Origin of the sequence: Nocardioides sp. YR527 (genome assembly GCF_900101045.1) — a bacterium.
Lineage (GTDB): Bacteria > Actinomycetota > Actinomycetes > Propionibacteriales > Nocardioidaceae > Nocardioides.
Window position 1 is genome coordinate 56,756 of sequence record NZ_FNFN01000002.1, and the last position, 114,162, is coordinate 170,917.

At 69.4% G+C, this 114,162-nt stretch carries 103 protein-coding genes and 3 tRNA genes (1 of these 106 running past the window's edge); 39 read left to right on the forward strand and 67 right to left on the reverse strand.

Annotated features, from left to right (window positions below):
* The 3 genes in view from BLT25_RS04750 to BLT25_RS04760 are tightly spaced (at most 31 nt apart) and all read left to right on the forward strand, a layout consistent with a single transcriptional unit that may run on beyond the window.
* Nucleotides 1-546 carry the 3' portion of a response regulator transcription factor gene (locus BLT25_RS04750; protein ID WP_091044266.1) on the forward strand. Its footprint begins 216 nt before the window's first position, so the window shows 546 of its 762 coding nt (coding positions 217-762); its start codon lies beyond the left edge, outside the window; the stop codon is at nt 544-546.
* Between the two features lie 31 nt (nt 547-577).
* Nucleotides 578-844 carry a DUF2277 domain-containing protein gene (locus tag BLT25_RS04755; RefSeq protein ID WP_091044268.1) on the forward strand — a complete coding sequence of 89 codons (267 nt, stop codon included), beginning with the start codon at nt 578-580 and terminating at the stop codon, nt 842-844.
* A complete protein-coding gene (locus tag BLT25_RS04760) occupies nt 844-1,752 on the forward strand; it encodes a Sir2 family NAD-dependent protein deacetylase (RefSeq protein ID WP_091042649.1) in 909 nt (302 codons plus the stop codon). The genes BLT25_RS04755 and BLT25_RS04760 overlap by 1 nt, the downstream gene beginning before the upstream one ends.
* Here the strand turns inward: BLT25_RS04760 and BLT25_RS04765 are convergent.
* The 7 genes from BLT25_RS04765 to BLT25_RS04795 all read right to left on the reverse strand — a co-directional run bounded on the left by BLT25_RS04765 (nt 1,738) and on the right by BLT25_RS04795 (nt 10,000).
* Complete coding sequence (locus tag BLT25_RS04765; RefSeq protein ID WP_091042652.1) at nt 1,738-2,004, reverse strand: hypothetical protein; 267 nt, start codon at nt 2,002-2,004, stop codon at nt 1,738-1,740. The two genes, BLT25_RS04760 and BLT25_RS04765, sit on opposite strands and share 15 nt — an antisense overlap.
* 228 nt (nt 2,005-2,232) lie before the next feature.
* On the reverse strand, nt 2,233-2,919 hold the full coding sequence (locus tag BLT25_RS04770) for an iron-dependent transcriptional repressor DtxR (RefSeq protein WP_091042654.1): 687 nt from the start codon (nt 2,917-2,919) through the stop codon (nt 2,233-2,235).
* 101 nt (nt 2,920-3,020) lie between these two features.
* Nucleotides 3,021-3,521 carry a MarR family winged helix-turn-helix transcriptional regulator gene (locus tag BLT25_RS04775; RefSeq protein ID WP_091042656.1) on the reverse strand — a complete coding sequence of 167 codons (501 nt, stop codon included), beginning with the start codon at nt 3,519-3,521 and terminating at the stop codon, nt 3,021-3,023.
* Nucleotides 3,518-5,143, reverse strand: a complete 1,626-nt coding sequence (locus BLT25_RS04780; RefSeq protein ID WP_091042658.1) for an MDR family MFS transporter — start codon at nt 5,141-5,143, stop codon at nt 3,518-3,520. Before BLT25_RS04780 ends, BLT25_RS04775 begins: the two co-directional genes overlap by 4 nt.
* Nucleotides 5,144-5,496: 353 nt before the next feature.
* Nucleotides 5,497-7,491: an ABC transporter ATP-binding protein gene (locus BLT25_RS04785; RefSeq protein WP_091042661.1), complete on the reverse strand. Its 1,995-nt coding sequence runs from the start codon at nt 7,489-7,491 to the stop codon at nt 5,497-5,499.
* A gap of 115 nt (nt 7,492-7,606) precedes the next feature.
* Nucleotides 7,607-9,355: an ABC transporter ATP-binding protein gene (locus BLT25_RS04790; RefSeq protein ID WP_091042662.1), complete on the reverse strand. Its 1,749-nt coding sequence runs from the start codon at nt 9,353-9,355 to the stop codon at nt 7,607-7,609.
* Complete coding sequence (locus BLT25_RS04795) at nt 9,356-10,000, reverse strand: TetR/AcrR family transcriptional regulator (protein WP_176883632.1); 645 nt, start codon at nt 9,998-10,000, stop codon at nt 9,356-9,358.
* Nucleotides 10,001-10,180: 180 nt separating this feature from the next.
* Here BLT25_RS04795 and BLT25_RS04800 point away from each other — a divergent pair, with 180 nt between their 5' ends.
* The 8 genes from BLT25_RS04800 (at nt 10,181) to BLT25_RS04835 (ending at nt 19,726) form a co-directional block, all read left to right on the forward strand.
* Nucleotides 10,181-11,893: a S8 family peptidase gene (locus BLT25_RS04800; protein WP_091042668.1), complete on the forward strand. Its 1,713-nt coding sequence runs from the start codon at nt 10,181-10,183 to the stop codon at nt 11,891-11,893.
* Nucleotides 11,894-11,964: 71 nt separating this feature from the next.
* Nucleotides 11,965-12,588, forward strand: coding sequence for a nicotinamide riboside transporter PnuC (gene pnuC / locus BLT25_RS04805; protein WP_091042670.1), 624 nt, complete (start codon nt 11,965-11,967; stop codon nt 12,586-12,588).
* On the forward strand, nt 12,581-13,630 hold the full coding sequence (locus BLT25_RS04810; RefSeq protein WP_091042673.1) for an AAA family ATPase: 1,050 nt from the start codon (nt 12,581-12,583) through the stop codon (nt 13,628-13,630). Before pnuC ends, BLT25_RS04810 begins: the two co-directional genes overlap by 8 nt.
* A complete protein-coding gene (locus BLT25_RS04815) occupies nt 13,627-15,192 on the forward strand; it encodes a MoxR family ATPase (RefSeq protein WP_091042676.1) in 1,566 nt (521 codons plus the stop codon). Before BLT25_RS04810 ends, BLT25_RS04815 begins: the two co-directional genes overlap by 4 nt.
* Nucleotides 15,189-15,863 (forward strand): hypothetical protein, encoded by a 675-nt coding sequence (locus tag BLT25_RS04820; protein ID WP_091042678.1) that lies wholly within the window; start codon nt 15,189-15,191, stop codon nt 15,861-15,863. The genes BLT25_RS04815 and BLT25_RS04820 overlap by 4 nt, the downstream gene beginning before the upstream one ends.
* Entirely contained in the window at nt 15,860-17,740 is a 1,881-nt protein-coding gene (locus BLT25_RS04825) for a vWA domain-containing protein (protein ID WP_091042680.1), read from the forward strand. Before BLT25_RS04820 ends, BLT25_RS04825 begins: the two co-directional genes overlap by 4 nt.
* Nucleotides 17,733-18,359, forward strand: a complete 627-nt coding sequence (locus tag BLT25_RS04830) for a hypothetical protein (RefSeq protein WP_091042683.1) — start codon at nt 17,733-17,735, stop codon at nt 18,357-18,359. Before BLT25_RS04825 ends, BLT25_RS04830 begins: the two co-directional genes overlap by 8 nt.
* Nucleotides 18,360-18,361: 2 nt before the next feature.
* The gene (locus BLT25_RS04835; RefSeq protein WP_218131245.1) at nt 18,362-19,726 is read left to right on the forward strand and encodes a phenylacetate--CoA ligase family protein; all 1,365 of its coding nucleotides are present in this window, start codon (nt 18,362-18,364) and stop codon (nt 19,724-19,726) included.
* 58 nt (nt 19,727-19,784) lie between these two features.
* Here BLT25_RS04835 and BLT25_RS04840 read toward each other — a convergent pair whose 3' ends face one another.
* Together BLT25_RS04840 and pdxH are read right to left on the reverse strand one after the other, a co-directional pair.
* On the reverse strand, nt 19,785-21,779 hold the full coding sequence (locus BLT25_RS04840) for a beta-galactosidase (protein WP_091042688.1): 1,995 nt from the start codon (nt 21,777-21,779) through the stop codon (nt 19,785-19,787).
* 5 nt (nt 21,780-21,784) lie between these two features.
* Nucleotides 21,785-22,432, reverse strand: a complete 648-nt coding sequence (pdxH, locus tag BLT25_RS04845; RefSeq protein WP_091042689.1) for a pyridoxamine 5'-phosphate oxidase — start codon at nt 22,430-22,432, stop codon at nt 21,785-21,787.
* Between the two features lie 69 nt (nt 22,433-22,501).
* On the opposite strand from pdxH, the gene BLT25_RS04850 reads away from it, so the two are divergent.
* A complete protein-coding gene (locus BLT25_RS04850; protein WP_091042692.1) occupies nt 22,502-23,605 on the forward strand; it encodes a citrate synthase 2 in 1,104 nt (367 codons plus the stop codon).
* Between the two features lie 83 nt (nt 23,606-23,688).
* On the opposite strand, the gene BLT25_RS04855 is transcribed toward BLT25_RS04850, so the two are convergent.
* The gene (locus BLT25_RS04855) at nt 23,689-24,168 is read right to left on the reverse strand and encodes a GNAT family N-acetyltransferase (protein ID WP_091042695.1); all 480 of its coding nucleotides are present in this window, start codon (nt 24,166-24,168) and stop codon (nt 23,689-23,691) included.
* A 43-nt stretch (nt 24,169-24,211) separates the two neighbouring features.
* On the opposite strand from BLT25_RS04855, the gene serC reads away from it, so the two are divergent.
* A complete protein-coding gene (gene serC, locus BLT25_RS04860; RefSeq protein WP_091042699.1) occupies nt 24,212-25,327 on the forward strand; it encodes a phosphoserine transaminase in 1,116 nt (371 codons plus the stop codon).
* Nucleotides 25,328-25,342: 15 nt separating this feature from the next.
* Here the strand turns inward: serC and BLT25_RS04865 are convergent, their stop codons facing one another.
* The 3 genes from BLT25_RS04865 to BLT25_RS04875 all read right to left on the reverse strand — a co-directional run bounded on the left by BLT25_RS04865 (nt 25,343) and on the right by BLT25_RS04875 (nt 30,537).
* Nucleotides 25,343-26,293, reverse strand: a complete 951-nt coding sequence (locus BLT25_RS04865) for an SMP-30/gluconolactonase/LRE family protein (RefSeq protein WP_091042702.1) — start codon at nt 26,291-26,293, stop codon at nt 25,343-25,345.
* Complete coding sequence (locus BLT25_RS04870) at nt 26,290-27,501, reverse strand: class I SAM-dependent methyltransferase (RefSeq protein ID WP_091042704.1); 1,212 nt, start codon at nt 27,499-27,501, stop codon at nt 26,290-26,292. Before BLT25_RS04870 ends, BLT25_RS04865 begins: the two co-directional genes overlap by 4 nt.
* 237 nt (nt 27,502-27,738) lie before the next feature.
* A complete protein-coding gene (locus tag BLT25_RS04875; protein WP_091042706.1) occupies nt 27,739-30,537 on the reverse strand; it encodes an FAD-binding and (Fe-S)-binding domain-containing protein in 2,799 nt (932 codons plus the stop codon).
* 150 nt (nt 30,538-30,687) lie between these two features.
* Between BLT25_RS04875 and BLT25_RS04880 the strand changes: the two genes are divergently transcribed.
* Together BLT25_RS04880 and BLT25_RS04885 are read left to right on the forward strand one after the other, a co-directional pair.
* Entirely contained in the window at nt 30,688-32,046 is a 1,359-nt protein-coding gene (locus BLT25_RS04880; RefSeq protein ID WP_091042709.1) for an MFS transporter, read from the forward strand.
* An 18-nt stretch (nt 32,047-32,064) separates the two neighbouring features.
* The gene (locus BLT25_RS04885; protein ID WP_143033636.1) at nt 32,065-33,027 is read left to right on the forward strand and encodes an ornithine cyclodeaminase family protein; all 963 of its coding nucleotides are present in this window, start codon (nt 32,065-32,067) and stop codon (nt 33,025-33,027) included.
* Nucleotides 33,028-33,153: 126 nt separating this feature from the next.
* On the opposite strand, the gene BLT25_RS04890 is transcribed toward BLT25_RS04885, so the two are convergent.
* The gene (locus tag BLT25_RS04890) at nt 33,154-34,086 is read right to left on the reverse strand and encodes an NUDIX domain-containing protein (RefSeq protein ID WP_256328457.1); all 933 of its coding nucleotides are present in this window, start codon (nt 34,084-34,086) and stop codon (nt 33,154-33,156) included.
* Nucleotides 34,086-35,318: a geranylgeranyl reductase family protein gene (locus BLT25_RS04895; RefSeq protein WP_091042715.1), complete on the reverse strand. Its 1,233-nt coding sequence runs from the start codon at nt 35,316-35,318 to the stop codon at nt 34,086-34,088. The genes BLT25_RS04890 and BLT25_RS04895 overlap by 1 nt, the downstream gene beginning before the upstream one ends.
* A 126-nt stretch (nt 35,319-35,444) precedes the next feature.
* On the opposite strand from BLT25_RS04895, the gene BLT25_RS04900 reads away from it, so the two are divergent.
* From BLT25_RS04900 to BLT25_RS04910, 3 genes are read left to right on the forward strand one after another with little or no spacing between them, the layout of a single operon-like run.
* Nucleotides 35,445-36,503 carry a FecCD family ABC transporter permease gene (locus tag BLT25_RS04900; protein ID WP_218131246.1) on the forward strand — a complete coding sequence of 353 codons (1,059 nt, stop codon included), beginning with the start codon at nt 35,445-35,447 and terminating at the stop codon, nt 36,501-36,503.
* A 17-nt stretch (nt 36,504-36,520) separates the two neighbouring features.
* A complete protein-coding gene (locus BLT25_RS04905) occupies nt 36,521-37,489 on the forward strand; it encodes an ABC transporter substrate-binding protein (protein WP_091042719.1) in 969 nt (322 codons plus the stop codon).
* Nucleotides 37,486-38,241 carry an ABC transporter ATP-binding protein gene (locus tag BLT25_RS04910; protein WP_091042722.1) on the forward strand — a complete coding sequence of 252 codons (756 nt, stop codon included), beginning with the start codon at nt 37,486-37,488 and terminating at the stop codon, nt 38,239-38,241. The genes BLT25_RS04905 and BLT25_RS04910 overlap by 4 nt, the downstream gene beginning before the upstream one ends.
* A 5-nt stretch (nt 38,242-38,246) precedes the next feature.
* Here BLT25_RS04910 and BLT25_RS04915 read toward each other — a convergent pair whose 3' ends face one another.
* The 3 genes from BLT25_RS04915 to BLT25_RS04925 all read right to left on the reverse strand — a co-directional run bounded on the left by BLT25_RS04915 (nt 38,247) and on the right by BLT25_RS04925 (nt 39,961).
* Nucleotides 38,247-38,732: a pyridoxamine 5'-phosphate oxidase family protein gene (locus tag BLT25_RS04915; protein ID WP_091042725.1), complete on the reverse strand. Its 486-nt coding sequence runs from the start codon at nt 38,730-38,732 to the stop codon at nt 38,247-38,249.
* 76 nt (nt 38,733-38,808) lie between these two features.
* Complete coding sequence (locus tag BLT25_RS29725; RefSeq protein WP_176883634.1) at nt 38,809-39,222, reverse strand: DUF4232 domain-containing protein; 414 nt, start codon at nt 39,220-39,222, stop codon at nt 38,809-38,811.
* A 337-nt stretch (nt 39,223-39,559) separates the two neighbouring features.
* Nucleotides 39,560-39,961, reverse strand: a complete 402-nt coding sequence (locus tag BLT25_RS04925; RefSeq protein ID WP_091042729.1) for a winged helix-turn-helix transcriptional regulator — start codon at nt 39,959-39,961, stop codon at nt 39,560-39,562.
* Nucleotides 39,962-40,070: 109 nt separating this feature from the next.
* Between BLT25_RS04925 and BLT25_RS04930 the strand changes: the two genes are divergently transcribed.
* The gene (locus BLT25_RS04930; RefSeq protein ID WP_091042731.1) at nt 40,071-40,952 is read left to right on the forward strand and encodes an alcohol dehydrogenase catalytic domain-containing protein; all 882 of its coding nucleotides are present in this window, start codon (nt 40,071-40,073) and stop codon (nt 40,950-40,952) included.
* A 63-nt stretch (nt 40,953-41,015) separates the two neighbouring features.
* On the opposite strand, the gene BLT25_RS04935 is transcribed toward BLT25_RS04930, so the two are convergent.
* The 15 genes from BLT25_RS04935 to rplJ all read right to left on the reverse strand — a co-directional run bounded on the left by BLT25_RS04935 (nt 41,016) and on the right by rplJ (nt 61,910).
* Nucleotides 41,016-44,891, reverse strand: coding sequence for a DNA-directed RNA polymerase subunit beta' (locus BLT25_RS04935; protein ID WP_091042734.1), 3,876 nt, complete (start codon nt 44,889-44,891; stop codon nt 41,016-41,018).
* Between the two features lie 88 nt (nt 44,892-44,979).
* Complete coding sequence (rpoB, locus tag BLT25_RS04940; protein WP_091042735.1) at nt 44,980-48,450, reverse strand: DNA-directed RNA polymerase subunit beta; 3,471 nt, start codon at nt 48,448-48,450, stop codon at nt 44,980-44,982.
* Nucleotides 48,451-48,798: 348 nt separating this feature from the next.
* A complete protein-coding gene (locus tag BLT25_RS04945; RefSeq protein WP_143033638.1) occupies nt 48,799-49,707 on the reverse strand; it encodes a J domain-containing protein in 909 nt (302 codons plus the stop codon).
* On the reverse strand, nt 49,704-50,336 hold the full coding sequence (locus BLT25_RS04950; protein WP_091042739.1) for a hypothetical protein: 633 nt from the start codon (nt 50,334-50,336) through the stop codon (nt 49,704-49,706). The genes BLT25_RS04945 and BLT25_RS04950 overlap by 4 nt, the downstream gene beginning before the upstream one ends.
* A 139-nt stretch (nt 50,337-50,475) precedes the next feature.
* Nucleotides 50,476-51,744: an MCE family protein gene (locus tag BLT25_RS04955; RefSeq protein ID WP_091042742.1), complete on the reverse strand. Its 1,269-nt coding sequence runs from the start codon at nt 51,742-51,744 to the stop codon at nt 50,476-50,478.
* Complete coding sequence (locus BLT25_RS04960) at nt 51,741-53,243, reverse strand: MCE family protein (RefSeq protein WP_091042745.1); 1,503 nt, start codon at nt 53,241-53,243, stop codon at nt 51,741-51,743. The genes BLT25_RS04955 and BLT25_RS04960 overlap by 4 nt, the downstream gene beginning before the upstream one ends.
* Nucleotides 53,243-54,382, reverse strand: a complete 1,140-nt coding sequence (locus tag BLT25_RS04965; RefSeq protein ID WP_091042749.1) for an MCE family protein — start codon at nt 54,380-54,382, stop codon at nt 53,243-53,245. Before BLT25_RS04965 ends, BLT25_RS04960 begins: the two co-directional genes overlap by 1 nt.
* 79 nt (nt 54,383-54,461) lie before the next feature.
* Nucleotides 54,462-55,436 (reverse strand): MCE family protein, encoded by a 975-nt coding sequence (locus BLT25_RS04970; RefSeq protein ID WP_091042751.1) that lies wholly within the window; start codon nt 55,434-55,436, stop codon nt 54,462-54,464.
* Nucleotides 55,433-56,485 (reverse strand): MCE family protein, encoded by a 1,053-nt coding sequence (locus BLT25_RS04975; protein ID WP_091042754.1) that lies wholly within the window; start codon nt 56,483-56,485, stop codon nt 55,433-55,435. Before BLT25_RS04975 ends, BLT25_RS04970 begins: the two co-directional genes overlap by 4 nt.
* Nucleotides 56,482-57,843, reverse strand: coding sequence for an MCE family protein (locus BLT25_RS04980; RefSeq protein WP_256328458.1), 1,362 nt, complete (start codon nt 57,841-57,843; stop codon nt 56,482-56,484). Before BLT25_RS04980 ends, BLT25_RS04975 begins: the two co-directional genes overlap by 4 nt.
* Entirely contained in the window at nt 57,840-58,667 is an 828-nt protein-coding gene (locus tag BLT25_RS04985) for an MlaE family ABC transporter permease (protein WP_091042758.1), read from the reverse strand. Before BLT25_RS04985 ends, BLT25_RS04980 begins: the two co-directional genes overlap by 4 nt.
* A 13-nt stretch (nt 58,668-58,680) precedes the next feature.
* Nucleotides 58,681-59,463 (reverse strand): MlaE family ABC transporter permease, encoded by a 783-nt coding sequence (locus BLT25_RS04990; protein ID WP_091042761.1) that lies wholly within the window; start codon nt 59,461-59,463, stop codon nt 58,681-58,683.
* Nucleotides 59,463-60,446 carry an ABC transporter ATP-binding protein gene (locus BLT25_RS04995; RefSeq protein WP_091042764.1) on the reverse strand — a complete coding sequence of 328 codons (984 nt, stop codon included), beginning with the start codon at nt 60,444-60,446 and terminating at the stop codon, nt 59,463-59,465. The genes BLT25_RS04990 and BLT25_RS04995 overlap by 1 nt, the downstream gene beginning before the upstream one ends.
* Nucleotides 60,447-60,839: 393 nt before the next feature.
* Nucleotides 60,840-61,226, reverse strand: coding sequence for a 50S ribosomal protein L7/L12 (gene rplL / locus BLT25_RS05000; RefSeq protein ID WP_091042766.1), 387 nt, complete (start codon nt 61,224-61,226; stop codon nt 60,840-60,842).
* A gap of 81 nt (nt 61,227-61,307) precedes the next feature.
* Nucleotides 61,308-61,910 carry a 50S ribosomal protein L10 gene (gene rplJ, locus BLT25_RS05005; RefSeq protein ID WP_091042768.1) on the reverse strand — a complete coding sequence of 201 codons (603 nt, stop codon included), beginning with the start codon at nt 61,908-61,910 and terminating at the stop codon, nt 61,308-61,310.
* A gap of 242 nt (nt 61,911-62,152) precedes the next feature.
* Between rplJ and BLT25_RS05010 the strand changes: the two genes are divergently transcribed.
* Both BLT25_RS05010 and BLT25_RS05015 read left to right on the forward strand, forming a co-directional pair.
* Nucleotides 62,153-63,142, forward strand: coding sequence for an aldo/keto reductase (locus tag BLT25_RS05010; RefSeq protein WP_091042770.1), 990 nt, complete (start codon nt 62,153-62,155; stop codon nt 63,140-63,142).
* Between the two features lie 170 nt (nt 63,143-63,312).
* A complete protein-coding gene (locus BLT25_RS05015) occupies nt 63,313-64,509 on the forward strand; it encodes an MFS transporter (protein WP_091042772.1) in 1,197 nt (398 codons plus the stop codon).
* Between the two features lie 133 nt (nt 64,510-64,642).
* Here BLT25_RS05015 and BLT25_RS05020 read toward each other — a convergent pair whose 3' ends face one another.
* The 3 genes from BLT25_RS05020 to BLT25_RS05030 all read right to left on the reverse strand — a co-directional run bounded on the left by BLT25_RS05020 (nt 64,643) and on the right by BLT25_RS05030 (nt 66,874).
* Nucleotides 64,643-65,353, reverse strand: coding sequence for a maleylpyruvate isomerase family mycothiol-dependent enzyme (locus BLT25_RS05020; protein WP_218131247.1), 711 nt, complete (start codon nt 65,351-65,353; stop codon nt 64,643-64,645).
* Between the two features lie 32 nt (nt 65,354-65,385).
* Entirely contained in the window at nt 65,386-66,261 is an 876-nt protein-coding gene (locus BLT25_RS05025) for a phosphotransferase family protein (protein WP_091042777.1), read from the reverse strand.
* 73 nt (nt 66,262-66,334) lie between these two features.
* Entirely contained in the window at nt 66,335-66,874 is a 540-nt protein-coding gene (locus BLT25_RS05030) for a CGNR zinc finger domain-containing protein (protein ID WP_256328459.1), read from the reverse strand.
* 64 nt (nt 66,875-66,938) lie between these two features.
* On the opposite strand from BLT25_RS05030, the gene BLT25_RS05035 reads away from it, so the two are divergent.
* Nucleotides 66,939-68,138 (forward strand): MFS transporter, encoded by a 1,200-nt coding sequence (locus tag BLT25_RS05035; RefSeq protein ID WP_091042783.1) that lies wholly within the window; start codon nt 66,939-66,941, stop codon nt 68,136-68,138.
* A gap of 19 nt (nt 68,139-68,157) precedes the next feature.
* Here BLT25_RS05035 and BLT25_RS05040 read toward each other — a convergent pair whose 3' ends face one another.
* The 5 genes from BLT25_RS05040 to rplK form a co-directional block, all read right to left on the reverse strand.
* Nucleotides 68,158-68,913 (reverse strand): amino acid ABC transporter ATP-binding protein, encoded by a 756-nt coding sequence (locus tag BLT25_RS05040; protein WP_091042784.1) that lies wholly within the window; start codon nt 68,911-68,913, stop codon nt 68,158-68,160.
* Nucleotides 68,913-69,725: an amino acid ABC transporter permease gene (locus BLT25_RS05045; protein WP_256328460.1), complete on the reverse strand. Its 813-nt coding sequence runs from the start codon at nt 69,723-69,725 to the stop codon at nt 68,913-68,915. The genes BLT25_RS05040 and BLT25_RS05045 overlap by 1 nt, the downstream gene beginning before the upstream one ends.
* A complete protein-coding gene (locus tag BLT25_RS05050) occupies nt 69,722-70,513 on the reverse strand; it encodes a transporter substrate-binding domain-containing protein (RefSeq protein ID WP_091042789.1) in 792 nt (263 codons plus the stop codon). Before BLT25_RS05050 ends, BLT25_RS05045 begins: the two co-directional genes overlap by 4 nt.
* A 170-nt stretch (nt 70,514-70,683) precedes the next feature.
* A complete protein-coding gene (rplA, locus tag BLT25_RS05055) occupies nt 70,684-71,400 on the reverse strand; it encodes a 50S ribosomal protein L1 (RefSeq protein ID WP_091042791.1) in 717 nt (238 codons plus the stop codon).
* Nucleotides 71,401-71,461: 61 nt separating this feature from the next.
* On the reverse strand, nt 71,462-71,890 hold the full coding sequence (gene rplK / locus BLT25_RS05060; protein WP_045550585.1) for a 50S ribosomal protein L11: 429 nt from the start codon (nt 71,888-71,890) through the stop codon (nt 71,462-71,464).
* Nucleotides 71,891-72,102: 212 nt separating this feature from the next.
* Here rplK and BLT25_RS05065 point away from each other — a divergent pair, with 212 nt between their 5' ends.
* A complete protein-coding gene (locus BLT25_RS05065; protein WP_091042793.1) occupies nt 72,103-73,296 on the forward strand; it encodes a lytic transglycosylase domain-containing protein in 1,194 nt (397 codons plus the stop codon).
* Between the two features lie 584 nt (nt 73,297-73,880).
* Here the strand turns inward: BLT25_RS05065 and nusG are convergent.
* The 3 genes from nusG to BLT25_RS05080 all read right to left on the reverse strand — a co-directional run bounded on the left by nusG (nt 73,881) and on the right by BLT25_RS05080 (nt 75,114).
* A complete protein-coding gene (gene nusG, locus BLT25_RS05070; RefSeq protein ID WP_256328461.1) occupies nt 73,881-74,687 on the reverse strand; it encodes a transcription termination/antitermination protein NusG in 807 nt (268 codons plus the stop codon).
* Between the two features lie 62 nt (nt 74,688-74,749).
* Nucleotides 74,750-75,025 (reverse strand): preprotein translocase subunit SecE, encoded by a 276-nt coding sequence (gene secE / locus BLT25_RS05075; protein ID WP_091042798.1) that lies wholly within the window; start codon nt 75,023-75,025, stop codon nt 74,750-74,752.
* A 16-nt stretch (nt 75,026-75,041) separates the two neighbouring features.
* Nucleotides 75,042-75,114, reverse strand: a tRNA-Trp gene (locus BLT25_RS05080).
* 129 nt (nt 75,115-75,243) lie between these two features.
* On the opposite strand from BLT25_RS05080, the gene BLT25_RS05085 reads away from it, so the two are divergent.
* The 5 genes from BLT25_RS05085 to rlmC are packed head-to-tail and all read left to right on the forward strand — an operon-like array spanning nt 75,244 to nt 79,778.
* A complete protein-coding gene (locus BLT25_RS05085) occupies nt 75,244-76,527 on the forward strand; it encodes an aspartate aminotransferase type Ic (protein ID WP_176883636.1) in 1,284 nt (427 codons plus the stop codon).
* Nucleotides 76,524-77,570 (forward strand): adenosine deaminase, encoded by a 1,047-nt coding sequence (locus BLT25_RS05090; RefSeq protein ID WP_091042802.1) that lies wholly within the window; start codon nt 76,524-76,526, stop codon nt 77,568-77,570. The genes BLT25_RS05085 and BLT25_RS05090 overlap by 4 nt, the downstream gene beginning before the upstream one ends.
* 15 nt (nt 77,571-77,585) lie before the next feature.
* Entirely contained in the window at nt 77,586-78,254 is a 669-nt protein-coding gene (locus BLT25_RS05095; protein WP_091044273.1) for a DUF4190 domain-containing protein, read from the forward strand.
* A 3-nt stretch (nt 78,255-78,257) separates the two neighbouring features.
* Complete coding sequence (locus tag BLT25_RS05100) at nt 78,258-78,662, forward strand: DUF4190 domain-containing protein (protein WP_091042805.1); 405 nt, start codon at nt 78,258-78,260, stop codon at nt 78,660-78,662.
* Nucleotides 78,663-78,665: 3 nt separating this feature from the next.
* Nucleotides 78,666-79,778 carry a 23S rRNA (uracil(747)-C(5))-methyltransferase RlmC gene (gene rlmC / locus BLT25_RS05105; RefSeq protein ID WP_091042807.1) on the forward strand — a complete coding sequence of 371 codons (1,113 nt, stop codon included), beginning with the start codon at nt 78,666-78,668 and terminating at the stop codon, nt 79,776-79,778.
* Between the two features lie 77 nt (nt 79,779-79,855).
* Here rlmC and BLT25_RS05110 read toward each other — a convergent pair whose 3' ends face one another.
* Nucleotides 79,856-80,221: a DUF6223 family protein gene (locus tag BLT25_RS05110; protein WP_091042809.1), complete on the reverse strand. Its 366-nt coding sequence runs from the start codon at nt 80,219-80,221 to the stop codon at nt 79,856-79,858.
* 169 nt (nt 80,222-80,390) lie between these two features.
* Here BLT25_RS05110 and BLT25_RS05115 point away from each other — a divergent pair, with 169 nt between their 5' ends.
* Nucleotides 80,391-81,500 carry a sensor histidine kinase gene (locus BLT25_RS05115; RefSeq protein ID WP_091042811.1) on the forward strand — a complete coding sequence of 370 codons (1,110 nt, stop codon included), beginning with the start codon at nt 80,391-80,393 and terminating at the stop codon, nt 81,498-81,500.
* On the forward strand, nt 81,497-82,168 hold the full coding sequence (locus tag BLT25_RS05120; RefSeq protein WP_091042814.1) for a response regulator: 672 nt from the start codon (nt 81,497-81,499) through the stop codon (nt 82,166-82,168). Before BLT25_RS05115 ends, BLT25_RS05120 begins: the two co-directional genes overlap by 4 nt.
* Here BLT25_RS05120 and BLT25_RS05125 read toward each other — a convergent pair.
* The 11 genes from BLT25_RS05125 to BLT25_RS05175 form a co-directional block, all read right to left on the reverse strand.
* The gene (locus tag BLT25_RS05125) at nt 82,146-83,174 is read right to left on the reverse strand and encodes a UDP-N-acetylmuramate dehydrogenase (protein WP_091042815.1); all 1,029 of its coding nucleotides are present in this window, start codon (nt 83,172-83,174) and stop codon (nt 82,146-82,148) included. The two genes, BLT25_RS05120 and BLT25_RS05125, sit on opposite strands and share 23 nt — an antisense overlap.
* Nucleotides 83,167-83,565: a MaoC/PaaZ C-terminal domain-containing protein gene (locus tag BLT25_RS05130; protein ID WP_091042817.1), complete on the reverse strand. Its 399-nt coding sequence runs from the start codon at nt 83,563-83,565 to the stop codon at nt 83,167-83,169. The genes BLT25_RS05125 and BLT25_RS05130 overlap by 8 nt, the downstream gene beginning before the upstream one ends.
* Entirely contained in the window at nt 83,565-83,972 is a 408-nt protein-coding gene (locus BLT25_RS05135) for an FAS1-like dehydratase domain-containing protein (protein WP_091042821.1), read from the reverse strand. Before BLT25_RS05135 ends, BLT25_RS05130 begins: the two co-directional genes overlap by 1 nt.
* 220 nt (nt 83,973-84,192) lie before the next feature.
* Nucleotides 84,193-84,363 (reverse strand): 50S ribosomal protein L33, encoded by a 171-nt coding sequence (gene rpmG, locus BLT25_RS05140; RefSeq protein ID WP_091042824.1) that lies wholly within the window; start codon nt 84,361-84,363, stop codon nt 84,193-84,195.
* Nucleotides 84,364-84,409: 46 nt separating this feature from the next.
* Nucleotides 84,410-84,483: transfer RNA gene (locus tag BLT25_RS05145), tRNA-Met, on the reverse strand.
* Between the two features lie 50 nt (nt 84,484-84,533).
* Nucleotides 84,534-84,606: transfer RNA gene (locus tag BLT25_RS05150), tRNA-Thr, on the reverse strand.
* 74 nt (nt 84,607-84,680) lie between these two features.
* Nucleotides 84,681-86,111 carry an amidase gene (locus BLT25_RS05155; protein ID WP_091042827.1) on the reverse strand — a complete coding sequence of 477 codons (1,431 nt, stop codon included), beginning with the start codon at nt 86,109-86,111 and terminating at the stop codon, nt 84,681-84,683.
* A 27-nt stretch (nt 86,112-86,138) separates the two neighbouring features.
* Nucleotides 86,139-86,816, reverse strand: coding sequence for an LrgB family protein (locus BLT25_RS05160; protein ID WP_091042830.1), 678 nt, complete (start codon nt 86,814-86,816; stop codon nt 86,139-86,141).
* Complete coding sequence (locus BLT25_RS05165) at nt 86,813-87,202, reverse strand: CidA/LrgA family protein (protein WP_091042832.1); 390 nt, start codon at nt 87,200-87,202, stop codon at nt 86,813-86,815. The genes BLT25_RS05160 and BLT25_RS05165 overlap by 4 nt, the downstream gene beginning before the upstream one ends.
* Nucleotides 87,199-88,131 (reverse strand): ROK family protein, encoded by a 933-nt coding sequence (locus tag BLT25_RS05170; RefSeq protein WP_091042835.1) that lies wholly within the window; start codon nt 88,129-88,131, stop codon nt 87,199-87,201. The genes BLT25_RS05165 and BLT25_RS05170 overlap by 4 nt, the downstream gene beginning before the upstream one ends.
* A gap of 32 nt (nt 88,132-88,163) precedes the next feature.
* The gene (locus tag BLT25_RS05175) at nt 88,164-89,195 is read right to left on the reverse strand and encodes a pirin family protein (RefSeq protein WP_091042837.1); all 1,032 of its coding nucleotides are present in this window, start codon (nt 89,193-89,195) and stop codon (nt 88,164-88,166) included.
* Between the two features lie 68 nt (nt 89,196-89,263).
* On the opposite strand from BLT25_RS05175, the gene BLT25_RS05180 reads away from it, so the two are divergent.
* Nucleotides 89,264-90,439 carry a glycosyltransferase gene (locus BLT25_RS05180; RefSeq protein WP_256328462.1) on the forward strand — a complete coding sequence of 392 codons (1,176 nt, stop codon included), beginning with the start codon at nt 89,264-89,266 and terminating at the stop codon, nt 90,437-90,439.
* 288 nt (nt 90,440-90,727) lie between these two features.
* On the opposite strand, the gene BLT25_RS05185 is transcribed toward BLT25_RS05180, so the two are convergent.
* Nucleotides 90,728-91,633, reverse strand: coding sequence for a DMT family transporter (locus tag BLT25_RS05185; RefSeq protein ID WP_091042842.1), 906 nt, complete (start codon nt 91,631-91,633; stop codon nt 90,728-90,730).
* Nucleotides 91,634-91,713: 80 nt separating this feature from the next.
* Nucleotides 91,714-93,429 (reverse strand): hypothetical protein, encoded by a 1,716-nt coding sequence (locus BLT25_RS05190; RefSeq protein WP_143033639.1) that lies wholly within the window; start codon nt 93,427-93,429, stop codon nt 91,714-91,716.
* 270 nt (nt 93,430-93,699) lie between these two features.
* On the opposite strand from BLT25_RS05190, the gene BLT25_RS05195 reads away from it, so the two are divergent.
* Both BLT25_RS05195 and BLT25_RS05200 read left to right on the forward strand, forming a co-directional pair.
* A complete protein-coding gene (locus BLT25_RS05195; protein ID WP_091042847.1) occupies nt 93,700-94,248 on the forward strand; it encodes a type III effector in 549 nt (182 codons plus the stop codon).
* A 335-nt stretch (nt 94,249-94,583) separates the two neighbouring features.
* Nucleotides 94,584-95,150 carry a type III effector gene (locus BLT25_RS05200; protein ID WP_256328463.1) on the forward strand — a complete coding sequence of 189 codons (567 nt, stop codon included), beginning with the start codon at nt 94,584-94,586 and terminating at the stop codon, nt 95,148-95,150.
* 117 nt (nt 95,151-95,267) lie between these two features.
* On the opposite strand, the gene BLT25_RS05205 is transcribed toward BLT25_RS05200, so the two are convergent.
* Nucleotides 95,268-96,434 (reverse strand): Fic family protein, encoded by a 1,167-nt coding sequence (locus tag BLT25_RS05205; protein ID WP_091042852.1) that lies wholly within the window; start codon nt 96,432-96,434, stop codon nt 95,268-95,270.
* A gap of 110 nt (nt 96,435-96,544) precedes the next feature.
* Between BLT25_RS05205 and BLT25_RS05210 the strand changes: the two genes are divergently transcribed.
* The 3 genes from BLT25_RS05210 to BLT25_RS05220 all read left to right on the forward strand — a co-directional run bounded on the left by BLT25_RS05210 (nt 96,545) and on the right by BLT25_RS05220 (nt 101,844).
* Entirely contained in the window at nt 96,545-99,514 is a 2,970-nt protein-coding gene (locus tag BLT25_RS05210; RefSeq protein ID WP_091042854.1) for a hypothetical protein, read from the forward strand.
* 9 nt (nt 99,515-99,523) lie between these two features.
* Nucleotides 99,524-100,477: a metallophosphoesterase gene (locus BLT25_RS05215; RefSeq protein ID WP_091042856.1), complete on the forward strand. Its 954-nt coding sequence runs from the start codon at nt 99,524-99,526 to the stop codon at nt 100,475-100,477.
* A gap of 95 nt (nt 100,478-100,572) precedes the next feature.
* Nucleotides 100,573-101,844, forward strand: coding sequence for a serine hydrolase domain-containing protein (locus tag BLT25_RS05220; protein WP_176883639.1), 1,272 nt, complete (start codon nt 100,573-100,575; stop codon nt 101,842-101,844).
* Nucleotides 101,845-101,857: 13 nt separating this feature from the next.
* On the opposite strand, the gene BLT25_RS05225 is transcribed toward BLT25_RS05220, so the two are convergent.
* The gene (locus BLT25_RS05225; RefSeq protein ID WP_091042862.1) at nt 101,858-102,493 is read right to left on the reverse strand and encodes a response regulator; all 636 of its coding nucleotides are present in this window, start codon (nt 102,491-102,493) and stop codon (nt 101,858-101,860) included.
* Nucleotides 102,486-103,706 (reverse strand): sensor histidine kinase, encoded by a 1,221-nt coding sequence (locus tag BLT25_RS05230; protein ID WP_091042864.1) that lies wholly within the window; start codon nt 103,704-103,706, stop codon nt 102,486-102,488. The genes BLT25_RS05225 and BLT25_RS05230 overlap by 8 nt, the downstream gene beginning before the upstream one ends.
* Before the next feature lie 163 nt (nt 103,707-103,869).
* Between BLT25_RS05230 and BLT25_RS05235 the strand changes: the two genes are divergently transcribed.
* Together BLT25_RS05235 and BLT25_RS05240 are read left to right on the forward strand one after the other, a co-directional pair.
* Nucleotides 103,870-104,865: an SMP-30/gluconolactonase/LRE family protein gene (locus BLT25_RS05235; RefSeq protein ID WP_091042867.1), complete on the forward strand. Its 996-nt coding sequence runs from the start codon at nt 103,870-103,872 to the stop codon at nt 104,863-104,865.
* Nucleotides 104,862-106,142, forward strand: a complete 1,281-nt coding sequence (locus BLT25_RS05240) for an ankyrin repeat domain-containing protein (protein WP_091042870.1) — start codon at nt 104,862-104,864, stop codon at nt 106,140-106,142. Before BLT25_RS05235 ends, BLT25_RS05240 begins: the two co-directional genes overlap by 4 nt.
* Nucleotides 106,143-106,150: 8 nt before the next feature.
* Here the strand turns inward: BLT25_RS05240 and BLT25_RS05245 are convergent, their stop codons facing one another.
* A complete protein-coding gene (locus BLT25_RS05245) occupies nt 106,151-107,422 on the reverse strand; it encodes an SAM-dependent methyltransferase (RefSeq protein ID WP_091042872.1) in 1,272 nt (423 codons plus the stop codon).
* Nucleotides 107,419-109,422 (reverse strand): FAD-dependent oxidoreductase, encoded by a 2,004-nt coding sequence (locus BLT25_RS05250; RefSeq protein WP_091042874.1) that lies wholly within the window; start codon nt 109,420-109,422, stop codon nt 107,419-107,421. The genes BLT25_RS05245 and BLT25_RS05250 overlap by 4 nt, the downstream gene beginning before the upstream one ends.
* A gap of 174 nt (nt 109,423-109,596) precedes the next feature.
* Here BLT25_RS05250 and BLT25_RS05255 point away from each other — a divergent pair, with 174 nt between their 5' ends.
* Nucleotides 109,597-110,115: a hypothetical protein gene (locus BLT25_RS05255; RefSeq protein ID WP_091042876.1), complete on the forward strand. Its 519-nt coding sequence runs from the start codon at nt 109,597-109,599 to the stop codon at nt 110,113-110,115.
* 12 nt (nt 110,116-110,127) lie between these two features.
* Here the strand turns inward: BLT25_RS05255 and BLT25_RS05260 are convergent, their stop codons facing one another.
* From BLT25_RS05260 to BLT25_RS05275, 4 genes are read right to left on the reverse strand one after another with little or no spacing between them, the layout of a single operon-like run.
* On the reverse strand, nt 110,128-110,862 hold the full coding sequence (locus tag BLT25_RS05260) for an SDR family oxidoreductase (protein WP_091042879.1): 735 nt from the start codon (nt 110,860-110,862) through the stop codon (nt 110,128-110,130).
* On the reverse strand, nt 110,862-111,695 hold the full coding sequence (locus tag BLT25_RS05265) for a bifunctional allantoicase/(S)-ureidoglycine aminohydrolase (RefSeq protein WP_091042882.1): 834 nt from the start codon (nt 111,693-111,695) through the stop codon (nt 110,862-110,864). The genes BLT25_RS05260 and BLT25_RS05265 overlap by 1 nt, the downstream gene beginning before the upstream one ends.
* Nucleotides 111,692-113,050 carry an allantoinase AllB gene (gene allB / locus BLT25_RS05270; protein ID WP_091042885.1) on the reverse strand — a complete coding sequence of 453 codons (1,359 nt, stop codon included), beginning with the start codon at nt 113,048-113,050 and terminating at the stop codon, nt 111,692-111,694. Before allB ends, BLT25_RS05265 begins: the two co-directional genes overlap by 4 nt.
* Nucleotides 113,047-113,931, reverse strand: a complete 885-nt coding sequence (locus BLT25_RS05275) for a fumarylacetoacetate hydrolase family protein (protein ID WP_091042888.1) — start codon at nt 113,929-113,931, stop codon at nt 113,047-113,049. The genes allB and BLT25_RS05275 overlap by 4 nt, the downstream gene beginning before the upstream one ends.
* Nucleotides 113,932-114,162: the final 231 nt, after the last annotated feature.

Sequence of the window (114,162 nt, forward strand, 5' to 3'; positions counted from 1 at the left end):
AAGAGCGACATCCGCTGCATGATCCTGGCCAACGACGCCGACGACGAGGTGATGAGCCAGGCGATCATGGCCGGTGCGGCCGGTTACGTGCTCAAGCAGATCGAGGCGACGAGCCTGGTCTCCGGCGTACGCCTGGTGGCCAGCGGACACACCCTCTTCGACCCCGAGGCGGCCGCCAAGGTGGTCCAGAACGTCGAGCAGCGCCGTCGGATGCACGAGGTGGTCGCCGACCTGACCCCGCAGCAGCGCCGGATCCTCGTGCTGCTCGCCGAGGGCATCTCCAACCGTCAGATCGCCGACCGCCTGGTGCTGGCGGAGAAGACCGTGAAGAACCACATCACCGGTCTGCTCGCCAAGCTCGGCGTCAGCCACCGCACCCAGGCCGCCCTGATGGCGAGCCAGCTGCTCGAGGAAGGCGTCGTGCCGCGGCCGGCTCCCCCGGCCGACGACGTGCGGCAGGCCAAGGGACCCGCAACCAACGGTGGGCCGATGCCCCCGCATCCGCGCGGCCAGGCGCCCTCCCACACCCCCGGCCGATCCCGATAACCGTCGCGTCGATCCAGGTACCGTGGACGGCATGTGCCGCAACATCCGCCCGCTCCACAACTTCGAGCCGCCCGCCACCAACGACGAGGTCGCCGCTGCCGCCCTGCAGTTCGTACGCAAGGTGAGCGGCACCACCAAGCCTTCGGCCGCCAACCAGGAGGCCTTCGACCACGCCGTCGCCGAGATCGCCCACATCACCCGGCATCTCCTCGACGATCTGGTCACCAACGCTCCCAAGAAGAACCGTGAGGTCGAGGCCGCGAAGCGCAAGGCTCGCGCCGAGGCGAGGTACGCCTGATGCCCCTCGCCCCCGGGGCGATATCCGAGGATTCGTACGCAGCAGCCCTGGCTCTCCTCCAGGACCGGCGTCTCGTGGTGCTGACCGGGGCCGGCGTCTCGACCGACTCGGGCATCCCCGACTACCGCAGCCCGGGAAGCCCGTCACGGCAGCCGATGACCTACCAGCAGTTCATCTCGGGACCGCAGGAGCGGCAGCGCTACTGGGCGCGCAGCCACCTCGGCTGGCGGCGGATGGGCAGCGCGGTGCCGAACGCCGGCCATCGCGCCCTGGCCGCGATCGACCCCGAGCTGCTGATCACCCAGAACGTCGACGGTCTGCACGAGCAAGCGGCACCGGAGCTGGCCCGGAGCGGCCGGATCGTGACGCTGCACGGCCACGTGAGCGACGTGATCTGTCTGTCCTGCCGCACGCTGAGCCCGCGCCGCGAACTCCAGGAGCGGATGGAGGCGCTCAACGCGGGTTGGGCCGAGGCGCACGCGGACGTGGAGAGCCGGCCGGACGGTGACGTCGCGCTCGAGGAGACCCAGGACTTCGTCGTGCCCGACTGCGAGATCTGCGGCGGCATCCTCAAACCGGACGTCGTCTTCTTCGGCGAGAACGTCCCCAAGGACCGGGTCGCCCGGTGCATGGCGGCGGTCGACGCGTTGGCGGGCCCGGGAAGTGTCGAGCTCCGCGGCGAGCGGCACGAGGGGGAGGGCGTGCTGCTCGTCGCGGGCTCGAGTCTGGCGGTGATGAGTGGCTATCGATTCGTGCGCCGGGCGGCGAAGGCCGGGATCCCGGTCGTCATCGTGAACCGCGGCGCCACCAGGGGCGATGGGGAGGCTACGTACAAGCTGGAGGTCGGGACCAGCGAGTTCCTCACCACCTTGGCACAGAGCAGATTCAGAGGCTCAGGCAGAGCGTGACTGCGGCAGGTCGGCCATCCGGCCGGCGGCCTCGTCGACGGAGAGTCTGGCACCGATGAAGAAGTGGTAGACCGGGCCTTCGTCGATCAGCAGCACCTTGGCGCTGTGGTAGTCGCCGCCGAGGTCGGTGAGCACGATCTCCTCGCCGCGCTCGAGGTGTCGGGTCAGGCCGGTGTCGGTGTGGTGGACGGCGACTGGGCGGAACGTCTCATCCAGCTCGCGGCCGCGAGCGGGCAGATGAACGACCTCCATAGAGCTCTCCCCTCCGGAGACCCCCGCAAGTCTCGACATGACAACTGCTGAAGGTCTCGCTCCAGCAGGTCTTGCACGTCAAACATAAGCATCTAGGACGTAATCGGTCCAGAGTCGTGTGCCAGATTCTGCTGACGTCGAGAGAATTTCACCCGCGGTTACAAAAGAGGGCGCAGCGTTGCCACTTCGAAGACGACTCGTGGAGCCGATCGGGGACGAATCTGCGGGTCAGAGGGCCTTGACGAAGATATGGTCGGCGGCCTCGGGGATGATCTCCGCGGTCTCGCCACCGGAGCCGAGCATGACCCCGTCGGCGGTCGCCTTGATGGCGACGGTCTGGTCCGGGGTCGCACCGACCCGGCGCAGGGCGCTCATCAGCGACTCGTCCTTCTGCATCTCCTCGGAGATGCGGCGCACCAGGACCGTGGCCCGCTCGGAGGTCGCCGCGGCCGTGAGCGACTGGACGCCGGCCATGAAGTCCTCGTCGGCGGGCTTGCCGCCGAGCTCGTCGAGACCGGGGATCGGGTTGCCGTAGGGCGACTCGGTCGGGTCGCCGAGCAGGTCGAGCAGTCGCTTCTCGACCGTGTCCGACATGACGTGCTCCCAGCGGCACGCCTCCTCGTGGACGAGCTCCCAGTCGAGGCCGATGACGTCGGTGAGCAGCCGCTCGGCGAGGCGGTGCTTGCGCATCACCCGGGTGGCGAGGCGAAGGCCTTCGTCGGTGAGCTGCAGATGGCGGTCACCCTCGACGGTGAGCAGACCGTCGCGCTCCATCCGGGCGACGGTCTGGGAGACCGTGGGGCCGGACTGGTGGAGACGCTCGGCGATGCGGGCGCGCAGCGGAACGATTCCCTCTTCGACCAGCTCGTAGATGGTGCGGAGGTACATCTCGGTGGTATCGATGAGATCGCTCACGGGCTAATCCTACATCCTTGAATCAGTCAGAAAAACCGAACCCAGCAGGGTGTGTCCCGAGCGAAGTCGGCCTGCAGGAGAGATCATCACTGCACGATCCCCTAGGAGCCCTGGCGTTCTAGGGCTTCGTTGTATCTGGAAAGCATAGCGCTGAGCCGGTCGATGTCATCGGGACTCCAGTCGGCCAGCCGGTCGTTGAAACGTACGCGGCGCTCCCGGGTCACCCGGTCGAGCCCGTCGCGGGCCCCGGCGGTCACCGAGACCAGGCTGGCCCGCCCGTCCTCGGGGTCGGGGTGGCGCTCGAGCAGGCCCAGGTCGATCATGGCCTGCACCATCCGGCTGACCGCTCCCTTGTCGATCCCGAGTCCGTCGACCAGCGCGGAGGCACGCACCGGACCACGCTCGGCGATCCAGGTCAGCATCAGGTAGCCGCCGGGCGGCAGATCCGGGTGAATCATCCGGCCGCGTGCCTTCATCGCCCGCTTGGCCCGCCACACGAGCACACCGACCTCGGACTCGAGCCGGCTGAGCGACTCGGCGCGCGGGCCGTCGTCGACCCGCTCGCCCTGGGCGGCGTTGTCCATGGCTGGCACCTCTGTCATCTCCGGCCGACTCCTCCCGCCTCGAGCTCGGCGGCGACCTCAGGAGCGATCTCTTCCTCGGTGAGGTCCTCGATCGTAGTCTTGAGCGGAACCTCCTTGATACCCAGGATCGCAACCAGCGCGATGACCGCGCAGGGGATGGCCACCAGGAAGAGATCGGCCGTGGCGACGGCGAAGGCGTGCTCGTAGAGCGCCTGCATCGCGCTCGGCATGCCGGCCGGGTCGGCGAGCCCGCCGCTCTGCAGGCTCTGGAGCTCCTCGGGGGTGATCTTTCCGCTGGCCACCAGCTCGGGGACGCCGTCGGTGATGACGTCCTCGACCCGGTGGGAGAGCACGGCGCCGAGCGCGGCGATGCCCATCGAACCGCCCATCGACCGGAAGAAGGCGACGACCGAGGAGCCGGCACCCATGTCCTTGCTGTCGAGGTTGTTCTGCACCGCGAGGACGAGGTTCTGGTTGGTGGCACCGACACCGAGACCGACGACGGCCATGAAGGCGCCGACCAGGGCCAGGTTGGTGTGCTCGTCGATCGTGCTGAGCAGGTAGAGCCCGATCGGCAGCATGATGCCGCCGAAGACCAGGTAGCGCTTCCAGCGTCCGGTGGAGCTGATCAGGCGTCCGGTGACCATTCCCGCGCCGGAGAGCCCGAGCACCATGCAGATCGACATCAGGCCGGCATGGGTCGGCGTCATCTCGCGAGCGGTCTGGAAGTACTGCTGCAGGTAGACCGTCGCACCGAACATGCCGGCACCGACGAAGAATGAAGCCAGGGTGGAGAGGACCATCGTGCGGTCCCGGAAGAGGCGCAGCGGGATGATCGGCTCCTTGGCGAACCTACCCTCGACCAGGATCGCGAGGGCCAGCACGACGACGCTGCCGGCCACCAGGGCGTACGACGTCAGCGAGGCCCACTCGAAGGAGCTGCCGCCCAGGGTGACCCAGATCAGCAGCGTCGAGACACCGGCGACCAGGAGGAAGGCGCCGAGGTAGTCGATGCTGACCTCGCGGCGTACGTGCGGGAGGTGCAGGGTCTTCTGGAGCAGGATGAAGGCGACCACGGCGAACGGCACGCCGACGTAGAAGACGCCGGGCCAGCCGACCGGGGAGTCGACGATCACGCCGCCGACCAGCGGGCCGATGACCGTGGCCAGCGCGAAGACGGCACCGATGTAGCCGGAGTAGCGGCCGCGCTCACGCGGGGGGACGATCATCGCGATGATCACCTGGATCAGCGCGACGATGCCACCCATGCCGAGGCCCGCGATGACGCGGCCGGTGATGATCACCGGCATCGAAGGAGCCAGTCCACAGATCGCCGAGCCGACGATGAAGAGTCCGAGGGCGACCTGGACCAGGACCTTCTTGTTGTAGAGGTCGGCGAGCTTGCCCCAGATCGGGGTGGTCGCGGTCATCGCCAGCATGCTCGAGACGACGATCCAGGTGTAGCCGCCCTGGGTGCCGTCGAGGTCGGTGACGATCCGCGGCAGGGCGTTGGCGACCGACGTGCTGGACAGCATGGCGACGAAGAGCGCCATCAGCAGGCCGGAGAGGACCTCCATGATCTGGCGGTGGGTCATCTGCGGCGCCGCGACGGCCTGCGAGGACTGCTGGGACTCTGACAAGTGTGGACTCGGCTCTCACGCGAATTGGTTGAACATCGGCAACCAATGTACGTCGGATTAGTTGCTAAACACAACTTGTCGCCGGTCGCGGCTCGTCCTGACGGTCCGAAAACGGGGCGACCCGCAGACGGGCCATGTGGCCAACCCGGTGGATGAGTCCGGTACGCCTGCGGGTCGGGTGGCTGCCGTTGGATTGCCAGCCCTTATCCATAGTTGGAGAAGCTGCTAGCGAGCAGCCACCTCACGCATCCAATCGTTCTTCATCTGATCGGATCACCTCCTTTCCCGTGTGGCTCAACGGTAGGCGCCGGGCCATCTCGGGATCAAAGGGTTTTTTCTCAGAGCGTCACAGCTCAGGCGGGCTCCTCCACGAGAGCGTGGCTGAACTGCGACTGGTAGAGCTCGGCGTACGCACCCTTGGCCTCGAGCAGCTCGGCATGGTTTCCCTGCTCGACGATCGCGCCGTCGCGCATGACCAGGATCAGGTCGGCGTCGCGGATCGTGGAGAGCCGGTGGGCGATCACGAAGGACGTACGGTCCGAGCGCAGCGCCGCCATGGCGTGCTGCAGGAGCAGCTCGGTGCGCGTGTCGACCGAGGAGGTGGCCTCGTCGAGGATCAGCAGCGACGGCTCGGCGAGGAAGGCGCGCGCGATGGTGACCAGCTGCCGCTCGCCCGCCGAGAGGTTGCCGCCCTGGTCGGTGATCAGGGTGTCGTAGCCGTCCGGCAGCGAGTGCACGAACCTGTCGACGTACGTCGCCCGGGCCGCCTCGAGGAGCTCCTCCTCCGTCGCGTCCGGCCGTCCGTAGAGGATGTTGTCGCGGATCGTGCCCTCGAAGAGCCAGGTGTCCTGGAGCACCATGCCGGTGCGTTCGCGCAGATCGGAACGGGGAATCGAGGCGATGTCGACGCCGTCGAGGGTGATCCGGCCGGCATCGAGCTCGTAGAACCTCATGATCAGGTTGACCAGGGTGGTCTTGCCGGCACCGGTGGGGCCGACGATCGCGACGGTCTGACCGGGACGGGCCACCAGGGACAGGTCCTCGATGAGCGGCCGGTCCTCGTCGTAGGAGAAGCTGACGTGCTCGAACCGGACCTCGCCGGCTCCGGCTCCGGCTCCGCTCAGCGCAGCGCCGACGTCGGGCGACTGCTCCTCGGCGTCGAGCAGCTCGAAGACCCGCTCGGCCGAGGCCACGCCCGACTGGAGCAGGTTCATCATCGAGGCGAGGGTGGTGATCGGCTGGGTGAACTGGCGCGAGTACTGGATGAAGGCCTGCAGCTCACCCAGGCTCAGGGCTCCGCTGGCGACGCGGAGGGACCCGATCACGCAGACCACCACGAACATCAGGTTGCCGACGAACATCATCAGCGGCATCAGGATCCCGCTGATGAACTGGGCCTTGAAGGACGCGGCGAAGAGCTTGTCGTTCTCCTCGGCGAAGGTCTTCTCGACCTCCTCCTGGCGACCGAAGACCTTGACCAGGTCATGGCCGGAGAAGGTCTCCTCGATGTGGCCGTTGAGCTTGCCGGTGTGGCGCCACTGGGCCACGAACTGGCCCTGCGACCGCTTCATCACCGCGCCGGTCACCACCAGCGAGATCGGCACCGCGAGCAGCGCGATCAGGGCCAGCACCGGGCTGATCCAGAACATCATGAACAGCACCGTGACCAGCGTGAAGAGAGCGGTCAGCACCTGGCTGAAGGTCTGCTGCAGGGTCTGGCTGATGTTGTCGATGTCGTTGGTGACCCGGCTGAGCAGCTCGCCTCGCGGCTGCTTGTCGAAGTAGGACAGCGGGACGCTGTGGACCTTCTTCTCGACGTCCTCACGCAGGCCCTTCACGGTGCCCTGGACAACCGAGTTGAGGATCCAGCCCTGCACGAAGGAGAGCAGGGAGGCGACGAGGTAGACGGCGAGCACGACGAGCAGCGCGCTGCGCAGGGCGTCGAAGTCCACGCCCTGTCCCGGGGTGACGTAGTCCATCCCGGAGAGCATGTCGGCGAGCTTGTCGTCGCCCTGGGCACGTAGGCCCTCGACCGCCTCCTCCTGGGTCACCCCCGCCGGCAGCTGCCTGGAGAAGACACCGCCGAAGATGATGTTGGTCGCCTTGCCCAGCAGCCACGGGCCCAGTGACATCAGCGTCACGCTGACCAGGGCGAGCACGATCGTGGCGGAGGCATGGATCTTGTACGGCGCCATCCTTCGCAGCAGCCGTTTCGCCGAGGGGACGAAGTTCATCGCCTTGTCCCCCACCGCGCCGCCCGCGCCCATCGGGCCCGGGCCGCCCTGGGGACGTACGATCCGCTCGGTCTTCTTCATCTGGCCGTTCTGGCCGGCCTTCGGGTCACTCATGCCGCGGCCTCCTCCTCGGATGCTGACCGAGGTACCTCGGTGCGGATGCAGTTCCTTCGTGGAGTTCCACGAAGGAGGTGATCGTTCACCGAGTTACCTCGGTGAGCATTCAGCCTCATGCCGCCGCCTCCTCTGCGCTGAGCTGGGAGGAGACGATCTCCTGGTAGGTGGCATTGCCGGCGAGGAGCTCCTCGTGGGTGCCTTCGCCGACGACGGCGCCGTCCTCGAGCACGAGGATCTTGTCGGCGTCGCGGATGGTGGAGACGCGCTGGGCGACCACGACGACCGTGGCGTTACGGGTCTCGGGGGCGAGCGCGGCACGGAGCCGGGCGTCGGTGGCGACGTCGAGCGCGGAGAAGGAGTCGTCGAAGAGATAGATGTCGGGCCTCCTCACCAGCGCCCGGGCGATGGCCAGGCGTTGCCGCTGGCCGCCGGAGACGTTGGTGCCGCCCTGGTCGATCTCGGCGTCGAGGCCGGTGCCGTCCTCGGGGGCCATCCGCTCCACGAAGTCCCGCGCCTGGGCGACCTCGAGCGCATGCCAGAGCTCCTCGTCGGTGGCGTCCGGCTTGCCGTGGAGCAGGTTGGAGCGGACGGTGCCGGTGAAGAGGAACGCCTTCTGCGGCACCAGCCCGAGGGAGCTGCGCAGGGTGGCCGGGTCGAGGTCGCGTACGTCGATACCGCCCACACGCACGGCTCCGGCCGTCGCGTCGAAGAGCCGCGGGATGAGGCCCAGCAGGGTCGTCTTGCCGGCGCCGGTGGAGCCGATGATCGCGACGGTCTGCCCGGGCCTGGCCTCGAAGGTGAGGTCGTGGAGGACGGGGTGGTCGGCGCCGGGGTAGGTGAAGCCGGCTCCGGTGAAGTCGACGTGCCCGTGCCGGGAGATCTCGGTGACTCCCGCCGCCGGCGGGGTCACGCTGGTCTCGGTGTCGAGGACCTCGGCGATCCGGTCGGCGCAGACGGCGGCACGGGGCACCTGCATGAGCATGAAGGTGCCCATCATGATGGACATCAGGATCTGCATCAGGTACTGCAGGAAGGCGGTCAGCGGGCCGACCTGCATCAACCCCTCGTCGACCCGGATGCCGCCGAACCAGATCACCGCGACGCTGGCGACGTTGATGACCAGCATCATCAGCGGGAACATCGTCGACATCCAGCGCCCGGCCCGCAGCGCGACGTCGGTGAGCTCGTCGTTGGCCTTCGCGAAGCGCTCTGTCTCCTGACGCTCGCGTACGAACGCGCGGATCACCCGGATGCCGGTGATCTGCTCACGCAGGATGCGGTTGACCGCGTCGATGCGCTCCTGCACCTTGCGGAAGTTGGGGACCATGCCGCGCACGACCACGGTCATGGAGATGAGCAGCACGGGGATGACGACCGCGAGCAGCCAGGAGAGCCCGGCGTCCACGCGGATCGCCATCGCGACGCCGCCGATCATCATCATCGGCACCATCACCGCGAGCGTGCAGGTGAGCACGGCGAGCATCTGGACCTGCTGGACGTCGTTGGTGGTCCGGGTGATCAGCGACGGGGCGCCGAAGCGGCCGACCTCGCGAGCGCTGAAGGAGCCGACCTTCGCGAAGATTGCCGCCCGCAGGTCACGGCCGAAGCTCATCGAGCTCCGGGCGGCGAAGTAGACGCTGGTGATCGAGGCGAGGATCTGCACCAGCGCGACGCCGAGCATGATCGCGCCGATCTCGAGGATGTAGCCGGTGTCGCCCTTGGCCACACCCTTGTCGATGATGTCGGCGTTCAGGCTGGGCAGCAGCATGAAGGCCGAGGTCGAGAAGAGCTGCAGGATCGCGATGACGATCAGGAATCTCTTGTACGGGAGCAGGTAGTCCCGCAGCAGTCGGAGAAGCATTCAGTCATTCCCTCTGGTCAGGCCGTGCTCGATGAGAATGCCGCCGAGCAGCACGTCGATGACGTCCTCGCTGCTCAACGGCTGGTTCGTTCGGTTCAGACCGGGGAGCCAGGCCCCGATCGTGAGGCTGCGCAGCACCAGCGCGGCCTTGCGCGGCGGCAGCCGCAGCTCGTTCACGTGCGGCTCGAAGACGAGCCTGGTCAGGTTGTCGACGAGGGCCTTGTTGGCCTCGATGAGGAACTTCGGGGGCCCGTGCTGCGGACGTACGTCCTCGGGGTCGGGCTGTTCTAGAACGGCCGAGCGCACCGCCATCATCACGAGGAGGTTGCGCTGCGAGGATGCCGCGAGCAGGTCGATGACCGCCCGGAGCTTGTCCTCGATCTCGGCCTTGCCCTCCACGACCTCAGTGATCGACTCGTCCGCTCGGACCGGATCGAAGATGTTCTCGGCGACCGCCCGGTAGAGCTCCCGCTTGTCGCGGAAGTGCCGGAAGATGGTGCCTTCGGCGACTCCGGACGCCTCGGCGATCAGCCTGGTCGTCGTCGCCGTGCCGTGCTCGATCAGCAGCGTCTCGGTCGCCGCGATGATCGCTGCGCGCCGGTCTGCTGCGGGAATCGGCTTGGCCCGCGTACGTCGTTCGTCCACGTCGACCAGCGTAAGTGAGTGAGCACTCACTCACAACCCAATTATTGGGTGGCTGGTCCCCCCAAACCCTGTTCGAGCGGATGCCGACTAGGGCATGCTGGGTCGCTATGCCGGGCCGACAAGGGCCATGGCAGCGGTGGTCCCGACAATCTCGGCCACCGGATCCGGAATGGAGACAGCATGCGTAGGTTGTTGACAGGCGCGACCGCGGTCGCGCTGGGGGTCACCGGCACCCTCGTCATGGCGAACTCGGGCAACGCCACCTCCGACCAGGAGGTCCGCTATGTCGTGGCATATGCCGAGGGATCCTCGGCCGCCAGCGCCCGTGCCGCGGTGAAGGCCGCGGGGGGCGAGATCGTCTCGGAGAACAGTGACATCGGTGTCGCGACGGTCACCGCGGGCGAGGACTTCGCCCGGGCGGCGAACGCCTCGAGCGCCCTCGTCGGCGCGGCCCAGGACAGGATCGTGGGCGCCACCACCCCTGACGCGGCGAGCAAGGCCCGCAAGCAGGAGGTGTCGAAGGTCGAGACCGAGTTCCGTGGCACCCAGGGCACCGCACCGAAGGCGCCGAAGCACAAGCCCAAGACCGAGCCGCTCTCCGGCCTGCAGTGGGACATGGCCCAGATCGACGCCGCGGCGGCCAACAAGACCGAGCGCGGCAAGGGTGTCCGCGTCGGCATCCTGGACACCGGTGTCGACGGGTCGCACCCCGACATCGCCCCCAACTTCGACGCGAAGCTGAGCCGCAACTTCACCACCGACATCCCGGTCGACGCCAACGGCGACGCGGTCGACGGTCCGTGTGAGGACGAGCCCGACGCCTCCTGCACGGACGCGGCCGACGTCGACGAGAACGGCCACGGCACCCACGTCGCCTCGACCATCGCCTCGCCGGTCAACGGCGTCGGCATCTCCGGCGTCGCCCCGCAGGCCGACATCGTCAACCTGCGCGCCGGCCAGGACTCCGGCTACTTCTTCCTGCAGCCGTCGGTCGACGCGCTGACCTACGCCGGCCGCAACGGCATCGACGTGGTCAACATGAGCTACTACGTCGACCCGTGGCTCTTCAACTGCACCAACCACCCGGCCGACTCCGCCGCGGACCAGGCCGAGCAGGTCACGATCATCACCGCGATGCAGCGTGCCCTCGACTACGCCCGCGCCCGTGGCGTCACCCTCGTCGCGGCCGCCGGCAACCAGGCGATCGACTACACCAAGCCGCAGACCGACGCGAGCAGCCCCGACTACGCCAGCGAGCCCGGCGAGGCCGCCTACGTCCGTGACCTGCTCGACCCCGAGTCGTGCGTCTCGATGCCCACCGAGGGCAACGGGGTCATCGCGGTCAGCGCCACCGGTCCGTCCGAGCGCAAGTCCTACTACTCCAGCTACGGCAACGGCTTCGTCGACGTCGCGGCGCCTGGTGGGGATGCGTACGACACCGCGGACGGGACGCGCGACTACGCCGCCACCATCCTGGCCGCCTACCCCTACGACCTGGGCGTGGCCGAGGGTGCGATCGACCCGGCGACCGGCGAGGTCCTGGTGCCGTGGGCGGTCGCGGACTGCTCCAGCGGTGAGTGCTCCTACTACCAGTACCTGCAGGGCACCTCGATGGCCTCCCCGCACGCCGCTGGTGTGGCCGCGCTGATCGTCGGCAAGTACGGACACCACGACCGCTCCGGCAAGACCCTCTCGCCCCGTACGGTCGAGAAGATCCTGCGCTGGTCGGCCACCGACAAGGCCTGCCCGGTGCCGGCCGACTTCACCTACGTACGCCACCTGCCCAACGGCACGACGGCGACCTCCACCCACACCTGTGAGGGTGGCGAGGCGCCGAACGGCTTCTACGGCAGCGGCATCGTCAACGCGAAGGCAGCGGTCGGCCGACGCTGATCATCTCCTTCGACTCGGCCCGGATGCTCATCTCGAGCATCCGGGCCGTTCCATTCCTTTAAGGTTCGGCCATGCAGAGTTGGTTGGTGGCGCACTGGGTCGAGGTCGCCGGGGTGGTCACCGGAGCGGCATGCGTGATCCTGGCGGCGCGGCGGAGCATGTGGACCTATCCGATCGGGATCGCGAACACTGCGCTCTACCTGGTCGTCTTCGCCGAGAGCGCCCTCTATGCCGACGCGGCGCTGCAGGTCATGTTCATGGTGCTCTCGGTGACCGGCTGGGTCGACTGGGCACTGGCCCGTCGGCGGGAGTCGGCGGCGCACCTGCGCCGGGACGAGGCGTTCGTCGGGGTCGCCTCGGCCCGGACGCTCCTGCTCATGGCGCTCGGGTTCGCGGTGGCGTTGGCGGCGATCGCGTACGTCCTGCACGCCTTCACCGACTCCACCACCGAGGTTCCGGACGCCGCCGTCACCGCGGGCAGCGTGATCGCGCAGATCATGCTCAACCGGCGCTGGTGGCAGTGCTGGCTGGTCTGGCTGGCCGTCGACGTCGTCTCGGTCGGCCTGTACGCCTACAAGGGGCTGTGGCCGACCGCGGTGCTCTACCTCGGCTTCTGTGTGATCGTCCTGGTCGCGCTGCGGGACTGGCGCCGGGTGCTGGTCCCGACCCGCGAGCCGGAGGTCGCGGGTGTCTGAGCGGTCTTTCGACCACGGGTTGGTGCTCGGGAAGTTCTACCCGTTCCACGCCGGCCACCAAGCACTCATCCGTGCGGCCCTGCGCGCCTGCGACCGGGTCACCGTCGAGCTCCTCGGCGCGCAGGTGGAGACCATCCCGCTCGAGGTGCGCGCGGAGTGGCTGCGCGAGGAGCACCCGACCGCCCACGTGGTCGCCGCGATGGACGAGGCGCGGGTCGACTTCGACGACCCGGCGGCCTGGGACGAGCACATGGTGGTCATCTCCGAGCTGCTCCCGGCCCCGGTCGACGCGGTCTTCTCCTCCGACGCCTACGGCGAGGAGCTCGCCCGGCGGCTGGACGCGACCTGGGTCCAGGTCGATCCCGGCCGGGTGTTCAACTCGGTGTCGGGAACGGCGATCCGTCGAGACCCGGCCAGCCACTGGGCCGAGCTGCCCGCTCCGGTCCGCGCCTGGCTCACCGAGCGGGTCGTGGTGCTCGGCGCGGAGTCGACCGGGACCACGACGCTGGCTTCTGAGCTTGCCGTCGGCCTGGGGACACACTGCGTCCCCGAGTACGGCCGGCTCTGGTCCGAGATCCGCCCTGGCGGCCTGTTCACGCCCTGGCGCAGCGACGAGTTCGACCTGATCGTCGACCGGCAGATCGGCTGGGAGGACGCCGCCCGGCGCCGGGTGCCGAAGCCCGTCCTGGTCTGCGACACCGACGTGCTGGCGACGACGCTGTGGCACGAGCGCTACGTCGGCCCGACGCCCGCCCACCTCGTGGCCCGTGCCGCCGCGCACCGGCCGGTCGCCTACGTCCTGACCGGGGACGAGATCGACTTCGTGCAGGATGGGATGCGCGACGGCGAGCACGTCCGGCACGGGATGCAGGAGCGGTTCCGCGAGGTGCTGGCCGGCCAGCCGGTGCCGTGGATCGAGGTCCGCGGCAGCGTGGCCGAACGCCTTGCCGCGACCCACGAGTTCCTCGAGCCACTGCTCGGGCGAAGCAACCGGATCGGCCCGTCATTGGAGGAGCTCGCGATGGAGGACAGTGACCAATGAGTGATCGTTGGCAGAAGACGTCGGCCTCGCCGACAGTGCCGCACGTCCAGCACGGTGGGCCTCGCGACGGGCTGACCGCAGCCGACCTCTTCAGGTCTCCGGACGAGACCGTGGAGCTGGACGAGAAGCTGCGGCGTACGTACTTCTGGCTGGTCAACAAGGCGGTGATCTCGCCGTTCTACGACGTCGAGTTCGACGCGGCGAAGGCCAACCGGTTCCCGCTCGGCGACGCCGGGGCGGAGATCACGCTGCCGACCCAGCCGGCCTACTCCTCCAACGTGCTGCTGCCGCTGCTCACCTTCGCGGTCGGCGGGAAGTGCCTGATGATCGGCGGGCCCGGGCGCGGCAAGACGACGCTCGCGGTGCTGATGGGGGTGCTGTCCGGGGCGACCCCGGAGGACGTACGCCGCCACCTGCAGCAGGGGCAGCCGCAGCTGACCGTGTCGGACCTGGTCGGGCTGCCGCTGCCGCGCGACCTCGTCTCCGCGGGGTCCCTGGCGGAGATCACGATCGCCTGGAAGTCGTGGCTGACGGAGAAGGTCAAGATCGTCGACGAGTACAACCGCATCCCCACCAAGACCCAGTCGGCGCTGCTCACCATGGTCGCCGAGGGCTATGTGGAGAGCCACGACCAGCTGCGCCGGACGGCCCCGGAGGAGGGTGTCGAGAGCTGGTTCTTCACCGCCAACGACGACTCCGGCGGCGGCACCTTCCAGGTCATCCAGGCCCTCAAGGACCGGCTCGACGTCACCGTCCAGGCCTTCGGCTTCAACGGCCGCTTCTTCGACGAGCTGGTCACCCGGGTCGAGGCCGGCGAGCGCCCCGAGGAGCACGTGCCGTCCTCGCTGGTCTTCTCCCCCGACGAGCAGTCCACGATGTTGGCCGCGATCCGGGCGGTGCCGCTGCCTGCGGACGTACGCCGGAAGCTGGAGTACTTCACCGGGCAGTTCGAGTTCGTCCAGCACGGCGGGCGGCGCTTCGAGTACCGCACCAAGGACGTCGTCGCGACCGCCGGCGGCGACGTGAGCGCGGTCATCGACGCCAACTCCGGCGCCGACCTGGTCGTCGACCTCGGCGCGCAGACCCTCAACGGGCTCTCCGTCCGAGCCCTGCAGACCCTGATCCTGTACGCCAAGGCGTCGGCGTGGTTCCGCGGCGCCTCGTCCGTCGGGCTCGACGACGTACGCGCGATGGTGCCGTTCGTGCTCCGCGGGAAGCTGCTGCCCAACCCGCAGCACCCGCGCTTCGAGGCCGGTGACAAGGAGCTCGCCCACGACCCCGCCTCGTGGCTCGTCGACCTCTTCGACACCGCGATGAAGCAGTTCGTCGCGCTCGGCCTCGAAGCTGCCGACCCTGTCGGCGACCTGCTCGCCGAGCTCGGGGGCGGGCTGGACGGGCTCGACCGGCTGACCGTCTCGCAGCGGTTGACCCGGATCGAGTCGGAGGTCGGCCGGATCTCGAAGGTCGGCAAGATCTACGGCCGCGACTACGACGACCTGGTCGCGCTGAAGTATCTCCACCAGCGGTACTCCAACTACCTCCACTGGCTGGAGGGGGCATGATCCGTCGCCCCGGCCACTCGGTGAACGCCTCCACCCGCCTCGCAGACCCGACGCCGATGCCCGTCGTGGTCGGTCTCGACCTGGAGCTCGCCGCGGCCAACGTCGCTCGCTTCGGCGGGGACGAGCAACGGTTCGACTCCTCTCTACGGGCCGGGCTGCGGGCTCTGGGGTCGCTGCCGTCCGAGGCACAGGCGGTCCAGGACCTGGCTGCGGTCGCCGCCTGGCGCTCCGGGGTCATCGGGCTGCGCACCGATGCGCTCCGAGCGTTGTCATCCTGCCTCGATGCCGGGCTGAGCGGCGCTGCCGCCGCGACCCTCGGGATGCCTTCCACCGACATCGCGGGATTCGCCGAGGGGCAGCGTACGGACCGGTTCTTCTGGCCCGCCTGGCGCGGCCTCGGCCGCGCCTATCTGCTCGCCCGGATCGGCGGGTTCGCGGGGCTCGGCGGGCCATGGTCAGCCCACCCCGGCGACGTCCTCCCCGTGGGCGAGGGGCGGTGGCTGGTCGAGGTCGGCGAGGAGCTGTGGGAGGTCACCGCCGACCTGTTCGGACACTCGGTCTCGCTCGCTGCTGACGACCCCGGCCCTGATGATGCTGCAGGTACGCCCGGGGTCCGCGTCGTCAGCGTGCCGACGTCCTACCTGCTCGAGGTCGTGCGGGAGGCGGCGTGAGGGCACCGACGGCCGCCGAGCGCGAGGCCTGGGAGGAGGCCCTGGACCTGTGGGGCGTGGACCTCCACGACCCGGTCGTGCACACCCGCTCCAAGGAGCGCAGCTTCGCCTGGTTCGGGTTCCCGCCCGAGGTCAACGTCGACCCCGGCGAGCTCGCCCGCCACGGCGGAGAAGGGCATCTGACCAGCGTCTTCGCTCACGAGATCGGTCACCACGTGCTCTCCCCGAGCACCCGGGTCGACTCACTGAAGATCCGTCAGCAGATGGCCCGGGTGATCGACCTCTACGACCGGCAGCACCGCCTCGACCTGGCCGCGGCGAGCGGGTTCTGCGCCAACCTGTGGTCCGACATGCTGATCAACGACCGGGTGATGCAGCTGCAGCGCGCCCGGCTCGCCCCGGACGGCACCCCCGACATGGTGCAGCTCACCCAGGCCCTCGCGGCACCCGCGCTGGCCAAGGGGCTGCGCGGCGCCGACGACAACGAGCTGTGGTGGGTGGTGCAGCGGGCGTACGAGCTGCTCTGGCGGCTCCCCGAGGGCACCCTCGCCTGGCCGGAGGCTCCGACAGCGTGGAGGGCGGCCTACGAGCGAGAGATCCAGCGCCTCCGGCAGCAGGTCAAGAACCAGCGCCGCAAGGGCCTCCCCAAGGAGCGCGCCGACCGGTGGCGGGCCCAGCGCGAGGTGGAGCAGCGGGAGCGCGATCTCGCTGACCTCGAGTACGACCCGCGAGCCGGCCTCGACCCTGCTCATGACGCGACGACGGTGGCCGACGTGGTGCGTACGCTCGCCGCCGACCCGGTCAGCGGCGCGGTGCCCTGGGCGATGGTGATGGTGCCCTACCTGCTGCTCGGATTTCAGGGCACCGGATGTCACGAGGAGTCGCCGGGAGCGCCCACCGCGGCCGAGCTCGCCGGGGCGATCGGCGACCCGCGGCTGCAGAAGCCCCTGGTCCACCCGGAGGACGCCGAGGTGGTCGTCGCGGAAGGCTCCGCAGGAGCCGCCGACGACGGCAGCGGGCAGGCCCTTGGCCTGGCCCGGACGCTGGAGCTGCTGGCCGGCGCCGACCCCAACGCGGTGATGGCGGCCTGGTACGAGGCCGAGGCCCGTCCGCACGTCGCACCCCTGGTGCAGCGCGGGCTCGCTCCCGCCGGGCCCGCGATTCCGGGTCCCTTGGAGGAGTGGGGGCTCGGCGACGACCTCGCCGAGCTGGACTGGCCGGCGACGCTGACCACGGGAGCGGTGTTCGTGCCGGGGGTGACCACCCGGCGGCGTACGTTCCTCCCGGACGAGCCCGAGCCGGACGACGAGCCGGTGCTGCTCGACCTCTACCTCGACTCCTCGGGGTCGATGACGCATCCACAGCGCGGTTCGGCGGCGATCGTCGCCGGGACGATCCTGTCGCTCTCGGTGCTGCGTGGCGGCGGTCGCGTGCGCGTCACCTCGTGGAGCTCGGCCGGGCAGGTCGCCGGCGACAGCGCCTACACCCGCGACCGGGTCGAGATCATGCGGCAGCTGACCACCTACTTCGGCGGCGGCACCACCTTTCCCCTGGACCTCCTGCGAGCCCGTTACCCCGAGAGCCGGCGACCGGCCGAGGGGCAGCGCCACCTCGTGGTTCTCTCCGACGCCGGCCTCGACACGTTCCTGGGCCGCGGCCAGGAGGAGTACGCCGACGTCGCCGCAGCCGTGCGGCGCGTGATCGACACCGGGTCCCTGATGATCATCGGACACTGGCGCGGGCAGTCGCGCGAGCAGGCCGAGCGGCTCGGCTACGACGTCGCCGAGATCCCCGACGTGATGCAGGCGCCCGCGGCGTGCGCCGCGCTCGCCGCACGGATCGCCGCCTACACGCCGGAAGGAGCAGACCGTGGCTGACGAGGAACTGTTCGAGGCCTGGCTCGACGAGGAGCTCGATCTCGACGCCGCCTGGGACGGACTGGCGCCCGGACCGACGGTCGACGAGGTGATGGCGCGGATCTCGACCACGCCGTCGTGGTTCCTCGACGAGACCGTCGACGTCGTGGCGCTGGCCGGCGACGTGCTGGACGAGTCCGGTGGCCCGGTCATCGCGGCTGCCCGGAAGGCCGCGGCGACCTCGAAGGTCGTGGCACGGCAGAGCGCCGCGGTGGTGCTGTGGCTGGTCTCCTCCCAGGAGCTGGCCGGGCCGCTCTCGACCGCTCTCCGCGTCGACCGGCTCGACCGGGCGCTGCTCGCGATGTCGCTGCGGCTCGCCGCGGTCGTCGAGCCGCAGCGATGGGTCGACGAGGCGGAGCGCCGCGAGGAGGCCGCACGCACTCTGCTGCTGTGGTGCGGCCAGTGGCCGGGCGGCGAGAGCGAGCAGAACGCCCGAGCCATCCTGTCCCGCCTCGACTCCGCCGCCCGCGCCGAGGCGCTCGAACGGGCCCGGCGCGACCGGGAGCACCGCTCGGAGATCCGGCGGCGCCTGGAGGAGGCGCGAGCGCGTGAGGCCGCCAGCCGCTACAGCCCGGAGTGATCGTGACGGAATCGCCGAAGGACCCTCTTGACCTGGCCGAATACACCCCGATGGCCTCGGCGGCCCTCACCGACGCCGAACGCTGGCCGGGCCTGTCCGCCGCCGGATCCGCACGGCTGGCCGCGGCGGACGGCCATCCTGCGGCGCCGGTCTGGCGGCATCGGGTCGGCCACCGGCTCACTCCGGCCGAGCAGGAGGCGGCCCGGTCGCAGCTTCCGGTCACGGGCTGGCTCGAGGAGCATCTGGCCGTGGCACGGTCACTGCCTGCGTACCGTCGACATCGGGGAAGACTCGACGCACTCGGTGACTTCCCGCTGATCACCCGGCAGAACCTGGTCGACGACATCGGCGGGTTCGTGCCGCTGGACGCCGACTACGGGCGGATGCTGCACGGCACCTCCTCGGGAAGCACCGGGGCGGCGCTGGTGATGCCGGACGATCCCGACGAGCTGGCCCGCGGGTTCCACTGGCTGCGCGACATCGTCGCCAGGCTGAGCGGCGGCTGGGAGCCGGATCCGGAGCGGTTCGCCGTGGTGCAGGTCGTGTGGCAGCGCCAGGCGTTCACGTACGTCTCGGTCGCACCCGGCTTCGGCGAGAGCCTGGTGGCGCGCGTCAACCTCCATCCCGGCGAGTGGCCGACGGCGGACCAGCGGGCGTTCCTGCGCGACGCCGACCCGCAGGTGATCTCCGGGCATCCGACATCGCTGGAGCACCTGCTCGACCTCCGTGACGTCGTACGCCCGATCGCGATCATCTCCTCGGCGATGGCGTTGAGCGCGACGCTACGCGCGGACCTGGAGCGGACCTTCGCGTGCCCGGTGATCGACGTCTACGGGCTGCACGAGACCCGGCCGGTGGCGGTCAGCACCGACGGCGGCCCGTTCGTCGTCGCCGACCGCCGGGTGCACGTCGAGATCCTCGGTCCCGACGGCTCCGCTCTTCCCGAGGGCGAGATCGGCGAGATCGTCGTCACCGCAGGTGAGAACGCCTTTATGCCGCTGGTCCGCTACCGCACCGGCGACACCGGCCGCCTGGTCCGCGTCGACGGCAGGCTCGCGATCGACGCCCTCGAGGGGCGCGAGGCCACCGTCTTCACCACCCCGTCCGGCACCCCGGTCCCCTGCGTCGACCTCACCCAGCACCTCCAGGACGCCGGCGCCCGCGGCTGGTCGGTCGAACAGGCCGCCGACGGCACCGTCGTCGCGACCATCGCCGGCGGCGACGCCGCCGCGGTCGCCGCTCGACTGGGCTCCATGCTCGCCCGCGAGGTCACCGTTCACCGCGTCGACACTCTCACCGACCTCGGCGATGGCAAGCCACGCCGCTACAGATCTAGCGCCACGCATCCAGAAGGTCGTCGGCAGTAGGCGCAGAGAATAGTTTCTCCCGTGGTTGTATCGCGAGCGAGAGTAATCTTCGAACCTCTCAGCGATCCTCCCTGATGACCGCGACCTGACCCGCGCGGACCAGATGCGGGCCGCCCTCGTTGCCGGAGAGCAGGTCGGTGCCGCGCACGGGGACGATGACCGCCTCGTGGGTGTGGTTGATGACGAAGACGTACGTCCCCTGCTCACCGACCCGCCGGATCGCCTCGACGCCCTCGGGGAGGCCCCCGACGACCGGCTTGGTCGTGGTGAAGATCTGGGTGGCCAGCGTGTCGAGGGCGTCGGGAGCGAGCTCGGTGCCGACGTACCAGGCGGTGCCCTTGCCCACGCGTCGACGTGTGACGGCCGGGTCGCCGGCGCAGTCACCGGTGGCGTACGCAGCCACGACATCGGCCCCGACCGCTCGGCCGCGCTCGCTCCAGATCGCGCCGGAGCCGTAGGCGGTCAGCGGGATCTCGTCGCCCTCGGGAAGCGGGCAGAACTCCTCGATCCGGACCCCGAGAAGATCGGACAGCGCGCCCGGGTAGCCGCCCAGCCGGATGTGGTCGTGCTCGTCGACGATCCCGGTGAAGTAGGTGGCGACCAGGGTGCCGCCGGCCTCGACGAAGGCGGTGAGCCGGTCGACGGTCTCGTCAGAGAGCAGATACTGCGCGGGCAGCACCACGACGTCGTAGCCGTCGAGCGGGTCGGTGACCCCGACGATGTCGACGCCCAGGTTGCGAGCCCAGCAGGCCTTGTGCCAGGCCCGGGCGGTCGCCATCGGGTCGACGTCGACCGACGGGTGCGAGTCGAAGGTGGCCGCCCACCACGATTCCCAGTCGAAGACGATCGCGACGCTGGCCTGCTCCACCCGGGTGCCGGCGACCTCGGCGATCGCGGAGAGATCCGCCCCGAGGCGTACGACGTCTCGCCACAGCCGGCTCTCGGTGCCGGCGTGCGGGACCATCGCGGAGTGGAACTTCTCCGCACCGCCGCGCGAGGCGCGCCACTGGAAGAACAGGGCGCCGTCCGCGCCGCGGGCGACGTGCTGGAATGAGTTGCGGCGCATCTCGCCGGTGGTCTTGGCGATGTTGCGCGGCTGCCAGTTGACCGCGGAGGTGGAGTGCTCCATCAGCAGCCACGGTTCACCGTGGGCCCAGGAACGGGTCAGGTCGGCGGTCATCGCGAGCTGCGGGGTGCGGTCCTCATCGGCAGCGATGAGGTAGTGGTCGTTGGAGACGAGATCGCCGACGTCGGTCCAGCTCCGGTAGTCGAGCGACTTGCGAAACCCCATGAAGTTCGTGGTCAGCGGCTTGGCGGAGTGCGACCGCACCGCCGCCGCCTCGACCCGGTAGAGGTTGCGGATCTCGTCGGAGCAGAACCGCCACCAGTCCAGCTGCTGACCGGGGTTGGCGAAGTTTCCGTAGGAGACCTGTCGCGGCGGCCCGATCTGGTCCCAGCGGGTGTAGCGCTGGCTCCAGAAGGCCGTCGCCCACGCCTCGTTGAGCCTCTCGACCGCGCCGTAGCGCTCCTGCAGCCAGCGCCGGAAGGCCACCGCGCTGGCATCGCAGAAGCAGTGGTCGTTGTGGCAGCCGTACTCGTTGTTGACGTGCCACATCACCACCGCCGGGTGGTCGTCGTACCGCTTGACCAGCTCGGCGATGAGGGTCGTGGCGGCGTCGCGGTAGGCGACCGACGAGGGACAGTACGCCTGGCGCGCACCGAACGCGCGCGGATTGCCGATCGGGTCGACGAGCGTCGCCTCCGGGTGACGCTCGAGGAACCACGGCGGCGGGCTCGCGGTCGCGGTCGCCAGGTCCACGGCGATCCCGCCCGCGTGCAGCTTGTCGAGCACCCGGTCGAGCCAGCCGAAGTCGTACGTCCCCGGCTCGGGCTCCAGCAGGGCCCAGGAGAAGATCCCCACGCTGACCAGGTTGACCCCGGCCTCCCGCATGAGGCGTACGTCCTCGTCCCAGACCTCCTCCGGCCATTGCTCCGGGTTGTAGTCGGCGCCGTAGGCGATCCGCCCGCCGAGCGCCTGGGTGACCTGTTCCATCCCCCTCACGGGGCCAGCCGCTCGGTGCGCCATCTCTCGCCCTCGCGCAGGTAGACGAGCCGGTCGTGCATCCGCCCTGGCCGTCCCTGCCAGAACTCGACCCGCTCCGGCTCGACGCGGTAGCCGCCCCACTCCTCCGGTACCGGGACCGGCTGACCCTCGAACTGCGCCTCGATCCGCTCGTACGCCGCCTCCAGCTCCTCGCGCCCGGCGACGACCCGGCTCTGGTGGGAGGCGTGCGCGCCGAGCTGGGAGCCGCGCGGACGCTGGGAGAAGTAGGCCTCGACATCCTCGCGGGAGAGCTCGTGGGCGCGCCCGTCGATGCGTACCTGTCTCTCCAGCGGATGCCACGGGAAGAGCACGGCACAGCGCGGGTTGTGCTCGAGGTCGGAACCCTTGCGGGAGGCGGTGTTGGTGAAGAAGGTGAAGCCCTCGGTCGAGAAGCCCTTCAACAGCACGGTCCGCGACGAGGGCGCGCCGGCTGCCGAGACGGTGGAGACCACCATCGCGTTGGGCTCGACGATGCCCGCGTCACGAGCCTCGGCGTACCACCTCTCGAACATCAGGAACGGGTCGGTCGCGAGGTCGTCCTCGTGCAGCCCGCTGCGGGTGTAGTTCTCTCGTGCTGCCGCCAGCTCAGCCGCCAGATCCATGCCGTCGAGCCTATCTTCTGGGCGGGTGGGGCAGAATGCGGAACGACACTAGGAGAATGGGAGACGGCAGTGAGCCAGGTACAGCACGGTCTCGAGGGCGTCGTGGCCTTCGAGACCCAGATCGCGGAGCCCGACAAAGAGGGTTCGGCCCTCCGTTACCGCGGGGTCGACATCGAGGACATCGTCGGCCGGGTTCCGTTCGAGAACGTCTGGGGCCTGCTGATCGACGGCTCATACGGCCCCGGGCTGCCGCCCGCGGAGGCCTACAACCTGCCGGTGCACACCGGTGACGTGCGCGTCGACGTCCAGGCCGCCATCCCCATGCTCGCGCCCGCCTTCGGGTTCGGGCAGACCTACGACATCTCCGACGAGCAGGCCCGCGAGGACCTCGCCCGCGTGGCCGTCATGGTCCTCTCCTACGCCGGCCAGTCGGCCCGCTCCATCCACCTGCCGGTGGTGCCGCAGCGCGAGGTCGACAACGGCAGCACCCTGGCCGAGAAGTTCCTGATCCGCTGGCGTGGCGAGGCCGACCCCGCCCACGCCCACGCGATCGACGCCTACTGGTCCTCGGCCGCCGAGCACGGCATGAACGCCTCCACCTTCACCGCCCGGGTGATCACCTCCACCGGCGCCGACGTGGCCGCGGCCTTCTCCGGCGCGATCGGCGCGATGAGCGGCCCGCTCCACGGCGGTGCCCCCTCGCGCGTGCTCGGCATGATCGAGGACGTCGAGAAGTCCGGCGACGCCGACGCCTATGTGAAGGGCCTGCTCGACTCCGGCGAGCGGCTGATGGGCTTCGGCCACCGCGTCTACCGCGCCGAGGACCCGCGTGCGCGCGTCCTGCGCCGCACCGCCCGCGAGCTCAACGCGCCTCGCTTCGAGGTCGCCGAGGCCCTGGAGAAGGCCGCGCTGGCGGAGCTGCGGGCCCGCCGCCCCGACCGCGTCCTGGAGACCAACGTCGAGTTCTGGGCCGCGATCGTCCTCGACTTCGCACAGATCCCGGCCAACATGTTCACCTCGATGTTCACCTGCGCCCGCACGGGTGGCTGGTCTGCCCACATCCTGGAGCAGAAGAAGACCGGGCGGCTGATCCGCCCGAGCGCCATCTACACCGGCCCCTCCCCCCGCCCCGCCGACGCGGTCGAGGGCTGGAACGCCGACTGGGCGAAGTAGGCACATCCGGGTTGTGAAGTTGAGAGTGACCTATAGGGCACGCTCGACTTCACAACCCCAGATGCCTCACGTGGGGCAGCAGGTCAGCCGTCGAGGCGCTTGGCCATGCAGACCACGAGGTCGTCGTCCTTGTAGTAGCCGAAGGGCTCGACGTCGACATAGCCGTAGGCGGCGTAGAGGCCGATGGCCTCGTGCTGGAGGCCGCCGGTGGTGAGGACCATGACCTCGAAGCCGGCGGCCCGGGCCGAGGCCTCGACGTGAGCGAGCATCCGCTTGGCGAGGCCTTGGCCCTGGGCCTCGGGCACGACGTACATCCGCTTGATCTCGGCGGTCACCTCGGTCCCGAGGGCGAGCTCGCCGGAGCGTCGCCAGGCGCCGGACGCGACCGGGACCTCGTCGAGGTAGGCCAGGAAGTAGGTGCCCGACGGCGGCTCGAACATCTCCGGGACCGTCGGGTCGTAGTCGGGTTCGCCGTAGCGTTCCACGTAGAACTCCTGGACCCGGTCGACCAGCTTCTGCGCATCCGGGTGGTCGTACGCGACCCGGCGAATCTCAACAGACACGTCGGTATTCTGGCCGATGCCCGCAACTTGCGAGAATGGGTTTATGACGCTGCAGATCCCCGCCGACCTCCTCCCCGCCGACGGACGCTTCGGGTCCGGGCCGTCCAAGGTGCCCACCGGCCGCCTGGAGGCGCTCGCCGCGACCGGGGTGTCGGTGATGGGGACCTCTCACCGGCAGCAGCCCGTGAAGGATCTCGTCCGCCGCGTCCAGACCGGGCTGGCCGACCTGTTCTCGCTGCCGGAGGGCTACGAGGTCGTCATCGGCAACGGCGGCTCGGTGGCGTTCTTCGACCTGGTGACGTACGCCCTGGTGCGCGAGCGCAGCCAGCATGCCGTCTTCGGGGCGTTCGGCAAGAAGTTCCTCTCCGCGGCCGAGGCGGCGCCCTGGCTGGCCGATCCATCGGTGATCTCGGCCGATCCGGGGGCCCTGGCCGTGCCGACACACGAGACCGACGTCGATGTCTACGCCTGGACACACAACGAGACCTCGACGGGTGTGATGGCTCCGGTCGTACGTCCCGCCGGCGCGGGTGCGGATCAGCTCACCGTCGTCGACGCGACCTCTGCGGCCGGCGGGCTGCCGCTCGAGGTGGCCCAGAGCGACGTCTACTACTTCGCGCCGCAGAAGTCGTTCGCCTCCGACGGCGGTCTGTGGCTGACCCTGCTCTCCCCCGCAGCGATCGCGCGAGCAGAGGAGATCGCGGCGAGCGGCCGCCACATCCCCTCGTTCTTCTCGCTGACCGAGGCGATCAAACAGTCCCGCAGCGCGCAGACCGTCAACACCCCCTCCGTCGCGACGCTCTTCCTGATGGCCGAGCAGCTCGACTGGATGAACTCCTCCGGCGGGCTGGACGCGATGGTCGCCCGCACCACCGCCTCCTCCGACGCGCTCTACGCCTGGGCCGAGAAGGCGCCGTACGCCCGCCCGTTCGTCGAAGACCCCACCCATCGCTCCCTCGTCGTCGGCACCGTCGAGCTCGACGCCGGCATCGACAAGGACGAGCTGCGCCGCGTACTCGCCGAAAACGGCGTCGTCGACCTCGACGCCTACCGCGGCATCGGCACCAACCAGCTCCGGATCGCGATGTACCCCTCCGTCGACGCCGCCGACATCGAGGCCCTCACCGCCTGCATCGACTGGGTCGTCGACCGCCTCTGACCCGGCGACTCGGCGTCACTTGCGCTTGCGGAAGATGAAATACGCAGCGACGGCGAGCGCCACCAGGGCGACCGGTCCGACCGAACCGCCGGTGTCCCCGCCGTCGTCCTCGGCCCCCGGCTCAGGCTCAGCGGCCGGGGTCGGGGTAGCGGTCGGGGACGGCTCGTCGCCGAGCACCTCGCTGATCAGCGCGGGGTCGACCCGGATCACCTCCGCCCGGATGCCCTCGCTGGTCACGACCACCTCGCCCTTCGAGGTGACCCCGATGGCCTCGCCCTGCTCCTGGTCGGGGGTCCGGAACGAGCCCACCCGGTCCATCGAGGGCCAGTCGTAGATCGTGGCGGAGTAGTAGCCGCGTACGACCAGATGCTTGCCGTCGGGGAAGAAGGCGCCGTCGGTGGCCATCGGGATGACCGGGGCGACCTCCTTCAGCCGGTTGGGGCCGTCGGGGTCGAGGCGCTCCGGCACGGCGTAGAGCCGCCCGCCACCCCAGTCCTTCGTGGCGACGAAGACGCGGCCGTCGGGGTGGGCCAGCAGGGACTCGGCGTTGTGCGGGCCGTCGGGGTAGACGAGCTCGTAGACGGTCGGCGAGACCGTGCGCTCGCCCCGCCCGACGCGCACCTTCGCGATCCTGATCGAGTCCCAGACGCCGTTGTTGTCGCCGATGTCGCCGACCCAGACGTGGTTGCGTCCCGCCGGCGCAAGGCCTTCGACGTCGACCGGGTCGGCAGCCCAGTGGGTCACGCCGACCGTGTCACCGCGCGAGTCGACGGTGAAGACGCGTCCGCTGTCCCCGGAGTCGTTGGTGGTGGCGTACAGGCCCTTGCCGAGCGGCGTCAGCGCGCTGGCCTCGCTGATCGTCGGGTCGGAGAAGGCGAAGAGCACGTCGTCGCCGGCCGCGCTCGCGGGCAGGGACGTGATCAGCAGCAGTCCGAGCGCGCCCGCGGCGGCGACGACCGCTTTCATCGGTCCGCGAGCAGCTCGCCGAGCTTCGGACGTACGCCCCACTCGGCGACCAGCTCGTCGTACTCCTTCTTCACCGAGCCGCCCTTGACCGGCGAGCCGGTGCGGATCGCGCGAAGCATGGTGTTGCGCGGGGTGTGCTGGCTCTCCACGAACTGCACCACCTCGACGCGGTAGCCGGACAGACGCAGCAGGCTCGCGCGCAGCGCGTCGGTCAATGTGTCGGCGAAGCGCTCGCGGAGGATGCCGTGGCGGGTGAGCATGGAGTAGGGCGTCGGGGTCGGGGCCTTGCGGAGCTGGGCGGCGATGTCGTGGTGGCAGCACGGTGCGGCCAGCACCAGCGGCGTCTCCCACTCGATCGCGCGGGCGAGGGCGTCGTCGGTGGCGGTGTCACAGGCGTGCAGAGCGAGCACCACGTCGGGCTTCTCGGTGAGCTGTACGCCCTCGATCGTCCCGGCCACGAACTCTGCTTTCACCCCGAGCTCGGCAGCGATCTTCGAGTTGTGCTCCCGCGACTGCTCCTTGACGTCGACGCCGGTGACGACGACGGGGAGCTCGCGGACCTCGGTGAGGTAGCGCTGGGCGGCGAAGGTCAGGTAGCCGTTGCCGGCACCCAGGTCGATGATCCGCAGCGGATCCTCGGCAGTGGGCGTGCGGACCTTGCCGGACTTCATCGCGTCGGTCAGGGCGGCGTCGAGCTGGCGCAGGAACTCCTCGACCTGGCGGTACTTCGCCTGGCGCGACGGCTTCAGCTTCCCGTCCTTGTCCGAGAGCCCGAGCACCCGGAATACCGGATCGGACTCCGGCAACAGCCGTTCTTTTGCCTGGTCATGGCCTCGTTCGACCTCGACCGGCGCGGTCAGCTCCGTGGTCGAGACAAGCGCCGTCGTGGGCGACTTCGCCTGGATCTGGGTCTGCTCGGTCGCCGTCGTCACGATCCAGTTGGCGAACGGTTCGTCGAGGAGATCGTCCAGTGCCGAACTATCTCCCACGGGATGATTCGCGGTGAACGCCTGGGTCGCGTCGTACGTCGTGATCTGCAGGTGTCGCCCCGCCTTCAGGTCGACGTAGCGGATCTCGGCGCGACGCCACTTCGGCGTGCTACCACGCTGCTTGCCCGACGCGACGGCCTTGACCAGCTGCTCGGGATCGAGGATCACCGATCGCATCCGGTTCAACGCCCGCAGCAGCGGCTCGGACTCCCTGCTCATCGGACCACCGAGGCGATCACGACGATCAGCAGCAGTCCGATCAGCGCGCCCGGAATGATCAGTCGACGGGTCCGCGGATTCACCGCTTCAGTCTAGGCGCGGCCGGGCGCCAACACCCATCGACGGCGTCGGCCGCGCATGTAACACGTCGTTCGTAGGACTATCCGGTCGTTCAGATAGGGCGAGTAGTCCTACGAACAACGTGTTACACCTCTCGCGGCCGGCGCCGCCGCCGACTCAGACGCGTGAGGCGAAGAGCTCGGCGAGGTGCATCGTGGGCACCGAGGCGAGGTCGTCGAGCTGGACGCGACACGACATCCCGTCGGCCAGGACGACGGCGTCGGGGTGGGACCGGACGGCCGGGAGCAGGTGGGTCTCGGCGACTGCGACCGACACCTCGTAGTGCCCCTCCTCGACCCCGAAGTTGCCGGCCAGGCCGCAACATCCGGAGACCCGGGTGACCGTGGCGCCGGCCTTCACCAGCAGCGCCTCGTCGGCCGCCCAACCGAGGACGGCGTGCTGGTGGCAGTGCGGCTGCGCGACGACCTCGACGCCGCTCAGGTCGGGCAAGGTCACCCGCCCCTCGGCCACCAGACGGGTCACCAGCTCGGCGAACGTCAGCATCCCATCACGTACGACCTCGGCCTCGGGCAGCGCCGAGAGCTCCACCGAGTCCGACCGCAGCGTCGCGGTGCACGACGGCTCCAGACCGACGACGGGGACGCCGGAGGAGACATAGGGCGCGAGCGTACGAACCGTCTTCTCCATGATCGCGCGCGCGTCGTCGAGCTGGCCGGTGGTGATCCAGGTGAGCCCGCAGCACGCCTTCTCGCCGATCACACGCACCGTCAGACCCTGCGACTCGAGCCAGGCGATCGCGCCGTGACCGGACTGGGCGAAGAAGTGGTCGGTGAAGGAGTCGGCCCAGATCCACACGTCCGGGGTCTCGGGGAGCTTCGCGGTCGGCGCCGACCGCTTCAACGTCTTCGGCGCGAACGCCGGGATCGAGCGCCGCTGGTCGATCCCGGCGGTCTTCTTGGCGATCTTCGCCAACGGGCCGATCTTGAGCGACGCGTTGGCCATGCCCGTGAACGGCGCCGCGAGCCGCGCCCACTTCGGCAGCTGCCCGAGAAGGGCGTGCGAGCGCGGCCGCCGCTCCCCGAGGACGTCGTGCTTCTGATAGAGCGCCTCGGACTTGTACGTCGCCATGTCGATGCCCGTGGGGCAGTCGGACGCACACCCCTTGCAGGCCAGGCACAGGTCGAGCGCCTCGCCCACCGCGGGGTCGCCGAGCCCGCCGACGAGCGACCCGTCGAGCGCCTCCTGCAGCACCCGCGCGCGTCCTCGGGTCGCGTCCTTCTCTTCGCGAGTCGCGAGGTAGGACGGGCACATCACTCCGGCGGTCTTCGGCGCGACGCACTTGCCGACGCCGGTGCAGCGGTGCGCCGCCGCACCCAGGTCACCGTGGTCATGGATGAGCCGCAGCCCGGTCCGGGGAAGGGCACGGGGTCGCACCGGACGCAGGTCGTCGGTGATCGACGCGGGCCGCACGATGTTGCCCGGGTTGAGCAGCTCCGAGGGGTCACAGATGCCCTTGACCTGCTCGAAGAGCTCGATGGAGGTCGAGTCGTACATGAGAGGAAGCAGCTCCGAGCGCACCCGCCCGTCACCGTGCTCGCCCGAGAGCGAGCCGCCGTACGTCACCAGTCGAGAAGCACACGCGGTCATGAACTCCCGGAACACCTGCGCCGACTCCGGCGAGTCCGGCGCGAAGGGGAAGTCGATGCGGCAGTGGATGCAGCCGTCGCCGAAGTGACCGTAGGGATAGCCGTGCAGCCCGAAGTCCGACAGGATCCCCTCGAAGTCGCGCAGCCAGGCACCGAGGTGCTCAGGCGGGACCGCGGCGTCCTCCCAGCCGGAGTGGGCCGGCGTCGGCAGCGAGACCCCGGCGAGACCGGCACCGTCCTCACGGATCCGCCACAGCGCAGCCGCCTCGGCGGGGTCGGAGACCAGCCGCGACTCGAGCGCGCCCGACTCGGCGGCAAGACGTTGCACCAGGTCAGGAGCATCCTGACCGGCAACCTCGACCATCAGCCAGCCGGCTCCCTTGGGAAGATCCGGCACCGGGCGACCCTTGGCCCGCACCAGGTCGGCGATCCGCGCGTCCATCCCCTCGCACGCGATCAGCCGCCCCGGCGCCACGGCCAGCAGCGCAGGCACCGCGTCGGCCGCGTCCGCCATTGTCGGATAGCCGAGCACGAGCAGCAGCCGCCCGGGCGAGTCCTCGACGAGACGTACCGTCGCCTCCAGGACGGTCGCCAGGGTGCCCTCGGTGCCGGCCAGGAACCGGTCGACCCGCCCGCCCTTCTCGGGCAGCAGGTGCTCGAGCGAGTAGCCCGAGACCTGGCGGCCGAAGCGGCCGAACTCGGTGCGTACGTGGGCCAGGTGAGAACCCACGAGCGCCTGGAGCCGCTCCGCGGTCTCCCCCGAGGAGACTCCGTCCGCGTAGGCCGCCTGCTCGCCGTTGCCGAAGAGCACGGTCAGCGCCTCGATGTTGTCGACCGTGCGGCCGTAGCCCAGCGCACGGTTGCCACAGGCGTTGTTGCCGATCATCCCGCCGATGGTGCAGCGGGTGTGCGTGGACGGGTCCGGCCCGAACCGCAGCCCGTGCGGGGCGGCGGCCCGCTGCAGGTCGGCGTGGATGACACCCGGGTCGATCCGCGCGGTCCGCGCCTCCGGGTCGATCTCGTAGATGGTCCGCAGGTCCCGGGTGTCCACGACGATCCCGGACCCGACGGCGTTGCCGGCGATCGAGGTGCCCGCACCTCGCATCGTCACCGGCGCCCCGGTCGCACGGGACACCGCGTGCACGGCGAGCAGCTCGTCGCGCGACTGCACCCGGACGACCACCGAGGGCACCACCCGATACAGGCTCGCGTCGCTGGAGTAGAGCGCCCGGGCCAGCGGCGAGTCGTCGACCCGGCTGATCCCCTGGTTGCGCAGCTCATTCGCCAGATCCGAGGCAGTCGCATTCACCCGCTCATTGTCACAGACCGCCAGGTCACCACCGCCCAGCGCCCATCGCAGGCGACCACAACCCGAACCCGTCTCACCAACCGATATATGACTCTCATATAATGGGACAGCCCGCGAGAGTCGGGCGCTTCCAGACCTCGGAGAGAGACCATGTCCGCCACCCCCGCACCGGCCAACCCGCGCTCCCGCGTGCTAGTCGCCAGTCTCATCGGCACGACGATCGAGTTCTACGACTTCTACGCGTACGCGACCGCAGCCGTCCTCGTCTTCCCCGCCCTCTTCTTCCCGGCAGGCGACCCCACCACCGCGCTCCTGGCGAGCTTCGCCGTCTTCGGCGCGGCGATGGTCGCCCGCCCGATCGGCGCGATCTTCTTCGGTCACCTCGGCGACCGGCTCGGCCGCAAGACGACGCTGGTGATCTCGCTGCTCACGATGGGCATCGCGACCTTCCTGATCGGTGCGCTCCCGACGTACGAGACCGTCGGTTGGGTCGCCACCGCGCTGCTCGTGCTGATGCGCCTGGCCCAGGGCTTCGCGCTCGGCGGCGAGTGGAGCGGTGCCGCCCTGGTCGCCACCGAGAACGCCCCCGAGGGCAAGCGCGCGATCTTCGGTACGTTCCCGCAGCTCGGCGCGCCGCTGGGCTTCATCCTCTCCAACGGCCTGTTCCTGGCGATCGCCGCGCTGCTCTCCGCCGAGGGCGCCGACCCGACCAAGCCGTCGGACGCCTTCCTGGCCTGGGGCTGGCGAGTGCCGTTCCTCTTCTCCGCGGTCATGGTCATCGTCGGCCTGTGGGTCCGGCTGCGTCTGGTCGAGAGCGACGTGTTCACCAAGAGCCAGGATGCCGGTCTGGTCCGCAAGGTTCCGCTGGCCTCGGTCGTGCGCAACCAGGGCAAGCAGCTGATCCTCGGCACCTTCTTCATGCTGGCGACGTACGTCCTCTTCTACCTGATGACCGCGTTCTCGCTGTCGTTCGGCACCGCCGCCACGGACCTCCCGGTGCCCGGCCTGGGCTACGGCTACACGACCTTCGTGCTGATGCTGATCTTCGGCGTCATCTTCTTCGGCATCTTCACCATGGTCTCCGGGCCGCTGGCCGAGCGCTTCGGCCGCCGCCGGCTGCTGATCGCGGTCACCCTCGGGATCATCGTCTTCGGCCTGGCCTGGGTGCCGCTGGTCAACGCCGGCACCGTCGGCGTGATCCTCTGGCTGGTCCTCGGCTTCTCCCTGATGGGCCTCACCTTCGGCCCGATGGGCGCGCTGCTGCCGGAGCTGTTCCCGACCAGCGTGCGCTACACCGGCTCCGGCATCTCCTACAACGTCGCCTCGATCCTCGGCGCCGCGGTGGCCCCGTTCATCGCGGTCGCGCTGTGGAAGCAGGCCGACGGCTCGCCCGTCCTGGTCGGCGTCTACCTCTCCGTGATGGCCGTGATCACCCTGATCTCGCTGCTGATCGGTAAGGAGACCAAGGACGTGGCGCTCGAGGAGACCCCGGAGAAGGCCACCGTCTGACCGTCTAACCTGGCGAGGGTGACCGTCAGGATCCTCTCCGCCACAGACGTACGCAGCATGTTCACGCCCCGCCTCGCGCTGGAGTCCCAGCGCGAGGCGTTCACCCGGCTCGGAGCCGGGGAGGCCGTCCAGCCTCCCCGGCTGCTCGTCCCGGGGCCGGACTCGTCGGTCTCCTTCTGCTACTCCTCCCGGATCGCCCACGACGCCCCCGCGGTGAGCAAGTTCGGCAGCGTCAACCCGGCCAACGCCTCCCGCGGCCTGGGTGCCGTGCACTCGGTCATCACAGTTCTCGATGCCGAGACCGGCGCACCGCGCGCGATGATCAACGGTGACAGCGTCACCGAGCTGCGCACCTCGGCCGCGACCACGCTCGCGATGCAGCAGCTGGCGCCGTCCGCCGGGACCGTTCTCGTCGTCGGCACCGGCGCTCAGGCCCGGGCCCACCTCGCGGCCTTCGCCGTGACCCACCCCTCCGCCGACCTACAGGTCTTCGGCAGGAATCCGTCCGCCGCCGCCGAGATCGCCGCCGAGCGCGGTGCCACTGTTCAGGCAGACCTGGAACAGGCCGTACGCAGCGCCGACATCGTCGTCCTCTGCACCTCGTCGCTCACCCCGGTGATCGAGGACGCCTGGGTCACCGACGGCACCACCGTGGCCAGCGTCGGCTCCTTCGCCCCCGACCGCGTCGAGCTGCCGCCGTCGCTACTGGCACGCTCCACGGTCGTCGTCGACCACCGGGCGTCGGCCTTGACCGACTCCGGGCCAGTCGTCGACGCCGTCGCCTCTGGGGCAGTCGACCCGGACCGGGTCGTCGACCTCGGCGCCGTCCTGACCGGCGCAGCCACCCTCCACCGCGCACGAACCGACGTCACCGCCTATCTCTCCGTGGGCGTCGGCGTCCAGGACGCCGCAGCGGCAGCGATGATCCTCACCGCAGCCGACGAGCGGGACGTCGGCAACCGCATCGATCTCGGCCGGTAGCCATGACCCGCAGCCCGACCCCGGCCCTGCCGAGTCGGCGCAAACTGACCAAGATCCGTGTCGAGTCGGCTCGTCATAACGCGCCGACTCGGCGCTGAATTCGGTCAGGACGAGCCGACTCGGCAGCTAGGCCGTTGCTTCGGCAGCCAACGCGACCTTCACCACGTCGAGCAGCGGCAGCGTTCCAAGCTCGTCACGGGTCACCCAACGTACGTCGTCGGTGGTGCCGTTCTGCTCGACCACCGTGGGGATGGCACCGTCGGCGACCGTCGCGGCGAAGATCAGGTGGACGCCGTGGAACTCCTCGTGACGTCCGCTGGGGGCCGTTCCGGTGATGTTGACGTCGTGCACGTCGAGCACGGCGCCGACCTCGCAGGTGAGGCCGCACTCCTCGACCACCTCGCGCTTGAGCGCCTCGCGGGGCTGCTCGCCGAAGTCGACCCCGCCACCGGGCAGCGTCCAGGTGCCCGAGTGGTAGCCGAGCGGCGAGATCCGGGTGAGCAGGATCGCGTCGTCGGAGGGGCGGGTGATGAGCGCGTACGCGGCCAGCCGCTGCATCCGCGACGGCTTGTGCACCTCGAGGGCGTCGGTGACCAGCGGAGACGTCGGGATCTCGCCACTCGTCACCGCGGCCAGGGGCAGCCAGGCCGCCTCCGCGGTGGACCCGTCGACCTCCATCGTCTGCGGTTCGGGAGCGTCGTGGGGCACCCAGCCGTCGTAGACGATCCGGATCGCGTGCGAGTTGACCCGCCGGCCCAGCCGCCAGGCCTTGGCCTGGTGGACGGAGTAGACCCGTGCCTCGACGCCGACCTCGACCGGCACCCCGGCCTCCTCGTAGACCTCGCGCACGACCGCGTCGCGCGGGTCCTCGCCGTGGTCGATGCCGCCGCCGGGCAGCGTCCACCGCTCCTCCGGCGTGACCTTCTCCGAGAGCCGACTGAGCAGGATCTCGGGCTCGGCGGCCGCACCGGCCCGGATGATGACGGCGTACGCCCCCACCCGCTGCACCTTCGGAAGCTTGCGTCGCCGCCCACCGCGGCCCCGATTCCGCGTCGCCATCAGCTGAACGGGGGTCGGGAGTCGAGAGCCAACGAGCGGCGACCGGCCCAGCGCCACACCTTGGCGGCCCGGTCACGGTCCTCGTCGGTGACCAGGTTGCCCATCCACCGCAGGGCCAGTGTCATCAGCCAGTCGGAGCGCATTCCCGCAGGTCCGAGCGTGGATACCAGCTTGGGACGGGTCGCGATCCCGGCCAGACGGCGGGCGATGGAGAAGGCCTCGCCGTAGTGCTCGCGCAGCGTCGCCGGCCAGGCGGTGGCCAGATCCTCGCCCGCGATCAGCGCGTCGGCGACCATCCGCCCGGTCTCCAGGCCGTAGTCGATCCCCTCGCCGTTGAGCGGGTTGACGCACCCGGCGGCATCGCCGATCAGCGCCCAGTTGGCGCCGGCGACACCGGAGACCGCACCACCCATCGGCAGCAGCGCGGACTTCTCCGCCCGCAGCTCGCCCGTGAGCCCGAACTCCTCGCGGCACTGCTCGGTGTAGTGGCGCATAAGCGGTTTGATCGCGACGTCGGCGGGCCGCTTGGAGGTGGCCAGCGCACCGGCGCCGATGTTCACCTCGCCCGAACCCAGCGGGAAGATCCAGCCGTATCCCGGCAGCGCCTCACCGGACTCGTCACGCAGCTCGAGGTGGGAGGAGATCCATTCGTCGTCTGCCTGCTCGGAGGCGATGTAGGCCCGTCCGGCGACGCCATAGACGGTGTCGCGGTGCCACTCCCGGCCCAGCACCTTGCCCAGCGGCGAGCGCACCCCGTCGGCCACCACGACCGACCGGCAGGAAACCTCGTGGCCGCCCTCGAACACGACCGCTGCGATCCGCTCGCCGTCCCACCGCACGTCCACCGCGCGCACGCCGTCGACGGCGGTCGCGCCGGACTTGATCGCCACGGTGCGCAGGTGGTCGTCGAGCTCGGTCCGCGGCACCGCCGACCCCCACGACGGCAGCGTGCCGCCGGGCCAGGGCAGGTGCAGCGTCTGCCCGAAGCCATGCGCCCGCAGGCCCTTCGAGACAGGGTGCGCCCGCAGCCAGTCCTCCAGCCCGAGCCGGACCAGCTCGTGGGTCGCGCGAGGGGTCAGGCCGTCACCGCAGGTCTTGTCACGCGGGAAGACGGCCGCGTCGGTCAGCAGGACATCGACCCCGGCGCGCGCCAGCCAGGCCGCCGCGGCCGAGCCCGCTGGCCCTGCCCCCACGACGAGCACGTCAGCTGACTGCGGAAGGGACAAGGTCATGCGCATATCTTCCCAGAACCGGCCAACGGCCCGCGAAACAACCCTCACCTCCGGCCGAAGCGAGCCTCTGCTAACTTATTGCAAGTTCTTCGCATTAGCCCCGAAGCAGTCTCGGAAGGCCCCCACGTGCACGACCCTCTCGGCGTACGTCGCCGCCGCCGGCGCGCCGTCGTCTGGCTCCTGGGCCTCCTCGCCGCCGCCGTGGTGACGGTCGTGGTCGCCGTCGGGCTGGGCGCTGCGTACGTGAGCCCCGGGACGGTCGCCCAGATCCTCGGCCACCACCTCCTCGGCCTGCCCGAGGCCGGTTGGAAGGCCACCGAGGAGGCGATCGTGTGGAAGGTACGCCTCCCCCGCGTGCTCCTCGGCGCCCTGGTCGGAGCGGGCCTGGCCGTCACCGGCATGGCTCTGCAGGCGATGGTCCGCAACATGCTCGCCGACCCCTACCTGCTCGGGATCAACTCCGGCGCCTCCAGCGGAGCCGCGGCGGCGATCCTCTTCGGTGCGGGCACGGGCCTGGGGGCGTACGCCCTGCCCGGCTCCGCCTTCCTCGGCGCCCTCGCGGCGTCGTTCCTGGTGTTCGCCCTCGCCCGCAGCGGCGGCCGGGTCACCTCGCTGCGACTGCTGCTCTCCGGTGTCGCGGTCGGCTACCTGCTCTACGGCCTGACCAGCTTCCTGATCTTCGCCTCGGGCTCGGCCGAGGGCGCGCGGTCGGTGATGTTCTGGCTGCTCGGCTCGCTCGGCCTGGCCCAGTGGAACGGCCTGCTCGCCGTCGTGGCTGTCGCAGTGCTCGCCACCATCGCCCTGCTGACCCTGTCCGGTCGCGGTCTCGACGCACTCGCGATCGGCGACGAGACCGCCCACACCCTCGGCATCTCCCCCGACCGCTTCCGCACACTGCTGCTGATCGTGGTGGCTCTGACCGTGGGTGTCGTCGTATCCGCCGCCGGCAGCATCGGCTTCGTCGGCCTCGTCGTGCCTCACCTCGCCCGCCGCGCGGTCGGCTCCGCCCACTCCGTGGCGGTCCCGGCCGCCGCCCTCATGGGCGCGATCCTGCTGGTCTGGGCCGACGTGCTCGCCCGCGTGCTCCTCCAGCCCCAGGAGATCCCGATCGGGATCGTCACCGCCCTGCTGGGCGCCCCGTTCCTCATCGTCCTCATCCGGCGCTTCTCCGCGCGCGACGTCTGACCTGTCAGGAGCCACGAATGATCCGCCCCATGCTCGCCACCGCCGCCCTCGTACTGACCACGACCACCGCCTGCGGCGCCGACGCCACCGGTGACGAGGCCACCACGGACGGCTTCCCGGTCACCATCGAGAACTGCGGCGCCGAGGTGACCTTCGAGGCGCCGCCGGAGCGCGTCGTGATGCTGAAGAGCTCCGCCGTCCCCTATCTGCACGCCCTCGGCGTGATGGACCAGGTCGTGGCCAGGGCCGGCGAGTACCCCGCCGACTACTACGACGCCGAGACCCAGTCCGAGCTCGACGACATCCCGCTGCTCACCGACGAGATGGACACCAGCGGCCACCTGCAGATCTCCAAGGAGATCGTGATCGCCGAGGAGCCCGACCTGGTCCTGGGCGAGGTCGACAACCTCTCCCGCGACACCCTCGACGCCGTCGACATCGATCTCCTCGAGGAGCCGGCGATGTGCCCCGAGGGCATCGACGACCCCGGCTTCGACGACGTCTACAGCCAGCTGGAGGCCTACGGGAAGGTATTCGACCGCGAGGACGAGGCCGCCAAGGCTGTCGCTGACCTGCGCAAACGCGTCACCGACCTGGAGAAGGAGAAGGTCGGCGAGGGACGTACGGCCGCCGTGCTCTACCCCACCGTCGGCGGCGGCGTCACCTACGCCTACGGCACCAGGTCGATGGCCCACCCGCAGCTGGAGGCGGCCGGGTTCGAGGACGTCTTCGCCGACGTCGACGAGCGCGTCTTCGAGGTCTCGACCGAGGATCTCCTCGAGCGCGACCCCGACGTGATCATCCTGCTCCACAACGCCGGCGACCCGAAGGAGGTCGAGGAGTCGATCACCCAGCTCGCCGGCGCCGAGGACCTCACCGCGGTCAGGAACGGCGACGTGATGGCCCAGCTGTTCAACTTCACCGAGCCGCCGTCGGCCCTCTCCGTCGACGGCCTCGAGCGGATCATCGACAGGTTCGGCCGGTGATCGAGGCGACGGGCCTGTCCTGGACGTACGCCACCACGACGATCCTCGAAGACGTCGACGTCGCCTCCCACGAGGGCCGGGTGCTTGGTCTGATCGGCCCGAACGGGAGCGGCAAGACGACCCTCCTCCGGCTGCTCTACGGCGCCCTGCGCGGCAGCGGCACCGTCGAGATCGACGGCGACGACCTCGCCACGCTCCCCGCCAAGCAGGTCGCCCGGCGCCTGGCCGTCGTCGTCCAGGAGTCCGGCACCGACACATCTCTGACCGCCGGCGAGATGGTCCTCCTAGGACGTACGCCTCATCTGTCCGCCTTCGCCAGGGCCGGTGAGCACGACCTGGCGATCGCGGCGGAGTGCCTGGAGCGGGTCGGCGGGACCCACCTCGGGCCGCGCTCCTTCGCCGCTCTCTCCGGGGGCGAGCGGCAGCGGGTGCTCATCGCCCGGGCGCTGGCGCAGGAGGCGACCCACCTGCTCCTCGACGAGCCGACGAACCACCTCGACATCCGCTACCAGCACGAGATCCTGTCCCTGGTGCGGAAGCTCGGGACGACGGCGATCGTCGTGCTCCACGACCTCAACCTGGCAGCTCGCTACTGCGACGACCTGGTGCTGCTCGACCAGCGCCGCGTCGCCGCGCGCGGCACCGTCGACGAGGTGCTCCGCCCCGAGATCCTGGAGCCGGTCTACGACATCGGCATCGAGCGGCTCGAGCTGCGCAAGGAGATCCACCTCCTCTTCCGCCCCGCGACCTGACCCGCTCAGAGCTCCGGGTCCGCCTCGACCCTGGTCTCGGGTGCGGCCTCGTCGTCCGGGTCGACGCCGGGAAGGTGCGCCTCCCAGAGCTCGACCTCCATCACGTAGAGCCGCAGCGACGCCTCGCCGCGCAGCTGCTCCGGCTTGAACGCCCGAGCCGTCCCGACCAGCCGGTGGAACGCCACCTCGCAGCGTTTCTCGAGCTCGAAGTCGGGCACCTGGCGCGCCATCCCGGTGACGTACGCAGCGCTCGCCCCGGATCCCGGCAGCACCGAGGAGTCGAAGATGACTCCGGCCACGCGCGGGTCGCGGACGATATTGCGGGAGTGCTGCGCATCGGGCGCCGAGACCCAGTAGAGGTCTCGGTAGCCGTCGTGGGAGAAGTAGACCGGCGAGGTACGCGGGCGCCCGTCGGGATCCGAGGTCGCCAACACCAGGTAGGCGACCTCGTCGACGATCCCGCGGACGTGTCTGTCCAGATCAGCTGCCATACCCCAGAGGGTAAACAATTTTCCCAGCGGTGACCTGCGTATATGCGCGGCAGCTCGAGGCCGTGCTCGGGCGCTCCTAGTGGAACGCGTGATGAGACAGGAGCGACACGTTCTTGTCCGCACACCCGGTCGTCCGGTGGCGGACGAACTGGGAGTCGTAGGAGTCCGGCACGAAGACCCGGAACCCGTCCACCTCGGTCGGCCTGCAGTCTGAGGCCGGGTAGTTCTCGGCCGTCGACTCGGAGATCTCGCTGACCGCCACCTGACCCGGCTTCATGATCACCGTGCGCCACTTGCCCTCACGCGCCGCGGGCGCGCCGACCTGGGTGCCGTCGCCACCCCCGACGTACGACAGCCCGCCGAAGCCACCGAGGGCACACGCTTGGTCGGAGACGTTGGTCAGCGTGATCTCGCCGAACCGTGAGCCCGCGCCCGCGTCGGTCGCGCGATAGCCGGCCTTCAGGTCGGTGTTGGCGCACTTCGGCGTCACCGGATCCGCCGGCGCAGGGTCGGAAGAAGAAGACTCAGTCCTCACCGGCGAACCCCCCGTGGCCGCCGGTGAGGACTGAGTCGGGGACGATGCCGTGCTGCTCGCTTGGGAGGGGTCCGCGGTCCCGGAGGCAGATGGTGACGCGTCGACCGCCCCGTCCGTCGTCGACGCACAACCTCCCGCCGCGAGCACGCCGAGGATCCCGAGACCGACCATCATCAGCCGCATGTGCCGCATCGTCGCTCCTCGAGTAGCAGACAATTCATCGTCCCACCCTGAGACGTGCGGGCGTCCCGGTCCGTTGCATCTCATTTCGAGATTTCTTCAGACCCTGCCGTCAGGGCCTGCCGTCGTACGCCGTCCGAGCAGCGTCGACCTCCGGCATGTGCTCCTCGGCCCAGGCCTTGAGATGGCCGAGGACCGGAAGCAGCGTCTGGCCGAGCGTGGTGAGCTCGTAGTCGGTCCGCACCGGCACCGACGGGGTCACCGTGCGGATCAGCAGACCGTCGCGCTCCATCTTCCGCAGCGACTGGGTCAGCATCTTCTGGCTCACGCCCTCGATCTGCGAGGCCAGCTCCGAATATCTCAGCGGGCCGCGGAGCCCCAGCGCCACGATCGCCAGGCTCACCCACTTGTCACCGATCGTGTCCAGCAGCCGCCGGCTCGGACACAGCGCGTTGAACGCGTCGAATCCGCTGTGCTCGAACCCGCTCGGCCGCTCGGCCGTCGTCGTCCCCATGGCAGACCTCCAGGTGCGTACGCCACTTCAAAGTGCCTTCTTCCCAAAGGAGAGTAGGGCACCGAAAGTAGTACTGCAAGGACGCCATCCACCGCAAAGGACGAACACCATGTACGCACTCATCTCCCGCGCCGGCGACCCGACCCCGCGCCTCGAGGAGCTCCCGGCACAGCCGCTCGGCCCCGACGACATCCGGGTCGAGGTCGCCGCAGCCGGCTTCACCCTCTTCGACGCCTTCGTCGCCGCCGACCACGCGCCCATCGGCCTGCCCGACGTGATCGGGCTCGGCTTCGACTTCAGCGGGGTGGTCACCGAGATCGGCGAGGCCGTCTCCGGATTCGCCGTCGGCGACCGGGTCGCCGGGTTCCACGGCAACCCGGCCGCAGGCACCCGCGCCCACGCGACCGAGGTGGTCCTCGCCGCCGCCGACGCGGCCGCCCTGCCCGACGGCCTCGCCCTCGAGGCAGCCGCCGCGGCCCCGCTCAACGCCCTCACCGCCCGCCAGGCGCTCGACCTGCTGGGCACCGAGCGCGGCAGCCTCCTCGTCACCGGAGCCGCCGGCGGCGTCGGCCTGTGGGCACTGGCTCTCGCCAAAGCCGACGGTTGGACGGTCCACGCCCTGGTACGCCCCGGCATCGAGCATCTCGCCACCGGCGCCGACCACACCCTCACGGAGATCGAGCCGGGCGCCCACGACGCCGTCCTCGACCTGGCGGCCCTGAACGAACCGGCCCTGGCAGGCGTACGCGACAACGGCCGCTACGTCAGCGTCAAGCCCGGCCGGGCCCCGGAGCCGGAGCGCGGCATCGAGGTCTCGACGGTGATGAGCCACGCCGACGGGGCGGCGCTCGCCGATCTCCTCCAGCTGGCCGCCGACGGCACCGTGCCGACCCGGATCGCCGCGACCCGCCCGCTCAGCAAGGCCGCCGAGGCCTACCAGGAGGCCGTGGCCGCACCCGGGTCCGACGGGCGCTGGCTCATCGTGCCTTGAGGACGTACACATGGCGAAGGCCCCGCCTCCCGAGGGAGGCGGGGCCTTGCGCTGACTACTGGACTACGACTGGTAGGAACCGAAGTCGAAGTCGTCCAGCGCGACGGCCTGGCCGCCGGTGTTGCCGAACTCGTAGTCGTAGTTGTCGTAACCGGTCACGGAGTACGCCGCGGCGCGAGCCTCATCGGTCGGCTCGACCTTGATGTTCCGGTAGCGCTCCAGGCCGGTGCCGGCCGGGATGAGCTTACCGATGATGACGTTCTCCTTCAGACCGCGCAGCGAGTCGGAGCGGCCGTTGATGGCGGCGTCGGTGAGGACGCGGGTGGTCTCCTGGAAGGAGGCCGCCGACAGCCAGGACTCGGTGGCGAGCGAGGCCTTGGTGATGCCCATCAGCTCCGGACGACCCGAGGCCGGCTTGCCGCCCTCGGAGACCACGCGCCGGTTCTCCGACTCGAAGTCGATACGGTCGGCCAGGTCGGACGGCAGCAGGTTGGTGTCACCGGACTCGAGCACCGTGATCCGGCGCAGCATCTGCCGCACGATGATCTCGATGTGCTTGTCGTGGATGGACACACCCTGGGACCGGTAGACCTGCTGGACCTCGTCGACGAGGTGCTGCTGGGTCTTGCGGACACCGAGGATACGCAGGACCTCCTTGGGGTCCGGCGTACCGATGGTCAGCGGAGCACCGACCTCGATGTGGTCACCGTCGGCAACCCGCAGACGCGAGCGGCGCGACACCACGTACTCCTTGACCTCGGAGCCGTCGTCCGGGGTGACCAGGACCTTGCGGGCCTTGTCGGTCTCCTCGATCTCGACGCGACCGGCGACCTCGGAGATCGGCGTGACACCCTTCGGCGTACGCGCCTCGAAGAGCTCGACGACACGCGGCAGACCCTGCGTGATGTCGTCGGCCGAGGCCACACCACCGGTGTGGAACGTACGCATGGTCAGCTGGGTGCCGGGCTCACCGATGGACTGGGCGGCGATGATGCCGACCGCCTCACCGATGTCGACGAGCTTGCCGGTGGCCAGCGAGCGGCCGTAGCACTTGGCACACGTACCCGTGCGGGCCTCACAGGTGAGAACCGAACGGACCTTGACCTCGGTGATGCCGGCGCGAACCAGCTCCTCGATCTTGACGTCGCCCAGGTCCTCGCCGGCGACCGCGAGAACCTCGCCGGTCGACGGGTGCTCGATGTCGACGGCAGCCGTGCGAGCGTACGCAGCGGTCTCGGCGTTGTCGTCCTTGACGACGACGCCGCCCTGGTCGACACCGATGACCTTCGGCAGACCGCGCTCGGTGCCGCAGTCGTCCTCACGGATGATGACGTCCTGCGAGACGTCCACCAGACGACGGGTCAGGTAACCCGAGTCGGCGGTACGCAGCGCGGTGTCGGCCAGACCCTTACGAGCACCGTGGGTGGAGATGAAGTACTCCAGGACGGAGAGACCCTCGCGGAAGTTCGACTTGATCGGCCGCGGGATGATCTCGCCCTTCGGGTTGGCCACCAGGCCTCGCATGGCGCCGACCTGGCGGATCTGGTTGAAGTTACCCGAAGCACCCGAGGTGACCTGCATGAAGATCGGGTTCTTGCGGTCGAACGCCGCCTCCATGGCAGCACCGACGACCTTGGCGGCCTCGGTCCAGATCTCGACGAGCTCCTGACGGCGCTCCTCGTCGGTGACCAGACCACGCTCGAACTGCTTCTGCACCTTGGCAGCCTGCGTCTCGAACGTCTCCAGGATCTCGGCCTTGTTCGGCGGCGTGGTGACGTCGTCGATGGAGACCGTGACACCCGAACGGGTGGCCCAGTGGAAGCCGTTGTCCTTGAGCGCGTCCAGCGACGCCGCGACCTCGACCTTGGTGTAACGCTCGGCCAGGTCGTTGATGATCGCGCCGAGCTGCTTCTTACCGACCTCGTAGTTCACGAAGGGGTAGTCGGCGGGGAGGGTGTCGTTGAAGATCACCCGGCCCAGCGTGGTCTCGAGGACGATCGGGTCGCCCGCGGTCCAGCCCTCCGGCACGTCGTAGCCGATCGGCGGGACGATGTCGTCGAGGCGGATCTTGATCTTCGACTGCAGCGTGATCTCGAGGTGGTCGAAGGCCATGATGGCCTCGGCCGGGGACGAGAAGGCACGGCCCTCGCCGACCTCACCCTCGCGGTCGGAGGTGATGAAGTACAGACCGATGATCATGTCCTGGGTCGGCATGGTGACCGGACGACCGTCGGACGGCTTGAGGATGTTGTTGGTCGAGAGCATCAGGATGCGAGCCTCGGCCTGGGCCTCCGCCGACAGCGGCAGGTGGACAGCCATCTGGTCACCGTCGAAGTCCGCGTTGAACGCGGTGCAGACGAGCGGGTGCAGCTGGATGGCCTTACCCTCGATCAGCTGGGGCTCGAAGGCCTGGATGCCGAGGCGGTGCAGGGTGGGCGCACGGTTCAGCAGAACCGGGTGCTCGGTGATGACCTCTTCGAGGACGTCCCACACGACCGGGCGAGCACGCTCGACCATCCGCTTGGCGGACTTGATGTTCTGAGCGTGGCTCAGGTCCACCAGGCGCTTCATCACGAACGGCTTGAACAGCTCCAGGGCCATCTGCTTCGGCAGACCGCACTGGTGCAGCTTGAGCTGCGGACCAGAGACGATGACCGAACGGCCGGAGTAGTCGACGCGCTTACCGAGCAGGTTCTGACGGAAGCGACCCTGCTTGCCCTTGAGCATGTCGGAGAGCGACTTCAGCGGACGGTTGCCCGGCCCGGTGACCGGGCGGCCACGGCGACCGTTGTCGAACAGCGAGTCGACGGCCTCCTGCAGCATCCGCTTCTCGTTGTTCACGATGATCTCGGGGGCACCGAGGTCGAGGAGACGCTTGAGGCGGTTGTTGCGGTTGATCACACGACGGTAGAGGTCGTTGAGGTCGGAGGTCGCGAAGCGGCCACCGTCGAGCTGCACCATCGGGCGCAGGTCCGGCGGGATGACCGGGACGGCGTCGAGCACCATGCCGGTCGGCTGGTTGCCGGTCTTGCGGAAGGCGTCGACGACCTTGAGACGCTTGAGGGCGCGGACCTTGCGCTGACCCTTGCCGGTGGCGATGGTCTCGCGGAGGTTCTCGACCTCGGCCTCGATGTCGAAGTTCTCGAGGCGCTTCTGGATCGCCGTGGCGCCCATGTGGCCCTCGAAGTACTTCCCGAACCAGGTCTTCATCTCGCGGTAGAGGAGCTCGTCGCCCATGAGGTCCTGGACCTTCAGGTTCTTGAAGGTGTCCCAGACCTCGTCGAGACGGTTGACCTCACGCTCGGTGCGGTCACGCAGCTGCTTCATCTCGCGCTCGGCGCCGTCCTTGACCTTGCGCTTGGCGTCGGACTTGGCGCCCTCGGCCTCGAGCGCGGCCAGGTCGGTCTCGAGCTTCTTGGCGCGGTCGTTGATCGCCACGTCGAGCCGGCCGGTCAGCATCTTGCGCTGCTGGTCGACCTTCGCCTCGAGCGAGGACAGGTCGCGGTGACGCGCGTCCTCGTCGACGGAGGTGATCATGTACGCAGCGAAGTAGATGACCTTCTCCAGGTCCTTCGGAGCGAGGTCGAGCAGGTAGCCCAGCCGCGACGGAACGCCCTTGAAGTACCAGATGTGGGTCACCGGGGCGGCGAGCTCGATGTGGCCCATCCGCTCGCGGCGTACCTTGGAGCGGGTGACCTCGACGCCGCAGCGCTCGCAGATGATGCCCTTGAAGCGCACGCGCTTGTACTTGCCGCAGTAGCACTCCCAGTCCCGGGTGGGACCGAAGATCTTCTCGCAGAAGAGGCCGTCACGCTCGGGCTTGAGCGTGCGGTAGTTGATGGTCTCAGGCTTCTTGACCTCGCCGTGGCTCCACGCGCGGATCTCGTCCGCGGTGGCCAGGCCGATCTTGAGCTGATCGAAGAAGTTGACGTCGAGCACGGTGGCTTCCAGTTCCTTCGTTAGTTCTTGGAAAGTTCAAAGGGGACTGAGGGAGGGGAGGTACGCCCGGAGGCGCACCTCCCGCTCGTCAGACTTCCTCTACGGAAGAGGGCTCGCGACGGGAGAGGTCGATGCCGAGCTCCTCGGCGGCGCGGAAGACGTCTTCCTCCGCGTCACGGAGCTCGATCGCCGAACCGTCCTGGCTCAGCACCTCGACGTTCAGGCACAGCGACTGCATCTCCTTGACGAGAACCTTGAACGACTCCGGGATACCCGAGTCGGGGATGTTCTCGCCCTTGACGATCGCCTCGTACACCTTCACACGGCCGGGCACGTCGTCCGACTTGATGGTGAGGAGCTCCTGCAGGGCGTAGGCGGCGCCGTACGCCTCCATCGCCCAGACCTCCATCTCACCGAAGCGCTGGCCACCGAACTGGGCCTTACCGCCGAGCGGCTGCTGGGTGATCATCGAGTACGGACCGGTCGAACGCGCGTGGATCTTGTCGTCGACCAGGTGGTGCAGCTTGAGGATGTACATGTAGCCCACGGCCACCGGCTCCGGGAACGGCTCGCCGGAGCGACCGTCGAAGAGGCGGGCCTTGCCGTCGGTGCCGACCACACGCCGACCGTCCCGGTTGGGGAGGGTCGCGCTGAGCAGACCGGTGATCTCGTCCTCACGCGCGCCGTCGAAGACCGGGGTGGCCACCTTGGTGCCCGGCTCGGCCTTGTCGGCGTGGATCTTGATGAGGCGCTGCTTCCAGGCGCTGTCCTCGGGGTCCTCGGAGAGGTTGAGGTCCCAGCCCTGCTTGGCGAGCCAGCCGAGGTGGAGCTCCAGGACCTGTCCGATGTTCATACGACGCGGAACACCGAGCGGGTTGAGCAGAACGTCGACCGGGGTGCCGTCCTCCATGAACGGCATGTCCTCGACCGGCAGGATCTTCGCGATGACGCCCTTGTTGCCGTGACGGCCGGCGAGCTTGTCACCCACGGAGATCTTGCGCTTCTGCGCCACGTAGACCCGAACCAGCTGGTTCACGCCCGGGGGCAGCTCGTCGCCCTCCTCACGGTCGAAGACGCGGACACCGATGACGGTGCCCTCCTCGCCGTGCGGAACCTTCATCGAGGTGTCGCGGACCTCGCGCGCCTTCTCACCGAAGATCGCGCGGAGCAGACGCTCCTCCGGGGTCAGCTCGGTCTCGCCCTTCGGGGTGACCTTGCCGACCAGGATGTCACCGGTGGTGACCTCGGCGCCGATGCGGATGATGCCGCGCTCGTCGAGGTCGGCCAGCATCTCCTCGGAGACGTTCGGGATGTCCCGGGTGATCTCCTCCGGACCCAGCTTGGTGTCGCGGGCGTCGACCTCGTGCTCCTCGATGTGGATCGAGGTGAGGTAGTCCTGCTGCACCAGACGCTGGGAGAGGATGATCGCGTCCTCGTAGTTGTGGCCCTGCCACGACTGGAAGGCGACCAGGAGGTTGGCACCCAGCGCCATCTCGGCACCCTGGGTCGCCGGACCGTCGGCCAGCGGGGAGCCGACCTCGACCCGGGCGCCCTCGTCGACCAGCGGCTGCTGGTTGACGCAGTTGCCCTGGTTGGAGCGCTCGAACTTCGCGAGCTTGTAGGAGGTGTAGGTGCCGTCGTCGTTGAGGGTCTCGATCAGGTCGGAGGAGACCTCCTTGACCACACCGGCCTTCTTCGCGACGAGCACGTCACCGGCGTCGACAGCCGCGCGGTACTCGATGCCCGTGCCGACCAGCGGCGAGTCGCTGCGGACCAGCGGCACCGCCTGACGCTGCATGTTGGCGCCCATGAGCGCACGGTTGGCGTCGTCGTGCTCGAGGAACGGGATCAGCGCGGTCGCGACCGACACCATCTGGCGCGGCGAGACGTCGATGTAGTCGACCTCGTCGGCCAGGAGCTCGGAGACCTCACCGTCGCGCTGGCGGACCAGCACGCGCTCGGTCGCGAACTTCATGTTCTCGTCGACGGCCGCGTTGGCCTGCGCGATGACGTAGCGGTCCTCGTCGTCGGCGGTCAGGTAGTCGATCTTGTCGGTGACGACGCCGTTCTCCACCTTGCGGTAGGGCGTCTCGACGAAGCCGAACGGGTTGATCCGGCCGAAGGAGGCCAGCGAACCGATCAGACCGATGTTGGGACCTTCAGGGGTCTCGATCGGACACATCCGGCCGTAGTGCGACGGGTGGACGTCTCGGACCTCCATGCCGGCGCGGTCACGGGAGAGACCACCCGGGCCGAGAGCCGACAGACGCCGCTTGTGCGTCAGGCCCGCGAGCGGGTTGTTCTGGTCCATGAACTGCGACAGCTGCGAGGTGCCGAAGAACTCCTTCAGCGCAGCGACCACGGGACGGATGTTGATCAGGGACTGCGGCGTGATCGCCTCGACGTCCTGGGTCGTCATCCGCTCGCGTACCACCCGCTCCATACGAGCCAGGCCCGTACGCAGCTGGTTCTGGATCAGCTCGCCGACCGTCCGCATCCGGCGGTTGCCGAAGTGGTCGATGTCGTCGGCGGCGATGTCGATCGTGCCCTGCGGCATGTCGAGCTGGGCGCGCCCGTCGTGCAGCGCCACGACGTACTTGATCGTCGCGACGATGTCGTCGACGGTCAGCGTCTGCTGGTCGAAGGCCTCGGTCAGACCGAGCTTCTTGTTGACCTTGTAGCGACCGACCTTGGCGGTGTCGTAGCGCTTCGGGTTGAAGTAGTAGTTGTTCAGCAGCGTCTGCGCGGCCTCACGCGTCGGGGGCTCGCCCGGGCGCAGCTTGCGGTAGATGTCGAGCAGCGCGTCGTCCTGAGCGGTGGTGCTGTCCTTCTCGAGGGTCAGCATCATCGACTCGTACTCGCCGAACTCCTCGCGGATCTGCTCGTTGGTCCAGCCGAGGGCCTTGAGCAGCACCGTGACGTTCTGCTTGCGCTTGCGGTCGAGGCGGACGCCGACCAGGTCGCGCTTGTCGATCTCGAACTCGAGCCAGGCGCCGCGGCTCGGGATCAGCTTGGCGGTGTAGATGTCCTTGTCGGACGTCTTGTCGGCGGTGCGCTCGAAGTAGACGCCCGGGGACCGGACGAGCTGCGAGACGACAACACGCTCGGTGCCGTTGATGACGAAGGTGCCCTGTTCGGTCATGAGCGGGAAGTCGCCCATGAAGACCGTCTGGCCCTTGATCTCACCGGTGTCGTTGTTGGTGAACTCCGCCGAGACATAGAGAGGCGCGGAGTAGGTGAAGTCCTTCTCCTTGCACTCCTCGACGGTGTACTTGGGGTCGTAGAAGACAGGGCTCTCGAACGAGAGGGACATCGTCTCCGAGAAGTCCTCGATCGGGGAGATCTCCTCGAAGATCTCCTGTAGACCGGACTTGTGAGACACGTCCTCGCCCGCTGCTTCGCGGGCGGCGACCTGCTCCTGCCAGCGCTCGTTACCGATCAGCCAGTCGAAGCTGTCGGTCTGGAGGGCGAGGAGCTTGGGAAGCTCGAGAGGCTCTGAGATCTTAGCGAAAGAGATGCGGCGAGGGGTGGAGTCACCCGACGAGGTGCGCGCGGCCAAGAGGAATCCTTCGACAAGGTTCGCAGGTGGATTCGCGCTGCCGACCACCGAACAGCCACCGGGCAGGCTGAGGGGCATATGAAGGCATGCGCAAAGCGCCATAGTACGGCACAAAAGCGCACTTCACAACACCGGGCCCAATTAAAAGTCCGGCGTACCTTCATTCACACCTGCGGCGCTCGAACCTCGGCGTTGTCGGTGCAGTGCCATTGTCGAGCATCGCGGATGATCATGCGCCCCATCGGCACCCCGGGTCAAGCATCCGCGCCAATCGGTCCGATCCACGGAAATGTTATTCCAATCACTTGACAGGTAGCGCAAAGGCCTGGAAGCCCGGCCTGACCTGGCCTAGTCCTTGCTGGGCTGGGTCTCGACCTTGTCCACCAGCCACTCGTCGCCGACCTTGGCCATCGTGAGCATCGCGTACTCCTGGTAGCCGATCGGGGTGCTCCGCTGGGCGTTGGTGACCTGGCGGTCGACCAGCACGAGGATCTGCACGGTGTCCTCGGAGACCCGGATGACACCGGCGTCGACCGGGGCGAGCGTCTTCACCACGGTCTTCGTCTCGGGGACGTTGTCGACGAGCACCGCGAAGAGCCGGTCGTAGTCCTCGCGGTAGTCCTTCGTCATCACGTCGTGAGCCTTGCTCTTCGACTCGTCCATCTTGCTGTAGTCGTAGGAGAGCAACGGGACGACAGCCTTCTTCGCCGCCTCGAGCGCGTCGCCGCCCTGCTCCTCGACGAGGAGCTTGTGGTTGCGGGTGATCTGCTTGCCCACCGCACCCTCGACCGTGCTGGTCGTGACGTTGTTGTTGGAGACGGTGGCGACCTTCTCCTGCCCGAAGAAGACCACGCCCGCAGCGACGACCGCGGCCAGGGCGAGCGCGCCGGCGGCGACCAGGCCCCAAGTCGGGAGCAGCGGCAGCGTACGACCTGCGGCCGCCGTCGCCTCGGCGTCGGGCTCCTCGTCGGCAGGCTCGTCGCCCTCGGGCTCGTCGTCGTCAGGCGCGTCGGCTGCCTCGACGTCGTCCCCCTCGGCCGCAGCCTCCTCGAGAGCGGCCAGCTCCGCGTCGTACGCAGCCCGCTTCTTCTCGTCCAGCAGAACGGCGGCGGCCTCGTTGAGGGTGCGGAAGCGGCGGTCGGTCGGGTCCAGGTCGGCGATCGCGGACTTCCACGCCGCGCGGATGTCGTCGGTGGCGGCATCGGGCTCGACGTCGAGCAGGTCGTACCAGGTCGGACTAGTCATCGTGGAACTCATGGTGTCACCCCTTCGCTGCTTTCGGCCGTAGGAGCTTCCTCGGCGGGGTACCAGTCGTCGACCAGCCACTTCCCGTTCTGCTTCACGAGCTCCACCTCCGTCCGGGCGAGCTGGCGCGCCGCCTCGACGCGCTCCTCGGAGCCCTCCGACTTCGGGTAGGTGATCGCGAGCTCGGCGACGACGAGCACTGTCGCGCTGTCCTCGTCGAGGCCGGCGACACCCGTGCTGTGCACGCTCGTGGTGCGGCCGACACCTTGCTGGACGACGGTGGCCTCGGCGAAGGCGACGTTGCCCAGGAAGCTCTTCTCGAACTTCGGCGTCAGCAGCTCACCCACCCGCTCGCGATACTTCGGCATCGTCTTCTTGTCGGTGCCGACGTCGTCTGGACCGTAGGTGTTGACCCGGTCGACGAACTTGTCGGCCGCCGCCATCACCTGCTCGCGCTGGCTCACCACCGACTCGTCGGCGCCACGGGTCAGCTGCCAGCCGACATAGCCGACGGCAGCAAGGATCACGGCGATCAGCAGGGCCAGGACGCCCCAGCGGAGCAGTGCGCCCCGCTTCGCGGTCGTCTGGTCGGTCTCTGCGCCGGTCTCCGTGTCGGGTCCGGGGTCGGTCGTGGTGCTCAAGACGGATCACTCTCTGTGGTCAGCGGCTCCAGGAGCCATTTCCAAGCGTCAACACCGTACGCCGCGGGCGGTTCGGTGTTGATTCGGCAGCACTCCGGGGCCCCGACCCCGGTCGGCTGCGTGATGGTCAGGGATGCGGCTACTCGGTCTCCATCGGCTGGAGGTAGAGCCACTTCCAGGCGTCCTCGCCGTAGGAGGCGGGAGCAGCGGTCGACACCGTGGTCTCCTCGGCCTCGCCCCAGGTGAGCTCGCCGGTGTCCGGGTCGAAGCTCGCGATCGAGTCGGTGCCACCGACGGCGGCACGCGGCACCTGGCTGGAGCCACGAGGGTTCGACTTGCTCGGGTCCTCGGTGCAGGAGACCTCCGTGTTGAACGGACGGCTCTGCAGGTCCAGCGGGCTGCGCTTCTTCGTGCTCTCGTAGCCCTTCTTGCACGGCGCCTGGGTGGTCAGCGCCAACCCGAAGTGAGCCTGTGCCAGGCCGGGGTGGCCGACGTCGACGACCGCGAAGCTGCCCTCGACGACGACCGGGAAGATCGAGAGCAGGTGCCTGACGCCGGGCAGGTTCTTCTGGACGACCTTGCCGGTCACCAGCACCTCGTTGAGGAGCTCGCTGATCTCCACGTCGTTCTGCTCCAGGAACTGCCGCAGCTCGACCGAGCTGGCCGAGCCACTCTCGATCAGCCTGATCAGGTCCTTGTTGGAGCCGGCCAGGGTGCCGGTGAACAGCTCCAGGTCGGAGGCGAACGACTTGATCGCCGAGCTGCTGTCCAGCTGGCCCTGGAGGACGGTGTTGCTGTCGCGGATCAGCTGGGTGGTGAGGCCGAAGTTCTGGTCGGCGGTCTCGACGAAGGCGGTGCCGGTGTCGATGATGGTCTGCAGGTCCTGACCGGTGCCGGCGAAACCCTTGCCGAGCTCGTCGATGGTCGTCGTGAGCGCCTTCTGGTCGACCGAGTTCACCGTCGTGGTGACGTCCTCGAGGAGCTTCTCGGTCGGCAGCGGCGTGGTCGTCGCGGCGCGGGCGATCTCGGAGCCTTCCTCGAGGTAGGGCCCGCCCTTCGACTGCGGCTGCAGCTCGACGTACTGCTCACCGACGGCGGAGCGGTTGCCGACCACGGCGAGGCTGTCGGCCGGGATCTTGTCCTTCCACTCCTTGTCGATCTTCAGGGTCACGTCGACACCGCTGCGGTTGAGCACGAGCTCACCGACCTGGCCGATCTTGACGCCTCGGTAGTCGACCTCGGCGTCCTCGTAGATGCCGCCGGACTGCTCGAAATGGGCCATCACGACGTAGTGGTCCTTGATGAACAGGGACCCCAGGCGGGCGTAGCGCGCACCGACGAAGCTGACCCCGACGAGGGTGATCAACAAGAAGATCATCAGCTGCATCTTCGTACGGCGGGTGATCATGAGACGCCCTCCTGGTGAGTGTTGCTCGAGGTGCTCAGCGCGGGGATCATCAGCGAGGTCAGCCCCGGGTCGAGCTCCTTGCTCAGCTCGTCGTACGTCACCGCATGCGTCCCTGGAGTCGCCCCGGCACGACAGAACAGGAGCAGCACGCACCCGGAGCCGTCCTCGGTGGTGCTCCCGCCGCTGGTCGAGGGAATCCCGAGCCCGAGCAGGCCGTCGAGCGTCTTCCCGATCGAACCCAGCACACCCGTCACGCAGGCCTGGGGCGCCGAGGTGGACTGTCCGGTCAGCACCTCCTGGCAGGTGTCGATGGCGCTGGCCAGCCCGCCGTCCTTGCAGACGTTCGTGAGGTTGTTCAGCCAGTCGAGAGCCGTCTCCTCGTCCGGGTACGTCTTGAGCTTCCGGTTGATCTCCTCGAGACCCCAGCAGACGGTGCTGCCGACCCGAGGAGCGTTCTGGAGCAGCGTGTCGAGGTTGAGGTCGACGGTGACGTCGAGGTTGACGAAGTCACCCATGTGCAGGTCGCGCGCCGCCTGCGGCGAACCACCGACCGCCGCGTCGACGAACGGATAGGTGAGGATCGTGTTCATCGCCCTGACGAAGTCGTCGCCGGAGTCGGCCAGGTTCGACAGGACCGGCTTGAGGTCCTTGATGATGCCGATGGTGTTGTCCTTGGACGCCCGGATAACGCGTACGCCGGTGTCTCCGAGCCGCTCCAGGGCCTTGAGCATCTTGACCAGGTCGGCGCGCTGCTTGTCGATGCTGGAGATCGCCGAGGGGAGCTCGTCGAGAGCGGCGTCGATGGATCCCATCTGCGCGTTGGTGGCCTTCGCGAGCGCATCGAGCGCCTCGATGGCCGCGACGATCTTCTCCTTGTTGTTGTCGAGGTCGCGCGCCAGCTTCTCCACCTGGTGGAGTACGGAGCGGGCGGAGTCCTCGCGGCCGGCGAGCGCCTTGTTGAGCTCGGTCGAGATCGTCTTCAGCTGGGCGACGCCACCACCGTTGAGCAGCAGGCTCAGCGCACTGAAGACCTCTTCGATCTCCGGGTTGCGGCCGGTCTGCGACAGCGGGATGGTCGAGCCGTCGGCGAGCTTGGTCGACTCGGGCTCGGCCGGCCGCTCCAGCGACACGAACTTCTCGCCCAGCAGGGAGGTCTGCTGGATCGACGCGCGGGCGTTGCTCGGCAGGCTGACGTCCTTCTTCAGCAGCATCTCGACGGTGGCGACACCGTCGTCGAGCCAGATCTTGTTGATCTTGCCGACGTCGATGTCCTCGAGCTTGACGGTCGACTGGGGCACCAGGTCGAGGGTGTCCTCGAACTGCGCGGTGACCGAGATCGCGTCGTCACCGGCGTCCACACCGCCCGGGAGCGGCAGGTCGTAGACGGAGAAGGTGCCGCAGCCGGTCAGCATCAGAGCACCGGCGACCACACCGACGAACGCCTGGACGGCGCGCTTCATCGTCGTCGGCACATTCGGCTTCGAGCTCCGCTTCAGCATTACTTCACCTCCACGAGGCCGCCGAGCGACATGTCATAGGGCACTCCGTAGGACGACCCCGTGCCGAGACCGATCGCCGCGGAGCGGTTCAGCCCCGGCAGCTGCCGGATCTGCGTGCAGATCTCGGCGCTGCTGCCGTTGGTCGCCTGGTCCACGAGGCTGCACAGGAACGAAGCCGGGTTCTCGAGGATCTCGTCGAGGAGCATGGTGATGTTGGCGTTGGTGTCGAGCGTGCCGGTCTCCGGGTTGTACGCCAGACCCAGGTTGTTGAGCGCCAGCGGTGCGGTCCGCAGGCTCTCGTCGAGCGCCTTGCGCTGCCGCACCAGGACCTTGCCGATCCGGTTGAGGCTCTGGATGTCCTCGCGCAGGATCGACTTGTTGTCCCGAACGAACTGGGTCACCTTGGTCAGCGCCACCGAGAGGTTCTTCATCGACGCGGCGAGCTCTTCGCGCTCGCCCTCCAGCATCGAGGAGACCTCGGCGAGCGCCTGGGCGAAGTCGCGTACGGTCTTGTCGTTCTCGGCGAGCGTGCCGATGAAGCCTTCGAGCTGCTCGGCGGAGTCGAAGAACTGCTCGTCGCGGTTGTCGAGCGTCTTGGTCAGCTTGCCGAGGTCGCCGACGGTCGAGTTGATCTTCTCGCCCTGGCCGCCGAGGTTCTTCGCAGTCTGCTGCAGCAGGTCGGTGAGGGCGCCGTTCTTGTTGGCTCCGTCGGGACCGATCGCGACGACGAGGTCGTCGACGCTGGAGTAGATCTGGTCGAGCTCGACCGGGACCGAGGTCTTGGCGGTGCTCAGCACCGCACCGTCGGCCAGCTTCTTGCCGCCGTCGTAGGCGGGCGTGACCTGGACGTAGCGGTCGCCGACGATCGACGGCGAGATGATCACTGCCTTGGCGTCCGCGGGCAGGTCGACGTCGCCCTTGTATTCCAGGGTGACCTTGACGTCGGTGCCGTTCGGCTCGACCGCGGTGACCTTGCCGACGGCGACGCCCAGCACGCGCAGGTCGCTGCCCTCGTAGACGGAGACTGTGCGCGGGAAGTGCGCCACGAGCGTCTTCTCGCCGGTGTCGCGGACCAGTGCCCAGGCCCCGACCCCGAGGACGAGAGCACCGATGATGATCGGGACGATGAACTTGTTCACGCCGCCACCCCCGTAGCGCAGGCGCCAGAATACGGCCGCGGCGGCGTGAAGGGCTTCATGTTCACTCGCTGTCGCTCGTTCATGGGGTCCTCCCGGTGAGAGCCGGGACGGGAGGCATGTTCTGGATGTAGGTGTCCCACCACGGGCCGTTGCCCAGGGTGTTGTTGAAGACCTTGTAGAACGGCGCCATCAGCCGCAGGGACTTCTCGAGGTTCTCCTCGTTCTTCGTGAAGACGTCGAGGATCACGTCGAGGCTCTCCAGCGCCGGCTTGAGGTCGGCGCGGCTGTCGTCGACCAGCTGGGAGAGCTCCTTGGAGAGCTGCTGGGTGGAGATGAGCAGGTTGTGGACCGCCTCGCGCCGCTCGACCAGCGCCGCGAAGAGCTGGTTGGCGTCGTTCATCAGCGTGATCAGGTCCCCGTCGCGCTCGTCGAGCACCTTCGTCACCCGGTCGAGCTGGGTGAGCAGCGACTCGATGCGCTCGTCCTTGGCGGCAAGGTTGCGGGAGAGGTCGGAGACGCCGGTGAGGGCGGCCTGGAACTCCTCCGGCGTCGACCGGGTCAGGTCGGCGAGCGTGGTGAGCGCTGCGGCGAGCTGGTCCTTGTCGATGTTGGCGGAGGTGTCGGCCAGGCCCTCGAAGGCCTCGACCACGTCGTAGGGAGACTCCGTGCGGTCCACCGGGATGGTGGCTCCCGCCTTCATCTGGCCCTCTCCGGCCGGCTGCAGCTCGAGGAACATGTCGCCGAGCAGCGTCTTCACGCGTACGCCGGCTCCGGAGCTCTCACCGAAGTTGACCTTCTCGCGGATCTTGAAGCCGACCTTGACCTGGTTGCCGTCCAGCTCGATCGAGTTGACCTTGCCGACCCGGACACCGGCCACCCGGACCTCGTCGCCGGACTTCAGGCCACCGGCCTCGGAGAAGTTGGCGTAGTAGGTGGTGCCGCCACCGATCAACGGCAGGCTGTCGGCCTTGAAAGCCATCACCAGCAGCATCAGGAGGACGGCGATCGAGACGATGCCGATCTTGACCGGGTTACGTTCACGGAAGGGAATCATCCGAGGTTGCACCTCGCTTGACCGGGCTCGTAGAGCGGAATCTCGAGGTCCTTGCCCTCAGGGTCTCGGATCGTGCCCCGCAGGCCGCACAGGTAGAAGTTGAACCAACCGCCGTAGCTGGCCGTCGCGCCGATCTTGTCCAGCTTGATCGGCTGGAGCTCGAGGGCGTTGTCGAGCTGGCGCTTGTCCTTGGCCACCTCGTCGGAGAACCTCCGGGCCTGCCGCAGATCCTCCAGGAGCGGGTCCTTCGCCTCGTGCACCAGGCCGGCGGTCTCCACAGAGAGCGCCGAGATCTGGTCCAGGGAGCCGAGGATCGCCTCGCGGTCGTTGTTGAGGCCGCCGACGAAGTCACGGAAGGTCACGATCAGGCTGGAGAGCTCCTTCTCGCGATCACCCACGTGCTCGAGCACCTCGGTGAGGTTGTCGATCAGGGCGTTGATGACCTGGTCCTTCTCGGCCAGCGTCGAGGTCAGCGAGGCGGTGTGGGAAAGCAGGCTCTCCAGCGTGCCGCCCTCGCCCTGGAAGACCTGGACGATCTCGTACGACAGAGTGTTGACGTCGTTGGGCGACAGCGCCTGGAAGAGCGGCTTGAACCCGTTGAAGAGCACCGTCAGGTCGAGTGCCGGGTGGGTCTGTCCGACCGGGATCGTCTGGCCCTCCTGCATCGCGGAGGCGTCGCCGACCAGCTGCTTGGTCAGCGCGAGGTAGCGCTGGCCGATCAGGTTGCGGTACTTGATCGTCGCCTCGGTCGTGGTCGCGATCTGCTGCGCGCTGTCGACGGTGAAGGTGACCACCGCGCTGCGGGCATCCTCGGAGATCTCGATGCCCTTGACCGAACCGACCTTGACCCCGGAGATGCGTACGTCGTCGCCCTTGTTGACACCGGTGACGTCGGTGAAGACCGCCTTGTACTCATCGCTCTGCCCGAAGGTGACGTTGCCGATCGTGATCGCGAGCAGGCTGGTGGCCAGGGTCGTGACGATCACGAAGACGACCAGCTTCCAGAAGTCCCGGAAGGTCTTGGCGTCGAAGAGCTTCACTGCGCTCATTCGTAGGTCACCTCCGCTCCACGTGCGGCCGGACCGAGCATCAGCGCGCCGAGGTCGGGGACCTCGTCAGCGCTCATGCCCATGCCCGGGGCGAACAGCTCGTTGATGACATCGGCCTCGGCCGACGTACCGACATAGGACAGGGCCGAGTAGCCGGTCGTCCCGGTGGCGGAGCGCATGACACCCTTTCCGGTGGGCTCGTCGACACCGTCGTCCTTGTTGGGGAAGGGCGCGAACGGCTTCTTCTGGCTCCAGGACGCGTTCGGCATCTCACCGCAGTAGGGCCCGCTGTCCTCGCCGTAGCGCGGCTTGTCCTTGGTGGAGTAGGGACGCGCCTGGTGCGGCAGGGTCTCCAGGGTGATGTGAACGGTGTTGTTGCGGAACACTTCGGTGAACTCGTCGGTCAGGATGTCCATGCCCCCGATGAGGCACGGGAACATCGGGGCGTAGCGGGCCAGCGTCTGGGTGACCGGTCGACCGACCTCGCCGACCTGGATCAGGGTGTCGCCGTTGTCGTCGAGGAACTTGTCGGCCGTGTTGGAGAACGCGGTGACGTCGGTCAGCATCTTCTTGAGCTCCACCTCGCGGTCCTCGAGCGTGGTCGCGGTGATGATGGTGTTGCGCAGGATCTGACCGATCTCCGGGAGCACGGCCTGATAGGTGCCGGAGACCTCCGTGGCGAGCTCGAGGTCCTCGATCAGCGCCGGGATCTCCGGGTTCAGCCGCTTCAGGTAGGAGTCGAGCGTGTCGAGCGACTCCCCGAGCTTGTCGCCGCGGCCCTCGAGCGCGGTGGCGAGGGCGTTGAGCGTGTTGTTGAGGTCGGCCGGCTGGATCGTGCGCAGCAGCGGGTAGAGGTCACGCAGCACGGCCTGGACCTCGGTGGCCATCTTGGTCTTCTCGATGACGGCACCGGCCTTGATCGGCTCGGTGAAGTCGGTGTCGGGCGGGACCAGCGAGACGTACTTCTGGCCGAAGAGGGTCTTGGGGAGGATCGCGCCGGTCACGTCCGGGTGGACCTTGCTGATCTCCTCGGGGAACAGGCCCAGGGTCAGCTCAGCACCGTCGTCGGTCGGCTTCATGTCGAGTACCTCGCCCACGAGCAGGCCACGGACCTTGACGTCGGCGCGCTCGGGGAGCTGCAGGCCGATGCGGTCGGCCTTGAGGGTGATCTCCTCGTACTGGGCGAACCTGTTGGTGAACTGCGCCCAGGTCAGGACGAGCGCCGCCAGGACCAGCGCGAGGAAGACGATCCCGAGGATCTTGCCCTTCTGCCTGCCCCAGGCGAGCGCCACTGCGCTCCGCTTGTGAGGCGTGGGCAGGTCGTGATGGATCTCGTCACGAGTCAGTGTCTGGGTCATCCCGCCAACCTCACCGTCGTCGTGCTGCCCCAGATCGCCATCGAGAGCATCAGGTCGAGCACGGACACGGCGACGATGCTCGTACGCACCGCCTTACCGACCGCGACACCGACCCCTGCGGGGCCGCCGGAGGCGTTGTAGCCGTGGTAGCAGTGGATCAGGATCACCACGACCGAGAAGATCAGCACCTTGCCGAAGGACCACAGCACGTCGCCGGGCGGCAGGAAGGTGTTGAAGTAGTGGTCGTACGTGCCGGAGCTCTGTCCGTAGAAGAGCGTCACCGTGAACCGGGTGGCGACGTAGGAGGAGAGCAGGCCGACCACGTAGAGCGGCACGATCGCGATCAGGCCGCCGATGATCCGGGTGGTCACCAGGAACGGCAGCGACGGGATCGCCATCACCTCGAGCGCGTCGACCTCCTCCGAGATCCGCATCGCACCGAGCTGAGCGGTGAACCCGCAGCCGACCGTCGCGGCGAGCGCGATGCCGGCGACCAGGGGCGCGATCTCACGGGTGTTGAAGTAGGCCGACACGAAGCCCGAGAACGCCGAGGTGCCGAGCTGGTCGAGGGCGGTGTAGCCGGAGAGCCCGACCTGGGCACCGGTGAAGAAGGTCATCGCCAGGATCACCCCGACGGTGCCGCCGATGACGGCCAGCGCGCCGGAGCCGAGGGTGACCTCGGCGAGGATCCGGAGGATCTCCTTCTTGTAGCGCGTCAGGGTGCGTGGGGACCACGCGAGCGCGCGCAGGTAGAAGCCGAGCTCGTCACCGAGGTGGTCGAGGCTCTTGGCAGGCTTCTGGTAGATCGCCTTGATGTTCGCCATCCGTCTCGCCTCCTCAGGTCTTGCTCGGGACGATCTGCAGGAAGATCGCAGACATCACGAAGTTGACGATGAACAGCAGCAGGAAGGTGATGACGACCGACTCGTTCACGGCGTCCCCGACGCCCTTCGGGCCGCCACCCGCGTTCATGCCCTTGTACGCAGCCACGATCGCCGCGATGAGACCGAACACGAGCGCCTTCGCCAGGCCCTGCCAGAGGTCGGCCATCTGGGCCAGTGCGGTGAAGCTGGCCAGGTAGGCACCCGGGGTGCCGCCCTGGATGATGACGTTGAAGACGTACCCGCCCATGACGCCGACGATCGAGACCAGGCCGTTGAGGAAGACCGCGATCATCATCGCGGCGAGTACACGCGGGACCACCAGACGCTGGATCGGGTCGATGCCCAGAACCATCATCGCGTCGAGCTCTTCACGGATCTTCCGGGCACCGAGGTCGGCGGCGATCGCCGAACCTCCGGCACCCGCGACCAGCAGCGCGGTCGCGATCGGGGCAGCCTGCTGGACGACCGCGAGGACCGCGGCCGATCCGACGAAGGACTGCGCACCGAACTGGACGACGAGTCCACCGACCTGCAGCGCGATGACCGCACCGAAGGGGATCGCGACCAGCGCGGTCGGGACGATCGTCACCGACGCGATGAACCACGCCTGCTGGATGAACTCTCGAAACTGGAAGGGGCGCCGAAACACGGCTCGCCCCACGTCCAGTCCGAACGCGAAGAGTGAGCCAGCGGTCCCGATCGGCTTCAGGACCCTGGCGGCGGTCAGAGATGACATCAGTGAGGAGCCTCTGTGGGGTCTGCTTTCACTCCGCCGGGGGCCATGGCCGCATCTGCTCTGAAGGATCCCGGCGGCGGGGTGACACCGTTCTCTCGGCACCAGGCGCCCGGCGGGCGCTGGTACTTGCGCGGAATGCCGTTGGACGGCTCGAGCTGCATCGGGATCGGCGGCAACGGCGGCAGACCCATGTCCTTCTCAGCGGCCAGCTCGTCGGCGTCCTTCTCCTCCGACATCCCGATCGGGCCGATCGTCTGGGCGTTGAGGAACTGGCGCACCACCGGCTCCTCGGAGCTCAGCAGCATCTCGCGAGGCCCGTACATCGCCAGGTGCTTGTGGTAGAGCAGGCCGATGTTGTCCGGCACCGTACGCGTCGAGTTGATGTCGTGGGTCACGATCAGGAACGTCGCGTCGATCTGCGCGTTCAGGTCGATGAAGAGCTGGTTGATGAAGGCCGTACGCACCGGGTCCAGGCCCGAGTCGGGCTCGTCGATCAGCAGGATCTCGGGGTCGAGGACCAGAGCACGCGCCAGACCGGCGCGCTTGCGCATACCGCCGGAGATCTCACCGGGGAGCTTGTTCTCCGCACCGATCAGACCGACCAGGTCCATCTTCTCCATGACGATGTTGCGGATCTCGGACTCGGACTTCTTCGTGTGCTCACGAAGTGGGAACGCGACATTGTCGAACAGGTCCATCGAACCGAACATGGCGCCGTCCTGGAACAGCACGCCGAACAGCTTGCGAACCTCGTAGAGGTCTCGCTCCGAGCAGCTGGCGATGTCGACACCCTCGATGACCACCGATCCCTGGTCGGGCTTGATCAGTCCGATCAGGGTCTTGAGGAGCACCGACTTACCCGTGCCCGACGGCCCCAGCATCACGCTGATCTCGCCCGCAGGCAGGGTCAACGAGACATCTTTCCAGATGAGCTGCTTACCAAAGCTCTTGGTCAGCCCTTCGATCTTTACGTCTACACCCATCCGGGCCGGCTCCCTTCCTGTTCGCGAGGGTCTCCCTCAAGTCCCCCACTGCCCGACTAACGGCCGAATGTGACGGGGGTTACGCACTTCCCGCGACACGCGTCACACTTTTGTAAACCATAGCGGCCTGCGAACGGCGACGGTGGTCACCACCCGAGACGAGCCCCCTGCCAACACGACGGCGGCCGGATTGCGACCCTTCGCGCTCGGGGTGTGTTCAAGATAACGAAACAAACCGCGGGAGGCTACTCCCGAGTAGCCTCCCGCGGTTGAACGATCGGAGCACTGCGCTGCGGCTTGACCGATCTGTTGCGGAACTGTGTCCGCGATGTAGAAAGCCCGGGCCCGGCGGAATCCGCCGAACCCGGGCTCTCAAGGGCCGAAGCCCTCAGATCACTTGACGGTGACCGTGGCGCCGGCGGCCTCGAGGGCCTCCTTCGCCTTGTCAGCGGTCTCCTTGTTGGCGGCCTCGAGGACAGCCTTGGGGGCACCCTCGACGAGCTCCTTGGCCTCCTTCAGACCGAGGGAGGTCAGGGCGCGCACCTCCTTGATGACGTTGATCTTCTTGTCGCCAGCGGACTCGAGGATGACGTCGAACTCGTCCTTGGCCTCCTCAGCGGCGGCGGCCGGGGCGCCCGGGGCGCCGGCAGCGGCAACGGCGACCGGAGCGGCGGCGGTGACGCCGAAGGTCTCCTCGAACTCCTTCACGAACTCGGAGAGCTCGATGAGGGTGAGCTCCTTGAAAGCGTCGAGCAGCTCTGCGGTGGTGAGCTTCGCCATGATGGCATTTCCTTTCGTGGTGGCATCCCGGCGTTTCGCCCGCCGGGGACCGGGTTTCAGGTGGTGTGGACCGAAGCCTTCTCAGGCCTCGGCGGTCGCCTCGGCCTCAGCAGCCGGGGCCTCCTCGGCGGCGGCCGGCGTACCAGCACCACCTGCGAGGATCGAGGGGTCCTCCGCGGCCTTGGCCTCGAGAGCGGCAGCGAGCTGCGCGGTCTTCGAGGGCAGAGCGTTGAAGGCGTACAGAGCCTGCGACAGCGACGCGGTGAACGCGCCCGCAAGCTTGGCGAGCAGGACCTCGCGCGACTCGAGGTCGGCAAGCTTGCCAACCTCAGCAGCGTCGATGGCCTTGCCGTCGAGGTACCCGCCCTTGATGACAAGGTTGGGGTTGGCCTTGGCAAAGTCACGCAGACCCTTGGCCGCCTCGACGACGTCGCCCTTGATGAAGGCGATCGCGGTCGGGCCGGTCAGCAGGTCGTCGAAGCCTTCGATGCCGCTCTGGGAGGCAGCGATCTTGGCCAGCGTGTTCTTGACCACGGCGTAGTTTGCGTTCTCACCGAGCGAGCGGCGAAGAGTCTTCAGCTCGCCCACGGTGAGACCACGGTACTCGGTCAGCACGGCACCGCTGGAGGCGCTGAACTCGTCAGCGATCTCCGCGACGGCAGCCTGCTTGTCAGCCCGCGCCATGGGTCTCCTTCTTCCGGGAATCGATCCCACCGGCGAGGGCCCTGAATGACAAACGCCCCGAGCGCAGGCTCAGGGCGTGACGTACGATCTCGTCTTGCTCTTCACCTACGCTGGCCGTCCGCATCCTGCGGAACCTTCGATCGAGTGCGTGCGCACCTGACAACCGGCGGTCTCTGGTTTCAGACAACAATTATGCGTACGCCGCGGGGTGCCGCCAAATCGACGGGCAGTACCTTGGCGGCATGGAGAGCCACACCTTCGGAAGGATCGGCCGCTCGGCGTCGGTCATCGGTCTCGGCACCTGGCAGCTCGGCGCAGACTGGGGCGAGGTCAGCGAGTCGGATGCGCTGGCGGTGCTCGAGGCCGCGGTCGGAGACGGGGTGACCTTCCTCGACACCGCCGACGTCTACGGGGACGGCCGGAGCGAGCAGGTGATCGGCCGGTTCCTGCGGTCGCACGACGGCATCTTCGTGGCGACGAAGATGGGGCGCCGCGTGGACCAGGTGCCCGCCAACTACACGCTCGCCGCCTTCCGCGAGTGGCTGGACCGCTCGCGCACCAACCTCGGGGTCGACACCATCGACCTGGTGCAGCTGCACTGTCCGCCGTCGGAGACGATCGAGTCCGCGGCCACCTACGACGCGCTGGACACCCTGGTCTCGGAGGGGGTGATCGCTGCGTACGGCGTCAGCGTGGAGACCTGCGACCAGGCCCTGGCCGCGATCGCGCGGCCCCACGTGGCCTCCGTCCAGATCATCCTGAACGCGTTCCGGCTCAAGCCCCTGGATCTCGTGCTTCCGGCGGCCGCGGAGGCCGGTGTCGGGATCATCGCGCGGGTACCGCTCGCCTCCGGGCTGCTGTCCGGGCGCTACTCGGCGTCGACGACCTTCGCCGCCGACGACCATCGCACCTACAACCGCCACGGCGAGGCCTTCGACGTCGGCGAGACCTTCTCCGGCGTCGACTACGCCACCGGGGTCGAGGCAGCCCAGGAGTTCGCCGCTCTGGTCGCCGACCACGGCCCCGAGGACGCGACGCCCGCGCAGGTCGCCCTCGCCTGGGTCGCCCAGCAGCCCGGCGTCACCACCGTCATCCCCGGCGCCCGCAACACGTCCCAGGCCCATGCCAACTCCGCCGCCGGCTCGCTGCCTGCGCTCTCCGATGCGCTGCTCTCCGGCGTACGTCAGATCTACGACGCCCACTTCCGCGAGGCCGTCCACTCCCGCTGGTGACACCCCTCGCCGAGGCGTCAGCCCGGTCGGCCGAGGCGTCAGCCGCGTCGGCTGAGTGGGCACCGCGGTGCCCACTCGGCCGACCTGAGTGACGTCTCGGCCGACGGGGCTGACGTCTCGGCCCGCGTACAAATAGTGAGCCTTGGTAATGAATCGGGCAGAGTAAAGGGGTGACGACGGAGACGACGACGGAGTTCCGGTTCCGAGACATCGCGCTGGTGGCGTACGCGCCCTCGATCGTCAGCTCCATGGGGCACGGCGCGGTGATGCCGGTCCTGGCGCTTCGGGCCTCCGACCTGGGCGCGGACGCGTCCACGGCCGCGTTCGTGGTCGCGCTGCTCGGGATCGGGTCGCTGGCCACCTCGTTGCCGGCCGGGTCGCTGGTGGCACGGATCGGCGAGCGACGGACGCTGATGGGCGCCGGAGCCCTCGACGCGGTCGCGATGACCGTGGCGTTCCTCAGCAGCTCGGTCGCCGTACTCGCCATCGCCGTGTTCGTGAGCGGGATGAGCTGGACGGCGTTCCTGATCGCGCGGCAGGGCTTCCTCATCGACGCGACCCCGCTCTCCCACCGGGCCCGTGCGATGTCGCTGCTGGGCGGGTCGTTCCGGCTCGGGGTCTTCGTCGGACCACTGCTGGGCGCCGGGCTCATCCACGCCTTCGGTCTCCCCGTGGTCTTCCTGTTCGCCGCCGCGATGTCGCTGTGCTCAGCGGTGATCGGCGGCTGGATGCCCGAGCTCGGCCGCACCCGCTCGCGCGAGCAGGGGCATCTGAGCGTACGCAGCGTGCTGTGGACCTACCGCCGGACCTTCGCCACCCTGGGGGTGGCGGTGGTGATCATCGGGATCTCGCGGTCCGTACGCACCGGGCTGCTGCCGCTCTGGGCCGACCACATCCACCTCGAGGCCTCGGTGGTCTCGCTGCTCTTCGCCGGGGCCGCGCTGGTCGACATCGCCCTCACCCTTCCCGGCGGCTGGCTGCTCGACCACCGCGGGCGTCAGGTCGTGGCGATCCCGGTGGTCCTCGCCGTCGGCCTCGGCTGCCTGCTGCTTCCCCTCACCCACGACGCGCTCAGCCTGGGCGCGGTGATGGCGCTGATCGCCATCGGCAACGGCCTCGGCTCGGGGATCGTGATGACGCTCGGCGCTGATGCCGCACCCGAGGACGGACGCGCCCAGTTCCTCGGCGGCTGGCGGCTGTGCGGCGACCTGGGCGGCACCGGCGGACCGCTCCTGGTCTCCGGCCTGGCCGCGGTCTTCTCGCTCGCCGCCGCGCCGGTCGCGCTCGGGCTCTTCTCGCTCGCCGGAACGGTGTGGGTCGGCTACTGGACGGGCCGAGCCGACCGGTTGCGGCTCACCGGCCGCTGACCCAGACGCACCAGACGCCCCAGACGCAGACTCGGTGAGATTCCCGCACGTGCGCGGTTCTCACCTCAGTAGCCGGCGTAGAGCGCGTCACTTCCGCACACGTGCGCGGAAGTGACGCGCGCTGCGGCACCGACTACGGGACGATTGCTCGGGTCAGAGCATCGTCCAAGGCGCGGGCGTCGCCGGTGACGGTCAGGCCTTCCGCCCGCGGCGTCAGGCGCCCCCAGAGCAGCAATGCCAGGTCGCGCGCCGCACCGGAGACGGCAACCTTCTGGACCGCGTTCGGAGCGCCGATCCCCCAGGTCTGGCCGGTGTCGGTGGCGGTGAGCTCGATGCGGGTGACGACCTTGCGCGTACGTTTCAGCGCGATCTGGCGCGGATACATCACCGTCAGCACCTCGTCGACGGTGTCGGCCCAGAGCTCCGGGGTCGACTCGGGAGGCTCGAGCCCGAGCGCGGAACGGATGTCCCAGAGGTGGACCAAGGTCTCGTGCACCTGCCGCCGGAACCAGAACTCGACCGGCCCGCGGCCGTCCTCGCTCAGCCCGTTGAGGATCCGTCCGGTCGCCTCGGCACCGAGGTTCGCGAGGGTCTCGCGCAGCTCGGCGGCTTGGGCCTCATAGGTCGCGACCAGGTCCAACGGGACCGGCAACGGCACCTCGTCCTCGTCGCGCGCCATCGCCGCCGCCCAGTGGTGCACCCCGGCCAGGTGGTCGGCCAGGTCGCCGACGGACCAGTCGTCGCACGATGGCACAGGCACGTCCGGGTCTGCCATCCTCAGTGCTGCCGCAAACTCCGACTGCAGCTCAGCGAGGGTCACGAGGTAGTCATCCGGCGTCGGCACGCCGCAGACCCTATCCGCCCCAGGAGCCTGCCTCAGCCGCATCTCGCCAGCACGGTTGCGAGCCGATTCTCCAGTCGCGTCAGCTCGGCCGGATCGGTGATGAACGTCGTCTTGCCGGGCGGGGGAAGAAAACCGACCACGTCCATCACGTCGAAGTAGGACTGTCGCACTCGGCCGGTCCTCGTGACGTACGCATCGGCGAACCGGTCCGCGACCTCGGTGCCGTGCGCGATCGCCAGATTGGTCGCACAATGGGCCACATCCAGCCACGCCGGCCCGATCGACGTCTCGACCCAGTCGACGATGCCCGTGATCTCGTCCCGGTCCCACAGCACGTTCCGCGGGTGGAAGTCCCGATGGATGAAGCAGGGGTCGTACGCCGGCACCTCACCTCGCAGAAGCGCGAATGCGTCTTCCCACAGGCCAGGGTCCGTGCCCCATTCCGGGACTACGAACTTCGCCTCCCATGCCCACGACTGGTAGCTGCGTACGTCGATCGTCGGTGCGATCTCGTGGATGCTCGCCACCAGGCCGGCGAGCCGCACGAGTGAGCTGTCGTCGTACCGCTGCGGCTCGATCACCCCTGGAAGCAGCGACATCAGGTGTGCCGGGTGGCCGCAGCGGTCACCCATGGCATCGAGCGCCAGGGACCGAGGCGCCGGCACCTCGGTGGTCTCGAGCATCCGCTGGATCTCGCTCTCCCGGGTCGTCAGCGCCTCTCCGTGCGTACGCCACGGCTCGTTGGTCATCAGCCGCAGCACCACCGGCTCGTGGTCGCGCATCGCCACCTGAAGCAGCGTGGACGTCCAGCCTCCAGAGAGGCGCTGGGCCTCGACGACCGGCTCCCCGAACACCTCCTCGACCCAACCGAGTCCCGCAGAGAGGTCCACCTCGGCATCGGTCCGCACGCGGCAACCCTAGAAGGTAATCCCAGACGTTCGAGCCCGTTAATTGCCGGTGGACGGGCACGCGCGTCTGAAACTATCTCTGGCGAGCGCGATGCGCGGCGGCCTTCACCCGACTCTGGCAGCGGGTGGAGCAGAAGCGGCGACCGGCGTTCTTGGAGGTGTCGACGAAGACCCGGTCGCACGGGTCGGCCTGGCAGACGCCGAGGCGGCCGGCGAGGTCGGAGCCGATCGCCAGCGCCAGGCCGGCGGCGATTCCCGCGCCCCAGCCGATGACGAGGCCGGGATCACGGCCGTGGAAGTGCAGCGCCCAGCCTCCCCCTCGGGCTCGGTCGAGCTGTGGGACCGAGCCCATCTCCCGCATGAGCGCGTTGACCGCGGTCGCGGCGGTGTCGAGGTCGCCGCCGGCCGCCGCCTCGAACACGACGCGCAGGGACTCTGCGAGCGCGACCATCCCGTCGGCATCGGCCTCCTCGACCCGGGGCTGGTAGTCGGGACGGGCCAGCAGGTCGCCGACGACCCGCGCCCGTCCACCGGCGGGAGGCGGCTGCACCGGGCGGGTGCCGTCATGCCCCGGAGTCAGGGCGTTGACGAGCTTGCACGCCTGCTCGGTCACCGTATGTACGTGACTGTCGAAATGTATTTGACCAGTCACGAAATCAGGTCCTACCGTCTCAGACATGACCGTCATTCAACCATTGACCAGTCACCAACGCACGCGGTGGCCGCGATCCCTCGTCGTGTTGGTCATCGCCCGGGCGGTGAACCGGCTGGGTTCGTTCGCCATGGCCTTCATGGCGGTCGCCCTGGTCGAGGTGCACGGGGCCTCCCTCGCCACCGCCGGCGCCGTGGTGACCGCCTTCGGTGCCGCCACCATCCCCTCGCGGCTGCTCGGCGGCTGGATGGCCGACACGGTGGGTCGCCGGCCGACGATCGTCGCGGGCCTCGTCGCCTGCGCGGTGGCCCAGTTCGTCATTGCCGCGTCTCCCGGGATCACCGGCGCACTGATCGGCGCGACGCTGCTCGGACTGGCGTACGAGATCTACGAGCCCGCCTCCCAGGCGCTGATCGCGGAGTCGGTCGAGGTCGAGCGGCGGCCGCAGGCGTACGGACTCTATGGCGCCGCGATGGCTGTCGCCGGCGTCGCAGCAGGAGCAGTGGCCGCCCTCGTGGGCGGCATCGACCTGCGTCTGCTCTTCGTCGCCGACGCGCTCACCTGTCTGTGCGCCGCGGTGCTCGTCCTCGCCCTCGTTCGGGACACCACGGCTGGGGATGTGCGCCGACAGCGGTCCGGGCCGAGTCCCTGGCGCGATCGCCGACTCCTGACGATGCTCGCGCTCGGCACCGGGTTCGCCTCCGCATGGATCCTGAGCACGATCGCCCTCCCGCTGACCGTCTCCGCCCGCGGGCACGACGCCGCGGCCACCGGCTGGCTGCTCGTGGTCGCCGCGCTGGTCACTATCGCAGGCCAGCGCCTGCTCCGCGGCGCCGCAGCCCGGCCCTTCACGCTCATCCGGGCCGGCCTGGTCCTGATGGCCGTCGGCTTCGCCGTCATCGCGTACGCAGCACCGCTGCCGCTCCTCGCACTCGGCTCCGCGATCGTGGCCCTCGGTGAGGTCCTTCTCCTGGGACCACCGATCGCGCTCGTGGCCGGCCTGGCTGCCACCGACGGCTCCCGGGCGGGCTACCTGGCGGCGTACGGGACCTGTTGGGGGATCGCGCAGACGATCGGGCCGATGCTTGCGACCGGCCTGTTGTCGCACGGGGTCCCGACGGTCTGGCTCGCCGCCGCCGGCCTCTGCCTCGGCCTCACGGCCGTCACCGCGCCGGTCGCGGCCGTCTGCTCACCGAGGCGCTGTCCTGAGCCTGTCGAAGGGTGACTCGGTGAGCAGACGCGCCTCAGAGCACCCGGGAGAGGAACGCCTGGGTGCGCTCGTGCTGGGGGTTGCCGAGGACGTCGGCCGGGAGGCCCTCCTCGACGATCACTCCGCCGTCCATGAAAACGACCTTGTCGGCGACCTCGCGGGCGAAGTTCATCTCGTGGGTCACCACCATCATGGTCATACCCTCGGCAGCCAGGTCCTTCATGACGGCCAGAACATCCCCGACGAGCTCGGGGTCCAGAGCGGAGGTCGGCTCGTCGAAGAGCATCATGTCGGGGTTCATCGACAGCGCCCGCGCGATGGCGACGCGCTGCTGCTGGCCGCCGGAGAGGTGAGCCGGGTAGGCGTCGGCCTTGTCCGAGAGTCCGACCTTCTCCAGGTTGGCCCGAGCTGTCTTCGTGGCCTCGGCCCGGCCCCGCTTGAGCACCTTCTCCTGAGCGACCGTCAGGTTGCGCAGCACGGTCATGTGCGGGAACAGGTTGAACTGCTGGAAGACCATCCCGATCCTGGCGCGCAACGCGTCGACGTCGGCGTCCGGATCCGTGATCTCCTCGCCCTCGACCAGGATCGTGCCGCTGGTCGGCTCCTCGAGCATGTTCACGCAGCGCAGCAGCGTCGACTTGCCGGACCCGGACGGCCCGATCACGCAGACGACCTCGCCCCGGCCGATGTGGAAGTCGATGCCCTTGAGCACCTCGTTGTCGCCGAAGTACTTGTGCAGCTGTTGTACGTCGATCGCGGCGGCGCCACGATCGGAGGTCGTCTGGGTCATCAGCGGGCCTTCCCGGACTTGGCTTCCATGCGGCGTACGACGATCGAGAGCGGCACCGTGATCAGCAGGTAGCACAGCGCGATGGTGACCATCGGGGTCAGGTTGGCGTTGGCGTTCATGTTCTCGCGACCGAAGGCTGTCAGCTCGTACTCGTCCAGCGACAGCCCGAGGATGTAGACCAGCGAGGAGTCCTTGGTGAGCAGGATCAGCTCGTTGGTCAGCGGGGGCAGGATCACCCTGAATGCCTGCGGGAGCACGATCGTGACCATGGCCCGGGTGTGCGTCATACCGAGGGTGCGCGCCGCCTCGTACTGACCCTTCGGCACCGCCTGGATGCCGGCCCGGATCGTCTCGGCCATGTAGGCGCCGCCGACCAGACCCAGCGCCAGGGTGACGGTGCTGAGGTTGGACAGCTGGACCCCGAAGGCCAACGAGAGCCCGAGCCCGAGCACCAGGAAGACGACCAGCGCCGGCAACCCGCGGAAGAGCTCGATGACGCCGGTGGCGATCCACCGGTACGGACCGACGCTCGAGAGCCGCATCAGTGCCAGCACCAGTCCCAGTGCCAGCCCGAAGGCGAACCCGCAGGCGGTGTAGATGATCGTGTTCTTGAGCGCGATCACGATGACGTCGGGGAACAGCTGCGAGGCGATGTCGAGGTCGAGGAAGGCACGCCTGATCTCACCCCAGTCGGCGATCAGCGCGACTACGACGACCAGCAGCACCAGGATGGCGTACTGGATGTAGCGGGCGAGCGCCGCGCGCTTGCGCGGCGACATCCGCTTCTTGGGAACCACCGCCGCGCTACTCACTGCGCGGCAGCCTCCCCGAACCACTTCTTGTAGACCTCGTCGTAGGCGGCCTTGTCGTTGATGCCCTTGTTGAGCACCTCGAGCAGCTTGTCGTTGCCGTTCTTCTTCACCGAGAAGCCGTACGCCTCACCGGTCTGGAACTCGCTGGTGATCTCCGTGTCGGTGTTCTCCTTGACGAAGTCGTAGAGAAGACCGTTGTCGTTGACACCGGCGTCGGCCTTGCCGGACTTGACCGCCTGCATCATCAGCGCGGAGTCCTCGAGGGTGATGATCTTGGCGTCCTTCGGGGCGTTCTCCTTGACGTAGTCAGCACCCGTGGTGGCCTCCTGGACCGCGATGGTCTTGCCAGCGAGGTCGTCGAGCGACGCGTAGCCCGCGCCCTTCTTGGTCATCAGGGCCTGGGTCGCCTCGAAGTAGGGCTCGGAGAAGTCCATGACCTTCTCGCGCTCCTCGTTGATCGTCATCGCGCCGGCGGCGACGTCACACTTGCCGGAGTTGAGGGCCTCACCGGAGACGATGGTCTCCCAGCCGATGTTCACGACCTCGGTCTCGAGCTTCTCGGCGTCGGCCGCGATCTTGAGCACGTCGATGTCGAAGCCGACGACCTCGCCGCCCTCGTTGAACTCGAACGGCTTGTAGGGAAGGTGCGTGCAGATGGTCAGGGTGTCGGCCTTGACCAGCTTCGCACCCGACGTCGAGGTGCCACCCTCGTCGCCGCCTCCGCAGGCGGCGAGCGCCAGCCCCAGGGCCGGAACGGTCAGGACAGCAGCGAACTTCCGCAGATTCATGCGGGGCACTCTACGACGCTTTGGACGACGATGGCCCGCCACCCCTCGGGGTGGCGGGCCAATCGCGTGAGACCGCCTGTGGATCTCGACCCGCGGTCACGGCTTCACAAGCTCAGCCGTGCGCTCGCTCGATCCCTTCGCGTTCTCCCGGCGCAAGCGCCGTGAGAGGCTCAGGCCTCGTCCTCACCCGCGACGTTCTTGACGCGGTTGGGGTCGACCTGGACACCGGGGCCCATGGTGGTCGAGAGGGTGACCTTCTTCAGGTAGCGGCCCTTGGAGGAGGACGGCTTCAGACGAAGCACCTCCTCGAGAGCAGCGGCGTAGTTCTCAGCGAGCTGGGCCTCGGAGAAGGAGGCCTTGCCGATGATGAAGTGAAGGTTGGCGTGACGGTCGACCCGGAAGTCGATCTTGCCGCCCTTGATGTCGGTCACGGCCTTGGCCGGGTCCGGGGTGACGGTGCCGGTCTTCGGGTTCGGCATGAGGCCACGGGGGCCGAGCACGCGGCCGAGGCGGCCGACCTTGCCCATCATGTCGGGGGTCGCGACGACGGCGTCGAAGTCGAGCCAGCCACCGGAGACCTTCTCGATGAGCTCGTCGCCACCGACGACGTCCGCGCCGGCCTCGCGAGCGGCCTCGGCCTTGTCCGGAGCAGCGGCGAAGACGATGACGCGCATCGTCTTACCGGTGCCGTGGGGCAGGCTGACGGTGCCGCGCACCATCTGGTCGGCCTTGCGGGGGTCGACGCCGAGACGCATGACGACGTCAACGGTCTCGTCGAACTTCTTCTTGCTGGAGGACTTGGCGATCTTGATCGCGGCCAGCGGGGCGTACAGCTCGTTCTTGTCGAACGTCTCCGACGCCGCGCGGTAGGTCTTGCTGCGCTGCATGGTGATTCCTTCGGTAGTTAAGAGGAGATGTGGTTAGCGAGCCAGCGCGGCTCTCCCACGGTCAGTCGGTGGTGACGCCCATGGAGCGGGCGGTGCCCTCGACGATCTTCATCGCTGCGTCGATGTCGTTGGCGTTGAGGTCGGGCAGCTTGGTGGTCGCGATCTCGCGCACCTGGTCCTTGGTCAGCTTGCCGACCTTGTCCTTGTGCGGGACGGACGAGCCCTTCTTCAGACCGGCAGCCTTCTTGATCAGCTCAGCGGCCGGCGGGGTCTTCGTGATGAAGGTGAACGAACGGTCCTCGTAGATGGTGATCTCGACGGGGATGACGTTGCCGCGCATGGACTCGGTCTGGGCGTTGTACGCCTTGCAGAACTCCATGATGTTGACGCCGTGCGGACCGAGCGCGGTACCGACCGGCGGGGCCGGGGTCGCGGAGCCGGCCTGCAGCTGCACCTTGACGAGCGCTGCGATCTTCTTCTTCGGAGGCATTCTTGAGATCTCTTCCTTCTCGTGGTCATGACGAAGCCGCTTGTACGTTCGGCCTCTGCCACCTGCTGTGTTGCTCTCGCAACTGGTCAATTGTCCGCGATCCGCTCGGGTTCACGAAATCAGCGCAGGGCGGCCCACTGAGTGAGACCCCCTGAGTGACGGCCACCACTCCCCTTGGCATACTCCCCCAGGGATTTACAAAGGGAGCTCAATTGTTCAACCGACGTCTGTCCATGTTCGCCGCGCTCGTGCCGCTGGCCGCCCTCTCGGCGGCGTGGACCGCCGCCGCCACCGGCGCCGGGTTCGATCCGGTCGAGCCCGTGACGCTGCCCGGCGGCGAGACCCTGGTGACGTCGGCGATCGAGCAGCCCGCGAGCGTCACCGAGCCCGCGCCCGCCCAAGGCGCCCGCAAGGGCGCCCGAACCGGCACGATCGCCGTCGCGATGGCGCAGGGAAGCGACATCCCGATGTCGGCGCTGGCCGCCTATCAGCGTGCGGCCGCCGTCGTCACCACCGCCGACCGGGCCTGCGCCCTCGACTGGACGCTGCTCGCCGCAGTCGGGATGGTCGAGTCCGACCACGGGCGCCTCAAGAGCAGCCGGCTCGACGACTCGGGCAAGGCCACACCTGCCATCTACGGCCCGGCGCTGACCACCGCCTCCGGTGACCCGGCGCCCGACACCGATGCCGGCGCGGTCGACAAGCTCACCAGCGGCGACCGGGCCGTCGGGCCGATGCAGTTCATCCCCTCGACCTGGCCGCTGGTGGCCGTCGACGGCGACGGCGACGGCGTACGCGACCCGCAGGACATCGACGACGCCGCCCTCGCCGCCGCCGTCTACCTCTGCTCCGGGGACGAGGACGTCTCGACCGACGCGGGGAAGCAGACCGCGCTCACCCGCTACAACCGCAGCAAGGCGTACGTCTCCACCGTGCTGAAGATCGCCAAGGGCTATGCCGACAGCCCCTACGGCGGTGACGACATCGAGCTCGCCGCCGCGCCCGCGCACTCCGAGGCGAAGTCCGGGCGCCAGGGCCCCAACGCGTCGAAGCGGGCCGACAAGAAGCCCGGGAACAAGAAGCCCAACGCCACCGCACCGAAGCCGAGCGCCGGCGCCCGGCCGTCGAACGAGCCGAGCCCGACCCCCTCGACGAGCCCCAGCCCGAGCGCCACCCCGACCGACGACGGCAGCTGGGCCTCGATCCCCGAGCGACGTGCGATCTGTGGTGCCGAGCTGGCCTCCCGCTTCCCCGACCTCGCCGCCGGCTGGGACACCAACCGCGCCGTCGACTCCTGCAGCATCCGGCTGCTCGGCAAGACCGTCACCCAGGCCAACGCCGCCGTCCCCGGAGTCGTCACCGACATCACCGGATACGTCGAATGGCTGATCAAGACGCTGCCGTAGCCCCGAGCGATGGTCGAGCGGCGACCCACGCACCGCCTGCCGACTTCCCCGCATGTGTGCGGTTGTTGCAGCGTCTCCGCAGGTGTGGGCCGTAATTTCCACACACATGAACGGAAGTGCTCAGCCCTGACCGACTTAGGTCGGCCGGCGATCAGGCTCCTTGGCAGGCAGCACCCGGCTCCGATCCGTCCCCGCACGCGGCAAGAAGGGGCATGGCGAGCGCGGCGAACGACACCGCGATCCGAGTCCTGATCGGTACGTTCATCGTGGGGCTCACTCTCAATCCGGCGACGACATCGATCGGGGACGAATCGCCACCGATGGGCCGGCCCGAGGCGACGCCCGCCCGGCAGCGTCTCGGGCAACGTTAAGCGGCATCCGTCTGGTGCCGCATCGGCAAATCAGACGTCCCGCGCCGTCGATAGGTCGAGCGGCTGATCGACACGTTGCCGCCGAACGTACGAAATCGCGGAACGCCCGGGCTTCATGCCCGGGCGTTCGGCGTACTGAGATCTCTCAGGCTGGGTCTCGACCCGCTCGACCTCTTCGCGTTATGACCTGCGACTTCGTCGCAGGTCATAGGCTCAGACCTTCTCGATCTGGTTGAACGAGAGCTCGACGGGGGTCTCGCGGCCGAAGATCTCGACGAGAGCCTTGACGCGCTGGGACTCGGCGTTGAGCTCGGTGATGGTCGCGTGGAGGGTGGCGAAGGGGCCGTCGACGACGGTGACCGAGTCGCCCTCGGCGAAGTCGACGACCTCGACGGGCTTCTTGGCGGTGCCGGTGGCACCGGAGGCGGCGGTCGCAGCCTCACCGGCGGCGGCAGCCTCGGCCTCGGCCTGGGCGACGACGGCGGGGGCGAGCATGTTCTCGACCTCGGTCATCGACAGCGGCACCGGCTGGTGGCTGTGGCCGACGAAACCGGTGACCGACGGGGTGTGGCGTACGGCCGCCCAGGACTCGTCGGTGAGGTCCATCCGGACCAGCACGTAACCCGGGAGAACGGTGCGCTTGACCATCTTGCGCTGGCCGTTCTTGATCTCCGGGACCTCCTCGGTGGGGACCACGATCTCGTGGATGTAGTCCTCCATGTTGAGGGAGACGATGCGGTTCTCCAGGTTGGACTTCACCCGGTTCTCCATGCCGGAGTAGGTGTGGATCACGAACCAGTCGCCCGGCTTCGCCCACAGCTCGCGGCGGAACGCCTCGAGCGGGTCGTCGTCAGCGGCCTCGGGCGCCTCGCCCTCGACGATCTCCTCGAAGGAGTCCTCGGCCTCGGCCGCGTCAGCGGACTCGTCGGCCGCGTCGAACTCGGCCTCTGCAGGTACGTCGGAGGCGGCCTCGGCCGTCTCGAGGACCTCGGTCTCCTCGGTGTAGTCCTGCTCAGACACGTCCTGCTCCAAACCGTTGAATGTGTATTTCGGGTGTGCTCCGCGGGCCGGGGCCCACGCGATCACGCGTCGCGGCCGCCGAACACCCAGAACATCAACTTGCCGAACCCGAGGTCAAGGCCCGCGGTGATCGCCATCATGACCAGGACGAAGACCAGAACCACGACGAAGTACGTCGAGAGCTGCTGCTGCGTCGGCCAGACGACCTTGCGGAGCTCGGCCACGACCTGGCGGTAGAACGTCGGGAGACTGGTGCGCTTCTCCGTCTTCTTGTCGTTCGGAGTCGGGACTGCCTTGCTGTCCGTCACGCCGCCACCTTCTCTCGAAAACGTTTCCATCGCTGGTCCGGCTTTGCAGGGCACGAGGGACTTGAACCCCCAACCTTCGGTTTTGGAGACCGATGCTCTGCCAGTTGAGCTAGTGCCCTACGGAGGTCTGCATCAGACGCGCGGTTGAGGGCGCGGCTAACCATGTGGGAAGACCACCAACGGTGAGTCTACGCACTGGGCAATGGTGCTTCCAAAACCGGGGTGCGCTGACCCATAGGATTGCTGACATGACCTCAGATCCCCGTCCCCTCGCCGAGCTCTCGCGCGAGGAACTCGAAGCGTTCGCAACGGAGCAGCGCACGGCGTACGACAACTTGGTGGCCAAGGGCCTGAAGCTGGACCTGACCCGGGGCAAGCCCTCCGCGGACCAGCTCAACCTCTCCGACGGCCTGCTCCATCTCCCCAAGTCGACGACGGCCCCGGACGGCACCGACACCCGCAACTACGGCGGCCTGGCGGGCGGCATCGAGATCCGTGAGATCTACGCCGAGCTCCTCGGCCTGGAGACCGCCCAGCTCATCGCCGGCGGCAACTCGAGCCTCACGATGATGCGCGACACGCTGATGTACCTGTGGCTTCACGGTGGCGTCGACAGCGAGCGGCCGTGGGGTCGGGAGGAGACGGTCAGGTTCGTCTGCCCGGTGCCGGGCTACGACCGTCACTTCACGCTCCTGGAGTGGTTCGGGATCGAGATGGTGACCGTGCCGATGCACACCGACGGGCCCGACGCCGACGCCGTCGCCGCTCTCGTCAAGGACGACCCGACGATCAAGGGCATGTGGCTGGTCCCGACCTACGCCAACCCGACCGGTGACACCACCTCGCAGGAGATCGCCGAGCGGCTCACCTCGATGCCGACCGCGGCCCCCGACTTCAAGATCTTCTGGGACAACGCCTACGCGCTGCACCACCTGACCCCGGCCGAGACCAAGACCGCCGACGTCGTCTCGCTGGCCAACGCTGCCGGCAACCCGCACCGTCCGCTGGTCTTCGCCTCGACCTCCAAGGTCACCTACGCGGGCGCCGGGGTCGGCTTCTTCGGCGGTTCGAAGGAGAACGTCGCCTGGTGGCTCGACCACCTGAGCAACGGCGCCATCGGCCCGGACAAGGTCAACCACCTGCGGCACGCGGAGTTCTTCGGCTCGGCCGCCGGCGTACGCGAGCACATGGCCAAGCACCGCGAGCTGCTCGCGCCGCGGTTCGCGGCCGTCGAGGACGCGCTCACCGACGAGCTAGGCTCGCTCGGCGTGGCCACCTGGACCAAGCCCGCCGGTGGCTACTTCGTCAGCCTCGACGTGCTCCCCGGCACCGCGACCAAGGTGATCGAGCTGGCCAAGGGTGCCGGTGTCGCCCTGACCCCGGCCGGTTCGGCCTTCCCCGGGAAGCACGACCCGGAGGACACCAACATCCGTCTGGCCCCCTCCTTCCCGCCGTTGGAGCAGGTCAGCGGGGCCATGGAGGTCGTCACGGTGTGCGTGAAGCTCGCCGCTGCGGAGAAGCTGCTCGCGTGATCGAGCGACGCGACCTACGTACGCTGCCGAAGGCGCATCTGCACCTGCACTTCACGGGTGCGATGCGCCACCAGACCCTGCTCGAGCTGGCCGCTCGCGACGGGATCCGGCTGCCCGAACAGCTGGTCGCCGACTGGCCTCCGACGCTGAGCGCGGCCGACGAGAAGGGCTGGTTCCGGTTCCAGCGGCTCTACGACGTGGCGCGCTCGGTGCTGCGCACCGAGGCGGACATCCGGCGACTGGTCATGGAGGTCGCCGAGGACGACGTGCGCGACGGCGGCAGGTGGCTCGAGATCCAGGTCGACCCGTCGGGCTATGGGGCGAAGTTCGGCGGGATCACCGCCTTCACGGATCTGGTCCTGGACGCCGTCGGCGACGCCGAGCGGGCGACCGGGCTCGGGATCGCGGTGATCATCGCCTCCAACCGCACCCGGCACCCGATGGACGCGCGCACGCTGGCGCGCCTGGCCGGGCAGTACGTCGACCAGGGTGTGGTCGGCTTCGGGCTCTCCAACGACGAGCGGCGCGGGCGGACCGAGGAGTTCGACCATGCCTTCCAGATCGCGGAGCGCGCCGGTCTGCGGCTGATGCCGCACGGCGGCGAGCTGCGCGGTCCCGAGCACATCCGCACCGTGCTGCGGTCGTTGCACGCGACCCGGCTGGGTCATGGCGTACGTGCTGCCGAGGATCCGGCGCTGCTCGACGAGATCGTGCGCGCGGGCGTCGCGCTGGAGGTCTGTCCGACCTCCAACGTGTCGCTCGGCGTCTACTCCGACCTGACCTCGGTGCCGCTGCCGCAGCTGCTCGACGCGGGCGCGACGGTGGCGCTGGGGGCCGATGACCCGCTGCTGTTCGGGTCCCGGCTGGCGGCGCAGTACGCCACCATGCGGGCTGCTCACGAGCTGTCCGACGAGACCCTCGCCGACCTGGCGCGGATGTCGATCACCGCCTCGACCGCGCCCGACTCGACCAAGAAGGGTCTGCTCGCCGAGATCGACGACTGGATCGACACGCCCTCCCAGCACACGGATCAGCCGAGTTAAGACACAATGTCGGCCATGACGAACCCGTCCGACGATCAGCCCGATCCCAACCAGCCGGCCGACGCCGCCACGCCGCCTCCGCCGACCCCGTCCGAGCCGGCCGAGCCGACCAACCCCGACGTGACCCAGGTGGCGACTCCGCCTGCGTCCACGCCGCCTGCGCCGACCCAGCCGATGTACGGCCAGACCTATGGCGAGCAGCCGTCCAACCCCTACGGCGGCGCGACGTTCGACCAGAAGCCGCCGGTCCCGCCGGCTCCGACACCCTCCTACGGGACGCCTCCGCCGCCCTCCTACGGCGGTCAGCCGGGATACGGCCAGGCTCCCTACGGTGCCCCGGCCGCGTACGCAGGTGCGGGCGGTGCCCCGGACTCCGGTGCGACCACGGCGATGGTGCTGGGCATCATCGGACTCGTCGGTGGGTTCCTGTGCACCATCGGCTTCATCATGTCGCCGGTCGCCATGTTCCTCGGCCTGGCGGCGAAGAAGCGGATCGACGCGTCGGCAGGCGCGCTGACCGGTCGCGGCAACGCTCAGGCGGGCTTCATCCTCGGCATCATCGGCACCGTCTTCCTGGCCCTGATCATCATCCTGATCGTCGTCCTCGTCATCATCGGGATCAGCGGCGGGTTCGACGACTCGGGCTACGACAGCGGCTACGAGCCGTACGACAGCGAGTTCTGAGAGATGACGAGCACGCCGCCACCCGGCTATCAGCCCGCCCCCGCGCCCTACGGGTACCCCCAGCCACCTCCGCATCCCGAGGCCAACTCGGCGATGGTCCTCGGGATCGTCGGGCTGTGCCTGTCGGTCATGTGCGGCGGGATCGGCGTCTTCGTCGCACCGTTCGGATGGGTCAAGGGCAAGCGAGTGATGGCCGAGATCGACGCCAACCCGGCTGCCTACGGCGGGCGTGGCAACGCCCAGGCCGGTTTCATCACCGGCCTGATCGGGACGATCTTCGGGGCGCTCTACATGCTCTTCTGGATCGCCTACATCGTCTTCATCATCGTGATGATCGTCGTCGCCTCCAACGAGACCGACACGACGACGTTCGACAGCATCAACGCGATGCTGAGCAGCCGAATCTGACGGATGGACTGCGGCTACTTCACCTCCGGCGCCTGCCGCTCCTGCCGCTGGCTGGAGATGGCGTACGCCGACCAGCTCGCCCAGAAGCAGCGGCGGGTCGCGGAGGCGCTCGGCGACGTACGTTGGGAGGAACCGGTCTCCAGCCCGGAGGCCGGTTTCCGCAACAAGGCCAAGATGGTCGTCGCCGGCTCGGTGGAGGCGCCGACGCTGGGGATCCTGTCGCACGACGGTCTCGGGGTGGACCTCCTCGCGTGCGGGCTGCACACCCCGGGGCTGCAGGCCGCGCTGCCGGTCCTGTCCCGGTTCGTCACGACCGCGCGGCTGACCCCCTACTCGGTGCCGGAGCGACGCGGCGAGCTCAAGCACGTGATCGTCACCGAGGCGCCTGACGGGGAGCTGATGGTGCGCTGGGTGCTGCGGTCGACCGAGGCGCTGTCGCGGCTGCGCAAGCACCTTCCGGCCCTGCTGGACGCGCTTCCGATCGGCGTCGCCTCGGTGAACGTCCAGCCGGAGCACAAGGCCGTCATCGAGGGCCCGGAGGAGATCTTCCTGACCGCCCGTGAGGCGCTCACGATGGAGGTCAACGGGATCGGCCTGCGGCTGCGTCCGCACTCGTTCTTCCAGACCAACACCGATGTCGCGGCCGCGCTCTACCGCCATGCCCGTGACCTGGTCGCCTCGGTGTCACCGGGCTCGGTGTGGGACCTCTACTGCGGCGTCGGCGGCTTCGGGCTGCACGTGGCCGCGCCCGGTCGGGAGGTGCTCGGCGTCGAGTCCAGCGAGCAGGCCATCGAGGCCGCCGCCTCGACCGCCGCCGAGCTCGGACTGCCGGGCACCAGCTGGGTGGCCGGGGATGCGACCGCGTACGCCCTCTCGGCCGCTGCCGCGCCCGAGCTGGTCATCGTCAACCCGCCGCGGCGCGGCATCGGCTCCGCGCTCGCGGGGTGGCTGGAGCGGTCGGGGGTCGAGCACCTCGTCTACTCCTCGTGCAACGTCGACACCCTCGCCCGCGATCTGCGCGACATGCCCTCGCTCCGCCCCGTCTCGGCGAGACTGCTCGACATGTTCCCCAACACCGACCACCACGAGGTCCTGGTGCTCCTGAAGCGAGCCTGACGCCGAGTCGGCTCAAACTGACCCAGAATCCCGCCGAGTCGGCTCGTTCTAACGAGCCGACTCGGCGGTGGGTTCGGTCAGGACGCGCCGAGTCGGCGGGATCTGCGGAGGGTGAGGGCTCCCAGGGCCAGGGCGGCGAGGCCGAGGACGATCGCCATGCCGCCGCCGACCACGCCGTTGCCGGTGCCGGGTCCACCGTCGGCCACGATCAGGTTGACGACGCCGACGACCAGGGCGATCGTGCCGCAGCCGAGGGCCACGACGGCGCCGTTGCGGCCACGGTTGCCGACGCCGCGTACGGCACGAGCCAGCGCCGCTGCGCCGGCCACGGCTCCGGCCAGACCGACGAACGCGGCGAGCGTCGCCCACAGCCGGGCGGTGGTCAGCGTGTAGGCGCCGACGTCAGGGTCGGCAGCACTGATGAGCACGTCGTTCAGGGACATGAGGACTCCTTCGTCGAGTTCGATCGGATGACTCGATCGTCCCGTCGGCGGGCGCGGGAGTCGTCCTGCCTGCGCGGACTCTTCGGCGCCGTCGCTACTGCGTACGTGGTAGCCGGAAGTGCTGCGTGAGACGGACTCGCGGGCGGCACCGCGGGCATATCCTGCTCGCATGGCCAGGCGGCGGATCACGGTCGGGGACTGGGTCATCGCCGCTGGTGTGGCCGTGGCCCAGCTGGCTGCTGCGCTCAGCGGCGGCCGACCCGACTCCGGCGACGAGCTTCTCGGCTACGCCGCGCTGGTCGCGAGCGGCCTGGTGCTGGTCCTCCGGCGCCGCGCGCCGGTCGCCGTGCTGGTCGCCAGCGGCGCCTGCGGGCTGGCCTTCCAGGCACTCGGGCTCGACTTCGCGGTGATCGCGTTCGTGGTCGCGGTCTACGCAGCCGTGCGGGAGGGACACCGGCTGGTCACCGTGATCGCCGCGGTGGTGATGCAGAGCGGGCTGTTCCTGGTCGCCTACCTCTCCACGGGCGAACTCGGCGCGGCCTCCGAGCAGGCTCGCGGAGCCCTGGAGATCGCCTGGCTGATCGCGGCAGGCGCCGCCGGCGAGGCGCTCAGGCAGGCCGAGCGGCGGGCCGACGAGGCCGAGCGCACCCGGGAGGCCGCGGCCCAGCGCCGGGCCGACGACGAGCGCCTCCACATCGCCCGCGAGCTGCACGACTCCCTCACCCACCAGATCTCGGTCATCAAGGTCCAGTCCGAGGCCGCGGTCCATGTGGCCCGGCGGCGTGGCGAGGAGGTTCCCGAGTCGCTGCTGGCGATCCGGGAGGCCGGGCGCGAGGCAGCCCGGGAGCTGCGGGCCACACTGACGGCGCTGCGTGACGACGATCCGCACCCACCGCGAGGGCTCGAGGACGTACGCGACCTGGTGGGATCCGCCGGGTCCGCCGGGCTGGACGTCACCCTGACCGTCGATGGGGAGCCCGGCTCGGTACCGGTCGCGGTGGGCCGGACCGCCTACCGGATCGTCCAGGAGGCGTTGACCAACGTGACCCGCCACGCGGCGGCGACCTCCGCGTCGGTCCACATCGACCATCGGCCGGACTCGCTCGGGATCCGGGTCGAGGACAACGGCACCGGTGCGCCGGCCACGACCGTGCCCGGCATCGGGCTGCTCGGGATGCGGGAGCGGGTCTCCGCCCTCGGAGGTCAGTTGCGGGCGCAGCCTCGCGAGGAGGGCGGGTTCATGGTCGAGGCGCGACTGCCGGTGGAGCGTACGTCGTGATCCGGGTGCTCCTGGTCGACGACCAGCCACTCATCCGCAGCGGTTTCCGGGCCCTTCTCGACATCGAGGAGGACATCGAGGTGGTCGCCGAGGCCGCCGACGGCGTCGAGGCGGTGACGCTCGCCCGCGAGCACCTGCCGGATGTGGCGATGGTCGACATCCGGATGCCGGTGGCCGACGGTCTCGAGGCGACGCGCCGGATCGCGGCCGACCCGGCGCTGGGTGACGTACACGTGGTGATCCTGACCAACTACGGCATGGACGAGTACGTCCTCGAAGCCTTGCGCGCCGGCGCTGCCGGCTTCCTCGTCAAGGACGTCCAGCCGGAGGACTTCGTGCACGCGGTGCGGGTCGCCGCACGAGGCGATGCTCTGCTGGCACCGTCGGTCACCCGTGCGCTGATCGACCACTACGTCAGCCAGCCCACCCCTGCCGAGGCTCCCCTCGGGCTCGCCGAGCTCACCAACCGGGAGCGCGAGGCGGTCGCCCTGGTCGCCCGGGGCATGACCAACGACCAGGTCGCCGAGGCCATGGTGATCAGCGTGCTGACCGCCAAGACCCACGTCAACCGGGCGATGACCAAGCTGCACGCGCGCGACCGCGCCCAGCTCGTGGTACTCGCCTACGAGTCCGGGTTGGTCGCTCCTAGAACTCCACGCCGAGCATGACGGGCTCGTTGACGAGCACGATCCCGTACGCCGCCTCGACCCCATCGCGTACCTCTCTCGCCAGGGCGAGCAGGTCCTCGGTCGTGCCCTCGCCGCGGTTGGTGAGGGCGAGGGTGTGCTTCGTGGAGAGCGACACGCGGCCTGCCAGCGCCTGGGGCGCATGGCCCTTCTTGAACCCGGCGTGGTCGATGAGCCAGGCCGCGGAGGTCTTCACCGTGCCGTCGGGCTGCGGGTAGGCCGGAGCACCCTCGGGCACGTCCTCGGGGGCGACGACCGGGTTGGTGAAGAACGAGCCCGCCGACCAGGTGTCGTGGTCGGCCTCGTCGATAACCATGCCCTTGCTGCGGCGCAGGGACAGGACGGCCTCGCGGATCTGCTTGGACGGCACCCGGGTGCCCTGCTCGACGCCGAGGGCGCCGGCGAGCTGGGCGTACGCGATCGGGGAGCCGGTCTCACCGTCGGTTCCGAGCCGGAAGGTGACCTCGAGGACCACGTAGCGGCCGGGCACGGCCTTGAACCGCGACCAGCGGTAGCCGAACCCGCACTCCCCTGCGGTGAAGCTCCGCACCTCGCGAAGCTCGCGGTCGAGCACCTTGACCGAGGTGATGGTCTGGGAGACGTCCTGGCCGTACGCCCCGACGTTCTGGATCGGGGTCGCGCCCACGCTGCCGGGGATGCCGGAGAGCGCTTCGACACCGCTCCAGCCCTTGTCGACGGCGGTCGTCACGAAGTCGTCCCAGGTCTCGCCCGCAGCCACCGTGACACGTACGCCACCCTCGGCCGGCTCCGCCGCGACGCCCGTGGTCGCCAACTTGATGACGGTGCCCGGGAAGCCGGCGTCGGCGACGACCAGGTTGCTGCCGCCGCCGAGGACCAGAACGTCCTTCCCGGCCGCGTCGGCCGCGGTCACGGCCTCGATGATCTCCGTCTCGGTGGTCGCGGTGACGAACTCCGCCGCCGGGCCGCCGAGATGGAAGGTGGTGTGTTTCGCGAGAAGCTCAGACACGTACGGAGACCTTCGGCATGCCGAGGACCTTCTGGTCACCGGAGACGACGGTCAGGGCGATCGTCGCCAGCCCGTCCTCGACCGACTTCACGGTGCCGCTGACCGTCACCGAGGTGCCCTCGTCGTCATCGGGCACGAGGACCGGGTTGGTGAACTTGGCGCCGAAGTCGACGACCTCGGCTCCGTCGGTCCATTCCGAGACCGCTCGGGCGACCAGCGCCATGGTGAACATTCCGTGGGCGATCACGCCGGGCAGGCCGACGGCGGTGGCGATCCGGTCGGACCAGTGGATCGGGTTGAAGTCGCCACTCGCGCCGGCATAGCGCACGAGCGACGCCCGGGTGACGGGGTAGGTCTTCGGGGCCAGCTCGGCGCCTGCTTCGAGCGTCATCACGCGACCTCCGCCGCTCGGTGGACCAGGGTGGCCGAGGTGGTGCACACGACCGCCCCGGAGTCGTCGGTGATCTCCGAGACCGTACCGATGATGTCGTTGCCGCCGATCTGTCGCAGCGACGCGACGCTCAGGGTCGCGACCAGCACGTCCCCCGGCGCGATCGGCCGGGCGTAGGAGAACTTCTGCTCACCGTGCACGATCCGCGACAGCTCGACCTGGACGTCGTCCAGGAAGGCGTTCATCGCGTCGAAGGCGAGCACGATCGGGAACGTCGCGGGAACCGGGTCCCCGCTCTCCCAGCTCACGCCGGTGGCGGCAGCGAACTCCCGCACCTTCTCGTCGGTGACCCGATAGGGCCTGGTCGGAGGAAACGCGCGCCCTACGAGCGACCCATCAACTGCCATGCGTCCAACTCTAGTGGCCCGCCGAGAAGTCACCCACGTCGGCCGAAGCGTCAGGTAGGTCGGCCGAGTTGGCACGCCCGCGCCAACTCGGCCGACGGGAGTGACGTCTCGGGCGACCGGGGTGACGCTTCGGCGAAATGACGAACGCCCCGCCTCCCGGAACTCGGGGCGGGGCGTTCGGAGCGCCGATCAGTGTCGCGCTCTACCTAGAAGTCGAACTTCAGCGGGTCTCGCGGTGCGCGGTGTGCTTGCGGCAACGCGGGCAGTACTTGTTGAGCTCGATCCGGTCGGGGTCGTTCCGACGGTTCTTCTTCGAGATGTAGTTCCGCTCCTTGCACTCGGTGCAAGCGAGGGTGATCTTCGGGCGAACGTCGCTGCTCTTGCTGGCCACAGGAGTTTCCTTACAGTACTGATCGAGGTGATGCGGTCTTTGGCGGTAGCGGGGGCGGGGATCGAACCCGCGACCTCACGATTATGAGTCGTGCGCTCTAACCGCCTGAGCTACCCCGCCTCAACAGGAATCAGGCCCGCAGTATTCCTACCGCGGGTCCCGAACTCCAGAGCCCCTTTACGGAATCGAACCGTAGACCTTCTCCTTACCATGGAGACGCTCTGCCGACTGAGCTAAAGGGGCGTTGCGAAAGAGAACATTACGGTAGGGGCGGCGTGCTCAACAAATCGACACGGCCCTTCCCTCCGTCGGCCGCATCATCGCAGGTCAGCAGGGTCCTCGGTGCCTCGATCGGGCTCCCAGATGCGCGCGAAACCCATCGCTTCCTCGAGCTCGTAGGACAGCTCGAGCAGCATTCGCTCGCGTCCCGGCGCCGCCCCGAACATCATCCCCTGAGGCAGCCCGGCCAGAGTCTCCTGAACCGGCAGCGACACCGCCGGCCCACCGGTGACGTTCTGCCACGGCGTGAACGCCACCCAGTCCATCAGCCCCTTCATCACCAGCTCGTAGGCCTGGCTCGGCGCCAGCCGGCCGATCTCCGGGGTCTCGTGCGCGACCGTGGGCGTCAGGACGACGTCGTACGCAGCGTGGAACCCCTCCGCGATCGCCTGTGCCTTGCGCAGCCGGACGATGGCGGCCGGGACGTACTTGGCGTTCTTGAGCGTGTGCTGCGCGAGGCCGACCGTGAGGTTGTCGAGCCGGCTGCGGTCCCAGGTCTTGCCACGGAGCGGGCCGGCGTTGACCAGTGCGACCGCCAGCGTCCCCCAGTAGAGGACGAAGTCGTCGGCGAAGGTATCGGGCACCGGCGGCGGCACCGTTTCGACCGTGTGCCCGAGCTCCTCCAGCACCGCCGCGGTCTTCAGAGTCAGCTCGGCGACCTCGGGGCTGGCGTCGCGCCCGAGCGCGCCGGTGAAGATGGCACAGCGCAGCCGCTTCGACCCGGGGCCGGTGACGTCCCCGATCGGCGGCAGCGAGGTGTGGTGCGCCTTCTCGGCCTCCCGGAAGAAGGCGGCGGTGTCGCGCACCGAGCGGGTCAGCACACCGTCGGTGACGATCTTGAGCGGCAGAAAGCCGTAGAGCGGGTCCTGCGGCAGCCGGTCGCGGGTCGGCTTGAGCCCGACGAGACCGCAGGCGCCGGCCGGGATCCGGATCGAGCCACCGCCGTCGTTGCCATGGGCGATCGGCACGGCCCCCGCGGCCACCAGCGCGCCCGAGCCGGCCGAGGACGCACCCGCCACGCGGCCGGTGTCCCACGGGTTGCGCACCGCTCCGAGCCGCGCGTGCTCGGCCGTGCCCGAGAACCCGAACTCCGAGAGCTGGGTCTTCCCCAGGGACAGCAATCCCAGCTTGAAGAGCAGCTTGGTCATCTCGCCGTTGCGTGAGGCCGGCGGCATGGCGTACGAGTCCGTGCCGTTCCTGGTGGGCACACCGGCGACGTCGGTGTTGTCCTTGATCAGGGTGGGGACACCGGCGAAGAAGCCGGACCGGGGAGCACGCGCCTGGATCCGGGCCCGGTCGAAGGTGCGGTAGGCCATCGCACCCAGTGAGGCGTCGACCGCCTCGATCCGGGCGATGGACGCCTCGACCGCCTCGAGGGTGCTGAAGTCACCGCGCCGCAGGGCATCGGCGACCCCGACCGCGTCGAGAGTGCCGAGTACGTCGTCGGTGAAGGCGTGCACTCGAGCCATGCCGTCAACGTTAAGCCCGCGAGAGCCTCAGAGGAGGAGGTACGCCACCAGCGGAACCAGGAGACATGTCACAACCGCGGTGAGTCCCATCGCCAGTCCGGAGAAGGCGCCCTCGACGCGGCTCTCCTCCAGCATCCGGGCGGTGCCGATGCCGTGCGAGACGGCGCCGACGGCGACACCGCGGGCCCGCGGGTCACGGATGCCGATCAGCGTGAGCACTCGCGGCGCGACCATCGCGGCGACGATTCCGATCACGATCGCGAAGGCCGCCGACAGCTCCGGATAGCCGCCCAGGCGATCGGCCAGCTCGATCGCCACCGGCGTCGTCACGGCCTTCGGAGCCATCGTCCGCTCCAGCACGTCGCCGCCACCGAGCCAGCGCACCAGCAGGATGCCGCTGACCATCGACACGACGGCACCGGCGGTCAGCGCGACCAGGACGGGCACCACCATCCCCTTCAGCCGCGCGACCTGGTGGTAGAGCGGGATCGCCAGCGCGACCGTCGCCGGGCCGAGCAGAAAGCTGATCAAGATGGTGGCGTCGGCGTAGTCGGCATAGCTCGTACCGCTGACCGCCAGCAGGGTGCCGACGATCACGATCGCCACCGCCACCGGCTGGGCCAGCGGCGAACGGGTCCGCGCCCGCAGCCACCGCCCGAACTCGTACGCCGCCACCGTCACGAACAGCCACAGGATGACGCTCACTCGATCTCCTCCCCCGGCGCGCCTTCCGTGCCGGCGACCGACGGGACCCGGCGGAGGAACAGGCTGAGCACCCAGCCGACCGTGGCCAGACCGAGGACCCAGGAGCCGACCAGTGCGACGACGATCGGCACCGCCGCGTCGCGGATGACCGCGAGGTAGGCGATCACGCCGACACCGGCCGGGATGAAGAAGAGCTGCAGGTGGGAGAGGAAGTAGTCGCCGACCTGGATGACCGGGTCGTCCTCGCCGTCACGGCGCCGTAGTACCAGGGCGACGAAGAGCAGCAGCATCCCGACGACGGGTCCGGGCAGCGGGATCCCGGTCAGCTCGACGATCGCGGTTCCGGCCAGCTGGCACCCGAGCAGCCAGAGCAGGCCGACGATCACGGGGTCAGGGACTCGATCGCCATCGCTGCGCAGCCCACCAGGCCCGAGGAGTCGCCGTGGAGCTGGGCCATGAAGGTGAGCTCGCGGGTGGCGATCGGGTTGGCGCGGGCGTAGACGCTCTCACGCACCCCGGCGGTGTAGAGGTCGAACGCACCGGCCATGTCACCGCCGATGACGACGACCTCCGGGTTGAGCAGGTTGACGGCCGCGGCCACGACCTCGCCGAGCTGTCGTCCGCCCTCGCGCAACAGCCCGCGCGCGACCGCGTCGCCGTCGTTCGCGGCGGCCACCAGGTCGCGTACGTGACCGGCGGGGACGCCGGAGTCGGTCAGCCGCTGGGCGAGCGCCCAGCCGGCCGCGACCGTCTCCAGGCACCCGGTCGAGCCACAGCGGCAGGGCCGGTCGCCGGCCGCGTCGATGCGGGTGTGGCCGATCTCGCCGGCCGCCCCGAGGGCGCCGGTGACGACCTTGCCGTCGACGATGATGCCCATGCCGAGACCGGTCGATGCCTTGACGACCAGGGCGTTGCGTACGGGATGGTCGGAGTTGAAGAGCTCCGACCGCGCCAGCGCGTGGGCGTCATGGGCGAGGATCAGCGGCGCGTCGGTCAGCGCGGTGAAGTAGGGGGCCAGCTGGACGCCGTCCCAGCCACCCATCGCCGGGGTGTCGATGCTCATCCCGAGATCGGGGTTGACCACGCCGGGCAGGCTCATCCCGATCGCCAGCACCGGCAGGTCGATCGAGGTCACCATCTTGGTCATCCGCTCGACGACCTCGGGCATCAGCACCTCGGCGGAGATGCCGACCTCGTGGTCACGGGTGTCTCCGGCCAGCTCGCGCCCGGCGAGGTCGAAGACCGCCGCCTGGCTGCGGCTGCGGCCCACCGCCACGGCCAGCACGACTCCTGGGTCTGAGGATTCGTCACTCACGACTGCAGTCTAAGCACGAGCGCGGACGCGACCTAAGACCGCGAGCGGAGCCGGGCGTTGGGAAGTGGAGGGGCCGGGATCGGCCGCTGGTGGTTGCCCTCGACCACGCCGAAACGGCCCTCGGCCAGGTCCTGGGAGTCCTCGACCACCTCGCCGCCACCACGGGTGACCTGGCCCTGCCACTCCTCGCGGTAGCCGACGACCTCCTCGTGGGTGCGCCCGACGAAGTTCCACCACATGATGATCGACTCGCCGAACGGCGTGCCGCCGAGGAGGAGCAGCCGGGTCCACGCCTCACCGGCCTGCAGGATCAGGGTGGTGGCACCCGGAGGGGCGTAGGCGAGGGAGTCCTTCGCCACGTCGGCCGAGGCCGGACCGGACGCGCCCAGACCGGTCATCGACACCTCGCCGGTGTCCACGAGTACGCCGTGCTCGAACCGGTCGTCGACCGGGATCTCGAGCCGGGTGCCGGGCTCGAGCAGGATCTCGGCGCCGAGGATCTCGGAGTGGGTACGTACCGGCGAGGTGACGCCGAGGAGCGACCCCATGAAGACCCGCACGGTCGCACCGTCGCGCTCGATCGGCATGGGCGCGTGGTTCTGGAACCCGGGCTCGACGTCGCGGAGCTCGTCCGGCAGCGCGACCCACAGCTGCGCGCCGTGCAGGACGGTGGTCTCGGGGGTGGAGTTCTCCGAGTGGGAGATCCCGCGCCCGGCGGTCATCAGGTTGACCTCGCCCGGTCGCACCATCGCCACCGTGCCGACCGAGTCGCGGTGCTCGATCTCGCCGGTGAACAGCCAGGAGACCGTCGCCAGCCCGGTGTGCGGGTGGGGCGGCACCTCCATGCCGCCGGAGACGACGACGTCATCGGGACCGTAGTGGTCCAGGAAGCACCACGCACCGATCAGCGAGCGGGAGCGGGCGGGCAGGGTGCGGCGTACGTTCATCGCTCGCGGACCTCCCAGCGGGACGTCTCGCGGAGTGATGATCTGGATCTCCACGCCTTCGTCGCCGGTCCCGCCGACACACTCGACGGGGGTGGGGTGCGCGTCCAGGTTGGTCATGCTCCGAACGCTACTCGCCATGCCTGCGTCATATCGAGGTCGCCGGAGGGCTACCTCGATGCCACACGATGTGGCCCGTGCTCATCGCTCAGCTCGCGAACTTCGTCGGCCCCACCTCCGGCGGCATGAAGACGGCTCTGGAGGCCCTCGCCCGTGGCTATCTCGAGGCGGGCCACGACCGGCTTCTCGTCGTGCCCGGCCCGTACGACTCGGTCACCACGACCGACCTCGGCGAGGTGGTGCAGCTGAGAGCGCCGCGCGTGGGCGGCGGCTACCGGCTGATCATCGAGCCGTGGCGGGTGACCGACGTGCTGACCCGCTTCAACCCGACGAGCCTCGAGGTCAGCGACAAGTTCACGATGCTGCCCGTCTCCCGCTGGGCCCGGCGTCAGGGCATCGGGACGGTGCTCTTCTCCCACGAGCGCCTCGACGAGTACATGCCCACCTACACCGGCATGGACGCCACCTCGAAGGTCTCCACCGCGCTGCTCAACCGGATGCTGGTGCGCTCCTTCGACCAGGTGCTGGTGACCTCCGACTACGCCAGGCACGAGTTCGAGCCGCTGGCCGCGACCGTCGGCTGCCCGATCGCGCAGGTGCCGCTGGGCGTCGACCTCGACAGCTTCACGCCCTCGCTCGGGCACCGCGACGACACCCTGCGACTCATCCACGTCGGCCGCCTCTCCCGCGAGAAGTCCCCCGACCTCGCCGTCGCCACCGCCGTCGAGCTGCATCGGCGCGGGTTCGACGTACGCATGGACGTCTACGGCGACGGGCCGCACCGTGCCGAGATCGAGGCCCTCGCCGCCGGGGCGCCCGTCGTCTTCCACGGGCACGTCTCCGACCGCGGCCGGATCGCCCGGGCGTTGGCCTCGGCCGACGTCGCGCTCTCCGTCTGCCCGCGCGAGACCTTCGGGCTGGCGGTCCTGGAGGCTCTCGCCAGCGGTACGCCGGTGGTGACCGCCGACCGCGGCGGCGCCCGCGAGCTCATCGATGCCCGGTGCGGGGCCTGGGCGGCCGCCCACCCGGCGGCGCTGGCCGACGCGGTCATCGACGTCGCTTCGCGGCCGGTCGGAGCCACCCGCAACGCGGCTCGCGAGCGGGCGGAGCAGTTCCCGTGGTCGCGCACGATCGAGGAGATGCTGGACCTTCACTCCCGTCTCGCACAGGAGACCGCGCCGACCTATCTCCTCGCGCGCTCGCGGCAACGGCAAGCGGCTCGGCGAGCACGGCGTTACGCATGAGCGGTTGACTCGTTAGACGGTTCACCATGAGCGATTCAACGAAAGCGGAAGCCGACCAGGTAACACAGCAGCACACGCACTTCGCCGACTCGTTCGGCCCGGTCTGCAGCGCATACGGAGAAGATCCGCCGACCACCTACGACTACCGCGACGTCACGTGTAGCGACTGTCGGCATGCCGCGCCCTACATCAGCGCGCTGCCCGAGCACCTCAAGCCCAGATCGACCAGGCGGCGCTCGTGGCCGCGATCGATGCAAGAGCGAGTCTGAGGATTCGCGTTCGAGCGGTTCACCTATGAGCGGTGAACCGCTCCGGGGAGGTCCCGGGTGGCTCCGGCTGCACCGGGGTCCACCTGTCCGCAGATCGCGACCGGGCGAGCCCGACGATCCCGGTGACCAGCAACGCTCCGGCGCTCACCGCAACCCACAGCGTGGGGGCGGAGGCGCCGAAGGCAACCACCGCGGCGACGTACGAGACGGTGGGGTTGGTGATCGTCATCGCCGCCATCGCCCACGGCAGCGGGCCGGCGGCGAGCGCCGCCTGAGTGAGCACGATCCCGAGGCCGCAGGTGCACAGCAGGCCGTAGAACGCCGGCAGCGTCAGCAACCCGAGGAACCCGTCGGCGGCGGCCCGGTCGGCGGTGATCTTCAGCAGCACCGATGTCGTCGCGAACGAGCAGCCGGCCGCGACCGCCGTGGTCGCCGCCGCGACCGGCGGCGGGAACCGATGGGCCACCAGCAGGAGTACGCAGATCACGACCGCCACGCACCCGGCGAAGAGTGCGACGCGACCGACGTCGGCATAGGTGCCGCCGCGGTGGTCGTCGGTGACCAGCAGGATCACGCCGCCACAGATCGCGGCGCCGCTGACCCAGTCGGAGACCGTCGGCCGGTGGCGGGCGGCGATCGAGGCGAAGACCAGCGCGAAGAGCAGCTGTGTGGGCATCACCGACTGCACCACCGAGACCGACCCCAGATGGAGCGCGACCGCCTGCACCCCGAAGCCGATCGCGTTGATCACCGCACCGGCGACCCACAGCGGGTTGCGCACCAGCGCCAGCATCAGCCGTTCGACACCCGAGATCCCGCCGCTGCGTCCGGGCGCGAGCGCGCTGGCGCGCTGCTGAACCGCGGCGGAGAGCGAGAACAGGACGCATGCGCCGATGGCCAGGCTCACGGCCGCGGCATGATCCATGCTTCGACGCTACGGCTCGCGAGGAAAGCTCGTCTGCCGTCGACGCGAGCAGCGCGCGATCAGCGGGTGAACCCTGAGGGTCAGCCCTTCACCTTCGCGCCCATGATCTCGCCGTACTCGACCCCGAGGACCGACGGGTCGCCGTCCTTCGGCACCAGCACCGCGACCATCACCGCTGTCCGGATCGACAGGTTCTTGCCCGCCTGGCTGCGGAACTGGTCGAAGGGCGGGTTCCACTCCCACTCGGTTCCCTGGCCGCCGACGATGCTGTCGACGGTGAACTCCAGCATCGCGAACACGCCCTCGGACGTCTGCACCATCCGAGGTCCGGTCTCGTCGAACGGCTCCACCGTCGTCTTGACCGTGTCCACACCCATCTCCGCGACGTACGCGTCCATCTCGCGCCGCGGCGCCCGGAGCTTCTTGAACCCGGCGAGGCCCTCGACTCTCTGGGGCTTGCCGAGGTACGCGTCGATCTCGTCGGCGACGTCTTGGACCCGCTTCGCGTCCGCAGCGGAGACCGGAGCGGCGCCCTCGACCTCGCTGGGGATGGCACTCGCCTTGACCTTGACCTCGCCACGGTGCTTCCAGGGCGAGAGGGCGTCCTGCTGCTCGTAGACCGCCAGCGGAGACCTCCGGTCGCCGCCGTTGAGCTCCACGATGGCCCACATCGGATACTCGCCGAGTCGCACCGACCAGACCCGGCCCGCATGCGCGTTGAAGGTGCGCGAGCGCTGCTTGTAGCCGGTGGCCTCGGCCGCGACCGTCGCGGCCTGGAACATGGCGAGCATGGGGCCGGTCGCGGCCTGGTCCCACGCCTCGACCTTCCACTTCCCGCGTCCGTTGGCTCTGATGGCCTTGTTGCTGCGCGCGTTCCAGTCCCGCATCACAACGCCGACGTCGTCGCTCGGCAACGAGACCTTGCTCGCCTGCTCGGGCTCGACGGCGGCGGGTATCGAGCATCCGGCGAGCGAGAACGTCAGCAGGCCGATGCCCGCCGCCACCCCCAGGCGACGGTAGAGCCCGCCCGCCGGCGGACGGGGCGCGGGCGGGCGGACCAGGGCGGGTCCCGTCACGACGGGCCGAGCCGGCTGCGCCAGATGGCCGGCGGGGTGGGCAGGGTGGACGTACGAGACCTGCGGAAGCGGCGGCTGCCACTCGTCCGGGCGCTCACGCTTCCCGGTCAGCAACAGGACGACCGCGCCGACCAGCAGCAGCGCACCGAAGCCGGCGATGCTCAGCGCGACCATGAAGATCCCGTCGAGCCGGTATCCGAAGGCGAGCTTGATCGGCGAACCGTCGCGGCTCGCGGCCAGGAACGAGACCGGCTCCCCGGTGAGCGTCACGTTCAGCTCCTGGGTGCCGGAGCCCGACACCTTCTCGTGCCACCACGGCGCCTGCGAGGCATCCGGCACCTCCTTCCCCGAACCGGCCGCGCCGCTGACCCTGGTCAGCGGGGTCTTGGCGATCTCGACGGCGTTCGTGCCCTGGACGACGTCGAGCACGTCGACCGGGTTGCCGACGCCGACGTACGACTCCCCCAGCGCCTCCACGCGTACGGTGACCGGGAGCCGGTCGAAGGCGAACGCCTCCGGAGTGGAGTACGCCGCACCCTGCTCGATCGGGGTCTCCTTGCCCATCACGACGTCGTCGGGCCCGGCGGCGATCGCCAGGCCTGCTCCGACAAGAAGGAGTGGTGCGCCGAGCAGGCCGAGGAACACCGACAGGACGACCCTGCCGCCGTTCCTCGGCCGACCGGAATCAGCGATCACGGGTGCGTACGTTGCCGAGCTCATCGAGGCCTTCTGAGTGGGGGTCCCGAGAAGAGGACGCGGCAATCTAGCGTGCTCGGCGCACTCCGAGAAGCGAATAACCCAACCGGGCATCGTATTACCGGGCGGTATGGAACGTTTACCTTGACTTGGTAACCACCATGCCGTGTCGCAGGAACCTCCAGCCACTGAGTATCCCTAGCGTCGTGGAGCGCACGTGGACGTGTCGAAGCGAGAGTTGTCGACTCATAGACCGCGTTGCGCTCAATTCGAATTGACGACGAAAGGTATGAAATGAGCAAGAAGACAGGGCTGCTCCGCCGCGCCGCGGCCGTCGCCGCCTTCTCGGGTGTCGCCTTCGCACTGACCATGGGAGGAGCCGAGGCCGCTCCGGTCACCGCTGACACCACCACTGCCGTCAGCACCGCGACGTCGGACCTCTCGCCCTCGAGCCAGAAGGCCTGGGAGGACTTCATCCTCGGCGGCTCGTACATCACCGGCGGCGCTGCCCAGATGGTCAGCGGTGCCTGGGTCGGCGCTCCTGGCCTGATCCTCGCCGGCGCCACCGGCTCCCCGATCACCCCGGAGCAGGCTGCGGCCTGGGCTAACTGGGACGAGGGCGGGCAGAAGATCGGCGAGGGTGCCGCGATGATGGTCGCGGGTGCCTACGTCGGCGCGCCGGGCATCATCCTGGACCAGATCGCGGGCGGGGCGACCCCCAGCGACCTGTCGCCGGCCGAGCTCGAGCAGGTCTCGTTCCTCATCCCGCAGGACAGCCCGGCGCTCGACGGTGTCGCCACCGACCAGATCCCGAACCCGATGGCTCCGTTCGGGTCCCTCTGAGCGTCGACATGACGACCGCCGACCGACCGTAGCTCCCACCACGATCCGATCGGCGCCGTCCCCCAGATGGCCCTGGTCGTGCCCGCGTGCACGACCGGGCCATCTGCGCATTTACGCACGTTCAGACAAGAACGTTGCAGGTTGGCGAAAATTACGTCATTACATTTCATTCGTCACTAGTTGACATGAAAACAGCCGTGTCGACATGCCGTGATGAACGTTGGTCCTCTTAGCATCACTTCCCGGACGCGAACGTATCGATACTCGCGTTATCGATCCGGGGGTCGCGTCCGTGCGTGATGTTTCAATTCGAATTGATCGATGAAAGGTACGAAATGAACATGAAGACAGGGCTGCTCCGCCGCGCCGCGGCCGTCGCCGCCTTCTCGGGTGTCGCACTCGCACTGACCACGGGTACCGCCAACGCAGCCGACGGCACCCACCACAACCGCACCGAGGCCGAGTGCATCGCGGAGAACTCCTCCGGCGCCTCGGACCTCTCGCCCTCGAGCCAGAAGGCCTGGGCCAGCTTCATCTGTGGCGCCGGCCAGGCCACCGGCGGCGCCGCTCGCATGGTCAGCGGCGCCTGGGTCGGCGCCCCGGGCCTCATCCTGATGGGTGCCACCGGCGACGAGCTGAGCCCCGCGCAGAAGAAGGCCTGGGTGAACTGGGACGGCGGCGCGCACCAGGTCGGCAACGGTGCCGCTCTGGTCGTCTCCGGCGCCTACGTCGGTGCGCCCGGCATCGTGATGGACAAGATCATGGGCGGCGCCATGCCGTCCGAGCTGTCCGACAGCGAGCTGGACCAGGTCTCGTTCCTGCTCCCGATGGACAACGCGGCTCTCGACGGCCTCCCGGTCGGCGCGGTCCCGAACCCGATGGCTCCTCTCGGCGGTTTCTGAGCCAGCTGACCAGAGCTGAGTGATCACCCCCTACCGATCTGCTCGGCAACGTCACACAGGTGGCCCTGGGCGTGCACACGTGCACACTCAGGGCCACCTGCACGTTTTCGGTCAGGCTCAGTCGTACGCCAACGGCTCCTCGATCACGTCCATCACCGCTCTGGCGATCCAGTAGTGGCGGCCGCCGCGGCCCGACCGGCCGGCGGCCTCGATCCACCCGCGCCGCTCGGCGTCCTGGATCAGGTTGCGCGCACCCTGGTTGGTCAGGCCGGTCGCGTCCTGGACGCGCTTGACGGTCAGGTAGGGGTTGGCGAACAGCAGCGTGACCAGCCCGGACAGGTTGGCGCGCGAGGTGGCGGCCTCGTCGAGATAGCTCTCCCGGAGCGCGACCAGACGCTCGGACCTGGTGCTGGCGTCCTCGGCCGAGCGACGCACCGCGGTGAGGAAGAACTGCAGCCACTCCTGCATCTCGCCCCGCTCCCGGACGCTCTGCAGCCGCTGGTAGTAGGTCTGGCGATGGGCCTCGATGTAGCCCGAGAGATAGAGCAGCGGCGTGGACATCCGCCCCTCCTCCATCAGCATGAGGTTGATCAGCAGCCGCCCGATGCGCCCGTTGCCGTCGAGGAACGGGTGGATCGTCTCGAACTGGTAGTGCATCAGCGCGCACCGCACCAGCGTCGGGCTGAGGTCGGGGACGTTGACGTACGCCTCCCAGTCGGCGATCAGCTCGGGCAGGTCGGGCGGGAGGGGCGGGACGTACGCGGCGGTCGTGGGGTCGTCGGTCGGCGACCCGACCCAGACCGGCATCCGCCGGAACTCACCGGGGTGGCGCTCGTGCCCCCGGACGCCGGTGAGGAGGGTCTTGTGGAGCTCGAGGACGAGCCGTTGGCTGAGCGGCCAGCTCTTGATGAGCTCGAAGCCCTGGCGGGTCGCGGCGAGGTAGGCCTTCACCTCGGCGACGTCCTCGCTCCTGGTCGCCTGACCGCTGACCTCGTCCTGGAGGACCTCCTCCAGGGAGGTCTGGGTGCCCTCGATCCGGGAGGAGGCGACCGCCTCCTGGGTCAGGTAGGGCCCGATCAGCAGCTCGGGATCCTGGATCAGCGCACTCACTCCCTGGAGGCGCCCCAGCGCGGCGTCGGCGTCCGAGAGCGCCTTCACGGTGAGTGGCTGTAACGCCAGGTCACGCGGGATGTGGGCGGGTCGGTAGTACCAGTAGGCCCACTTGTTCCCCGGCTCACGGGTCGCCCTGCCGAACTGCGGAGCGTCGTACCTCTCCGGATCCATGACCGGTCAACTTACCACTCAGAGATCATTTGAGTTGGAAGTTGACGGGAACTTCCAAGCGCCTCTTGGAAGCTGCCCGCCAACATCCAACCGTCCCCTACGATCCACGCGTGAGAACGCGTGCTCGACGGGCACCGGCGATCCTGATCGCCTCGCTCGTCCTCCTGCTGGCGGTCGGTTTCGTGCTCGCCACGCAGGTCTCCGGCTTCCTCGGGATCAGCGCCGAGCCGGTCGCGGCAGCGCCCGAGACGGCGAGCGTCGCACTGGCACGGACGGCGACCGCACCCACCGTCGGCCGGGTACAGCTGGCCGAGGGCGCGAGTCCCCGGGTCCGGCACGCGGCCGCGGCATTCCAGAAGGCGGTCGACGGCTCCGGAGCCGAGGCCGAGGGCACGCTGTCCGTGACGACCGGGACCGACCTCGGCGAGGGCGCCGGGCCTGAGGCCTACCGGGCCACGAGCGACGGCCCCGACATCCAGCTCGAGGCCGCCGACGCGGCGGGCGCGGCAGCCGGGCTCTTCCAGCTGGCCGACCGAGTACGCACGGCCCGCCCGCTCCTCACGCCCGGCGAGGACGGCGAGGTGCAGCAGCCGGACCTTCCGCTGCGCCTCGTCGACAAGGGCGCGGCCGGCGTTCCCGGGACGGCCGCCGACTGGCGTACGGGCGAGGAGTACTCGCACAACAGCGGCCAGTTCGCCGACGCGATCCTCTCGGACGCACCGTTCGTCGACACCGAGGCGCTCGCCGAGGACGCCGAGCAGTTCCGGACGTACGTCGATCATCAGCTCGCCCGGGGCTACAACGGCATCGTCATGCCCGGATTCCTCGAGTACGTCACGTTCGACCGCTTCGGGGACGGCGACGAGATCTACCCGACCGCCGAGGATCCGCACGTCGGCAGGGCGCTCGCGATGCGCGAGCACTTCGGCTCGATGTGGCGGTACGCCCACGATGCCGGGATGAGGGTCTACCTCGGTACCGACATGCTCGCCCTGTCCACGCCGCTCCAGCGCTACCTCGACGAGCACGATCTCGACGCCGAGGACCCCGAGCTCTGGGACATCTACGCCGCCGGGCTCGAGGAGCTCCTCGCCGAGATGCCCTACGTCGACGGGCTGATGATCCGCATCGGCGAGGGCGGCCGGATCTACCAGCTGCCCGGCTGGGACTACTGGTCGCAGATCGCGGTCACGACGCCCACGGCGGTCAAGGCGATGCTCGACGCGTTCACGACCGTCGCCGAGCGCCAGGATCGAGAGATCATCTTCCGGACCTGGAGCGTCGGCGTCGGCGCGGTCGGCGACCTGCACACCAACCCCGCCTCGTACGAGGAGGTTCTCGGTGACGTGCACAGCGATGCGCTGATCGTCTCGACGAAGCACGTCGCCGGCGACTTCTACTCGTTCCTCCCGCTCAACCCGACCCTCGAGGTCGGCGGCCATCGGCGCCTCGTCGAGATGCAGAGCCGGCGCGAGTTCGAGGGGTTCGGGGCGCTCCCGAACGACCTCACCGCCGCCTACTCGGCGGCCCTGACCCACCTGGTCAGGACGAATCCCGACATCGAGGGGGTGTGGACCTGGAACCAGGACGGCGGCCCGATCCACGCCGGGCCACGGACCCTCTACCTCCGCGAGGGCCTCTGGCAGCTGTGGGACCTGAACTCGTACGCAGCATCCCGGCTCGCCTGGGACACCTCGGCCGATCCGGGCGAGATCACCGCCGACTGGGCGCGCGAGACGTTCAGCTCGGACCCGGCCACGGTGCGGGCGATCGGGGAGGCGATGGCGCTCTCGCGCGAGGCGGTGCTCGGCGGGCTCTACATCCCGCCGTTCGCCGAGAACCAGGTGCGCGCGCTCGGGCTCGAGATCCCGCCCCAGACCTGGCTGTTCGAGTGGGACATCGTCACTGGGGACACGGCCGTCCTCAGCAGCGTCTACGCGATCAGCAAGGACCGCCTCGACGAGGCGGCCGAAGGCGGCCGGGACGCGATCGAGACGGCCGAGTCGATGCGGCGGATCATCGCCGGGACCGATCCGTCGACCTGGCGCGATCCGGCGCTGCGTACGGATCTCCTGGCCTCGATCGACTACGAGATCAACCTGTTCCGGGTCCTCAGCGACTACCGCGCGATGACGATGTACCACGTCGAATGGCTCGACACCGGCTCGTCGGACGCGCGCGAACGATGGCAGTCGGCACGGGCGGCGTTCGAGAAGTCCCGCGCGTCTCACGTGGCGACCTACGGCGACGACCAGGCCCACCCCGCCTTCCAGTTCACCGCCGCCGACATCGGCGCGACGCGGGCCGACCGGGATCCGGCGATGGCCTGGCTCGCGCGTGGGCTGCTCGTGCTCGCCCTGGCCGGGCTGATCCTGGTCAGGCCGCTGCGGATCGCGGTGACTCGGCCGTGGCGGTTGGGCCGGGCGTTGCGGGAGGTACCGCCGCGACGCTGGGAGCGGACGGCGGTCCTGGTCCTACCCCTCGTGGTGCTGGTTCTCGGCCGGGCGACGCTGACGTGGTTCGCGGCGCCTGCGCATCTCGTCGTCACGCTGGGCGCCTGGTTGCTGTTCGCGTTGACGCTACGGCTCCTGATCGGGCGTCGCGACCCCTTCGCGCTCTGGGCGGTCATCGGCGGGATCGTCCTGGTCAGGTCGGTGATCCTGACGGCCGCCCTCGCCAACCGCGGACCGGGGCGCTACTGGTTCCTCTTCTGGACCGAGCCGGGCCCTCGGACGCTCTACATCACCGTCGCGTTCGCCGGATTCGGCCTGCTGTTCGTCGCCACGGCGCTGGCTCTGCGGAGTGCGTACGGGTTCACCCGTCGCCGAGCCGTCGGCAACGTCCTGATCGCGGCCGGTGCGCCTGTCGTCATCGGCGGCATGGGCGTCGCCTTGTTGGGCACCGAGCGTGCCCTGACGATCTGGAACGACCAGATGGCGCTCATCCCCTGGGGGCTCTCGCGCATCCTCGGCATCACCGTGCACCTCGGCATCCCGACGAGCCTGCCATGGTTCGCCGTCGGCTGTGGGGCGGCCGCCGCGCTGGTCGGGGTGGCCCTGAGCCTGGTCCGACGCAGCTAGTGTGAGTCCGTGCAGTTCGGTCAGTATCCGGCCCCGCGCCACACCATCGCCCACCTCTCCGACACCCATCTCTACGCCGGGGACGAGCGGCGCATCTACGGCAAGGTGGACCCCGCGCCCGGGTTCGAGCGGGCCCTGACGCGGCTGCGCGGGATGCCCACGCCGCCGCAGGCGATCGTCTTCACCGGCGACCTCGCCGACCTGGGCGAGCGCGGTGCCTACGTACGTCTTCGCGAGCAGGTGGAGCCGGTCGCTGCGGAGTTCGGCGCGGAGATCGTCTGGGTGATGGGCAACCACGACGAACGCGAGGTCTACTCCGAGGTGCTCTTCGGGTCGGCGTCGGAGGAGCCTCAGGACCGGGTCCACGAAGTGGACGGGCTGCGGATCATCGCCCTGGACAGCACCGTGCCCGGCTGGCACCACGGCGACATCGACGACTCACAGCTCGAGTGGCTGGCCGGGGTGCTGAAGGAGCCCGCGCCTCACGGCACCCTGCTGACGATGCACCACCCGCCGGTGCCGCTCCCGCTCAACGAGGCCAGCTCGATCATCGAGCTCGACGGCCAGGACCGGCTCGCCCCGGTGCTGGCGGGCAGCGACGTACGCGCCATCCTGGCCGGTCACCTGCACTACTCGACCAACACCACCTTCGCCGGCATCCCGGTCTCGGTCGCCTCCGCGAGCTGCTTCGCCGCCGCCCCCGCGACCGCCGACCGGTTCTCCTCGGCGGTCGCCGGCCACCAGGCGATCTCGCTGGTCCACCTCTACGACGAAGGCGCCGGTGGCGTCCCCGGTGCCCCGGTCGTGCACACCACCGTGCCCACCAGCGAGTCCCCCGAGGTCGCCGGCTTCCCGTCCTCGGTCGTCGAGAAGCTGGCCGCGATGACCGCCGCCGAGCGCCGCGACCTCTTCTCCCGCAAGGGCAAGGCCGCCCGCGCCCTGCGGCGTCAGCTCCGAGACTGACCCCGGCGGCCTCGATCTCCGACTCGAGGCTGATGTGGGCGTACGTCCGGGCCCGGAACGATGGCTGCGAAACGTCAACGACGACAGGAGCAGCCATGTCTCGGACCCTCGTCCGCACGGGCACCGCAGCGATCGCCGCGGTGCTTCTACCTCTGACGGCCGTGCCGGCCGCGTACGCCCAGCCTGACCCCGATCCCGATCCTGGTCGCGGGCCCGCGGCCGTTGCCCCGGACCCGACCGCGCTGACCCGGGAGGCGACCGCGATCGCCGAGCGGGCAGCGGCCAAGCACCAGGGGTTCAAGGCCCGGTCGTCGACTCCGGCTACCGCCGAGCTCGACCGTGCCGTCGACGCGGTCATCGCCGACGGCGCCCTCGGCGTCACTGCCCGGGTCGAGGCTCCGGGTCTGACCTGGACGGGGGCAGGCGGCGTACGCGAGGCGGGCACCGAGCGCAACGTCCGGGCCTTCGACAGGTTCCACGTCGCCAGCAACACCAAGACGATGATCGCGACCCTGGTCATGCAGGAGGTCGAGCGCGGCACCTGGAGACTGGACACCCCGGCCGAGGACGTACTGCCCGGGATCTTTCCTGCCGGCGTCACGATCGAGCACCTGCTCAGCCACCGCTCCGGGGCTCCGCGCGGCCCCGAAGAGCTGCTGCTGACCCGCATCGAGGACCCCAACTCGCTGGAGCAGTTCATCGACGCCGTCGGTCAGCACTACACCGAGGCCGAGCACCTGACCGCGATGCGCTCGGTCCCCTGGCTCTTCGAGCCGGGCACCGACTTCTCCTACTCCAACTACGGCTACGTCGCCCTCGGCGTCATGCTCGAGAAGGAGACCGGCCAGGATCTCGACGACCTGCTCCACCGGCGCATCTTCTGGCCGGCCGGGATGCTCCGCACCGACTACCCGAAGACCTCGCACAACCGCGGACCGTTCCTCGAGGGTGCGGCCAAGATCGACCAGACCGGATGGCGGCCGCTGACCGACCTGGACCCGAGCGTCTTCCACGCCTCCGGCGCCGCGACCAGCACCACCCGTGACCTGGCCTCTTTCAACGAGGCGCTGCTGACCGGTGAGCTGGTCTCACCGGCCTCGGTCGACGCCATGCTCCCGCCTCGCGCGGGCAGCGCCGACCCCGAATACGGGCTGGGCATCTATCGCGTCGCCGACCCGTGCACGGAGGGCGAATACCTCTACGGTCACGACGGCGCCCACTTCGGCACCCAGTCGATCAACTGGAGCTCGCGCGACGGCGAGCGTCAGGTCACCCTCGCCTGGACCGGCCGCGACTACACCGGTGCCACCGAGCCGCCCTACGACCTCGGCCTCCTGCTGGAGCCGATGCTTCTCGCGACCTGCTGAGTCCCTCGAACGGTCAGGGTCGCAGGATGCGGCGTTCGATGGCCGTGGCGACGGCGCCGGCCCGGGTGTCGACGCCGAGCTTGGTGTAGATGTGGGAGAGGTGGGACTTGACCGTCGCCTCGCTGACCAGCAGCTCGCGGGCCATCTCCTTGTTGCCCAGGCCCTTGGCGAGCAGCCGCAGGATCTCGACCTCGCGCGGACTCACCTTCGGCGTCGGCGAGGCGGCGCGCTGCAGCAGCCGGGTCGCGACCGAGGGTGCCAGCACGGTCTCACCTCGTGCGGTGCCGCGGATGGCGCGGAACAGCTCGTCGGGCGGTGCGTCCTTGAGCAGGTAGCCCGCCGCGCCGGCGTCGACGGCCTCGAGCACGTCGGCCTCGGTGTCATAGGTCGTCAGCACCAGCACCTGCGGCGGCGACGGCAGCTCGCGGACCAGCCGGGTGGTCTCCGCGCCACCCGGTCCGTCGCCGAGGCTGAGGTCCATCAGCACCACGTCCGGCGTCGTCTCGCCGACGACCGCGACGGCCTGGGCCGAGTCGGCCGCCTCGCCGACCACGTCGAGGTCGTCCTGGGCGTCCACCAGGGCGCGTACGCCTGCCCGGACGACCGGATGGTCGTCCACCAGCACCACCCGGATGCGTTGCTCAGCCACGACGTTCCTCCCCCTGAGATGCTGTCTGTCCGGCCGCGAACGAGGCCGCGAGCACCGTGCCCTCACCGGGGGCGCTCTCGATGACCAAGTCTCCACCCAGCAGGCGGGCGCGAGCCCGCATTCCGGCCAGGCCGTGTCCGCGCAGCCCGTCGGACTCCTTCAGCCGGGCGGGCTCGAACCCTGCTCCGTCGTCGCGTACGTCCAGGGCGACCGCGCCCTCGTGGAACGTGAGGGAGACGACCGCCGTGGTCGCGCCGGCGTGCTCGGCGACGTTGGCGAGGGCGCCGCGCAGGGTGCGGACGACGGCCGTCGCCACGCGTCCGCCGACCTCGTGCGGGTCGCCGTGGACGTGGACCGGGACGCTGAGCCCGGTGGTGGCGGCGACGTCGTCGGCGACCTGGCGTACGGCGGTGACCAGCGCCGATCCACCGGTCAGCTCGGTGGGGGCGAGGTCGCGTACGACCCGACGGGCCTCGTCGAGCGAGGAGCGGGCCATCGTGGCCGCCTGGTCGACGTGGTCACGAGCGTCGTCCGGGCGCGAGGACCACTCCTGGTCGGCCGCCTGGAGCAGCAGGTTGATGCTGGTCAGGCCCTGGGCGACGCTGTCGTGGATCTCCCGGCTCAGGCGCGCGCGCTCGGCCACGACACCGGCTCGGCGCTCGGCGTCGGCGACCTCGTCCTGGGCCGCCTCGAGGTCTGCGAGGAGCGCGCGCCGGGTGACCGCGTCGCGCTCGAGAGCGCGGTAGGCGGTCACCGCGAGCACGGCCACGCAGACCGGTCCGAGGAGGACGGTCGGGTCGGCCAGGCCGGTCATCCGGCTCCAGGCGACCGCGACCACCGCGACCAGGAACACCGTGGCGGCCACCGCCCACCTGAACGGCAGGATCCGCAGCGCCAGGAAGACCAGCGGCACCGCCGCCCACGAGAACGAGGGCGCGATCAGCGCCAGCACCGTCCAGCAGGCGACCACGCCGGCCAGCCACACGACCGCGGCCGTGCCGGTGAGGCGGCGGCCCGCGGCGTACGCGATCAGCAGGACCGCTGCGCCGGACAGGACCACCTCGGCCTGGTCACCGAGGCCGTGGCCCTGCAGATAGCGAGCGACCGAGGCGACGACGAGCACCACCAGTGAGATGTGGAGCCAGCGGTCGAGCAGCGACTGGCCGGCCAGGATCCCACCGGCTCGAGGGCTGGGTGCGGCGTCGGTCGACATGGTTGTTCCAGGCTAGGCCGGTCGCGGTGTCCAGGCATCATCCGATCGGCTATCCGGAGTGTCGCCGGACGGCTATCCAGACGTCGCCGGTCACCCGATGTCCGGACCCCTCCTCGACGGCGATGGTTGATGCATCAGCTCGACCAACCGGAGGAGAACCACCATGCGTACGTCCCGAATCGCCGCCCTCGCCGGGCTCGCCGGCATCGCCGCCACGGCCACCCTGTCCGTCACCGCCCTCGGTATGGGTACCGCGGCCAACGCCGCCGAGGGTCACGGCCGGCCGGCGAGCTACCTGCTCGAGGGCGACCCGTCGGCCCAGGGCGGCTCGAAGTTCGAGGGCATCGGCGTGGACCCGGAGTCCGGGAGGTTCTACGTCAGCGAGGTCACCGGCGGCGAGATCCAGCGCGGCTCCGCCGACCGCGCCCAGGCCGAGGAGTGGCTGGCCGGTGACGGCACCGATGGCCGCTACACCGCCCGTGGCATCACCGTCGACGACGAGGGCCGCATCTACATCGCCGGTGGCCCGAACGGCACCGGCAACGACCGCCCCGACCTGTGGGTCTACAGCTCGTCGGGCGAGTTGCTGGCCGCTCTCCGCGTCCCCGACAACGACGCGTTCCTGAACGATGTGGCGATCGGGCCGGACGGGGCTGCGTACTTCACCAACTCCAACGACCCCACGATCATCCGCGTCGCCGAGGGTTCCTCCGGCTGGGAGGCGACCGAGTGGGCCGACGGCAGCTCGCTGATCACCCGTCAGGAGGGCTTCAACCTCGGCGGCATCGTGCTGAGCCAGGACCGCTCCGCCTTCGTGGTCGCCCAGGGCAACACCGGGCAGCTGTGGCGCTTCTCGATCGCGACCGGCGAGGTCAGCGAGATCGACACCGATGGCGCGAACCTGCGCAACGCCGACGGCCTGATCCGGCAGGGTCGCGACCTCGCGGTGATCCGCAACTTCGACAAGCAGATCGTGCACCTCGAGCTGAACCGGTCCGCGACCTCGGCCGAGCACGTCTCCTCGCGCGCCACCGACCCTGACCGCGTCCTCACCACCGGGAAGCTGCTGAACGGCCGGATGCTGCTGGTCGACAGCCACTTCGACGAGCAGACCGCGCAGGGGCCGTACGAGATCGTCACCGCCAGGATGCCGCGATGACCGTCTCTCCCCTGCGGTGGTCGCTGGCCGCCGCGGCGCTGACCGCACTTCTGGCAGGCTGCGCCGCGGCGCCGTCGGAGACCGGCGAACCGTCTCCATCGAGCTCTCCGTCCAACTCTTCGTCGAGCTCGGCGTCCGCCGCGACGAAGGAAGCGGACAGCGCCCCCGACCCCGAGGAGCAGAAGCGCATGAACGAGCAGCTGATCAAGGCCGCATGGGACAACGACGTGGCCCGCGCCCGCGAGCTGGTCGAGGCCGGCGCGGACGTGAACCACCAGGACGACACCCAGCAGAGCGCCTACCTCATCGCCGCGAGCGAGGGCTATGTCGACCTGCTCGACCTGACGCTTCGCAACGGCGCCGAGATCAACGCCAAGGACTCCTACGACGGGACCGCGCTGATCCGCGCCGCCGAGCGCGGCCACGCCGACGTCGTGGGGCGTCTGGTGCAGGCCGGGATCGACCTCGACCACGTCAACAACCTGGGCTGGACCGCCCTGCACGAGGCGATCGTCCTGGGTGACGACGGCCCGGACGCGGCCGACACCGTGCGGGTGCTGGTCGCGGCCGGCGTGGACATCTCGATCGAGGCGGGGCGGGACGGGAAGACCGCCCTACAGCACGCCGAGGAGCGGGGGTTCGACGCGATCGTCTCGACGCTTCGCGCCGCTTCTTCCGAGGTCGCCGATGGCGATGCTCAGCTCCTACGCGCCGCTTCAGGCGGTGACGCGGACTCGGCCGCGGCGGCCCTCCGGGGCGGCGCCGATCTGGAGGCCCGCGACGGCAACCGGCGTACGCCGCTGCTGCTCGCGGTCACCGACGACCACCTCTCCACGGCCCGTCTGCTCGTCCACCTGGGTGCCGACCCGGATGCCCTCGACGGCCAGCACGACACGCCCTGGCTGGTCACCGGTGTCACCGGGAGCGTCCCGATGGCCGAGCTGCTGCTCACCGCCGACCCGGACCTGACGGTGCGCAACCGCTACGGCGGTCTCTCCATCATCCCGGCCAGCGAGCGCGGCCACGCGGACTACGTCGAGCGCGTCGCGAAGACCGCGATCGACATCGACCACGTCAACGACCTCGGCTGGACCGCCCTCCTGGAGGCCGTGATCCTCGGCGAGGGCTCCGACCGCTGGCAGCGGGTCGTCCGCAGCCTGCTCGAGAACGGCGCCGACCCGAGCATCGCCGACCGCGACGGCGTGACCCCGCTCGAGCACGCCCGCAACCGCGGCTTCACCGAGATCGCACGGATCATCGAGCAGCACGGCGGCTGATCGTCGCCTCAGAGCTCGAGGCCCTGACCGGTTCCCCCGCCGGTCGGGGTCTCGTCCCGGGTGAACGTGAGCTGCTGGACATCGATGTAGCGAGCGGCGAACCCGGCCCTGGAGTACTCCAGGTAGAAGTGCCACATCCGCAGGAACGTCTCGTCGAACCCGAGCGCCCGGACCTCCTCGGCTTGCTCCCACAGCGCGTGGTCCCAGCGCCGCAGGGTCTCCGCGTAGTGGGCCCCGAACGAGAGCCGACTCCGCACCCGGAGCCGGGTGTGCGCCTCGGTGACGCCGGTGATCGCCTCGGTCGAGGGAAGCAGCCCGCCGGGGAAGATGTACTTGGTGATCCAGGTCTCGGTGTTCCGGGTCGCGAGCATCCGGTCGTGCGGCATGGTGATCGCCTGGATCACCGCGGTGCCGCCGGGGGCCAGGACCTCGTCGATCTTCGCGAAGTAGACCGGCCAGAACCGTTCGCCGACCGCCTCGATCATCTCGACCGAGACCACGGCGTCGTACGTCCCGTCCACGGCCCGGTAGTCGCGCAGCTCCACGTCCACCCGATGGTCCAGACCGGCAGCGCCGATCCGGCGCCGGGCCAGCTCGGCCTGTTCGACGGAGAGGGTCACCGAGGTGACCTGGGCGCCCCGGGCGGCGGCCCGCAGGGCGAGCTCGCCCCAGCCGGTCCCGATCTCCAGCAGACGGGTGCCCGCGCCGACTCCCGCCTCGTCGAGGATCCGGTCGATCTTGCGATGCTGGGCGAGCGCCAGGTCCTCCGTCGAGGGCAGGGAGGAGAACAGGCCCGCCGAGTAGGTCATCGTCGGGTCCAGGAAGAGCGCGAAGAAGTCGTTGGACAGGTCGTAGTGGTGGCCGATGTGCTCGCGCGCGTTCTCCGGCGTGTTCACGTCCTTCGCGCCGCGGCGCCGCTCGTAGACGCCGCGCAGCCGCTGGGCCCACCCGGGAATGAGACCGTCGATGTCCCGGCACAGCACGGTCAGGGTCTCCCCCAGCTCGGGGGCATCCCAGGCACCGGTCAGGTACGCCTCGCCGAAGCCGATCAGCCCGTGCCGGCTGAGCCTGGCGTAGAACTCCTCGGGCCGGTGCAGCACGATGTCGGCCGGGCTGCCGTCGTGGCTCACGCTGATCCCGAGCCGCTTCGTGGCGGCCCGGAACACGGCAGCCGCGGCAGCCGCGGCGCCCCTGGTCACCGGACCCGTGGGTGCGTCCTGCAGCATCGGCCAACGCTCACCCGCCAGGCTCTGGGCGGCGGCGGCTTCGATGGTCTTCATCGGACTCCTTCTTGGTGGTGCAACGGCCGTCTGTGGACCGGCAGGCGTCGTAGCCACAGTGCTACGCCGTGGATGCGGATCCAGACCGCGCCGAGAATCGCGGCGGGAGCGGATCGGAGCGTGTCCCCGAACCGCCCTTCGACCCGGGAGCCGCGGACGGAGGCGTCGAAGACGGACCCGTCCTCGGTGGTCAGCCGGACGGCGACGCGGAGTCGCCCGTCGGGTGGCGGCACGGTGAGGTCGTAGTGGCCGTCCACGCCGTGGAACGGCGAGACGTACATCGCCTTCGCGACCTGTGCCCGATGCCGATCGTCGGGATGGACGAGGTACGCGTGCCGGTCGCCGTAGGTGTTGTGCACCTCGACGACGGTGGCCAGCGGCTCCCCGGAGGCAGCCGTGCACCAGTAGACGCTGATCGGGTTGAAGCTGAACCCGAAGGCCCTCGGCTGAGCCGCCATCAGCACCCGTGCGTCGGCCAGGTCGATGTCGTGGAGCTTCAGGAACGCGGCGAGGTTCTCCCGGATCGAGAGCTCGGGGTCGCCCAAATGGTCGCGGGCCTCGAAGCGGCCGAGGGGCCCGTGATCGGGCAACCGGTCCAGATCGACCACCTGCCAGTGGGAGCGGTGCACGAACCGGTTCCGCAGCGGCCCCCGCCGGGTGTGGCTGATCGTGGTGCGATACACGCCGGTCGCGTCGTCGGGCCGCTCGGCGGGGGCCGTCCAGGACAGCCCCAGCCGCTCGGCCGCACGGGCACCGGAGCGGGCGCCGTCCTCGTGGAACCCCCAGCCGCGCCAGGCGCCGGCGAAGACCAGCGCGTCGGAGTCCAGCTCGTCGGCGCGCTGTTGAGCAGCGACCGATTCCGGGGTGTAGAGCGGGTGCTCGTACTCCATGGTGGCGATGACCTTCTCGGGATCGATCAGGTCCGCCCCACCGAGCGTGACCAGGTGACGTACGCCTCCGGGAGCCGGCAGCCGCATCAACCGCGTCAGGTCGTAGGTGACCGTGACCTGGCCGCGGCCCGGGCGCTCCAGGTAGTTCCACGAGGACCGGACGTGCTCGCTGTCCGGCAGCAGGCTGGTGTCGGTGTGCAGCTGAGCCTGGTTGGCGGAGTACGGGAACCCACCCAGGATCTCCCGCTGGGCCGCCGTGGGCTCGCCGAGCATCGCCAGCGACTGTCCCGGATGGGTCGCGAGCACTGCCGCGTCGAAGAGCTCGGTGCGCCCGTTGCCGTCGGTGATCTCGACACCCGCACCGGTCTCGACCACGTTCACCACCTTCGTCGAGGTCAACACCCGGCCGCCGCGGTCGCGGATCGTGGCGGCGACCCTCTCGACGTACGTCGCCGACCCGCCGGTGACCGTGCGCCAGCGCGGCGAGCCGAAGATCTGCAGCATCCCGTGGTGGCTGAGGAACTCGAAGAGGTAGCGAGCCGGGTAGCTCAGCGCCGTGGCCGGGTCGCAGGACCACACCGCGGCGACCAGCGGTGCCATGAAGTGACGGCGGAAGTGCGGGGTGAACCCGTGCTCGTCCAGGAACGCCTCGAGGGTGCGGTCGTCGGAATCATCGCCGGCGAGCAGCCTCCGGGCGGCCCGGTGGAACCGCGGGATCTCGGTGAGCATCCGCAGGTGCGCCGGTCGCCACGCGCGGCGGTCGGGCAGCACCCCGCGCAGCCCGCGCGCACCGGCGTACTCCACGCCGGCGCCCGGCGAACGCACCGACATCGACATCTCCGAGACCTGGGTCGGCACGTCGAGCTCGGCGAAGAGCCGGAGCAGCGTCGGATACGTACGCCGGTTGTGCACGATGAACCCGGTGTCGATCGCCAGCTCGCTCCCGTCCGGGGCCGTCACCTGGTGGGTGTCGGCATGGCCACCGAGCCTGTCGTCGGCCTCGAAGAGGGTCACCGCACCGTTCAAGGACGCGACGTACGCGGCAGTCAGACCGGCGACACCGCTGCCCACCACGGCGATCCGACGGCGTTCGTGGTCGGGGCTGCTCATCGTGCTCCTTGGGTCGGCGGGGGAAACGGCACAGCGGCGCCGTCACCCGGTCTTCGGCCACCGCGGCGATTCGGATTGGGTTTCAGCACGCGAATCTCATCCGGCCGCTTGACCTTGACGCAGCGTCATGGCTGAACAGTGGTGCCATCGACCACACACCGGAGGAGCACCACCATGAACGCAGTCATCGTCGCCGTCGAGCTCGCAGCCGCCGCGGCCTTCCTGAGCATCCCGATCGTGCGCCACCGATACGGCGCCCACGCCATGGCCGGCGCCGAGGCCGAGCTCGCCCGCCAGGGCGTACGCACCACCGCGCTGCGCGAGTACGGCATGCGGTTCGACGCCAGCGGGCACGAGTGGTGGGCACCTGGTGGCATCGCCGCGTTACTGGTGACGGCGGCGGGTCTCACTCTCGCCGGTTTCGACTGGATGCAGCCGGTGAACGTGGTGGTGCTGTCGTTGCTGTTCCTCGGCAACTGCGTCATCGTCTACAGCAACCTGACCGCGACCCGATCCGTGCAGGCCGCCTTCCGCCGCAAGAACGACCCCGAGCTGGCCGGCGTGGACGTCCCGGCCCTGCTGAAGGTCGCGGAAGCGGGATTCCCGGACTGGACCTGGACCCTCCAGAAGGTCCGCAACACCATCGTGTTCGCCGGCTCGGCACTCGGCCTGATCCTGCTGGCCGTCGCCTGAGGGCCAGCAGGTTCAGCCGCGCCCGGCGTACGGCATCCCGGTGGCCATGATCGTCATCGCGGGGACGCTGACGCCGGGCGGGAGCTGGGCCATCGCGACCACCGCGTCGGCGACGTGCTGCGGGTCGAAGGTCGGCTCGGGACGTACGGTGCCGTCGGCCTGACGGGCGCCGACGGCGATGCCGGCGGTCATCTCGGTGGCCGCGTTGCCGATGTCGATCTGGCCGACGGCGATGTCGTGGGCGCGGCCGTCGAGGGCGAGGGCGCGGGTGAGGCCGGTGATCGCGTGCTTGGAGGTGGTGTAGGCCGCGCTGCCCGGGCGCGGGACATGTGCGGAGATCGAGCCGTTGTTGATGATCCGCCCGCCGCGCGGGTCCTGCCGTTTCATCTGCGCGAACGCCTCGCGGGCGCACAGGAAGGAGCCGGTGACGTTGACGGCGAGCGTCGCGGCGAACTCCTCGGGCGGGATCTCGTCGGCCTCGCCGCTCGGTCCGAAGGTGCCGGCGTTGTTGACCAGCAGGTCCACCCGCCCCCACATCCCCACGACCGCGGCGAACGCAGCCTCCACCTCGGCGGCATCGGCAACGTCGGTCGGCAGCACGAGGGACCGCGCCATCACCGACGCGGTCTCCTCGAGCGATGCCTTCGTACGTCCCAGCAGCGCGACCTGGAAACCGGCACCGTCCAGCGCCTGCGCGATCACCCGCCCCAGCCCGGACCCGGCTCCGGTGACGACGGCGACCGGCATCACGTGAACTGCCGGCTGAGCTGAGCGTGGCGGTTGACGTCCTTGTAGAGCAGGTAGCGGAACCGGTCGGGTCCGCCGGCGTAGCAGGCCTGCGGACAGAACGCCCGCAGCCACATGAAGTCGCCCTCCTGCACCTCCACCCAGTCCTTGTTGAGCAGGTAGACGGCCTTGCCCTCCAGGACGTAGAGCCCGTGCTCCATCACGTGCGTCTCCGGGAACGGGATCGCGCCGCCCGGCTCGAAGCTGACGATGTTGACGTGCATGTCGTGGCGTACGTCATCGGGGTCGACGAACCGCTGGGTCTTCCAGGCGCCGTTGGTGCCGGGCATCTCGCCGCCGGGTACGTCGACCTCGTTGGTGACGAACGGTTCGGGGACCTCGATGCCCTCGACCGCCTGGTAGGCCTTGCGGATCCAGTGGAAGCGCGCGACCTGGTCGCTGGTGTTGTGCAGGGTCCAGGAGGAGCCGGGCGGGAGGAAGGCGTAGCCGCCGGGGGCTAGCTCGTGCTTCTCGCCCTCGAGGGTCAACGTCAGGGCGCCCTCGACCACGAACAGGACGCCCTCGGCACCCGGGTCGAGCTCGGGCTTGTCGCTGCCTCCGCCGGGCGAGACCTCGACGATGTACTGCGAGAAGGTCTCTGCGAACCCCGAGAGCGGCCGGGCGATCACCCACAGCCGGGTGCCCTCCCAGAAGGGGAGCTTGCTGGTGACGATGTCGCGCATGGTGCCACGCGGGAGCACGGCGTACGCCTCGGTGAACACGGCCCGGTCGGTGGTCAGCTCACGCTGCGACGGGTGGCCGCCGGTCGGGGCGTAGTAGCGGGGTTCGCTCATGGTCGGGCTCCTTCTTCGGTGACTCTGCTGAGCAGCCGGCCCTGGGGCGCGGCCTCGATGTCGATCTTCTCGCCACGCAGCCAGGTCTGGCGGACGACGCCTGCCAGGGTCCGGCCGTGGTAGGGCGTGACGGCGTTCTTGTGGTGGAGCTTCGCGGCATCGACGACGTAGGAGTCCTCGGGCGCGAGGACGGCGAAGTCGGCGTCGTGGCCGACCGCGATCTGCCCCTTGGTCCTCAACCCTGCGTGGCGGGCCGGCGCCTCGGACATCCAGCGGGCGACGTCGGCGAGGCTGAAGCCGCGGCCCCTGGCCTCGGTCCAGACCGCCGACAGGCCGAGCTGGAGCGAGGAGATGCCGCCCCAGGCGACCCCGAAGTCGCCGGTGTCGAGGGCTTTCAGGTCGGGGGTGGAGGGCGAGTGGTCGGTGACGACCATGTCGATGACCCCGTCGCGCAGGCCCTGCCAGAGCAGCTCGCGGTTGGCCGCCTCCCGGATCGGCGGGCAGCACTTGTACTGCGTCGCGCCGTCGGGGATCTCCTCCGCGGCGAAGGTCAGGTAGTGCGGGCAGGTCTCCGCGGTGATCGGGACGCCGTCACGACGGGCCGAGGCCAGCATCGCGAGCACGTCGGAGCTGGAGACGTGCAGGATGTGGACGCGGCAGCCGGTCCACCGGGCCAGCTCGATGACCTGGGCGATGGCCAGGTTCTCCGCACCCCGCGGCCGACTGTGCAGGAATCTGTCGTACGTCCCGCCCGCTGCCTCCGGCGCGTGCTCGATCGCGTGCGCGTCCTCGGCGTGGACGATCAGCAGCCCGTCGAAGGAGGCGATCTCGCGCATCGCGAGCTCGAGCTCGTTGGCGTCGAGGGGCGGGAACTCGTCGACGCCCGAGTGCAGGAGGAAGCACTTGAAACCGGAGACCCCCGCCTCGTGCAGGGGTCGCAGCTCGGCGACGTTGCCGGGGATGGCGCCGCCCCAGAAGCCGATGTCGACGAAGGCCTGGCTCGCCGCGGTCTTGCGCTTGAGGTCGAGGGCCGGGAGGTCGCAGGTCGGCGGGATGCTGTTGAGCGGCATGTCGACGATGGTGGTGACCCCGCCGGCAGCCGCGGCACGGGTCGCCGAGGCGAAGCCCTCCCATTCGGTCCGGCCGGGGTCGTTGACGTGTACGTGGGCATCGACGACCCCGGGCATCAGCACCTCGTCGTCGGCCAGCTCGACCACTCGGTCCGTGGTCAGGCCGGTTGCCGCAGGCTCCACCGCGACGATCTTCCCGTCGCGGACTCCGACGCTGCCTGCCGTCTCGCCCTCCGGGGTCACCATCCGCGCTGCCCGGATGACGACATCGAGATCTCGAGTCACACCCTCACCTCCGCCTCATCGACTGCCTCTTCGAGTGCCACCACCCGGGTCCGCTGGCGACCGAGACCGGTCACCTCGGCCTCCACCACGTGCCCCTCCCGCAGGAAGGGCCGGGGCTCGGGTCGCAACGCTGCGACCCCGCCAGGTGTCCCGGTCAGCACCAGGTCGCCGGGCTCGAGTGTCATCAGCGTACTGAGGTAGGCGAGGAGCTCGCCGACGCTTCGGGCCATCCGAGCAGTCACCCCGGACTGTCGCCGCTCGCCGTCGACCCACAGCTCCAGGCCGAGGGCCTGCGGGTCGCTCACGGCGTCGGGCGTGACCAGCCAGGGACCGATGGGAGTGAAGGTGTCGGCACACTTCCCCTTGGCCCAGGTCGGACCCGCGGCGATGCGCGCCCGCTCGCTGACATCGTCGGCGGTGAGGTAGCCGCCGACCGCGGCCAGGGCCTGTAGTGGATCCGGGCAGCGGGACAGCCTTCGCCCGATCACCACACCCAGCTCGACCTCGTAGTCGGTCATCGTCGAGCCCGGCGGAAGCTCGATCGCGTCGTACGGACCGACGATCGAGGTCGAGGGCTTGAGGAACACGACCGGCTCGTCCGGGATCGCGACCCCGGCCTCCTCCGCGTGGTCCTCGTAGTTGAGTCCGATCCCCACGACCTTGCCCGGCCTTGTCATCGGTGGTCCGATCCGGGTGCCGTCCGCGATGACCGGAAGGCGTCCCGACGCGAGCGCGTCCCGCACCAGGCGGAGGCGCTCCGGATCGCCGAGCAGGTCGCCGTCGATCGCCGGCACCACGGCCGACAGATCACGCAGTACGTCCCGGTCGTCGAGGGCCGCGGGGCGCTCCTGGCCCGGCGTGCCCACCCTCAGCAGTCTCATGCCGCCTCCTCGGATGCTGACCGAGGTACCTCGGTCTGGTTGCACTTCCCTCGTGGAGCTCCACCAGGGAGGTGAGGGCTCACCGAGTTACCTCGGCGAACATTCCGCCACGCGCTCATGCGTCCTCCTCGGATGCTGACCGAGGTACCTCGGTCTCGATGCGCTCCCCTCGCGGAACTCCACGAAGGAGGTGAGCGCTCACCGAGTTACCTCGGTGAACATTCCGCCACC

Excerpts from the sequence above, each read along its gene's own strand:
- BLT25_RS04755 (WP_091044268.1), top strand. The coding sequence starts at position 578 with ATGTGCCGCAACATCCGCCCGCTCCACAACTTCGAGCCGCCCGCCACC.
- BLT25_RS04760 (WP_091042649.1), top strand. The coding sequence starts at position 844 with ATGCCCCTCGCCCCCGGGGCGATATCCGAGGATTCGTACGCAGCAGCC.
- BLT25_RS04765 (WP_091042652.1), bottom strand. The coding sequence starts at position 2,004 with ATGGAGGTCGTTCATCTGCCCGCTCGCGGCCGCGAGCTGGATGAGACG.
- BLT25_RS04775 (WP_091042656.1), bottom strand. The coding sequence starts at position 3,521 with ATGACAGAGGTGCCAGCCATGGACAACGCCGCCCAGGGCGAGCGGGTC.
- BLT25_RS04785 (WP_091042661.1), bottom strand. The coding sequence starts at position 7,491 with ATGAGTGACCCGAAGGCCGGCCAGAACGGCCAGATGAAGAAGACCGAG.
- BLT25_RS04790 (WP_091042662.1), bottom strand. The coding sequence starts at position 9,355 with ATGCTTCTCCGACTGCTGCGGGACTACCTGCTCCCGTACAAGAGATTC.
- BLT25_RS04800 (WP_091042668.1), top strand. The coding sequence starts at position 10,181 with ATGCGTAGGTTGTTGACAGGCGCGACCGCGGTCGCGCTGGGGGTCACC.
- pnuC (WP_091042670.1), top strand. The coding sequence starts at position 11,965 with ATGCAGAGTTGGTTGGTGGCGCACTGGGTCGAGGTCGCCGGGGTGGTC.
- BLT25_RS04815 (WP_091042676.1), top strand. The coding sequence starts at position 13,627 with ATGAGTGATCGTTGGCAGAAGACGTCGGCCTCGCCGACAGTGCCGCAC.
- BLT25_RS04820 (WP_091042678.1), top strand. The coding sequence starts at position 15,189 with ATGATCCGTCGCCCCGGCCACTCGGTGAACGCCTCCACCCGCCTCGCA.
- BLT25_RS04840 (WP_091042688.1), bottom strand. The coding sequence starts at position 21,779 with ATGGAACAGGTCACCCAGGCGCTCGGCGGGCGGATCGCCTACGGCGCC.
- pdxH (WP_091042689.1), bottom strand. The coding sequence starts at position 22,432 with ATGGATCTGGCGGCTGAGCTGGCGGCAGCACGAGAGAACTACACCCGC.
- serC (WP_091042699.1), top strand. The coding sequence starts at position 24,212 with ATGACGCTGCAGATCCCCGCCGACCTCCTCCCCGCCGACGGACGCTTC.
- BLT25_RS04865 (WP_091042702.1), bottom strand. The coding sequence starts at position 26,293 with ATGAAAGCGGTCGTCGCCGCCGCGGGCGCGCTCGGACTGCTGCTGATC.
- BLT25_RS04870 (WP_091042704.1), bottom strand. The coding sequence starts at position 27,501 with ATGAGCAGGGAGTCCGAGCCGCTGCTGCGGGCGTTGAACCGGATGCGA.
- BLT25_RS04880 (WP_091042709.1), top strand. The coding sequence starts at position 30,688 with ATGTCCGCCACCCCCGCACCGGCCAACCCGCGCTCCCGCGTGCTAGTC.
- BLT25_RS04890 (WP_256328457.1), bottom strand. The coding sequence starts at position 34,086 with ATGGCGACGCGGAATCGGGGCCGCGGTGGGCGGCGACGCAAGCTTCCG.
- BLT25_RS04895 (WP_091042715.1), bottom strand. The coding sequence starts at position 35,318 with ATGACCTTGTCCCTTCCGCAGTCAGCTGACGTGCTCGTCGTGGGGGCA.
- BLT25_RS04905 (WP_091042719.1), top strand. The coding sequence starts at position 36,521 with ATGATCCGCCCCATGCTCGCCACCGCCGCCCTCGTACTGACCACGACC.
- BLT25_RS04915 (WP_091042725.1), bottom strand. The coding sequence starts at position 38,732 with ATGGCAGCTGATCTGGACAGACACGTCCGCGGGATCGTCGACGAGGTC.
- BLT25_RS04925 (WP_091042729.1), bottom strand. The coding sequence starts at position 39,961 with ATGGGGACGACGACGGCCGAGCGGCCGAGCGGGTTCGAGCACAGCGGA.
- BLT25_RS04930 (WP_091042731.1), top strand. The coding sequence starts at position 40,071 with ATGTACGCACTCATCTCCCGCGCCGGCGACCCGACCCCGCGCCTCGAG.
- BLT25_RS04945 (WP_143033638.1), bottom strand. The coding sequence starts at position 49,707 with ATGAGTTCCACGATGACTAGTCCGACCTGGTACGACCTGCTCGACGTC.
- BLT25_RS04955 (WP_091042742.1), bottom strand. The coding sequence starts at position 51,744 with ATGATCACCCGCCGTACGAAGATGCAGCTGATGATCTTCTTGTTGATC.
- BLT25_RS04960 (WP_091042745.1), bottom strand. The coding sequence starts at position 53,243 with ATGCTGAAGCGGAGCTCGAAGCCGAATGTGCCGACGACGATGAAGCGC.
- BLT25_RS04970 (WP_091042751.1), bottom strand. The coding sequence starts at position 55,436 with ATGATTCCCTTCCGTGAACGTAACCCGGTCAAGATCGGCATCGTCTCG.
- BLT25_RS04975 (WP_091042754.1), bottom strand. The coding sequence starts at position 56,485 with ATGAGCGCAGTGAAGCTCTTCGACGCCAAGACCTTCCGGGACTTCTGG.
- BLT25_RS04980 (WP_256328458.1), bottom strand. The coding sequence starts at position 57,843 with ATGACCCAGACACTGACTCGTGACGAGATCCATCACGACCTGCCCACG.
- BLT25_RS04985 (WP_091042758.1), bottom strand. The coding sequence starts at position 58,667 with ATGGCGAACATCAAGGCGATCTACCAGAAGCCTGCCAAGAGCCTCGAC.
- BLT25_RS04990 (WP_091042761.1), bottom strand. The coding sequence starts at position 59,463 with ATGTCATCTCTGACCGCCGCCAGGGTCCTGAAGCCGATCGGGACCGCT.
- BLT25_RS04995 (WP_091042764.1), bottom strand. The coding sequence starts at position 60,446 with ATGGGTGTAGACGTAAAGATCGAAGGGCTGACCAAGAGCTTTGGTAAG.
- rplL (WP_091042766.1), bottom strand. The coding sequence starts at position 61,226 with ATGGCGAAGCTCACCACCGCAGAGCTGCTCGACGCTTTCAAGGAGCTC.
- rplJ (WP_091042768.1), bottom strand. The coding sequence starts at position 61,910 with ATGGCGCGGGCTGACAAGCAGGCTGCCGTCGCGGAGATCGCTGACGAG.
- BLT25_RS05010 (WP_091042770.1), top strand. The coding sequence starts at position 62,153 with ATGGAGAGCCACACCTTCGGAAGGATCGGCCGCTCGGCGTCGGTCATC.
- BLT25_RS05035 (WP_091042783.1), top strand. The coding sequence starts at position 66,939 with ATGACCGTCATTCAACCATTGACCAGTCACCAACGCACGCGGTGGCCG.
- BLT25_RS05040 (WP_091042784.1), bottom strand. The coding sequence starts at position 68,913 with ATGACCCAGACGACCTCCGATCGTGGCGCCGCCGCGATCGACGTACAA.
- BLT25_RS05050 (WP_091042789.1), bottom strand. The coding sequence starts at position 70,513 with ATGAATCTGCGGAAGTTCGCTGCTGTCCTGACCGTTCCGGCCCTGGGG.
- rplA (WP_091042791.1), bottom strand. The coding sequence starts at position 71,400 with ATGCAGCGCAGCAAGACCTACCGCGCGGCGTCGGAGACGTTCGACAAG.
- rplK (WP_045550585.1), bottom strand. The coding sequence starts at position 71,890 with ATGCCTCCGAAGAAGAAGATCGCAGCGCTCGTCAAGGTGCAGCTGCAG.
- secE (WP_091042798.1), bottom strand. The coding sequence starts at position 75,025 with ATGGAAACGTTTTCGAGAGAAGGTGGCGGCGTGACGGACAGCAAGGCA.
- BLT25_RS05085 (WP_176883636.1), top strand. The coding sequence starts at position 75,244 with ATGACCTCAGATCCCCGTCCCCTCGCCGAGCTCTCGCGCGAGGAACTC.
- BLT25_RS05095 (WP_091044273.1), top strand. The coding sequence starts at position 77,586 with ATGACGAACCCGTCCGACGATCAGCCCGATCCCAACCAGCCGGCCGAC.
- BLT25_RS05100 (WP_091042805.1), top strand. The coding sequence starts at position 78,258 with ATGACGAGCACGCCGCCACCCGGCTATCAGCCCGCCCCCGCGCCCTAC.
- rlmC (WP_091042807.1), top strand. The coding sequence starts at position 78,666 with ATGGACTGCGGCTACTTCACCTCCGGCGCCTGCCGCTCCTGCCGCTGG.
- BLT25_RS05110 (WP_091042809.1), bottom strand. The coding sequence starts at position 80,221 with ATGTCCCTGAACGACGTGCTCATCAGTGCTGCCGACCCTGACGTCGGC.
- BLT25_RS05115 (WP_091042811.1), top strand. The coding sequence starts at position 80,391 with ATGGCCAGGCGGCGGATCACGGTCGGGGACTGGGTCATCGCCGCTGGT.
- BLT25_RS05130 (WP_091042817.1), bottom strand. The coding sequence starts at position 83,565 with ATGACGCTCGAAGCAGGCGCCGAGCTGGCCCCGAAGACCTACCCCGTC.
- BLT25_RS05135 (WP_091042821.1), bottom strand. The coding sequence starts at position 83,972 with ATGGCAGTTGATGGGTCGCTCGTAGGGCGCGCGTTTCCTCCGACCAGG.
- BLT25_RS05155 (WP_091042827.1), bottom strand. The coding sequence starts at position 86,111 with ATGGCTCGAGTGCACGCCTTCACCGACGACGTACTCGGCACTCTCGAC.
- BLT25_RS05175 (WP_091042837.1), bottom strand. The coding sequence starts at position 89,195 with ATGACCAACCTGGACGCGCACCCCACCCCCGTCGAGTGTGTCGGCGGG.
- BLT25_RS05180 (WP_256328462.1), top strand. The coding sequence starts at position 89,264 with ATGTGGCCCGTGCTCATCGCTCAGCTCGCGAACTTCGTCGGCCCCACC.
- BLT25_RS05185 (WP_091042842.1), bottom strand. The coding sequence starts at position 91,633 with ATGGATCATGCCGCGGCCGTGAGCCTGGCCATCGGCGCATGCGTCCTG.
- BLT25_RS05190 (WP_143033639.1), bottom strand. The coding sequence starts at position 93,429 with ATGAGCTCGGCAACGTACGCACCCGTGATCGCTGATTCCGGTCGGCCG.
- BLT25_RS05195 (WP_091042847.1), top strand. The coding sequence starts at position 93,700 with ATGAGCAAGAAGACAGGGCTGCTCCGCCGCGCCGCGGCCGTCGCCGCC.
- BLT25_RS05200 (WP_256328463.1), top strand. The coding sequence starts at position 94,584 with ATGAACATGAAGACAGGGCTGCTCCGCCGCGCCGCGGCCGTCGCCGCC.
- BLT25_RS05205 (WP_091042852.1), bottom strand. The coding sequence starts at position 96,434 with ATGGATCCGGAGAGGTACGACGCTCCGCAGTTCGGCAGGGCGACCCGT.
- BLT25_RS05220 (WP_176883639.1), top strand. The coding sequence starts at position 100,573 with ATGTCTCGGACCCTCGTCCGCACGGGCACCGCAGCGATCGCCGCGGTG.
- BLT25_RS05230 (WP_091042864.1), bottom strand. The coding sequence starts at position 103,706 with ATGTCGACCGACGCCGCACCCAGCCCTCGAGCCGGTGGGATCCTGGCC.
- BLT25_RS05235 (WP_091042867.1), top strand. The coding sequence starts at position 103,870 with ATGCGTACGTCCCGAATCGCCGCCCTCGCCGGGCTCGCCGGCATCGCC.
- BLT25_RS05240 (WP_091042870.1), top strand. The coding sequence starts at position 104,862 with ATGACCGTCTCTCCCCTGCGGTGGTCGCTGGCCGCCGCGGCGCTGACC.
- BLT25_RS05245 (WP_091042872.1), bottom strand. The coding sequence starts at position 107,422 with ATGAAGACCATCGAAGCCGCCGCCGCCCAGAGCCTGGCGGGTGAGCGT.
- BLT25_RS05250 (WP_091042874.1), bottom strand. The coding sequence starts at position 109,422 with ATGAGCAGCCCCGACCACGAACGCCGTCGGATCGCCGTGGTGGGCAGC.
- BLT25_RS05255 (WP_091042876.1), top strand. The coding sequence starts at position 109,597 with ATGAACGCAGTCATCGTCGCCGTCGAGCTCGCAGCCGCCGCGGCCTTC.
- BLT25_RS05260 (WP_091042879.1), bottom strand. The coding sequence starts at position 110,862 with ATGCCGGTCGCCGTCGTCACCGGAGCCGGGTCCGGGCTGGGGCGGGTG.
- BLT25_RS05265 (WP_091042882.1), bottom strand. The coding sequence starts at position 111,695 with ATGAGCGAACCCCGCTACTACGCCCCGACCGGCGGCCACCCGTCGCAG.
- BLT25_RS05275 (WP_091042888.1), bottom strand. The coding sequence starts at position 113,931 with ATGAGACTGCTGAGGGTGGGCACGCCGGGCCAGGAGCGCCCCGCGGCC.